The organism is Anabaena sp. 54 (assembly GCF_017355725.1).
Classification (GTDB): domain Bacteria; phylum Cyanobacteriota; class Cyanobacteriia; order Cyanobacteriales; family Nostocaceae; genus Dolichospermum; species Dolichospermum heterosporum.
Genome location: NZ_JAAVWA010000005.1, coordinates 1 through 115026, shown reverse-complemented (window position 1 = coordinate 115026; position 115026 = coordinate 1). Strand labels below are relative to the sequence as shown.

Below are 115026 nucleotides of genomic sequence, written 5' to 3'. Positions count from 1 at the left end.
TTAACCAAATATTTGACAAAGTATTACTAGAATTTCAACTCAGTGATGAACAATCTATCCGGTTAGCTGATTGGTTACTAGAGGTGGTTTTACCTTCAGATAGATTACGACAAGTTATTATTGATTTTTTAACAGATCGGACAATTCAAACTATTGATGAAAGCTTTCGAGAAAAAACCAGTGGTACTTATTGGGTAGTGGCAAATTTGTTTGGGTTGAAAAATACTTTAACTCGATTACGGACATTTTGCTTAGATGAGAAAGAAGCAACTAACAAGCGATTGCAAGAATTAATCAAAGATTTAAAAATGCGCGATCGCATTAAAGAATTATTACAAAATTTATCTTTGCAAAATCTCCCAGTTGGTACAGTGCGTCAACTGCGGAAAACTATTAGAGATAATGTCCGTCAATATCTACAAAATAGTGGTAGTAATTTACTGAAAGAATTAACAGAATCGGCTGACTGGGAAAGGATTTCTATTGTATTACTAAATCGCTTAAGTAGTTCAAGCGTTGTTAACACCTCCTTAGAAGTTGTTGCACGGGATTTAGCATTAATTTTAGAAAAGTATCTGGAAAAAGATTTAGAAGTTATTGTATCTCAAGCAATTCCTATTTTATCTATAGATCAGGTAATTGTAGAACGAGTCAAAGGTACATCACCTGCTGAGTTAGAAGATGCAATTGAGGGAATTGTCAGAAATGAATTACAAGCAATTGTCACTTTGGGTGGTGTTTTAGGTTTTGTTGTTGGTTTGTTACAAGTAGGATTTTTATTTTTGAGTCAATCTATGTAATGGGTAATTGGTAATTGGTAATTGGTAGTTTCTACTAACAACTGACAAATCAAGATTGTTGTTTACCCTTAGAAGCACATTTTTTTCTCCAGCATTGTTCTAAAAGTTGAATTCGCCAAAGCATAGCAAAACGTTGGGGATTCCAGATTACTTGAATATGATAGCTAAATAATGGCTGGTTTAAATATTGCCACAGAGGAAAGTTAATTTTTGTATGTTTGGGATTCATGGGGGGAAAAATATACTATATAATCAACCACTTCAGAAGTATCTGGCAATCTAGTTAATAAATTTCGATTACTAATACTAATACCTTCATAATTTGAGATTAAACTAGTATTTCACAATTGTCTTTGTGGAAATTACGGAAGTTAAAAAATTTAACTTTTGTAAGAGTTAAAAAATATCAGTCTAATTTTATTATCCACCTGGCGACTAGAAGTCGCGGCTACACAGACAAAACCCACCTTCGTGGGTTGAATACGTTATAGTTGTTTATCGCAAAACCCGTAGGGGCGCAGGGCGTGCGCCCTCCATTGTATTTTACAGCGGTTTCCAGTCGAATGTAATAGAATGGATTTTTGATTAGGTGGACTTTGCTTGTGTAGTAGCGACTTCTAGTCGCCGAAAACTTTTAAAACATCAATAGTATGAACCTGTTTTCCGGTGGTTAATAGCAGTCATGGCATCCGGCTTGAGTAATTTACCGTTGTCAACAGTTGCATAAATTACCCAATGATCACCGCATTCTAGGCGCTGTTGTACCAAACATTCTAGATATGCACAGGCTTCTGTTAAAATGGTACAACCATTATCGGCTTCCGCTGTGGGGAAGTTAGCAAATCTGTCTTCTCCAGGTTTAAAACTTTTGCGGAAATGTTTCATGTATTCCAGATGAACACCTTCAGGAAGGATATTCAAGACAAATTTACCACCAGGATATAATAGTGATTCGACTGCTCGCTCTTTGGCGATCGCTACAGTAATTCCCGGTGGATTAAAAGTAGCCTGAGATACCCAAGCACCCATCATCCCTGTCGAAAATTCTCCCTGCTTGGCGGCAATGACACAGACAGAACCAATAATCCGGCCGACGGCTTGTTCTGTGGGGGTTGCAGATTGTTGAGGAACACGCACTTTCTTAGCTTTTCGCAAACTTTGAGCAAAGTCTGTACCGACTTCTTCGCAATATTTGAGAGTGACTTCATCTGGTTTAAATTTGACTTTCAAGGTATCAAAACCGAAACGATAGCCAGCGTCTCGGAGTTTGCATTCTACCAAGTCTAAAGCTTCACCACTCCAACCGTAAGAACCAAATACCCCCGCCGGTTTGGTATTATCACCGCTAGAGAGAACAATTCCTAATGCGGTATGAATGGGAGTAGGTGCGTGTCCACCAATGGTAGGAGTACCAATGATAAAACCATCTGCTTGTTCGAAGCTGGTACGGATTTCGTCAGCGGTCGCAAATTCACAGTTGACAGATTTAACTGCAACGCCACCTTTGGTTAATCCTAACGCCATTGCTTGTGCTAAGGTGGCAGTGTTGCCATAAGCGGAAGCGTAGAGAAGTGCTACGGATATTTCTCGATCTTTTTGAGCGCGACTCCACTCACCGTAGGATTTGGTTAGTTCAATTAAACTGGTGCGTACCAAGGGTCCATGACCGACAGCATACATTCTCACCTGTAAATCGGAGATTTTCTCCAAAGCTGATTCCACATGAGTTGCATGAGGAGCCATGAGGCAATTAAAGTAATAACGTTGGTCTTCTTTGAAAGTTTCCCAATGATCATCAAATACTTCTTCACCACAGATGTGAGCGCCAAATAGCTTATCTGTAAAAAGAATTTGGGTTTGTTGGTCGTAAGTACAAAGTGCTTCAGGCCAGCGGGGACTAGGAGTAGGTAAGAATTTCAAGACATGACCTTTACCTAAATCTAGGGTTTCTTTCCCCCGCATGACGAGAACTTTGATATCTTGGTCGGTGAAAGCAGCACGTAAATTATTAGCAGCGGGAAGGGAACAAACAAAGGTAATTTGTGGTGCGATCGCTAAAATTGCTTTTAAAGTAGGAATACGATTGGGGTTAAAATGTCCCAAAATTACATAATCCAACTTTTGCACATTAATAGTTTTCTGTAATGCTTCCAGATAAATTTCTGTAAATCCTTCGGCGGGAGCGTCTGTTAATGCAGTCTTATCGGCTTCTATTAAATAGCTATTAGAAGTAGTTCCCCGTTCTAGAGCATATTCAATTTCAAACCGCAACCGGGACTTACTACGCGATCGCATTACTTTTGTGTTGGTAGCAATTGGTAGTATTTGTACGTCCCTTGGTCTAGAATCGCTCATGGATACTTGTTGGGTCGAAAAAACTTGAGAAACCCAATTTTTAGCTGATTCAACAGCGTTAGAAAATGAATCTGGAAGTGTCATAGTTATTATGAAAGATGGGTAAATAAATATCTGTGTATTGGAAAATAGGAGGTAGGGGCGCAGGCCCTGCGCCCAGTCAGGAGTCAGGAAAAAGAAGGAAGATAGGAAAATAGGAAAGAAGAAGGAAATTTTACTCTTACTTCCACTGACTAATGACTAATTAATAGTAATTTCCTACTTTGCGATGACGAACTGCGGTAATTCCATCGGGTTTAGAAACTTTGCCATCTTCAACTGTGCAGTATAAAATCCAGTGATCACTACATTTCATGTTGCTGATTACTTCACATTCCATGTATGCGAGTGCGTCGGTAAGAATGGGTGAACCGTTTTTAGCAGTTTGGATTTTTATGTCTGCAAATCTATCAGCACCGGGATTTAAACGTTTGAGAAAATGCTTTTTCAGGTCTTGATAGTTGCCTTCTTCTAGAACATTGAGAACAAAGCGATCGCCTACTTGCATTAAGTCATCTAAAGCGCGATCTTTAGCTACAGCAATGGTAAAACCTAAAGGCTGTAAACTGGCTTGTGTCACCCAAGAAGCGATCATTGCACCGCTAATATCGCCTTTTTTGGCAGTGACAATATACAAACCATTGCTAATTCTTCCCAACGCTTTTTCCATGTTCACGTCGAGAGATTTGATTTGTTTAATATTGCGTTCCCGCACTAACAATTGTCCCAAAGCATTGCCGGCTTCTGTAAATTGTTTATAGGTGGAATCTGTGGGGGTTTCTTTAATACGAATGGCTGGAAAAGCTTCCTTAATACCTAAATCAATAAATTTGCGTCTGAGAGTATCAATCGGTTCATCATCGCCACCATAGGACTCAAATAAACCCACAACTTGCTTATTTTTAGCAACGGCTAATAAAGAACTAATTGCGGCTTGTGCTTTAATTGCACTAGTAGAAGGCATCCCTACAATTAAACCAGATGCTCTGCCGGCTAATTCTTGAATTTCTTGGCTTTCTGCGGTGTTGAGATCCAATACTTCCACACCAACACCAGCTTTTTGCAAACCATCACCAATTGAGTGTGCCAAGTGATCGCTATGTCCATAACCAGAAACATAAAACAACCCTACAGTAGTTTCTGTTTTTGCTTGTTTTTGACTCCAATTGTGATAACATTCTCTGAGAATATCGAGGTTATGATGTAGTAATGGTCCGTGTCCATTGGCAATAATTTTGATTTCCCCAAGTTCACCCATTCTCTTCATTGCATTTAGCAAAGAACGAGCATTTGGACCCATTAAACAATCATAATAAAAGCGAAAATCAGCTTCAATTGCTTCTAAATCTTCGTCGAAAGTGCGATCATCACAGTAGTGCATTCCAAAGGCATCACAAGTGTAGAGAACTTGGGTTTTGCGATCAAAGCTAAAAATAGTATCTGGCCAGTGTAAATTTGGCGCACTGACAAATTCCATTTCGTGATCTTTACCAATTTTTACGCGATCGCCACTTTTAACAATTCGCTTAGAAAAAGGTTCATGTACCAAACCTTCTAAAAATTGCAAAGCCACTTTAGAAGCTAAAACAGTGGCTCTAGGTGCTAACTGTAAAATATCTTCTACTAAGCCACTATGATCAGGTTCAGTATGGCTAACAATTATATAATCAATCGTTTTAGGATTAACTAAACCTTTAAGAGTCTCTAAATAAAGTTCACGAAACTTCTGGTGAGAAGTATCAATTAAAACTGTTTGTTCACCTCTAATTAAATATGAATTATAGGTTGTACCATTTTGTAAACCAAATTCAATATCAAAACGATCCCGATCCCAGTCTAGAGAACGAATCGCAGTGGTATTAGGGGCAATTTCTACAGTTTGTATAGTTAATCGGTTCTGAACGTTCTCTGATATCATTACCATGATTTCACAATAGAAAATAAACAATCATTTCTTCTGCCCCCATTCTCGCTATTATTCTTATTTAAAGCTGTAATGAAAAATATATTTCGGAAAATTAAAGTTGTAGGCACAGATACAGTTTTTACTTTAATTTAGATTAAATTGGACTATGAAATCACAAAATACAGCAGTAATCAATACCCTATTTGTCGTAAGTATTATTTATACTTATGTCCTATTGGTAGAGTATCAATACTGTTCGGTTAAGACTAAAAAACAAAAATACGTAGGTTGGGTTGTTCGCGTTAGCGTTGCGGAGCAATCGGAACGAAACCCAACATTTTCAATGATTTGTTGGTTTTATACAATATGTTGTTTACGTGTAAATTTTCGTTAACCGAACAGTATTGGGTAGAGTATCCTGGCTGTAACCGTACTAATCATAAAACTAAGTTTACTTTTAAATCTTCATAATTTATGTTTAAACTTTACGATTACTTGATATTTATTTTGTAGCTTTATTTTAAAATAAGAGATAGACATTATTTATGTCACTAAAAAGGTATTTTGTACGAAGAGTACATAAGTGAAATTTATTGACATACTATGATTACAACAATGGTATATTTAAAAATTGGCTCAAAGGAAGCCGTTACAGTAATCAGGGAAGTATTTATTAATTCCAAATATAAAAAAGTATTTTCTCTGATTTTTGAACAAGTACATATAGCGGATTACCAAATTTGGTTACAAATCAATCAGCATCTTTTGTATAGCCATCTACAACATTTAAATAACCTCTATTTAAGAGGCATTTTGAGAACCTTATAGCTTAGGTGAAAAATCTCTAAAACCTCTTTTTTTATTGTCATTTACTTCCTTATTCATTCATATTTCGTGACTTTTGTGTAAGTCCTAAACTTGTTGTGGGTTTTGCAAATACTTGAAAAACTTTATATTGTATTTCTTCTTGATAATTAATTTGCAATCCCAAAATGCAAATAGAGAAGAAATGTCCGTAGAAAAATAGCATAGGAGATTAGTTGAATGACTAAAATTATCGAAGAATCCACTAAAAAGAGACTTCATCTTCCTTATTTAGACGGATTGAGGGGATTAGCGTCTTTATATATTGTCCTCGTACATATTGAACCATCAATTGAAGGACAATTGCCTATAATGTGGTCATTATTTGGAGAAACCATGAAATATGGTGCATTTAGTGTTGTCATTTTCATTGTTCTTTCTGGTTATGTTTTGATGCTGCCAGTAGCGCGTTCTGAAAATGGTCAGTTATCAGGAAGTTTCATAAATTATATTAAGAAGCGATCGCGGCGAATTTTACCACCCTACTATATAATACTGTTTATCTGTTTACTATTAACAGCAATTATCTTGGGTTTAGAAAAATTTACGGATTTTCAATGGAATACAGAAGCAGGACTAGGAGCATTTTCTCCCAGATTTTCTTTGATGGATGTCTTGCTTAAACTACTCATAGTTCATAATCTTGACAGCAACTCATATCTAACTATTAACCCACCCATGTGGACTGTCGCCACAGAATGGCAAATATACTTTTTATTTCCGTTATTATTGTTACCTATATGGCGAAGGTTGGGATTATTTGGGATTGTCATTATTACCTTTTTAATTGGTTTAACTCCTCTATATTTGTTGAATGGATTATTTGAATCAGCCAATCCTTGGTTTTTATGTATATTCTGTTTAGGAATGGCAGCAGCAGATATTGGATTTTCCCAAAAACCCAAGTTAGTAGCTATCAGAAATTCTTTACCTTGGGGTTGGTTGGCTATTATCTTTAGCTGTCTTGCTGTCATCACTGAATGGCGACGGCTAGGACTGCATATATGGATTAATCAAACTTTCGCCGGTCTAGCATTTGCCTGTCTATTTATTTCCTTAACCAAGTCAATAATAGAGGACAAAAAACCATCTTTAATCCTACGGATCTTACAACATCCTTTAGCGATCGCCCTGGGAACATTTTCCTATAGTCTCTATCTTACTCATGGACCAGTTTTAGTTTTTGTGCGTTACTTCCTGTTTTACCTACCAATCTCACCAGATATGTTTGCAGCAGGATGTTATTTAATAGGTACGGTGATGTCACTCATTATTGCTTACTGGTTTTACTTATTCTTTGAGCGGCCATTTATGTCTAATTTTTTGAAAAAGCGAAAAATCAAAGATGCCGTGATCTCATAAAAGTCTTAGACATAAAGACCCCATGAAAAATCGAGCAGCGGTCAGTAGTAAAACCCTTTTTGTGCATCTAAAATATCTAAGAGACTTCCAAATAAAAAAATGTCCCAAAACTGATGCAGAAATTCTCTCTCTGTGTACTCTGTGCCTCTGTGGTTCGTTTCTTAGGATAATTTATTTCTTGGAAGTCTCTAATCCAGAAGATTTTGGCTTTAAGGCTTACTTATTTCATATTAATACTTATAAATAAAACATCCTCCAGCCGAAGAATTAATCATCACTAATTACCAAACTAGTCCACTTTAACGGTAAACTCATATATTGCAGATCCCCGACTTCTTTGAGAAGTCGGGGATCTAAATCCAGGATCTAAATCCAAAATGTTTACCCTCATGACTGGAGAATTAAGACTTTGGGCATAGAATTACGCAGTTTCGTATTTCTAGACAATCTGCAACCTCAACACGCCGCATACATGGGAACAGTAGCCCAGGGTTTCTTACCATTACCGGGGGATACATCCCTATGGATTGAAATTTCCCCTGGTATCGAAATCAACAAGATTACGGACGTAGCCCTGAAATCCGCTTCCGTTCGTCCTGGAGTGCAAGTAGTAGAACGTCTATATGGACTATTAGAAGTGCATTCTGGCTCTCAAGGGGAAACACGAGCCGCTGGAGATGCGATTTTGGCATTTTTAGGCGTAAAAAAAGAGGAATGTATTAAACCTCGCGTAGTTTCTAGCCAAATTATCCGCAATATTGACGCTTACCAAACCCAACTTATTAACCGTACCCGACGAGGACAACTGCTACTAGCAGGACAAACCCTCTATGTATTGGAAGTTGAACCAGCCGCTTATGCAGCACTAGCAGCTAATGAAGCAGAAAAAGCAGCGCAAATTAACATCCTCGAAGTTCAAGCTGTCGGTAGTTTTGGCAGACTTTATTTAGGTGGCTCAGAACAGGATATTTTAGCAGGAGCAGCGGGCGCTTTAGCCGCAATTGAAAACTCACCTGGAAGGGAAAATTCCCAAGGTAAGCGTAACGAATAAGGAACAAGATTGACGCAACTAACATATTAGTAGGGTGCGTCAAATGTTAAAAGTCTGTTTATTCTTACCCCATAATCGAGTCTGACGCACCTTAGAGGATGTTTTAAAAGTGGTATCCCGTAATTTTCATCACATTGTTACCCCCTTTCCCCTTGTAAAGGGAAACAAGAAAAATCTGCTTCCCTCCCCTTCACAAGGGGAGGGTTAGGGAGGGGTAAAAGATTTGATACAGCAATCATGACTTTTCAAACACCCTCTTACAAAAAATATTAAATGTGAAACTTGCGTAAGTCCTAAAGGAGCAAAAAATGGCAAATCAACAACATCTCAATGTATTACGTTCAGGAGCAGTTACCTGGATAGAATGGAGAAACAAAAATTCCCAAATTGAAATTGATCTTAGTGCTGCAAATCTACTAGGAGAAAATCTCCGCGGAGCAAATCTCCAAGGGGTAAACTTGAATAAAGTAAATTTAGCTCACGCTTTATTGGTGCGAACTAATTTCAGTCATGCCAATCTCAGTAATGCTATTTTTTATCAAGCCAAATTAATAGAAGCTAACTTAAGTCAAGCGAATTTGAGTATTGCTAATTTGAGTGGGGCAATTTTAACCCAGGCTAATTTAAGTTTTGGCAACTTTATTGGTGCTGATTTTAGTGGTGCAAATCTGGAAAATACTATCATTAACGATGCTAATTTAATTGGTACAGATTTCCAAAATGCTAATTTAAAAAATGCTGATTTAGCCGCAGCCCAACTTATTCGCAGTAATTTAAGTTTTGCAAATTTGATGGCAGTTAATTTAATTACTGCTAACTTGAGTGAAGCAAATTTATATGAAGCAGAATTAATGACTGCTCAACTTTATCAAGCCAACCTACATAAAGCTAATTTAACAAAAGCTCATTTAGGAAACGCATTTTTATCTAAAGCAAATTTGAGTGAAGCAAATTTAACAGAAGCTGATTTAAGTTGGGCAAATTTAAAAGGTGCAAACTTAGCAGGAGCAAATTTAAAAGGTGCAAATCTTAGAGGTACAAATTTTCAGGGAGCAAATTTGAAAGGGACAATTTTAGAAAATAAGTTAGAATTATTAACACCAAAGAAATGCAATTAACGGTAACGAGGTAATATGTTAAAATAAAATCAACTGTAACACACCAGATTGATAATATGAATGCTCATAAAATCGAAACTGCTTTAACTGAAGATGGAACTTTGGTATTAAAAGGTTTGCCTTTCCATGCTGGTGATGTTGTGGAAGTGATTATTTTACAACCTCAAACCGCACAACATCAAATTAAATCTCTAGAAACACAAAATACCAATCTTCATCCTTTACGTGGCAAAGTGATCCGTTATGATGATCCTACTGAACCTGTAGCTTTAGAAGATTGGGAATGTTTACAATGATTATACTTGATACACATATTTGGGTTTGGTGGGTTGATGGCAATCAGCATCTTACTTTTCACAACTCTTCGCTGGGTTTTAGGTGCAGGTGCAGAACGACATCTTATTAATATTTCTTATTCAGAACAATAAGATCCCCGACTTCTTAGAGAAGTCGGGGATCTGACTCCTGCGACGAGATGTCAAAAATATGTTAATTGAGCAACGTTTGATTAAACAAAATAAAATCTGCCCTTTCATCTATCTAAAGAAATAGATTTTAATTTGTAATTAATCTAAAATTAACCTATTGATAAAAAGGTGCTTTTTTTTGAACAAAGTTACAATTTTGGAAAAAAGTCTGATAGATTATAGCCATAGTGTGGCGTATCCCTGCGAACTGCTTGCAGCAGCGCTTCGCTATCGCCGGAGGCATCAGCCATAACCCAACATTATCAGGGATTTTGTTGGGTTTCGCTGTCGCTCAACCCAACCTACATTTCCTTGACCGACAAGTATTGCGTCTCATCTGCGAGAATCTTATCAACTCGATTCCCTCTTATTAGTTTAGTTGGTGCATATTATGGATATCTTATTTGTTCACGGTGAAGAAAGTCAAAACATCATCGGATGTTATGGAAATACAGAAGGAATTGCGGCTGTGGTTGTCACAGTATTTCCAGACAATAGTAAATATGAAATTATTGATTCCGTTTTCCGTCGTCGTCTAGGACTGAAGCCAACTGCTGATGATTTAATAGGACTGGCTAACACCCATAAAGTTAAATATATTATCGGCAATAAACTCATGGAAAACGTTTACAGTGGGGGAACATTAGAAAAAAATTATGAGTTTCCTATTGAAATTCAATGGGAAACCAATGAAATTAATGTTGAGAAATTACTATTTCTCACCGAATGTTATCTCAATGAAGGTAGATTAAATTTAGCTGCTGATGTCGAAAACGTCATCGAAAAAGAATTACGGTCTTTCGACCTGCAAAAATGCCGGGATCATGGTCAAGCCAGCCACAGGATATTTGCATTCTTTCATGCGATCGCTGCTGCGCGTTCATTCATCCCCTCCTGGGCAAAAGCTTAAAAAAACCTAAAGGTTGACTGTACAAAATAATCAAACTTCAAAAAGCTTATATTTTCTTTCTCCACACTTGTTCCGAGTCTCGCTATATTAGCAAGTAATAGGAAAAGTTGAAAAGGAGTTGAGAAAAGATGGAAACTAAGCCCATGAACCCATCTCTAGCACTCGCGGACATCCCCCCCGGTTATCTGAATATTATGGGTTATGTTGACCAATCAGAAGTTAATGGACCCGGTTGTCGGGCTGTTGTCTGGGTACAAGGTTGTAACCGTGAGTGTTCTGGTTGCTTTAATCCTGACTCCTGGGCATTTGAGATTAATGATTTAGTTGCTATTGATACCCTCGCTGAAAGTATTCTCAAAAATCCCCAGAATACGGGTGTAACTTTTTCCGGTGGTGAACCATTTTGGCAAGCACCTGCACTAACAATTTTAGCGAAAAAATTAAAAGCAGCGGGTTTAAATATCATGTCTTTTACTGGTTTCACACTCCAGCAATTACAATCTGATTCCGCACCTCCTGGTGCAAAAGAATTATTGGCAGAATTAGATATTTTGATTGATGGTCCTTTTGTCAAATCTCTAGCAATTAATTCTCCTGATTCTCCCGTTTCTTCTAGTAATCAAAAAGTCAATATCTTTAATCCAGAATTTGCAGATAAAATTACTTGGGCTAGTGATCAAATTGAAGTCCACATTCTCAAAGATGGTAATCGTATTGTTACAGGTTATCAAGGTTTATTGGAATTAAGCTAATTTTAGGGAGGCTGAAAAATCAAAGTATTTTCGGTTTTCAGTCTCTGAAATTTGGAACTGCTAAAATTCTTCATACGACCAGCCGTAACGGTTATAAATCAAGCGCAATATAAGGGTTTCACAATGGTTTATACAGGCTTTGACTTATACCAACTTTGATACCATTGCTGCATTTGGTTAATTTCTGCCGTTTGAGTTTTAATGATAGACTTAGCCAAATTACGGATTTCTGGTTTGGCAGTTTTTTTAACAATCATCTGTGACATTTTGACAGCCATGCGATGATGAGGAATCATTTGACGAATAAATTCTTTATCAAAATCTGGTGCATTTTTTAATGTTTCTAAATCCATATTCATGCAGTGCATTTTACCATTCATCGGCATTTTCATCGTGTCTGGTGGATTCATCTGTTGACACATATTCCCAGGACCTGCCATCATTCCTTGATCAGTCATAGTCATTATAGGTACTTCTTTACCGTACCATGTCTTATACCAGATTCGCATCTGTTCAATTTCGCTGGTTTGATCTTTTTTAATAGCAACTGCGAGGTTCTTAATTTCTGGATGTTGTGCGCGAGTGAATGCGATATCAGCCATTTCTACTGCTTGCTGATGGTGTGGAATCATCATTTCGATAAAATGCTGATCTGTTTGCATCATCATCCCTTTTTTGGGGGGATTAGCTTGTTTAGATGAATGATGAGAATTGTGTTCAGAATTGGGAGTTTGTGCTTGCGTGTTACTGACGATTAATAATCCACTAACAGCACTACTGCTTACTAACCCAATCAAACCATAAATCAAATTTTTGCTTTTCATAACTTGTTTTTCCTTGAAAATATGAAGATTTAATAGTAAAAGTCATTAAACCTAACTGTTGCAAATATTTGGAACCAGTTATGCGTTTAACTAAATTCTAGCTTTTCATGGGAATATGAAATCAAGATGAAATGTTTTGTGATATTAATCTTTATTAACAAAATAACTAGTACAGGTCGGCGGAAATAAATAGACCATTCCAAACTACTGGAAAGCTCATTGTATATTCGTTTTGACTTTTGACGAACGCCTTGCGGTACTAGCTATCAAGTTTCAACGTTTAAAAATTATCATTTTATTACCTACTACTGGACTACGGGCAATTATTTTCTCTTGAAAATCAACAACTTCTAAATGGACAAAATTAAGTTCTTGAGAACGTTGTAATATATCCGCAGCTAGTTTATCCTGTTGAGATTTTTCCAGGTTATACCAAATATCGCTAATTTTCACAGTTAAATCGCTGGTACGGAAATTAGCTTGAACAGGTTTTATGAGTTGAGAAATAATATTTTTATCCTGCGTATTTTTAACAGCAATGGTAATATCTGAAAACTGATTTTCAATTGCTGCTAGTAAAGCTTGTTCAGGTGTTAATTCGATAACTGGAGTTGGGGTAGTTTCAGTTTCTATAACCGGAGTTGGTATGACTTCCGGTTCAACAACTGGGGTGGGGGTTGGTATGACTTCAGGTTCTATAACTGGGGTGGGAGTTGGTTCTGGTTCTATAACTGATTTTGGTGGGATAACCTCTTCTACCGGGGGAACAGTTGCGAATTCAACAGATTTAGGAATAAACATAAATGTGGTGATTCCTATTGTCACCACAAAAATTGCTGCAAAAATCCCTGTCAGCACCGTATCTGATACATTGTTAGATATATTTGATGGTAAAAATAAGCGGAATGTCCTTAAAAATCCATCCCAACGCGATAAAAAATTAGTTTTTTTCTGAGTATCAGCGGGTGTTTCTGTCTCCAGTTTAACTACTGTAGTTTCTAAAACACCAATCGTTCCCCGCAAAACTTGGATAATTGCCGTTTTCCAAATTGGTTGATTTTTTTGATAGAGTGTAGGTGCGGGTTCACTTCTTGGTTTTCTACGTTTTTCTCCTGACATGGAACTTTTACCCAAATTAGCGAATCAAAAATATCAATACCTTGTCCAAATCGAAAAAAGTCTTGATTTGTAGCGACTGTCTTGATTGTCAAGCGATCGTTAAGGAAAAATTTAAAGTCTAGGAAAAAAGTCAGAAAATAGAGGAGAAAAACAGAACAGAACAAAACAGGTAAATTATAGATTGCCATAAATTACCAAACTAGATTGGAGGTATAAAAACGACAGTAGAACTTTATGCAGAAATTGGTTGTGAGTCTTGAGAAATAGACCAAGGAAGATGATCTCGAATCATCGCATTTAAAATAACTAACATTTTATGAACGCAAGCAGTAATGGCCAATTTTTTGGGTTTACCACGTTCAACCAAGCGCTCATAAAAAGTTTTGATAACAGGATTATGACGCATGGCAACAACAGCACCCATATAAAGAATGGCACGAACATGGGCGCGACCACCATTAATCATGCGCTTACCTTTGTGCTGACCACTATCATGATTAATTGGTGCAACACCAACTAAGCGAGAGATTTGTTTGGCAGTTAATTGACCTAATTCTGGTAAGTCAGAAACTAAAGTGGTAGAAATTACTTGACCAATGCCAGGAGTAGTTTTGAGTAGATTGACTTTATCAATCCATTGTTGATTATTTTGGGTCAACGTCTCAATTTCTTGATTGAGTTGTTGAAGATGTTGCTCAAGATAATCAATATGGGATTCAATATCTGTCAAAGCTTTACCACGAGCGCGGTCACGGCGATTCTTTTCCGCTGTAGACATTTCTACTAATTGTCTTCGGCGACTAATTAATTCGCCTAATTGACGTGACATTTCACAATCAAAATGCTAACACCTCCGGTTTCATTGCTTCACCGAAATGCGCCAAAATCTGTGCATCAATGGCATCGGTTTTGGCTAACTTACCTGTAGCTTTAGCAAAGTCTCTTCCCTGACGAGGATTGATTAATGCTACTGGTAAAAGAGCCGCTTGCAATTGAATGATTAATTCTGTTTCTAGTCCTCCTGTTGCTTCCAGTACGATTAGGTTTAAATCGTTAGATTGAAGTTGCTTAACTAGATTAGCTATTTCTGTTTCAGTATTAGCAAATTGAAATGCTTTACCCATTGGACGGATATAAACATCAAGTGTTGCTTTACTTACGTCAATGCCTACCCATTGGGAGATATAATCCATTTTTAACTCTCCAATTTCAATTACTTCTTTTTAATTTGTTTTGTTTTTATTCATCCCCTTGATTTCACTCATCCTTGCACGATACGGGCTATATTATCTATGTCTTTGTTCATAGTTTTTACCCCAGGCGACTGTTCGAGTTCTGTCATGGAGATTGTTGTGGTGATCCTTGCTACAAAGCGGTCTTTTCTGACCCAGGTTGGGACGGTCTACCACTTCTTCTAACATACCTCTAAGATACAAGGTTGGGTTGAGGTACGAAACCCAACAAATGCGTCGGGTTGCGCGATCGCTTAACCCAACCTACGAAAAATGGACAAGGTATTGAAATGTAGAAAACGTATTGTGACTATAATCATCTATTGTGCCATTTTAATAAAATATGAATATTAACCGCCGTCAATTTTTGTTTTTAAGTGGAATCAGCACCATAGCATCTGGATTTTTGAGTGGGAAATTGTCAAATTCAAATTCTCTCATACAATCAGCAACAGCAGCTAAACCAGTCAAAAAAGATTTATTATTGCGTTTTGTCTCCGTTGCTGATACAGGAACTGGGACTAAAGGACAATATGCTGTAGCAAATGCTATGAATTTTTATCATCAGCAAAATCCTTATAATTTGGTAGTTTTAGCTGGTGATAACATCTACAATAATGGGGAAATTGAGAAAATAAAGGAAGTTTTTGAACGCCCTTATCAACCTTTACTAAAAAATGGTGTCAAGTTTCATGCTTGTTTAGGCAATCATGATATTCGCACTGATAATGGTGTTCCCCAAGTTAAATATCCTGGTTTTAATATGCAGGGACGTTATTACACATTTAGTCAAAATAAAGTTCAGTTTTTTGCCTTAGATACTAATGGTAATGCTGATTGGAAAAATCAATTAATTTGGTTAGATAAAGAATTAAGTCTGAGTAAAGCACCTTGGAAAGTTGTCTTTGGTCATCATCCGATTTATTCGTCTGGTCATTATGGAAATAATACAAGTTTTATTAAAACCTTTACTCCCCTATTTAAAAAATACAATGTTCAACTTTATATCAATGGTCATGAACATAATTATGAACGAACTCGCGCTATTAATGGAACTACCTATTTAATCTGTGGTGCTGGTGCTGGTAATCGTCCAGTTGGTCGTTCTCAATGGACAGAATATTCAACCAGTGATTTGAGTTTTGCTGCCTATGATGTGTATGCAGATAGAATGGGAGTGAGCGCTATTGGTACTAATAATCGCGTTTTTGATCAGGGTGTAATTAAATTAAATAGTGTTTAATGAAAGGAGTCAGGAGAAGAAAGAACGAGTCAGGAGGAAGAAAGAAGAATAATCAATATCGAAGGACTTTTCCTCCCCCTATTTCCTGTTCCCTGTTCCCTGTTCCCTGTTCCCTACTATTTAGTAATGGTTGAGGTTGATTCCTGCTTCTTTTGCCATTGCGTCTAAACCTTTAAATTCTAAGGTTTTAATAGCCTTGGTGGAAAGTTTCAATTTTACCCAACGGTTACCAGCAGCCCACCAAACCCGCTTGGTTTGCAGATTAACGTGCTGTAGACGCTTGGTGTGACGGTTGGAGTGGGAAACGGAACAAGCGTTATTGGCTTTTTTACCAGTTAGTTCACAACGACGGGACATAATAAATATCTCCTAGAGTTCTATTTTAAGACAACCTTCCCATTATATCCCAACAAGTTCGGGAAAAAGAATAATTATCTAGTATCTGGGGAATTATGGCAAGCATTACCGACCTTTTGAGAAAATCTTAGAGGATGTTTGAAAAGTGGTATTCCGTAATTTTCATCACATTGCTACCCCCCTTAGTCCCCCCTTGTAAAGGGGGGAAACAATAAAAATCCAGTTCCCTCCCCTTTACAAGGGGAGGGTTAGGGTGGGGTAAAAAATATTTGATACATCAACCATAACTTTTCAAACACCCTCTTAATCTTGACTTTTGATTACTTGTGTTATTCTTGTGTATATACAAAATGTATTTATAAAGTAAATGGAATTTGAATGGGACGAACATAAAAATCAACACAATCACAAAAAACATGGACTTAGGAATGTGAATTAAATAAGGTGCAAAAGTAGGGTGTGTTAGCGACAGCGTAACGCACCATTCCAGGTTACATCAGAATTGCAGGTTATTAAATTTGCGTTCCTTAGCTTTGAGGAAGCACAAGAAATTTTTCAGGGAATCGTTTTTACGTCGATTGATGAACGATTTGACTATGATGAAGAAATTAGAGAAATTACTATTGGTGCAATACAAGGAATTATTGTTGTCACTGTAGCCCATACTGAAAGAAACGGCAAAACTCGCCTGATTTCAGCCCGAAAAGCCACCCCTAAAGAAAGGAGACAATACTATGAATATCTCGCCGAAACGTCTTGAAGAAATCCAAAATATCCCAGATTCTGCCATTGATACTTCTGATATTCCCGAATTAGACGATCATTTTTGGAAAACAGCTAAAATGGTGAAACCTATCACTAAAAAAGCTATTTCCATTCGCTTAGATAGTGACGTTTTGGAATGGTTTAAAAACCAGGGAAAAGGCTATCAATCAATGATTAATACTGTGCTTCGTTCTTATATTAACCATCAAGAAAATCTCTAAAAAAATCAAGTGTTACAACCGACTTCTATGGGAAGTCGGTTATCTAGCCGTTTATTTGCTGGCTTGTTCTGTTAGCTTGGTGAGTACGTCATTAGAACGTTCTACAAAGGATTTCATTCCATCTGCATCAAAGCCTTTTTGCGATATAAGTGCCAAATCATAAACGTGCTGACACATCATATTAACTAATTGACTGGAGGGGGATTCACCATCACCCTGAATAATACTACCTTGACTGAGATTAACCAAGTTTTGAATTAACGGGTGAGCAGTATTTACTAGTAAAATATGTTCTTCGGGGAATTCGACGGTTTGCTGCTGCATCATAGCACTCATTTCTCGCATCCGCCGCAGAAATTCGGGTAATAACACCATTGCAGGTGGTGTTCCCTGTGGGTCGTCTGATTTTAAGGACTCGGTGCGGATGTTGAGTTTTGGCTTGTTGAGGGCTTTCTCAAATAGTTCTTTAATGACTTCTCCTTTGGTCTTGTTGGTGGTGGGGTCAACAATTTCGCTGGTTTTGTCATCGAGAAGAGTGTTATCGAGGTCAGAGTCTACCCGTGTAAATTTAACATCCCGATATTCTTGTTCTAGGAAGTTAATGAAGTGGGTATCAATGAAGGAGTCCATAAAGAGGACTTCTAAACCTTGATTTTTGTGCAGTTCTATGTATGTGGATTGAGTAGCTGCATCGGTGCTGTAGAATACCTTGTTTTCGTGACGTTCTTTGTTCCGTTCTAGGTATTCTTTCAGGGTGGTGTAGGGGATGCTAGTCGCGTTTGCTGGGGTAACATCTTGCCAAACATCACCGTCAGCAGATTGAACTTCAACGGCTGCGGTGTCGGCTACAGGGGCTTCTAATTTGGCTGTACTGCGGAAGATGATGATGTCTTCAACTTGTTTTTTGAATTTATCATCGTTGAGAACGCCAAATTTCACGAATGTTCCCAAGTCTTTCCAGGCTGTTACGTATTGTTCGCGGTTATCACGGTATAATTCTTTGAGTCTATCGCCGACTTTTTTGGCTATATAATCTCCTATTCTCTTAATAGTGCGATCGCCTTGTAATGCACTCCGAGAAACGTTCAAAGGTATATCAGTGCTATCAATCACGCCCCGCATGGGCATCAAAAACTGGGGAATAATTTCCTCACAGTTATCACTGACAAACACCTGATTGCAGAATAATTTAATTTGTCCTTTGGTAACATCTACATCAGGACGCATTTTCGGGAAATACAAAATCCCGTTAATCACAAAGGGATAATCTGTATTCAAATGCACCCACAGCAAGGGTTCTTCTTGGAAAGGATACAAATAGCGGTAAAACTCTAAATAATCTTCCTCTGTAAGATTACTGGGAGATTCACGCCATGCAGCTTTTTGTTTATTTAAAACTTCCCCATCCATTTTAATGGGAACTGACATGAAATCGCAGTAAGTCTTGACAAGATTCCTAATTCGTGCGGGTTCGAGAAACTCCTCTTCTTCTCCTTCCAATGTGAGAATAATCGTAGTTCCGCGAGTGGTGCGAGGAGATTCATCTAAAACAAACTTAGGTGAACCATCACAAGTCCAACGCACAGCTTGTGCGCCTTCTTGATAAGAAAGAGTATCAATTTCTACTTGCTTCGCTACCATGAAAGAAGAGTAGAAACCTAAACCGAAATGACCGATAATAGGTTGATCTGCTTTACCTTCATACTTGTGAATAAATTCTTCAGCACTAGAGAAAGCAACTTGGTTAATATATTTTTTGACTTCCTCTGCTGTCATGCCAATGCCATTATCAGTAATGGAGAGGATTTTGTTGTCTTTATCAATGCTAATGGTAATTTCTGGTTCGCCAATTTCCCCATTGTATTCCCCAGCGCGGGATACCATGTTTAACTTTTGGATAGCGTCTACTGCGTTGGATACCAGTTCCCGCAAGAAGATTTGATGATCTGAGTAGAGAGACTTCTTGATAATCGGGAAAATATTATCGGTATGAATACTGATATTGCCTTGTTCTAGCATAGTTATCCGTCGGTTTTACTTGCAGATATATTTTATGAAAATCAATTTTCCGTGATTTTATCGCTTTTGGGGTCAGGAATACCTCTTCATTTTGATTCGGATTACACTACCAGGATTATTGTTGATGGTTTTAGGCATTTATAATAAAAATTAAGTATATTCAACTATCTTGAGGAATAATTCTATGGAACCGATAACTTTAGCTACTGCCATTACTACCATATTTCTCACTGGAGTGTTACAGAAACAGGGTGAAAATTTTAGTGATTTTCTCATGCAAAAGGTTGGTGAAGCGCTTGCTGTCATTCGCAAACATTCCCCAGAAACAGCAACAGCTTTAGAAACAGGTAATCCAGAAGTATTATCTCTCAATTCAGAAGTTTTACAACAAATTCCCTCAAATCCGATTTTTGCGGAATTAGTTGCTACTGCTGACACAGAGGAAAATACCACATTTCAGGAAAAGTATCAAGCGGTGAAAGCTGGTGGCACAATTAATATTATTGGTAAACAGATTAATATTTCCCAAGCTGGTACAGGCAATACTCAACATAATACCTTTAGTAACTTCTGAACTTATATGATATGGATAAGTATCTGATCGTTTTAGAAAGAACTGAAACAGGATTTTCCGCATATTCTCCTGATGTTTGGGGTTGTATTGCTACGGGGGAGACATTGGAAACAACGTTAGAGAATATGCGTTCAGCTTTAGTTTTCCATCTTCAAGATAGTACATCAATTCCCCAGCCTCGTGGTATTGATGCTTATTTGGATGCTTTACGTGAGTCAGAGGGTGAGGAATTTTATCTAACCCATATTGGTGTGGGTGTGTTGAAATAATCTCTCACAATTTTACAAACATTAGGCACGTAGGGGTTTGGCAATGCTAAACTTATACCTATCAGGTATTTGAATACTTTTTAATAACAATTTTCCTATGAACCTCAACAACATCAATATCCGACAAGACGGACAAGGTAATGTTCAAAATAACTCCTTTTCTGTTACAACACAATACTTAGAAGGAAACCCTTTCACACCACCCCAACCCCGTGAGGGTGGACTGTTTGGACGCGAAGAGGAATTAAAAGAACTTCATCAATTATTGCAAAGTGGTAAAAACGTTTGTGTTGTCTCCGGTATGGGAGGAGTTGGTAAAACTGGACTCGTGCGAGAATATGCCAATTTAACAGAATGTACATCATTGTTTACTGGTGGAGTCTATTATATTGATGCCAGAGATAGGCAAAATATGGCTGCGGAAATTATCGCTTTGACTAAATGGAGATTTAAAGCCGAATTACCAGCAAATTTATCTACTCAACAAATGGTAACGGCTTGTTGGCAACAATGGAAATACCAAACAGAAAATGTATTATTGATTCTTGATGATGTATCTGGGTTAGCTGATAATATCAAAACCTATTTACCACCAGCAGATTTAGTTTCCCTGCGGTTGTTGATGACTTCGCGGGAAACACCAGATAAACGCATTGCGGAAAAGTTAGAGTTAGAAGTATTGTCAGAAGCAGCAGCAGTAGATTTATTAGCCTCAATTATTGGACAAGAAAGAATTGATCAAGAACCAGAACAGGCTAAACTACTTTGTTATGAGTTGGGATATTTGCCTTTAGCTTTAGAATTGGTGGCATATTATTTAGATGATGAAGACTATCAGGATTTATCACTGTTAGCAATGCGTGATAAGTTGCAAAAAAAAGTTAAACATCCTTCACTATCACCAGAAAACGTACCAGGAGGAATGCAAGCGCAAAGAGGTTTACAAGCCGCATTTGATTTAAGTTGGGAGGAATTGAAACCAGAAGCTAAACATCTCGCTTGTGTATTTGGTGCTTTTGCAGCTTCTCCTGTTCGTTGGGATTTTGTTACAGCTATTTATCAAGAGTTGCAAGGTGAAGCATTTAATCATGATGATTTAAAAGACCGTTGGTTAAAATCTTTAAGAAAACTGCATTTGGTGATAACTATTGAAGAAAATATTTATAATTTACATCTTCTTATTTACGACTATTTTAGTGAACACCTGAAACAACATTCTAACTACAGCCAAATTAAACAAAAATATTGTGATGTTTTTGCCATTGTTGCTATTAATGTTGATCACTCAGGCAATTTAGAAACATTCAATTTAATTGAACCACATCTAAAAAAGATGATTGTTTGGTGTGCAAGTAGTGAAAATATTGAATTGGCTCTCAGTTTAAATGGTTTAGCATTACTTTACCGTTCACAAGGACGTTATAATGATGCTGAACCTCTTTTTCTTCAATCTTTAGAAATCAGCAAACGCAAACTAGGTACAGTCTATCCGTATGTAATAAGTATTCTTAATAATTTAGCATTACTGTACAAATCTAAATCACAATATAGTAAAGCAGAAGCTCTTTTAAAAGAATGTTTAGAAATCAGAAAATGTCAATTAGGTGTTGACCATCCTTCTGTCGCTACCAGTCTTAACAATTTAGCAACTCTGTACAGTTTTCAAGGAGAATACAGCAAAGCGGAACCTCTTTTTCTTCAATCTTTAGAAATCAGAAAACGCCAATTAGGTACTGACCATACCGATACAGCACAAAGTATTCACAATTTAGCAGAAAATTACAGTAAGCAAAGACAATATAGCAAAGCTAAACCTCTTTTTCTTCAATCTTTAGAAATCAATAAACGCAAACTAGGTGCTAACCATATTAATGTAGCATTAATTATTAACAATTTGGCACTACTTTATTATTTTCAAGGATACTACAGTGAAGCCGAACCTCTTTTTCTTCAATCTTTAGAAACCCGAAAATGCCAATTAGGACTTGACCATCCAGATGTTGCTAACAGTCTCAATAATTTAGCAAGACTGTACAGTTCACAAGAACGTTACAACGAAGCTGAACCTCTTTATTTACAATCTTTAAATATCTGGAAATGTCAACTAGGTACTGATCATCTTTATGTCGCTACCAGCCTCAACAATTTGGCAAGACTGTACAGTTCACAAGAACGTTACAACGAAGCTGAACCTCTTTATTTGCAATCTTTAGATATCAAAAAACGCCAATTAGGTGCTGACCATCCCGATGTTGCTAGTAGTCTTAATAATTTGGCATTATTGTATGAAGCGCAAGGTAAATACTCAGAAGCTAAAAATTTAGCTCAACAAGCATTTACAATATGTCAAAACAGATTAGGTAATAAACATCCTAATACGCAAAATGCAGCACTTACAGTAAAGTTCTTGTGTGTAATGGAACTTTTACATTGCAATAGAGAAACTTTATTAGATATTCTCCAAGCACTTGCACAACAAGCAAACTTTTACGTACTAGATACAGAAGCAATATTAACTTTGCTAGAAATGATAGAAAGAAATCCTGAGCTATTGTCATCTATTCGAGAATATTTGCAGCAGCAAACAGAAGCATCTGATGGCAATACATAAAAACAGGTTTGTGATGCAATCATAAAACTGTTTGAATCAGGATATCCAGGATTTAAGGATGTACAGGATTATAAGTGTCAAAATGCTTGATAAATTACTAAAATCCTGAATAAAATCATGCTTGAGTTAAATAAATATAGTGCGATTTTGTAGAAAACTCTCATAAAACTAACTCTGATTCGCGTAATTCATCATTAACTCACCAAAAACCATTGAGAACAACTACAAAAACCATAGATAGAAAACTGCTTAGATAGAAAATAACGCAATAATAAAAGTAAAACCCATAAACCATCCACAATAATGACTCTTATACATATTATCCTGTAAATCCTATAATCCTGGACATCCTGATTCAGACAATTATTCCTAAAGCATCAGACAACAATCCAGAAAAATACTTTCATCATCCATTTATAACTCATTGCCAAAAAAACATAATAAACCTATTGACTTCCAATTTAAAATATGTTATCGTAAACTTGACAAGGAAGAACTATTTTGCAAACAGACAAAATAACTCTCCGTGCCTCTGCGTCTCTGCGTGAGAAAAAAATAATAAATCTATTTGCCAAACCAATAAAACATTAACTCCTAACACCTTAAAAGCATCGCCCAAAAAAGGTAATAAAACTATTGACATCTCATTTAAAATATGTTATCCTGAACTTGATAAGGAAGAACTATCTTAAATATTCTTACAAAACCAACTGTGACCCGCTTTATCCATGACCAATTCGCCAAAGACTATTTAGAAGAACTACTAAAACCCTTTGGACAAGTTGAAGCCCCCAGCCATTTAGCTGGAGAAATCAGGGAAATAGATGTATTATTTTCCCCCGTCAGCACACAAACCGCCGACATCGAGATATTAGGATTGTTAGGTAAACTAGCAGCTACACCTGCTATCTTTGAACCCTTTCGCAATCCAGCAAGCAAAGAAGAAATCTGTGATTGTTTGTTAAAATCATTAGAAGTGAGAGGTGCATTACAACGAGAAGCAAAACGGAATAAAAACCCCATAGCTACCATAGAAACACCTAAACTATGGGTTCTGACACCAACAGCATCACAAACCCTATTATCGGGCTTTAGAGCCATAGAAAACCCCAATTGGCCAGCAGGAATCTACTTTTTAGCAGATTACTTGAATACAGCCATTGTCGCCATTCATCAATTACCACGTACACCCGAAACCCTATGGTTAAGACTATTAGGACGGGAAACAGTACAAAAAAGAGCAATTGATGAATTAGAAACATTACCAACTAATTACCCGTTTCAACAAGCAACGTTAGAATTGCTTTACAACCTCCAACAGACTTTACAGATCAATAAAAGTTCAGAACCAGAAGATAAGGAGTTAATTATGCGATTAGCACCATTTTATCAACGAGATAAAGAACAAGCTAGACTAGAAGGAGAACAAAAAGGAGAAGAACGTCTAGTTTTACGGCTAATAAATCGCCGATTTGGTGAAATTAAATTATTATTAATCGAGCAAATTCAATCATTGTCTATAGAACAACTGGAAAATTTAGCAGATGCTTTGTTAGATTTTTCACAAGTTGCTGATTTAGAAACCTGGTTAAAGCAACAGAAATCACAAGAAACAGATAGCTGATGACTTAATGTTAGCAATGCTAAAAAGATTAAATTGCGATTTTAAACTATTGTCATTTATTCTTTAAGCATTGCATAAAAAACAAAAATATTAGATATCAATACACAAGCATTGTTTAGCAATCCAAATCTACTCAAATAAAAAATCTAAATAACGTATTGCTATAAATAAACATTGTATAGTAAACTGATACAAATATTTTTAACAACAAAGTTATCATGCCAGCCCCAGATACTACCCGCCGCATCACCCCTAGCAACCTCCAGCAGGACATAGATTCTTACAACGGACTCAAAGTCGTCTCCGGTTATACCACTGCTCGTGTAGCAGCCACACCGGAAGCATTACAAAAAGCTTATGCAGAAATGGTGACAAGACAACAAGAAGAAACCGAAAAACAAGCATTATTTAAAGCCTCCGCAGACGCAGCCAAACAAGCAGAATGGGAGTTCCATAATGCTGTTTTAGCCATGAAAGAAGCAGTAAAAGGTCAATTTGGGTCAGATAGTGATGCAGCCCAAGCAGTAGGTTTCAAGAAGAAATCAGAACGTAAACGTCCCACCAAAAAGAAAACCGAGTAGGATATTCTCATGATCTGAAAACCCATATTCTGCACTCATATTTTTTCTAAGATCAAAAAGTAGTGATATGGGAAAGTAGGATCAACATATTCTTCCCTCACTATCAAACCAGCTTTAGCAACAGATTCCAAAAACCGCTTTTTGGGATATCCTTTCAATCCCAATTCCCAATAATGTTCATCACAAAGTGGTGTTGTACTCCAAAATTGGGGAATTTCCCAGAGTAAATGTCTGGCTTTAAGTAGAAAAGAAGTTTTGATTTGCAATGATAGATATTCAGTAGCATTGGGAATCGAAATCACCAAATATTTCTTAGTAATTGCGGCGAGTTTTTGCAATGCTAATTCAGATTTTTCATAAGGAAAATGTTCTAATACCTGAAACAGAACAATTGCATCAAACTTATCTTTTGGTAGTATAAAGTCCGCCGTCAAATCCAAGATTATATCTGGTTTGAGACTAGGATCAATATCCGCCGTAGTTACGTTATAGTTATTTTGTCGGAGTATTTCTGTAAACAAAGAATTAAAAATACCAATTTCTAGAACATTTTTAACTTGACTACCCAAGGAAAACAATAACCGCGACTGATGATGATAACTAATAAATCTTTCCTTGGAAAGATATTGCGAACTTGTAATCCCTAAAGAAGAAATCAATTCCATAGAAAGCCCCCTATTTACTAATGAAAATGCTTAAAGTTTTTTACTAAAACTTAACCCAGTTTCAGCCTTATCAATGATGATAGTATCACCAGAAACAAAAGTATTTTCCAGTAACTTCGTAGCCAGAGGATTTTCTACCTCGCGCTGAATTGAACGTTTTAATGGACGTGCGCCATAAACTGGGTCATAACCAGCTTCCACAAGATGATCACAAGCGGACTGGGATATTTCAAAAGAGATTTTTTGTTCTTTGAGCAGATTTTCCACCCGTTTAAGTTGAATACGGATAATATGCCCCATTTCTGAACGATTAAGAGCGTGGAATAGAATTAAGTCATCTATGCGGTTGAGAAATTCGGGACGGAAGTGACTTCGCAAACCTTCCATCACCTTATTACGCATTAAATCATACTTGGAATCATCCCCAGATACATCCAAAATATGTTCACTACCAATGTTGCTAGTCATGACTATGACAGTATTCCGAAAATCTACAGCCCGTCCTTGGGAATCAGTAACTCTACCATCATCCAATACCTGCAACAAAATATTAAATACATCGGGATGGGCTTTTTCTACTTCATCTAACAGCACCACAGAATAAGGATGTCTGCGAATCGCTTCGGAAAGTTGTCCCCCTTCTTCATAACCCACATATCCAGGAGGCGCACCCACTAGGCGGGAAACTGAGTGTTTTTCCATATATTCGGACATATCCAAACGCACTAAAGCATCATCCGAATCAAAGAGAAATTGAGCTAAGGCGCGGGCGAGTTCGGTTTTACCCACTCCAGTTGGTCCCATAAACAAGAATGAACCGATGGGACGAGAGGGGTCTTTCATCCCCGCACGGGCGCGACGAATCGCCGCAGAGACGGCGGAAACGGCTTCTTCTTGACCAATTACCCGTTCATGCAAATGACTTTCTAATTGCAGTAATTTTTGCCGTTCTGATTCCAAAAGCCGATTTACAGGGATTCCTGTCCATTTAGCGACAATTTCGGCAATATCGGCTTCGGTGACTTGTTCGCGCAACAAAGTCGAACCTTGAGTTTGCATTTCTAAAAGTTTCGCTTCTTTAACTTCTCGTTCTCGTTGCACACCTTCTAACTTACCGTACTTCAATTGAGCGGCTTTGTTTAAATCATAGTCTCGTTCTGCTTGTTCAATTTGCACCCGCATGGCATCTTCTTCTTTCTTTAACCCGCTGATAGATTCTAAAATCTGCTTTTCCCCTTGCCATTGTTCATTAAATATTTGCTGTTTAACTGTTAAACTGGCAATTTCTTGTTCAATTCGTTCTAATCGTTCTCTAGTTGGAGAAATACTCTGTTCTTCTCCAGATAATGACAGCTTTTCCATTTCTAGCTGCATTAAGCGCCGGTCAATGGTTTCTAATTCCGCCGGTTTGGATGTAATCTCCATTTTTAATTTCGCTGCGGCTTCATCAACTAAGTCAATAGCTTTGTCTGGTAGAAATCTATCGGCAATATAACGCGCTGATAAAGTTGCAGCAGCAACTAAAGCGGAATCGGAAATTTTAACATTATGATGCACTTCATAACGTTCTTTTAAACCTCGCAAAATCGAAATTGTATTTTCTACTGTCGGTTGATCTACATATACTTGTTGAAATCTTCTTTCTAATGCTGCATCTTTTTCAATAAATTTGCGATATTCATCTAAGGTAGTTGCACCAATACAACGCAACTCGCCCCGCGCCAACATAGGTTTAAGCAAATTTCCGGCATCCATTGACCCTTGTTGATTAGAACCAGCCCCGACAACGGTATGTAGTTCATCAATAAATAAAACTACTTGCCCGTTTGATTCCGTAACCTCACGGAGGACATTCTTTAAACGGTCTTCAAATTCACCTCTGTATTTTGCTCCTGCAATCAAACTACCGATATCCAAGGAAATCAATTGGCGATTCTTTAAAGACTCAGGAACGTCACCATTCACCATTCTTTGGGCTAAAGCTTCAGCGATCGCAGTTTTGCCAACTCCCGGCTCACCAATTAACACAGGGTTATTTTTGCTACGACGAGATAAAACCTGAATTACCCGGCGAATTTCATCATCTCTACCAATAACTGGATCTAATTTTCCTGCTTTAGCTTGTTCCGTTAAATCTCGTCCAAATCTTTTTAAAGCTTCCTCTTGTACATCTGCTTCTGCTTTTGGAGATGCTTTGATTTTGGGAGTAGCGCGAACAGATTTAACCCCAAGTTCTACTTGAGCAATATCTATATTTAAGCTTTTAAATAACCGTCTACCAACACGTTCATCATTACCAAACGCTAGAATTATATGCCCTTCTGAGATTTCCTCCTCTCTCATTTTGGCTCTAATTTCATTAGCTTTATCTAAAAGTAAATCTAAATTCCGCCCCAGGTAAAGTTGATCACTTTTACCAACTTTGGGTTGACGTTGGGTAAAAGCCTCTAGTTGTTGTTTGAATCGCACAGAATCAACTTCTGCACGGGTGAGAATGGCTGTAGCTAGGCTTGTGGGTTCTTCTAAAAGGGCGAGAATTAAATGTTCAACTTCTAATTGTTGTTGTTTATAAGCACGAACCACGTCTTGGGATTTTGTTACCGCTTCCCAGGCTGTATCAGTAAATTTATCAGGATCTGTAGGCTGCATTTGTAAAATTTTAGATTTTAGACTTGTAATTTAAGTTTAGGAGGGATTTGGGTAATGGGTAAAGAAGTTCTCTTCTTACCCTCTACCCTAAATCATTCTGGAGTTTTTAACTGAATCAATTCAACTTTATAACCATCTGGGTCTTCCACAAAAGCAATTACTGTTGAACCATGTTTCATAGGTCCTGGTTCTCGGACTACTTTACCACCCAGTTTTCCAATAGTCTCACAGGTAGCGTAAATATCATGCACACCCAAAGCGATATGACCATAGGCGCTACCTAAATCATACTTTTCTACGCCCCAGTTGTGGGTGAGTTCTAAAACTGAATGATCACTTTCTTCTCCATAACCGACAAAAGCCAGGGTAAATTCTCCCGCTGGATAATCTTTCCGGCGGAGTAACTTCATTCCCAATACATCACAGTAAAATGTTAAGGACTCTTCTAAATTACCTACCCGCAGCATTGTATGTAGTAATCGCATATTTACCCTTTGTTTAATTCCTGTATCTTATATTCTATAGGGAATTTCCACGAAATCTGCGTTTAATTCTGCTTTTAATTGCTCAACCGTTGGTAACTATATATTAACTAATTTCAGCAACGGCTTGTGGTAAAATTGATTTTAATTTCAGATGGAGGAAATAATTATGATTTCATCACCTTTGATATTACATTTTCCCTCATCAGTGCAAATGACAGATGATCAATTTTTTGATTTCTGTCAAGAAAACCGTGATTTACGCATTGAGAGGAATGAATTCGGAAATATATTAATTATGCCACCTGTTGATTCAGAAACGGGAAATCGAGAATTTCATATTATTGGACAGTGAGCAATTTGGTCAGATGAAAATGGTACAGGAATTGGCTTTTCTTCTAGTGCGGGATTTACACTTTCCACAGGTGCAATACGTTCTCCTGATGCTTCCTGGATAAAATTAGAAAGATGGAATCAACTTACACCTGCACAACAAAAGAAGTTTGCACCTATTTGTCCTGATTTTGTGATTGAATTAAGGTCAGCTTCTGATAATTTGCGGCCTTTAAAGGATAAAATGCAGGAATATATGCAAGAACCAGGAATCCAATTAGGTTTATTAATTGACCGTAAAAATCGCCGAGTTTATATTTATCATCCTGGAGAAATAGAGGAATGTTTAGAAAATCCTGATACTGTGAGTTGTGAATCTGTTTTATCAGGATTTGTTTTGGATATGAATAAAATTTGGTAAACTAAATAAACGGAAGGAAATTATTATGCTTTCATCTCCCTTAATGTTACAAATGCCTTCATCAATGACAGATGATCAATTTTTTGAATTTTGTCAACTAAACCGTGATTTACGGATTGAGAAAAATAGATTTGGAGATATATCAATCATGTCACCCGCAGGTTCAGAAACAGGAAATCGAGAAGGTAGAATTATCCAACAATTAATGAATTGGACAGATGAAGATGGTACAGGAATAGCATTTTCTTCTAGTACAGGATTTACACTGTCTACAGGTGCGAAACGTTCTCCTGATGCTGCTTGGGTAAAGTTAGAAAGATGGAATCAACTTACACCTGCACAACAAGAGAAGTTTGCACCTATTTGTCCTGATTTTGTGATTGAATTAAGGTCTGCTTCTGATAACTTGCAGCCTTTAAAGGATAAAATGCAGGAATATATACAAGAACCAGGAATCCAATTAGGTTTATTAATTGACCGCAAAAATCGCCGAGTTTATATTTATCGTCCTGGACAAGTAGAAGAGTGTTTAGAAAATCCTGATACTGTGAGTTGTGATCCTATTTTACCGAGGTTTGTGTTGAATATGAGTAAAATTTGGTAAGTAGGTGAACACAATAAAACCAAACTGTGTAAAGAAATGTAAAATCGCCTAAACCCTCTTCACTCTTGCCTCTTGCCTCTTGCCTTTTGCCTTGCCATAACGACAATTTTCAACGCCAACCTACTTAGTGATAAAATTGCGAGTGAAAGGAAGCAATCTCTTGACAACCGATAAACCACCTAACGCAAAAATATCTCAAAACCCTTATTCCTCTGTGTCCTCTGCGCCTCCGTGGTTCGTTAATCAGGATAATTTATTTCTTGGAAGTCCCTAAAACAAAGACGCAGAAAAAACTCTCTGCGTCTCCGCGTGAAAATATTACCTTAAACCATCTCAGCAGTTTGCTGCGCTTGAGGCTGGAACATAAACAGAGAATAAACCACATCACGGCGGATATTCACCATCATATCCAAGAACAACTCATAACCCTCACTCTTATACTCAATCAGCGGGTCTTTTTGCCCATAACCACGCAAGCCAACCGACTCACGCAAAGCATCCATTTGTTGCAGATGCTCCCGCCATAAAGTATCTATGCGTTGGAGAATAAAGAACCGTTCCGCTTGACGCATTAAACCTGGTTGAATTTGGTCAATTTGCGATTCCTTCATATCATAGGCAATTCGCGCCTGTTCATGGAGGAAAGCCTTAATTTCCACCACCACCATATCCTCCAATTGGCTAGACTGCATATCAGCCAACAGGTAAACAAACTCCTTCACCTTATCCACCAACTTATCCAATTCCCATTCTTCCGAAGGTAAATCAGGGTTGATGTAATAATCAACAATGTCATCCATCGTTTTTTCCGCGTATTTAACCACCTGTTCCTTCAAGTCTTGACCTTCCAATACCCGGCGACGTTCCGCATAGATCGCCCGACGTTGGTTATTCATCACCTCGTCATACTCAAACACCTGTTTACGGATGTCGTAGTAATAAGTTTCGACCTTTTTCTGTGCGCCCTCTAAGCTGCGGGTTAACATTCCCGACTCAATGGGCATATCTTCTTCCACTTGAAACGCATTCATCAAGCCGGCAACGCGATCGCCCCCAAAGATTCGTAATAGGTTATCCTCTAAACTGAGGAAAAATCTGGTAGTTCCTGGGTCGCCTTGTCTTCCCGCCCGTCCGCGTAATTGATTGTCAATCCGTCTTGATTCGTGACGTTCTGTTCCAATAACGTGCAAACCGCCACGTTCCACCACTTGATCATGTTCGCGGACAGTAAATTCTTCATATTCATGCTTAACCTGCTGGTAAGCTTCCCGCAACTTCTGAATTACCACATCATCTGTCGGGGCTTTTTCCGCCGCCACAGCCACCTTATCTTCTGCTTCCAACTCCGGTAAACTCCGTTCACCGTAAGCCTTAACAGCCACCTCTACAGCCGCTTTTAAAAGCTGTTCTGTTTCCTTGGTTAATTGAGTGGGAAAAATTTCTGGAGAAGCCCGCCAAGTTTTCACCTTTTTACCAGGAACAAAGCCTTGTCCACCACCGCTACCACCCATAGGTAGTCCCGAAGCCCTTTGTACGCCAAATTCATCATCTTCAGGGCTGACAATGCGGGGCATAAAGTATTCCCGTAGTTTCAACCGCGCCATATACTCGGAATTACCACCCAGGATAATATCTGTACCCCGTCCTGCCATGTTGGTAGCGATAGTTACAGCCCCACTGCGTCCAGCTTGGGCAATAATTTCCGCTTCCCGTTCCACATTTTCTGGTCTAGCGTTAAGCAACTCATGGGGAATATCTATTTCCTTGAGGAGTCGGCTGAGAAGTTCGGATTTTTCGACACTGGTTGTCCCCACTAACACAGGTCTACCATTTTCGTGCATTTCAGCACATTCTTTAGCGATCGCTCTCCACTTCCCTGGTTCAGTCTTAAACACCATATCAGACAAGTCTTCCCGTCTTCTAATCCGGTTAGTGGGAATAATCGTGACTTCTCGTTTGTAAATCTTTTCAAATTCTACCTCTTCCGTTTTCGCCGTTCCCGTCATTCCCCCCAACTTGGGATACAGCAAAAATAAGTTTTGATAGGTAATTGTCGCCAAAGTTTGGGTTTCTGGCTGAATTTCTACGTGTTCCTTCGCTTCAATTGCCTGATGCAACCCATCACTCCACCGTCTGCCCGGTAATACCCGACCTGTAAACTCATCCACAATCACCACTTCATCATTGCGGACAATATAATTTACATCCTTGAGAAACAATTCCTTAGCTTTAATCGCATTAAACATAAAATGCGCCCAAGGGTCTTCCGGGTCAAATAAATCTGTCACACCCAACTGATTTTCCGATTCAGCAAAACCCTCATCTGTCAAGAGAACGTTACGATCCTTTTCATTAACTTCGTAATGCTCATCTTTTTTGAGACTAAAAGCAATTTCCGCCGCTTGGAGGTATTTTTCTGTCGGTCTTTCCACCTGACCAGAAATAATTAATGGAGTTCGCGCCTCATCAACTAAAATCGAGTCTACCTCGTCAATCACACAGAAATTAAACGGACGTTGCACCACCTCAGCCATAGATGTAGCCATATTATCCCGGAGATAATCAAAGCCAATCTCGCTATTGGTGACATAGGTAATATCACACGCATAATTTTTTTGGCGCTCGCTGGGGGTCATAGTGGACTGAATTAGCCCCACACTTAACCCCAAAAACCTGTGTACCTGACCCATCCATTCCGCGTCCCGACGCGCCAGGTAATCATTCACAGTAATTACGTGGGCGCCCTTACCAGTCAGGGCATTTAAATAACTTGGTAAAGTCGCTACCAAAGTTTTCCCCTCACCAGTTTTCATTTCGGCAATTTGTCCGGTATGCAGAATTATCCCACCCTGTAATTGCACATCAAAATGTCGCAATCCTAAGACACGCCGCCCCGATTCCCGAACCACAGCAAAGGCTTCCGGTAAAATATCATCTAGAGTTTCGCCTTTAGCCAACCGTTGTTTAAACTCGACGGTTTTAGCTTTTAACTGTTCATCAGATAGCGGCTTAATATCTTCCTCTAAGAGGTTAATTTCTGTAATGTAAGGTTGGTATTTTTTAAGTTTACGAGCGTTGGGATCGCCCAACAAAAGTTTTAGCATGGCAGTTTATAGAATTAAATCAAGAGGAATGGAGATTAAAGCTTTGGTTATTCGATTATAGACACTTAATGTAACCCAGCCCTTTTGCTTATGGATGGGTGTAAAATGAGAATTTACTCAAAAACCGAATGAAAGCAAACCTGTCGCCTTTATACAATCATAGATTTCAATTAATATCTTAATATTTAAACTGCTTCATTAGTCAGTCGTCAGTTGTCATTAGTCAGTTGTCAGTTGTCATTAAATTATTTCTCCCTGCCCCCTAACTCTACTCCCATTCTGCACTGAGGCTGCGGAAATTATACTTATCAGCCCCAATATGACAACTTACACAACTACTCATAGTTACAGGTTTGGGTAATTTCACACTGGGATGCAAAGCCTTAAAATAACGAGAGTCCTTGAGACGATAGGGTGTTGCTTCCTCTTGTAGTTGTACACGGGAAAAAGTGTAAAGATATTTTGATACCAAGAAATGTGAAACCTTATCTAAGGGCTTAATTTGTGCGCCATAGTGCTGGGAGTCCTGTAAAAGATTTTTCCAAGTTTGGCTAGGAAATACAGCAGGTGGTAATGCGATGTGACAAGATGAGCAGTTTTCTAAATACAGTTCTTGTCCTGGTTGATATTGTGCTGGTATGACATCAACAGTCCCAATTGAGTCCACCGGGTTTGCACTGTGGGCGCTAGTGGCGAATCCCAATATCCAGCCTATAGCCACACTCCAAGCAAAAATCACCAGCATCACCATAAGTAGTTGGCGTTTTAGTCGGCGGTGGGATTTACTTTTAACTAAATTTGGCATAAAGTTCTCAATTTACTTTTGCGTTGAGAAATGGTTTTTTATATGAAAAATCTTATAAAAACTTTTAATCAAACGTCTGGACATCCAAGAATATAGCAATCTCTAGAATTGTACTCCTTCTTCTTTCTCCCGTAATTATGCACAACTAAGTAGGTGAACACAATAAAACCAAACTGTGTAAAGAAACGTAAAATCGCTGAAAACTTCTTTACTCTTGCCTCTTGCCTCTTGCCTCTTGCCTTGCTATGACGACAATTTTCAACGCCAACCTACTTATTCATAGACTTTCTAGATAGCTTAAAAGGTCTGCCATTTCTTGGATACTGGGCTGGAATTTTGGCATGGGGGGAGTTTCCCCACTAGTTACTTGATGAATTAGTCCATAGCGGGATTTATATTTGGAGATTTCACGTAAACTTGGACCAACTAGTCCGGTTGCGTCTAAACCATGACAGCCAGCACAGTTGATTTGAAAAATAGCTTTCCCCTGGACTGGGTTGCCTTGACGGGATAGAACACTTTTAACATAAGGATCGGAGGCTTTGACGATCTCAATCCCAAACAGGATCAATGGGAGGGCTATCAGTATCGCTACGATGAAGATAACGATCTGTTGAATGAGGGTTTCAGGTTTGATTAGCTGGTTATCCAAAAGGTTTGCTTTGACAATGTGCAAGTTTTCATTTCCTACACATAGCTTAAAATTTCTTGATGGTGTTCGCAAGTACAAATGATAATTTTTATCTAGTATTTATATTTTAATCTATATTCGTGATACAATCAGATTGTAAGCAAAGACATTAAAAACCTACCGGGGGACTCTCGGAAAGTTACGCTTGTCAGAGATGATTCTGCCAGTAATGGTAAACAGAATCAGGGCAAGAACCCAAATATTGAAGGAACCCTGCCTGAAGCTGGGATAACTGAGAGATATAGACTGAAACTCTCTATAGAATTCCCGCGTCTTTGGACCGGGGAGTGTCAAATTTAAAGCTACTATGGAACGCGGGATTAATGCAAAATTTGGTAAAATGAAAAACAGGAATCAAATCTTTCAATAATTGCAACAAGGAGCTTTACAGTGGTTGAACCCCTACTATCAGGTATTGTGCTTGGTTTAGTTTTTGTGACTTTAAGCGGTTTATTTTACGCTGCTTATAGACAATACAAACGTCCCACCGAATTGGGCGGCTGATATTGATTGATGAGTTGGGAGTGAGGAGTATTGCCTTTACCATAGACCTCTTGCCTCAGTCCTAACACCCGCCTCAGAATTCATTCTGAGGCTAATAACAGAAGTCTTCTAAAGAAGACTGCTAAAGTGGACTTTGGGTATTAGCCCGGAACTATGGCTTACGCCACGCTACGTTATTAGTTCTGGGTGGTTAATTAGTCTATTGATTCTGAACTTCTGCAACTCCTGACTCCTGAATTCTTTCTTGATAAAATGTCAAAGCGGTTTTACCATAGCTTTTTTGACGACAGATTTCCCAGTTGGGGATGGTTAGTGGTGTCCAATCTTGGTAACGATGTTCGACTGCTATTTCTCCCTGGGAATCTAAAAGCTGATATTGAGCGATCGCTTGTAATACTGATTCATATAATCCACTAGTATAAGGTGGGTCAAAATATATTCTGTCAAATTTTTGACCTGATAATTTTTTTAACTGTTGAGTAATATTTCCCCGTAATAGCTGAAATTTCTGTTCTGGTTTGGCTACCTGTTGCCAATTTTCTTGGATGATGGCACAGGCTTGACTTGATTGTTCAATGCCAATCACGACACTGGCTTCTCTGCACAAAGCCTCCGCACCCATAGAACCACTACCGGCGCACAAATCTAACCAGCGACAACCACTGATTCTCCCCTGCCAAATATTAAACAATGCTTCCCGGACTCGCGCACTGGTAGGTCTGGTATGTTCACCTGGTAAAGTTTTAAGCAGACGATTCCCGTAAATTCTTAGACTCATTACTTAATTGATCATTAGATATTCAACTTTGAGTAAATAAACACCTGAAAATATTGCAAACTTTTGTTAAGCAAAAACTTTTTCACGGACTTGAGCCACAAAATTAGATAGAATTTGCAATCCCACATTTGATGATTTTTCAGGATGGAATTGGACAGCCATGAGATTTTCATGAGCGATCGCTGCTGTAAAACTTTGATCACCATGAGTCACAGTCGCAGCCTGCACTTGGGGATTTGTCGGTTCAACATAGTAAGAATGCACAAAATAAACCCAAGGATCTATAGGTAAATGTTCCCATAAAAGGTTTTTTGGCTGGTTGAGTTGGAGTTGATTCCAACCCATGTGGGGAATCGTCACCCCCGGTTCAGAACGAAACCGGCGGACTTTTCCTGGCACAATTCCTAATCCTGGTAAAGTTCCTTCGGCACTGGATTCAAACAAAATTTGTAATCCTAAACAAATACCCAGGAACGGTTTACCAGAGGCGATCGCATCTTTAATCGGTTGTTCCAAACCACGCGATCGCAAATGTTGTACCGCCGGATCAAATGCTCCCACTCCTGGTAAAACTATAGCATCTGCTTTTGCCAACTCTTGAGAACAATAAGTAACCAGAGGAGTCGCCCCAGCTTTTTCTAATCCTTTGCAAACAGAGTGCAAATTTCCCATATCGTAATCAACAACTGCAATCACTGCCATTTAGCTGCTCCTTGTAAATTTATGAGGGAGGGCTTTTAATTATTCTAATTCTAATTATTATTTATAATGCAAAAAAAAATACTATTAACTTCTTTTGACATTTGGTTAAGCCAACAAGAGTCAAATTCATCCGATGACTTGTTACTCGCACTAGCCAAAATGGCTTCACTCCCCCATGATTTAAATTTTTTGCCCCGTTTACCTGTAGACGTGCAACTGGCAAGTTCCCGCGTCATTGCCAAAATCAATGAACTCCAACCAGACTACATTATTTGTTGTGGCATGGCGGAAACTCGTTCCCAATTAAGCGTAGAAGTCCTTGCCCGTGGTACAGGCATCTTGCCTGTAAAATCTCCAAATTCTCTCGACATCTTGCCTCAAGAGTCTATAAATTCCCCTGAAAATATTTTCCAAACCAGCGTTGATCTCGAAAAATTATTAGTCCAAACAGCAGCAGTTGAGATCAGCTACGACTGTGGTAAGTTTGTCTGCGAGGGACTTTATTATAAAGTATTGGACTATTTACACCAGTTCCAACTGTCAATTAAGTGTATTTTTGTTCATGTCCCAATTTTAAATCCAGAAAATTCGCCAGAGATAATTGCCGATTTCGTTTTGATCATTAACAACTTGGCACTTCTCTAGAGAGATTAACGTCTGTTTAAACAAATTTACTCAGTATTATGTTGCCACTATTACTTGCTTTCACCCTTGCTCAAGCTGTTCCTGCCACGCCACCACCAGAAGAAATATTACAAATACAATCAGTCCGTCCTTTACCGGGAAAATTGGATTCATTACCAGTATTTAACAGCAATAGTCCAGAACTGGTATCAGAAGAAGGAATTTTACTTTCTACCTTTCCAGAAACGGGAAAAAAAGTCCCATCAGCCCATTTAGATTTTCCCTTGCGCGGACAGTTTGATATTTTTGCCCATCATATTGCCAAAGCTGACCCACCGGAAAATTTACGTTCTTTGTATTTGGGCATCATCTTACATAACCCTGGTTCTCAACCAGTGACAGTAAATATATTGCAAGGTGCGAGTTATTTAAGTCAACCAGATGCCCCGTTTAAGGAAATAGCATCTTTAATTCCCAATGACTTAGGCACAGTTTTTTCTGGTCCTGGGAGTCGGGTTATGTCTGATATTTTGAGAGGGAAAAGACAAGATATTTTTCCTCCCCAAATTGTTATTCCCCCAGGGGAAAGCCAGATGTTATTAAATTTACCCATTCCCGTTCAAGGATTAACACCCCCTTTAAATGGTCGGTCTACATATTTACGACTGCGAAGTAATGGTAATGTTTATGCTGCTAGTTTAGCGATGTTTGCCCGCATAAATACTGACAGTAGTGAACGTGCGCCGAATTTATCAGAATGGCAAAATTTATTAGATAATGGTGAATTATCCACACCCAGAGATAAAGTCCCCACACCCATCACAGGAAACAACAAACCGACAATTTACGGGCGTGTAGCCGGAGTATCCAAGGGTTCTCGATGGTTAGCAGACATAGTAGATGCCCCAAAAAGCAAGTATTTAACCATTCCCCAACCTGGTGCAGCCTTTTCCTACGGTTTGAGTACCTTACATGGAGGAACATTAGGCACAAATCAAATTCAAACCGCACCCATGTTAGTCCGCTATCCTGACACCGCTTATTACGCTCATGGTAATTATGGGACTCAATATAGTCTCAAGTTACCTTTATACAACAATACTCAAAATCCACAAACTGTGAGTGTTGCGATTCAAACTCCACTCAAAGAAAATCAATTAAGTAAACCTGGACTCCGCTTTTTCAACTTACCGACTCGTCAAATCTTTTTCCGAGGAACTGTACGCTTGCGTTATCAAGATCAGGGAAAATGGCAAAATAAATTTGTACATTTAGTTCAGAAGCGCGGTGAATTAGGAGAACCATTAGTCTCATTAGATATAAAACCAGGAAATACATCTTTAGTCCAAGTAGACTTTCTGTATCCACCAGATGCTTCACCACCACAGGTTTTAACTGTGTCAACTCAAGCCAAGTAGTTCAACATCACCAAGTCGGATCCCCGACTTCTTTAAGAAGTCGGGGATCTTTTGAAGACTTCTAAGAAGATGTTAGCAAAGTTAAAAAATGAGTAAAAAAGCTATCAGGGTATAAATTAACATGAATTGTAAATTTCAGGATATTTTCATAGCAATTGCCAAAAATTACTAATTTAACGAAGTTAAGGACAATTGTCTCAAGTTAATTTTTTTTCACATAAGGCTACAACCAAGTTGTACAATGATTGCCAAAATTGTTATTGAAGAACTTTGCTTAACTTCGTTAAATTCGCACATACTATCGAGAATTTGAGCAATAATGAAGCTCTTCAGATTAAACTTCAGTGTCTAATCTAAAATTCTTTGTTAGGATAACGAAAATGAGTATAAAAAGAATGGAATTGGCTAAACAAACTGCAAGAAAGCATCAAGAAAATATCCAAAAAATCCTAGAACATCGCTTGCAAGTAGCGAGAACGCAGGATGGATATCCTGATTCTGACAATTTACCTAACTAGCAACTTACATTAATATCATTGAAGGCAGAGCCTTCTAGAATTCATTCCCAGTCTCTGACTGGGAATGAGATGACTTGAGTTGTTTGCGAGATAGATGTTTTCCGTTAAGTTGACACCATTTTACCCATTACTCATTACGTGGCGTTTAAAATCTCATCATCTACAGAAAAATCAACTTCTTTTTTATCTGCACCAGTCGCTAAATAGTCATTTTCTAAAGAGTCTTGCAAACCAGAAATTAAATCATATTTAGGTTGCCAATTTAATTCTATTTGCGCTTTATTCACCGATGCAAAGAAATGCTGCACCCGCATGGGAAAAGCCTTGCGTTTACCGAAATCAAACTTTTTCGGATCATAATGGACAATTTTAATATCATCAGCAGACTTACCAACAGCCACAGCACAAGCGCGGGCTAAACCGTCGAAAGTGACAAAGCGATCGCCCGAAATATTATAAATCTGTCCAATTGCTTGATCATTCCCAATTATCTGGGTCATCGCTTGAGCTAAATCCCAGACATGACCAAGCTGAGTGATGTGCATTCCATTTCCGGGAATACAAATCGGGCGATCGCGCACAATTCTATCAAAAAACCAACTTTCCAAAGGATTATAATTTTGCGGTCCGTAGATATAAGTAGGACGAATAGAAGTAAAGGGGATTCCCAACTGCTTGAGGTAAGCTTCCGTTTCATGTTTACCCTTGTGACGACTCTTAGGATCAACAGCATCCCCTTCTAAATGGGGCATTTGGTCAGATTTGAGGTAAACACCCGCAGAACTCATATAAACAAAATGTTTGACCCGTCCTTGAAAAATTTCTGCCAGAGGTTGTGTATCCGTTAGTTCCCTACCATTATTGTCAAAAACGACATCAAAACTTTCTGGTGCTAACTTTTCTTGAAGTTGAGTTGAGTTAGTGCGATCGCCTATAATTTGTCCTACCCCCGCAGGCGCAGCATGATTACCACGATTGAACAAAACCACGTCATGTCCATCCTTAATCAGCAGTTGAGTCAAATACACGCCAATAAACCGAGTTCCACCGATAACCAGAATCCGCATAATTTTCTAATTCCTGAATAAAAATCACCCTTATTTGTAGAGGTTATCAGGTTGTAGTATCACTAGAGGAACATCTTTTGGTAGGATTATATCTTCTATTCAATCTAGAGATTTTCTGACTTCTGGATCACAGTGAGGAATATTTAATATAGCGGTATGCAGTTGGATGAGAACATAAACTTGTCATAGAACTTAGGCAGCACAAGACTTTAAACTCTGTCACCTGTCACCTGTCACCTGCTATATCACCTCATTAAAATAGCCTAATTACCTTCCACCCATTCAACTTAACCGTGTCCCTAGAATATGCCTTAGTTCATGAGTGGTTAACCCCTCAAGCCACAGGAGGTTCAGAACTCGTAGTCCAGGAAATATTAAATCACATTGACGCTGATTTATACGCCCTGATAGATTTTGAATCCAGCAATCCAGAAAGTTACCTGTACAAACGTCAAATTGGCACAACGTTTTTACAGAAATTTCCCCAAGCCCGTCAAGGAGTCCAAAAATATTTACCCTTATTACCCTTGGCTATTGAGCAATTGGATTTGCGAGAATATGAAGTCATCTTATCTTCATCTCATGCTGTAGCTAAAGGAGTCTTAACCACCCCTAATCAATTGCATATCTGTTATAGCCATAGCCCCATGCGCTACGCTTGGGATTTAACCTTTGATTATCTCAAGCAAAGCAAACTAGGGCAAGGAGCAGTCGGCTGGATCACCCGCCAAATCCTCCATAATTTGCGGCAATGGGACGTAATTAGTGCCAATCGAGTAGATTACTTCATTGCCAACTCTCAACACACAGCCAGACGGATTTGGCGTTGCTATCGTCGAGAAGCAACCGTCATCTATCCACCAGTCAACCTAGATGAATGTCTCTTTTCCTCGGAAAAAGAGGATTTTTACCTGATAGTTTCTCGGTTAGTTAGTTATAAACAAGTTTCCTTAATTATTGAGGCTTTTAATCACCTAAAAAAACCCTTGATCATTATTGGCACAGGTCCCCAAATGAACAAACTACGGGAAATAGCCCAACCACATATTCAAATCTTAGGATGGCAACCCGATCATATCGTCAAAAATTATATGTCCCGTGCCAAAGCCTTTGTTTATGCAGCTTGCGAAGACTTTGGCATTGCCCTAGTTGAAGCCCAAGCTTGTGGAACTCCCGTAATTGCCTATGGTGCAGGTGGTGCATTAGAAACAGTTAGAGATATTCAGACACATCCTGATACAGGAACTGGTATATTATTTAAAATCCAAACAGTAGGAGCTATAGTAGATGCCGTAGAAAAATTTGTAGATCATCAGCATTTATACAATTACGAGTATATACAAACACACGCTAATCAATTTTCTCGCCAGGTTTTTGCAGAACGTTATCTAGGTTTTGTGAATGAATGTCGTGAAAAAGGAGTTTACCAAAAGTAAACATCGGCCTTTTGTATTTATTTTCTGAGAAGAGTGCAAATTTTTCCTCAAAATTACTGCCTTTTAGCTTTAAGATTGGGACTATGTGTGGTGTGGATTATAAAGGAGTATGATGACTGCCCAGAGTTCACTCCTCTCCGGCAAGCGATACCCGCGGAAGGATAACGGTACATCTGTGACTGTTTTATCAAAACGTGGTCAAAAAGTTAAACAGCCAAAGGTGAAATCCAGAAGTTTATCTTTTGAGGGTTTATACGGAGAGTTTTTTAAACGACTGTTTGATATAGTTTTTTCATTGTCGGTCTTGATTTTGTTTTCTCCCATCTACATGATATTGGCCTTATTGATAGCCATAAGCTCAAAGGGTCCGATCTTTTATGTTCAAGAACGGGTGGGCAAAAACTACCGCAGCTTCAATTGCATTAAGTTTCGCACCATGGTCAACAATGCTGACGAAATTCTTGTCGAAATGATGGCTACATCACCTAACCTCCGAGCAGAATTTGAAGACAATTTTAAGCTGAAAACAGACCCAAGAATCACTAAAATTGGTCACTTTTTGCGAATTACCAGCTTAGATGAATTTCCCCAATTTTGGAATGTTCTCAAAGGAGATATGAGTGTAGTTGGTCCAAGACCTTTAGTAGCGGAAGAATTAATCAAATATGGTGATTATATCAATCATGTTTTAACGATTCGTCCTGGAATTACTGGTTTGTGGCAAGTATCCGGGCGTAATGATATTCCATATCCTCGCCGGGTGCAAATAGACCTCCATTATGTCAATTTTAGGAATTTTTGGCTCGATTTGTGGATTATCCTCAAAACAGTTAATGTTGTCATCATGCCCAAAAATAAAGGAGCTTACTAAGTAAGTACAACAATTCCCTCTTATGGGGCAACATTATGCCCCAAAAACTATTTTCGATAGCAGGCAATAGGCAATAGGCAATAGGCAATAGGCAATAGGCAAGAGTGAAGAGGGTTTGGGCGATTTTACTTTTCTTTACACAGATTGGTTTTATTGTGTTCACCTACTTACACACTTTAGTTTTATTCTGTTCACCTACTTAAAATCAGGAATACTAATTGACATAACCCTATAATTATTTGTTAAATTGTTTTTTAACCAAAATATTTGTTGAACCTGATTTAATAGCGACTAAATATTTGCAGCCTGACTATTGGGCAGTTATGTCACTTAACTGCTAATTTATATCAGACTGTTTGTAATCTTCAACTAAAAACAACAAGGCATCACCAAGCATGACACAAAGAAAACGAGCTTTAATTACTGGTATTACTGGTCAAGATGGTTCTTATTTAACTGAACTGTTACTAGAACAAGGTTATGAAGTACACGGAATTATTCGCCGTACTTCCACCTTTAACACAGACAGAATTGATCATATGTATGAAGATCCTCATAACGAGGGCGCAAGGCTATTTCTCCACTATGGTGATTTGACAGACGGAACAACACTGCGGCGGATTTTAGAAGAAGTTAAACCTACAGAAATTTATAATTTAGGCGCTCAATCCCACGTCCGGGTCAGCTTTGATTCACCTGAATATACAGTAGATGCTGTAGGTATGGGGACATTACGGTTATTAGAAGCAATCCGCGATTATCAACACCGTACTGGGATTGAAGTCCGCTTCTATCAAGCTGGTTCTTCGGAAATGTATGGTTTGGTGCAAGCAGTTCCTCAAAGTGAAACCACACCTTTTTATCCCCGCAGTCCCTACGCTTGTGCTAAGGTGTACGCTCACTGGCAAACCATAAATTACCGCGAATCTTACAATTTATTTGCTTGTAACGGTATTCTTTTTAATCATGAATCTCCAAGACGGGGCGAAACATTTGTTACCCGCAAAATTACTAGAGCCATAGCCCGCATTGTTGCTGGTAAACAAAAAAATATCTTCATGGGTAATTTGGACTCCAAGAGAGATTGGGGCTATGCGAAAGATTACGTCAAAGCTATGTGGTTGATGTTGCAGCAAGAGCAACCGGATGATTATGTGGTGGCTACAGGTGAAACCCATTCAGTGAAGGAGTTTCTGGAGTTAGCATTTAGTTATGTTAATCTCGATTGGCAGAAATACGTAGAATTTGATCAACGTTATCTGCGTCCTGCTGAAGTGGATTTACTAATTGGTGATCCCACTAAAGCCCAGCAGAAATTAGGCTGGCAACCATCGGTAACATTTAAAGAACTGGTTGCGCTAATGGTGGAAGCTGATTTACAAGCTGTGGGTTGTACTTCCTCCAATGGGAATGGTGGAAAACAAATTCAAGATATTGCTACTACCCGTCAAGAATTCGGATCTCTACACTTTTAATTCAGATCAAGGATAATAATATGACAGCCTTAGAATTAGAAAATAAACGAATTCTTGTCACTGGTGGGGCGGGTTTTCTCGGCCGTCAGGTGATAGATCAATTATGTCAGCATGGCGCTAACAGTGAGAAAATTACTGTAACGCGATCGCACGACTGTGATCTACGAGTATGGGAAAATTGCCAACGGGCAGCAGATCAACAGGATATTATCATTCACCTAGCTGCCCATGTTGGTGGCATTGGTCTAAATCGAGAAAAACCCGGTGAGTTATTTTATGATAACTTGATCATGGGGACTCAGTTAATTCATGCAGCTTATCAACAGGGGATAGAAAAGTTTGTCTGTGTAGGAACTATTTGCGCCTATCCTAAGTTTACCCCTGTACCATTTAAAGAAGATGACATCTGGAATGGTTATCCAGAAGAGACTAACGCCCCCTATGGAGTGGCGAAAAAAGCCCTGTTAGTGCAACTGCAATCTTATCGTCAGCAGTATGGGTTTAATGGTATTTACCTGTTACCTGTAAACTTGTATGGACCTGAAGACAACTTCAACCCCAGCAGTTCTCATGTAATTCCCGCTTTAATTCGTAAAGTGCAAGAAGCCCAAACTAGGGGAGAAAAGCAACTTCCTGTTTGGGGTGATGGTTCTCCTACCCGTGAGTTTTTGTATTCTACGGACGCAGCACGGGGAATAGTCATGGGAACACAGTTTTATAATGATGCTGAACCCGTCAATTTAGGAACTGGTTACGAGATATCCATTAAAGACTTAATCACCCTGATTTGCGAATTAATGGAGTATGACGGGGAAATTGTTTGGGAAACCGACAAACCCAATGGTCAACCCCGACGTTGTTTGGATACGGAAAGAGCAAAACAGGCTTTTGGTTTTACTGCTGAGGTAGAATTTAGAGAAGGCCTGAAAAATACTATTGATTGGTGGCGGAAAACCGCTACATAAGAGTATCTCGTTCCCAGTCTCCGACTGGGAATGCTTCATAGAGTCTCTGACTCTAGTATATATAGAAGGCAGAGCCTTCTTAATTCATTCCCATACAGAGTATGGGAACGAGGGAAATCTAAAATCTAAAATCTAAAATTGTCACAACTAACTAAAAAGGAATTGCGACGGGTTTTACTCCAAAAACGTCAGTCTATGACATTATTAGAATGGCGGGGGAAAAGCGATCGCCTCACCACCAATATCCAAAACTCGGTTATATTTAATCAAGCAAATACAATTCTGGCTTTTTTTAGCTTTCGTCAAGAACCTGATATTAGCTCGCTATATACCAACACTAACAAACGTTGGGGTTTTTCCCGTTGTGTTGATAAATCTCTAGTTTGGCATTCTTGGCAACCTGATGACACAATTAATATCGGCGCTTATGGGATTACAGAACCTCACCACGAAGCACCGATAATTGACATTGAGGAAGTAGATTTAATTATTGTTCCCTGCGTGGGTTGTGATGTCCAAGGATACCGCTTAGGTTATGGTGGGGGATATTATGACCGTTTGTTAAATTCTCCCGGTTGGGAGACGAAAGCGACTATAGGAGTAGTTTTTGATTTTGCTTATTTATCTCAATTACCGGTTGATAGTTGGGATAAGCCTTTAGAAAGGGTAATTACAGAAAATGGAGATTGAAGATGAATGAACCACAGAGGCACAGAGGTCACAGAGAAATGAGGGTTTGAGAGATGTTTTGCGTAAGTCCTGATTTTATTAAATCGGAAATTTTTGATAAGATAAAAATATCATCTTGTTGGCGATTTGAATTTACAATTATATTCAATTTATAAATATGCGTATTGAAGAATTACATTTACAAAACTTTCGAGGTTTTCGAGAACTTAAATTAACGCTTCCCTCTGATTTGGCTGTGTTTATTGGAGTCAATGGTTCAGGTAAATCATCTATTTTAGATAGTATTGCTATATTTTTATCTCAATATGTATATCAATTAAGATCAGGGGATAAATTTGATCTAAAAGATGATGATATTAACATCAATTCAAATACAGTTTCAATATCTACTCTTGTTAAAGTTGACTCACAGAATAAGTTGGACTGGAAAATTTGTAAAAAGAGAGATAAAACTCAATTGGAAATATACACGAAAGAAATTGATAATTATGCTAAAGAAACCATTTCAAAATTAACAGATAGTAGTGATGATTTAAGCAATTTTTTGATTGAAAATTCGATCATAGAAACTGATGATAATTATAATCATTGTCCTTTGCCAATTATAGTTTATTATCAAACAAACCGAATATTTATAAAATCTTCAGCCATCAATGAGATGAGTGAGGAAGAAAGAGAAAATACTTACGGAAGTCGGCTTATTGGTTATCAAAAAGCCTTTTCAGGGAATATAAATGATTTTAGAGATTTCTTATATTGGTTTAAAAAAGAAGAAGAATATGAAAATGAAGTTAGATTAAGAGAAGATGCCAATTTTAGAAATCCACGTCTTCAAATCATAAGAAAAGTATTAGAAACATTTTTAGAAAACTTTCCTAATGCGGAATTTTCCGATTTACACATAGTGCGTGCAAATTCTAAAAGAGAAGGTGGTATTCGTCGTTTAAGTAAACCTTCGTTAGTTATTAAAAAAAATGGTGAAAACTTCAAACTAGATCAACTTTCCGACGGGGAAAAAACCTTACTAATGATAGTGGTTGATATCGCAAGACGGTTAGCAATTTTAAATCCTAGTATTAATAATCCTGCCGAACTGCTAGAAAAAGGAACAGGAATAATATTAATTGATGAAATAGATTTACATTTACATCCTCAATGGCAAAGAATTGTCATTCCGAGTTTTAGAAAAACATTTCCCAACTGTCAATTTATTGTTACTACTCATTCTCCTCAAGTTTTGAGTGGAGTCAACCGAGAAAACGTATTTATTTTAGAAGATTCAGAAATCGTAGAAACACCACATACTTTTGGTAGAGACAGTAACTCAATTCTTTCTGAGGTTATGGGTGTGGAAAAAAGACCTGTGAAAATGCAGGAAAGAATAGACAAATGTTTTGAAATGATAGATAATGATAACTTAGAAGAAGCTAAACTAGAACTGCAAAAGTTATCTGAATCATTGGGAAATAATGATCCAGATATGATTCAAGCTTATACACTTATTGACTTTTTAAACAGGGTAGAATGAAACGCATTATCAAAGGTTATGAACCTCCATGTCTTTTACAATATCGTCAAATAAATGGGGCAAATTATGACGGATATAGTCCAAAAAAGTCTTTAAAAGAGGCATTATTGACTGAACAAGGTTATATCTGTTGCTATTGTATGCGACGAATATCTGAAGAGAATATGGAAATTGAGCATTGCGAACCACAAAGTAAATATCCAGAATTACAAATAAATTATAAAAATCTCCTTGCTTCTTGTTCAGGTAATCGTGGTAGTAAAAAGGATAATCAGCATTGTAATCCAAGAAAAGGCGATGCAGAAATAACTATTAATCCATGCGATTCTACTAAAAATTGTGAAAATTATATCAAATATAGTTCTACTGGAAAAATTTTTTCTGATGATGAAACTATCAATCATGAACTAAATGAAATTTTAAATCTTAACCTTCAAACTCTCAAGGATAATCGTCAAACCAAATTATTTACTGTAATTAATGCGTTAAATAAAAAATTCCCTAATAAAACTTGGTCAAAAGAAGCTATCAAAAAGAAACTAGAGGAACTTAGTAGCAAAGATGCAGAAGGCAAATATACTGAATATGTCCAATATATTGTTTGGTATTTAAGCAAAAGATTAAATAACCCTTAAACCGTGTAATAAGGTACTCTCACATCATGATCAAATCTGATATCTTCTGTAAAAATTATGTAGAAGTTATCAGGTGGAGTCATGAGTAAAATTAACGGATTTGTAGATCGTCGTAAATTCTTAAAATTCGTAGGTTTAAGTACCTTGAGTATGGGTACTTTGACTGCTTGTAATGAAATCATTACTAACCGTTCAGAAATTACAATTCCTGAAAATAATCCTAATCCTAATCCAGTGAGTGCAGAGGAAGCAAAAAGAAGATTAATAGCAGGAAACAGAAGATTTGTTAATCAAAATCGTCAATATCCCAATCAATCAAAAAGACGTTTACAATCAGTTTCTAAAAAACAGTATCCTTATGCAGCAATATTAGGATGTGCAGATTCTCGCGTACCTCCAGAAATAATTTTTGATCAAGGATTAGGAGATTTATTTGTCGTGCGTATAGCCGGTAATATTGCCAGTAATGAAACTGTTGGGAGTTTAGAATATGCTACTGCTAATTTAGGAACACAATTAATAGTTGTTCTAGGTCATAAAGGATGTGGTGCAGTATCAGCAGCAATTGACAATCAACCAGATGATGGTAAAATTAACTCTGTAGTTGATGGCATTAAGCCAAGTTTGTCTCAACCTCAAAGAACAAGAAGTAATATTAATGATGATAACAATCCAGTGATTAATAATATTGAATACCAAGCTAGGAAATTGCAGAATAGTTCACAAATTATAGATAGATTAATCCGTGATGACAGATTAAAAATTATCGGTGCTTACTATGATATTAATACTGGTAAAGTTAGATTTTTAACTTGATATTTATTCCTCTTTTTTTCTTTATCTGCGTTTATCTGCGTTTATCTGCGTTTACAAGCTACCATGAATCTTCAACTCAAAACAAATCATATAGAAATTATCAAAAATCATGCACAAAAAACCTATCCAGATGAATGTTGTGGGCTAATTTTAGGTTATAAAAATAGTGAATATAAAATTGTAGTAGAAATCATCCCCACAGAAAACATCTGGAATACAGAAAAAGGCAATTTTACAGAGGACCAAAAACATAGTACCAGCAGAAGATATGCAATATCGCCCCAAGTCATGTTACACACGCAAAAAGCAGCGAGAAACCGTAATTTAAATATTATTGGCATCTATCATTCCCATCCTGATTCTCCAGCTATTCCTTCAGAATGGGATAGAATATACGCTTGGCCAGAATACTCTTATGTGATATCATCCGTACAAAATGCTCAAGCTGGTGAACTGCAAAGCTGGACTCTTGATGACAACCACCAATTTCAAGCCGAGACAATTGAACTGATAAAATTAGCAAATTTAAGTTAACATTAATACTCCGCGCTGATTCCTACAACTGCTATGCTAAATCCCAACCTGGATGAAATCCAGTTGACGAAAGACGACTACGAACGCTATTCCCGCCACTTAATTTTGCCAGAAGTGGGCATGGAAGGGCAAAAACGCCTAAAAGCCGCCAGTGTACTCTGTATCGGTACAGGTGGACTAGGTTCACCATTACTGTTATATCTTGCAGCAGCAGGTATAGGCAGAATTGGTATTGTTGATTTTGATGTTGTGGACACCTCTAACCTGCAACGTCAAGTTATTCACGGGACATCCTGGGTAGGTAAACCCAAAATCGAATCAGCAAAAAACCGGATTCATGAAATTAACCCCCATTGTCAGGTTGATTTGTATGAAACCCGTCTGAGTGCAGAAAACGCTTTAGATATTATCCGTCCTTACGATATCGTAGTTGATGGCACTGATAACTTCCCAACGCGGTATTTAGTCAACGACGCTTGCGTATTGTTAGATAAACCCAACGTCTACGGTTCTATCTTCCGTTTTGAAGGACAAGCAACCGTCTTTAACTATGAGGGTGGTCCTAACTATCGTGACTTGTACCCCGAACCACCACCACCAGGAATGGTTCCTTCTTGTGCAGAAGGTGGAGTGCTGGGGATTTTACCGGGAATGATTGGCATTATCCAAGCTACGGAAACAGTGAAAATTATTCTGGGCAATGGTACTACCTTGAGTGGTAGGCTGGTGCTTTATAATGCCTTGGATATGAAATTCCGGGAGTTGAAACTGCGTCCTAACCCCATCCGTCCAGTTATTGACAAGCTAATAGATTACGAACAATTCTGTGGTATTCCCCAAGCCCAAGCTGAAGAAGCGAAACAGCAAATGGAAATTCAAGAAATGACTGTGAAGGAGTTGAAGGCGTTATTAGATGGTGGGGCAAAGGATTTTGTGCTGCTAGACGTGCGTAATCCTCATGAGTATGAAATTGCGAGAATTCCTGGTTCTGTGTTAGTCCCTTTACCAGATATTGAAAATGGTGATGGTGTGGCTAAGGTGAAGGAATTACTCAATGGACACCGTTTAATTGCTCATTGTAAACTGGGTGGACGTTCCGCGAAAGCCTTGGCTATCTTGAAGGAAGCGGGGATTACTGGGACAAATGTTAAAGGGGGAATTAATGCTTGGAGTCAAGAAGTGGATGCTTCTGTTCCTCAGTATTAATCATTTTTTTTCAGGATTGTTGATCATGTTTAGCTTAAACCTATAACTATCTCCAGTCCGATGTTAACAGCAAGATACCCGATATTTTAGATAGTTGGGTATCTTGTGATGATGTATATAGAGGCATCTATTTTAGTTATTGATATAATTTATACAAAAAAATCTTTAAAAAATACCAAAATTGTCCATTACTTATACTTCTTTTAAAGTGTAAGATGTCTAAAGTTTGCACAAACTTCATGAAAAATTTAGCCATAACAGTTTCCAGCTAGAAGAGGACATCCCCTAATCATAAAACATGGCTTGAGCAGAATGTGGTATTACCCTTGCTGCTTGATTTAGATACTAAAAGACTTTTCGCTTTCCTGCTATCAATAAACAGGGATTGAGGGTAAATTTACTTTCAAAAACTCAACTTGAGCAGTACCTATCGTCACAGCAACTTGCCGAAACAATAATATATTGCATTATGGATACGCTTTCCACAACTAAGTCTAAGATTCTGATTGTAGATGATGATGTCAGTGTCCGTAACCTGATTCAGCGTTTCTTGAGTCGTAAATATGAGATAGAATCAGCCGCGGACGGTAAAACGGCTCTTGTTGCTTTTGAAAAATTAAATCCGGCTTTAGTGATTCTTGACTGGAATTTACCAGATGCAAATGGATATAAACTGTGTCAAGAGATGCAGAGCCGTACTAATGCTTTGGTAATGATGCTTACTAGTCGCAATGATGAAGCTGATAAGATCAAGGTTTTAGCTGCCGGTGCGGATGATTTTTTAACTAAACCATTTAGTTTGGGTGAGGTGGAAGTTAGGGTGGAAGCACTATTAAGGCGTGTTCGCTATATTCAGCCTAGTGTTTCACAACGTCTCACTTTTAATCAGTTGTCTATTAATTCGGAAGCACGGGAGGTTACACTCAATAATAAGGCTTTGCCTTTGACTGCTTTGGAGTTTAATATTTTACATTTTCTGGCTACCCATCCTAGACAAGCATGGAGTCGTACTCAATTAATTCAAAAGATTTGGGGGTGTGATTATGTGGGTGATGGGCGCGTTGTTGATGTGCATATTGGTCAATTACGCAAGAAAATGGAGGCTGATTCTAGTATGCCGGAGTTTATTAAGACGGTACGGGGTTATGGCTATAAGTTTGATCCACCTGAAAATACCACAGTTTAAATTTGGCGAAATATGATGGTTGTGATGGCTTAACAATTTGCTCAAATCTGGGCTTGATGAGATGATTTAGGTGATTAATCGGTAGATATTGGGGCTAAAGTCTGTCAGGGAGTCGTATCTACTCAAGCCTCGGATAAAACCTTTAATTTTTTGCTTCTATAGGATATTCTCTGGTTTAGGAACAACTGCACTGTTAGCTTTAAAAAATATATATGCAAATTACTCTAATGACTTTTAACCTCCGCTATGATAAACCAGATCCTGGGGTGCGTCAGTGGAAAAAGCGTGTAGGGGCGATCGCTTCTTTAATTCAACATTACAAACCGGATTTGCTGGGTACACAGGAGGGTAAATCTCATCAACTGGCGGATTTACAGGCGCTCTTACCTGAATATAACATTATTGGGGGCGATCGCACTGGGACAGGAACGGGTGAACATTGTGCAATTTTCTACAACCCACAATGTCTGAAACTTCAGGAAACACAGGATTTTTATCTCAGTGATACTCCAGAAATTCCTGGTAGCATCACTTGGGGAACTCGTTTACCACGTATGGCTACTTGGGCTAATTTTGAAGTTGCTAATCCTGGTCTATCTTTAACTATATTAAATACCCATCTAGATCACGAAAATGCCAAATCTAGGGAGTTAAGTGCAGCTTTAATTAGTCAACGGTTGGCGGAATTTCCGTTAAAAAACTACTTACTGCTAACGGGGGATTTTAACGCTAATCCTGATACTCTAGAACGGCAAATTTTTCTATCCCCTTTAGCTAATGGCAAACAATTACAAGATCCTTTAGAGACTCTGCCTCTAGAACAACAGAAAACTTTTCATAATTTTACGGGTCAAGCCTGGGATGCTATTGATACTATATATTGCGATCGCTGCGCTGACCAAAGGTATCGCTCTTTCTCAGTAGAACAAGTCATTATTGATCGTCAACAGTGGGAAGGGGTGTGGCCTTCTGACCATTTTCCAGTGATTGTAAAATTAACAATAGTTTCATGATTTGAACTGTGTAGGTGCAGGAATTTTTCGACCTAACTCTTGAGCAGTTTCTATCCATTCCTGCATAATAATTTCTATATTTTGCAGTGCTTCTTGATAAGTTTCTCCCTAAAGTTACAAGTTCAAAAGCGATCGCACATCCCCAAACATGAACTGCTTGCAGCAGCACTTCGCTATCGCACATCACCACATCTCTAAACAGCAAACTGACAAGTCAGCGCTTGCGTGATCGCTCATCCCCACATCCCCAAAACAATGATTCATAATCAATATTCCTAAATATTTTAACTCACAGCATATTCTGTAAACTGCCTCATAAAAGGAGACTGAAAACCTAAGAGGCTCTTGCGTCTCTTTTATGGAGAATTAATACTAAAGTGCCAGTTTAATAAACTACGTAATCGGAAATTACTAAAGTTACGAAAGCCATATCCAAGTCTTTTGATTAATTTGAGTTTATTATTAATTCCTTCAACAGTACCACTCGTAGTTCTGCCATCAAAATAACCTACGACTTCACCAAACCATCTAATCATTGTTCCTATACTTTTGGGAAAATACGAAAGTCCATTGTGCATCCAATCTAATAAATTGATTATGCTTTTACCCCAAGACTTAGTAGATTTTCTCTGAATAGATTTTCGGCTCTACCGGACTTAGTATGCTAAACTGGAGGGAACTCTTAACTGGGAACTCTTAACAGGGAACAGGAAGAATGTCAGATATTAATGACTTTAAAGACTTAATAATTTGGCAAAAAGGAATGGATATTGCTCAAAGATGCTATTTCCTCACTAAACTTTTTCCCAAAGATGAGTTATATGGTATGGTTCAACAAATTAGAAGAAGTGCTGTATCTATTCGGTGCTAATATATCTCTTATGATATGGACGAAGATATAGAGGAGAATATATAAGATTTTTAAACATAGCTCAAGGGTCAGTTAATGAATTAGAAACTCATCTGATTTTATCTCACCGAGTAGGATTATGTTCAGAAAAAGATGTAGAAATGATTCTTAATTTATTAAAAGAAGAAAGCAGAATGATTATTAGTCTTATTAAAAAACTAGAAAATTAAAATTTTTCCCCTGTTCCCAGTTAAGAGTTCCCTGTTCCCTTCTCTCAATTTCTCGGTTTAGCATAACAAGTACCGAAGAGCCAGATTTTCTAAGGATTTATTTTTAAATGTTTGTATCATTTATCTTTGAATTTTATATCATTATATGAATTATACAAAATTTCTACTTACAGTTACGAAATCGCACTTCCCCACACCCTCAAACGCGAACTGACAAGTCAGCGCTTGCGCTATCGTACCATCCCACACCCCAAACAGCGATACCTTCGGTAAGCTTCGCTAACGCTCTCCCAACATCCCAAACAGCGAACTGCTTGCAGCAGCGCTAGTTCCCTCCGGGACGCTCCGCGAACGCGATCGCTCTCCCAACATCCCTAAAACAGCGATCTGCTGAAAGCAGCAGCGCTTCGCTATCGCCTCAATTCATCACCAGAATAAAAAATGATAAGATACTAATAAGATTTTATTCATATTAGAAACTTATGAATGTGAGTTTTCCGATACCAAAAGAACTTGAGTCTTATCTTGAGGTTCAGCTTCAATCTGGCAATTATGATACTGTAGCGGACTATTTTTTGATGTTGTTGCAGCAGGATCAACGGCGTAAGGATGCTCAAGCAAAATTAGCTAGTTTGTTGCAAGAAGGTTTGGACTCAGAAGCAGAACCTGTAACTCCTGAATATTGGCAAGATTTGCGCCGTTCAGTCTTTGGTAAGGCGCAGTAGTGAGTATGGCTTTCCAGGTAATTGTTCGCAATCGTGCTACCCAGGATATTAGACAACAAGCAAATTATATTTTGGTCAATGGCAATCGGGAATCAGGGGAGAAGTTTTTGGAGTTTGTTGAGTCTGCTTTTGCTCAATTGGCAATAACCCCCAATATGGGTAAGGTTGTGTTGTCTTTGTCTGATATGGGAACAATTCGTCAGTGGCGGATTAAGAATTTTAAGGACTATTTGATTTTTTATAAAGTCCAAGAGGAACAAGTGGAGGTTCTACGGGTTTTGCATGGAGCGAGAGATTTAGAGGATTTATTGCCATTCTTAGATGAGGAAGTTTAATTTTTTGATTCCTAGGTCGCGCTAGTTCCCTCCGGGACGCTACCGCGAACGCTATCGCACTCCCCACATCCCAAAACAGCTATATCTTCCCTTGACAAAATATTTTCATACAATTAACATGAAATTATCAAATAATTTATTGAAAGTATGATGTTTAGCTTAAGCGATATTCACCCCTTATCAGAGTTTCAGCGAGGAGCAAAGATGTTTCTGGATAAGTTAAAAGAAACTAAATCTCCTATTGTGCTGACTGTGAATGGTAAAGCTGCTGCTGTGGTTCAAGATGCTGAAAGTTATCAAAAAATGATTGATAGACTGGAATTACTGGAATCCGTTGCCAAGATACGTCAAAGTATAAATGAGTTTGAACAAGGTGAGGGTATGCCGTTAAATCAAGCATTTGCAGAATTTAAGGAAAAGTATGGCATACCGGATTGAGATTTTACTTAGTGCTATTGCTGATATTGAGAGTATTTTCCTGATAGGAAAAATTGGATAATGGTAAAAATTATGTTGCAAGCAATTGAAGGAATTTACAAAGATGGTAAGGTAGAACTTAAAGAATTACCATCTGATATTTCAGAAAGTTTTGTTATTGTCACTTTTTTAAAATCGAAAAAAAATCACAAAAAAGATCAAATAATGCTGTTTGGTATGTTTTCTGGAAATCAGCAGTCAACAGAAGCGGATTTTGAAATTGCTGAATTTCATGGGGATAGTGAAGACAGCTTAGACTGGTCATAAGTAATTATGAAATATGTCTTAGATACTCATGCTTTAATCTGGTTTCTTGAAGGTAATTTAAAGTTAGGTGCAAATGCTAAAACTATCCTTTCTGATCCTGATTCACATTTAGTTATTCCTGCGACTACTTTAGCAGAAGCTGTTTGGATTGTAGAAAGAGGTAGAACATCTATTCCTGCTCCTAAAGATGCAATTTTAGCAGTAGAAGCTGATCCTCGTGTGGTAATTTATCCCCTTGATCAAGATGTTATTGAAATGACTATGAATTTATCTGCTATTAATGAAATGCACGATAGACAAATTGCGGCAACTGTGTTAGTTTTAGCCAGTAAAGGTAAAATTGTGCGGTTATTGACGTGCGACCAAAATATAACTGCTTCAGGTTTAGTTGCTATTGTTTGGTAGTTTGTAAATGAAGTCTATTTTAGCGATCGCACCCCCACATCTCCAAACAGCGATTCCTGCGGAGCGCAACGCTTACGCATTCCCAACATCCCAAACAGCGATCTCATTCCCATACCCCCAAACAGCGATTCCTGCGGAGCGCAACGCTTACGCACTCCCAAACCCCAAAAGCGATTCCTAGGTCGCGCTTCGCTATCGCATTCCCCACATCCCAAAAAGCGAACTGCTTGCAGCAGCACTTCGCTATCGCATCCCCACATCCCAAAAGCGATTCCTAGGTCGCGCTTCGCTATCGCACCTCCACACACCCAAACAGCGAACTGCTTGCAGCAGCGCAACGCTTACGCACTTCCACATCCCCAAACAGCGAACTGCTTGCAGCAGCGCAACGCTTACGCACTCCCACACCCCAAAAAGCGATTCCTAGGTCGCGCTTCGCTATCGCATCCCCACATCCCCAAAACAGCGAACTGCTTGCAGCAGCGCTTCGCTATCGCATCCCCACATCCCAAAAAGCGAACTGCTTGCAGCAGCGCTTCGCTATCGCACCATCTCCAACAGCACAAAACTATAGTAGCTTTATACTTAGGGCTTGCTGAAAAAGTGTTTCTGGAAAGGCAAGGGAACATTCGTCTTTATGTAAATCACCTCTTATATAGAGAGAATAATAATCAAGCATTGCAGACTCATTTAAGCCGTTGATAGTAAATGTATTATCAGGTGATCTCCCACGCTTCTTACAATCTTCTTGATAGGAAATTGGAGAACCTTTTTCACAATAATCTGCCAAATAGTATTTTTTAGAAGAATCTTCTTTTTGATTGGCATTTCACCTTTCCAAATAAAAATGTCAACAGGCATAAAAATTACAACTCCCTTCTTAATCTCAAATAATTACCAAATCATCCCCAAGTTCAAAACAAAACCCTTCAAAACATCTTCCCCCGAAACCGTAGCAGGAGATTTCAAAACCTCAACCTCCTTACCAGGTATATAAATTTCCACTTGACGAGATTTCCAATTGATTAATATACCCAAACGCACACCATTATCTATATATTCCTTCATCTTTTCCTGTGTAGTCTTCAAACTATCACTAGAAAAAAGTAACTCAATTACAAAATCAGGACAAATGGGAGGAAATTTTTGTTTTTCCTCATCAGTTAAATTATTCCATCTTTCTAACTTTACCCAAGCAGCATTAGGGGAGCGAATAGCACCATTTGGTAAAATAAATCCGACATCAGAACCAAAAACTACACCTTGTGATTTGTCATCGTTCCAATTTGCTAATTGAGCAGTTAAACCAGAATTAATATTGCCAGTTATCCCACCCAATAAAGGTTTTAATAAAAGACTACCATCAGCATTACGTTCAATTTTGATTAATTCATTGATTTGGCAGATTTCAAAGAATTGATCATCAGTTATTTGAATTGATGGAGGTAGATAGAGAGTGATAAATTCTAAACCAATGTCATAACTTGCTCATATTCTTCCTTATGACTTTGCAAAGCATCCCAGACATCAACTTTTTGCTGAAGATTCAACCAAAGTCTATGTCCATTTCCCAAAGCTTTACCAAGACGAATTGCAATATCTACAGTAATTGATTTTTCACCATTAATAATTTCCTGAATTGTTTGATTAGATACTCCTAAAATTTCAGCAAAATTGCTAGGATTAATATCTAAATCATCTAAAATATCTGCAATTATTTCACCAGGATGTATTGGTCTTACTAATCTATCTTGAGTAATATCTTGCAAATTATTCATAATTAATACTCCTTAATAATTTGGTTGGCTTTATTTAACGATGTTCAATCATTCAATACTATATTAACACAACATTCATTAATGGTAATCTTCTAAATTGACATCATAAGCATCCCCATCTTCAAATTTAAACGTTATCCGCCAGTTTCCTGATACCTTAATTGACCAAGTTCCTTTTCTGTCTCCTTTTAATTCATGCAAATCATATCCCGGTAATTTTATATCGTCTACCATTAAAGCTGAGTCTATAACTTCAAGCCTAATTCTAATTTTCTTTTCTAAATTTGCAGGAACTCCTTTATTAAAATTTTCTCTGAATAGATTTTGTAATGCTTTACTTTTAAATGTTTGAATCATCTTGAATTTTATATCATTATGTAGATTATACAAAGTTTCTACCTACAGTTACGCGATCGCACCCCACATTTCCAAACAAGCGATCTCACTCCCACACATCCCAAAAAGCGATTCCTAGGTCGCTTTTCGCTATCGCACCCCACATCCCAAACAGCGATTCCTAGGTCGCTTTTCGCTATCGCACCCCAACATCCCCAAAAGCGATTCCTAGGTCGCTTTTCGCTATCGCACTCCCACATCCTCAACAAGCGATTCCTAGGTCGCGCTTCGCTATCGCACTCCCACATCCTCAACAAGCGATTCCTAGGTCGCGCTTCGCTATCGCATTCCCCACATCCCAAAAAGCGATTCCTAGGTCGCGCTTCGCTATCGCACTCCAAACATCCCAAAAGCGAACTGCTTGCAGCAGCGCTTCGCTATCGTTCTCCCCACATCTCCCAAAAGCGAACTGCTTGCAGCAGCGCTTCGCTATCGCACTCTCCACATCCCAAACAGCGATTCCTAGGTCGCGCTTCGCTATCGCACCCCACAAACCCAAAACAGCGTATAGTTAAATTAGGCTTAAAACTATAAATAAGCAAAAAATGTATGTCTAACTATCAAGAATTGTTACAACAGGCTAAAAATCTGACTCCAGAAGAACAACTTAAATTAGTTGAAAATTTATCTATCTTAATTCGTCAACAATTGAAAATGACATCAAAACCAAAGCGTAGTATTCTAGAATTACGTGGTTTAGGTAAAGAAATCTGGGGAAATATTGACGCTCAGGAATATATTAATCAGGAGCGTGATTCATGGAATGGTTAAATGAATTACAGGGTAAAATTATAGGTTTAGATACTGCACCGCTAATTTATTTTATAGAAGAAAATCCTATTTATTTAGAAGTTACAGATGTTTTTTTTACAGCTATGTATAGAGGTTAGTTCAGTGTTGTCACGTCGGTTTTAACTATATCAGAAGTTTTAGTTTATCCTTTACGTGCAGGAAATACGATATTAGCTCAACAATATCGTGATATTCTTTTTAATTCTCAAGGTTTAACAACTATTGAAGTGTTACCAGATATTGCTGAAAATGCGGCTAAATTAAGAGCAGATTACAATTTAAGAACACCGGATGCTATTCAAATGGCTACTGCTATTTATGGTGGTGCGTCTTTTTTCTTGACAAATGATATACGTTTACCTTCTTTACCAGGGTTAACTGTGTTGGTTTTAAATCAATTGATAAGTTAAGTGCTTTGAAATAGAGCGATCGCACTCCCACACCTCCCAAAACAGCGATTCCTGCGGAGCGCTTCGCTATCGCACTCCCACATCCCAAAAGCATCAATTAAGCAGACATTAAACGCTGTGTAGGTTCAGGAATTTTTCGACCTAACTCTTGAGCAGTTTCTATCCATTCCTGCATAATAATTTCTATATTTTGCAGTGCTTCTTGATAAGTTTCTCCATCAGCAGCACATCCCGGTAAATCTGGAACTTCTGCGATAAATGCTTGGTCTTGTTCACTCCAATAGAGATTAATTTCATAGCGCAGAGTCATCTTAACCTCCTAGCTGATATTTAAGTAACATTTCACGGACTTGTTTAACTTGATATGCTTTGGCTTTTCCTTGTTTGGGTTGAAGGTTCAAGATTTCTTCAACTCCTTCTTTTGTAAAAATGTGGTGACTACCACGAATTCTTTCATCAAATCCTAATCTGATTAAGAGTTGACACAATCGCTCAAAGGATATATTTGTGTCAGATGCGCCTGATAGAATTTTAGCTGATAGCTTGTCTTGTTGACTCACAAGTTATAATTTTATTGACTCAGATGCTTATAATAATCGAAAGCGATGCCTTCGGTCAGCTTCGCTATCGCACTCCCACATTCCCAACATCCCCAAAAGAGCGATTCCTACGGAGCGCTTCGCTATCGCACCTCCTCACAACCCTAACAAGCGATTCCTACGGAGCGCTTCGCTATCGCATCCCCCACATCCCAAACAGCGAACTGCTTGCAGCAGCGCTTCGCTATCGCACTCCCACACCCCAAAAGCGATAGCACCTCCACACCCCCAACCAGCGATCGCACTCTCCACATCCTCAACAAGCGAACTGCTTGCAGCAGCGCTTCGCTATCGCACTCCCCGCATCCCCAAAAGCAACCTAGCGATCACTATTGCATAGTATTTTTGTACTTATCAAGATTTTACACCAACAATCAAATACAATTTCCGTAGATATGACAGTTTAGGGGGTAATTTTGGGTAATACTAAGAAAGCTCAATAAGTTAAATATAGCTTTGTATGTCTACTGAATTAACTGCTGAAACTTTAATCCCACTTTCTGTCCAAGAACGGAAAGCACTAATTTTGCATCATGCTTCATTAATTGATGTGACTCACATCGCAGATGAAGATTTACACATAGCATATAAATACGGAAAAATTATTTCCTCAATAGCACCAGCTTACTTCCAATATCAAATTGCACAAGACAAGCAGAATGGATCTGTTTTAGAATTAGATAGACAATCTCAGTTAATTAGTAGTAAAACTGAAAAATTCGCAGATGATTTTATTGAGTGGTTAAAACTCGACTTTGAAAAGAAAAATTCAATAATTGAGGATCATCCTAACCCATCCAATCTTTTTGAACTCTGTAGAGCTAAATTGCTAGTTACTAGCAACTCAGTGACAAGAAGCCTTAGTACAACAATGGGAAGTCTCTGGGAAAAGATATCTAATATTAGTCCTTATATTATTAACCCAGAATTTGAATTTGGAATTAAAATTACTGGAATTGATATTCTACTTTTTTCGGAAGAAACAGTTAAGTTTGCACAACTAAAAACTCTAAAAGGAACATTGACTGGTTCCCAAGTACCAAGAGCAAAAAAAGAATTAAGTATTCATGAAAACTCTTTGTTTATAGCAGCTTTTGATTTAGGTAAATGGACTTTTTCAAATAGAAGTAACATTCCTCGCATTGCTGGTAAACCATTTTGGAATATGATTTGCATGGATTATGATCTAGTTGAAAATCATATCCGAGATATGTTACAGAAAATTGATCAAGCATTTGCTGAATTAGCCACAAAATAAATAGTTACCAAATCTATAGAGAAAAAAGTGAAAGTTGTTCAGATATCTCTTTACCTTTTGCTTTCTTTCCTTGAATTAAGTTGAGAAGATAACTACCAAGTTCTTTAGCAAGTAATACGGGAACTGCATTACCAATTTGTTTATATTTAGAACTGACAGAACCATAAAAAATCCAATCATCGGGAAAAGTTTGAATTCTTGCAGATTCACGGACAGTTAAAGAACGTAATTCTACAGGATGACACATATCTGTAGCTTTTTGGTGTGGACTTGTTGTAATTGTTGGAGAAGGTTTATCCCAAGATAATCTTCTATAAAAACCTACTTTTCCACCTCCCGAATTATAAGCGCCTCCCATAGCTTCTTGTTTTAATTCCTCTGGTAAATGCTTCCAGTTTTGTCCAGCTTCCAATAATCTTAAATATTTTAAGCGACTTTCTGGATAAGCCATAAATTCTCGTTCTGTATCAACTAAATCTGTTATAGCATCTTCTAAAGTCAGCCATTTAGGTAAAATTTTACCATCTTTACAATATTTGGGAATAGGAAATGTAGCAGCTTCACCATCTCTAGAACCAATAAATACTACACGCGCTCTATTCTGTGGAACACCATAATCTGCTGCTTCTAAAAGGTTATAAACGACATTATAGCCTATTTCCTTCATTTCTGATAATACTACTTTCAAAGCAGCACCAGCTATTTCATCAACTTCCAAGGGTGGGTAATCTTTTCCTCTTTGGTTAATTGGTCTATGACGAAGTGGAGCAGAAAGCAAACCTTTCACATTTTCCATTAAGAAAAAACGGGGTTGGACTTCTTTAACAATGCGAACAAAGTCCATGAATAAACTACCGCGAGGATCCATAACTGAACCTCTTTTCCCTGCGGTACTAAATGGCTGACAAGGTGGACCACCTGTTACTAAATCTACTTCTCCTGGTTGTAAAGCACGTCCTAAATTTAAAACTATTCCCCCTTCTTCAAGTAATTCTTGAGAACTGACGTTTTGTATTTCTCTGGGAATAGCACTTTCTTGCAAAAATGGACGATTAAGAGCAATTGTTTTTGTAGCATCACGGTCTTTTTCTACTACACTTACTGTATGAAATCCTGCTTGTTCCATACCCAAATCTAGACCAAAAGCACCTGTAAATAAGGAAATAGAAATAGCTTTACCATCTATCATGCTTGTTCCCAACAATTATTAAAATCAATAGTTATATAATGAGATGTATAAGGCACTTGCTCATATATGACTAGTTAGATCAAGTGTATCACTCTTTCGTGATAGATAAATTGAATAATTGTAAACATTACCAAATCATCCCCAAATTCAAAACAAAACCCTTTAAAACATCTTCTCCCGAAACCGTAGCAGGATGATCTAAAACCTCAATCTCTTTTCCTGGTCTATAAATTTCCACTTGACGAGATTTACGATTAATTAATATACCCAAACGCACACCATTATCTATATATTCCTTCATCTTTTCCTGTGTAGTCTTCAAACTATCACTAGGAGAAAGTAACTCAATTACAAAATCAGGACAAATAGGAGGAAACTTTCGTTTTTCCTCATCACTTAAAGCATCCCATCTTTCTAATTTAATCCAGGCTGCATTAGGTGAAAGTATTGCACCATTTGGTAAAATAAATCCTACATCAGAACCAAAAGCTACACCTAGCGATTCATGATCATTCCAATTCGCTAATTGAGTAGTTAACCTAGCATTAATATTGCTAGTTATACCACCCAATAAAGGCTTTAATAAAAGACTAGTATCAGCATTACGTTCAAATTTAATTAATTCATTGATTTGGCACATTTCAAAGAATTGATCATCAGTTATTTTAATTGATGAAGGTAGATACAACGTTATATTATCCATATAATAATCTATGCTTTGACTGATTTTTCAGCAGCATTAATTAGTATTTCATCCATCCAAGCATTAATACTTTTTCCAGCTTTTTTAGCTGCTATAAAAATTTTTCTGTGATGTTCTGGAGTAGTTCTAAATGGCAATTTTCCAGAAAAAGGTTTATCAGGTTCTTCTCCCAATTCTTCACAAAAAGCTAGATAGCCATCAATAGAAGTTTCAAATTCTTGACGTGCTTCTTCGACAGTTTTAGCTTTAAAAGTAACAACATCATTAATATCAAGAACTCTTCCAAAAAGTATTCCTGCTTCTACATCTACTTCAATTGATGCTGTATATCCTTTATAAGTCAACATAATTTTAATAATCCTCACTCAGTTTTTTTGCGATTGATTTTACTACAAATTATTTATGGTTCAATTCCTGCTTTTATCAAAAATTCTCTCACTGATTTCACTGCTCCTTTATCGGTTTCTTTTTCTGGATGTGGTTCATGAAAATAACCTCTAACATCATTTAATTTAACTCTAACTCTTGAACCGCTACCTTGACTAACATCAGCACCTAAAGCTGTAAATAAATTTTCTATATCTTGCCAAATAATATTTGCTGGTACAGGATTTGTAAAAATTAATTCTAAAATCTTTTGCTGTTTATTATTAAGATTCATCCTTTTTTACTTTTAACAGAAGCTAATATATAAGATATCACATTATGATATCATGTCAATAGATAATCTACAGTTACTGGTCAAAAAGCGATTCCTACGGAGCGCTTCGCTATCGCATCCCCACATTCCCAAACAGCGATCGCATCCCCACATTCCCAAACAGCGATCGCACTCCCACACCCCAAAAGCGATTCCTACGGAGCGCTTCGCTATCGCACCTCACACATCCCAAACAGCGATCGCACTCCCCCAAACCCAAGAAGCGATCGCACTCCCAATATCCCCAAAGCGATCGCACCCCCCACACCCCAAAAGCGATCGCATCCCCACATCCCAAACAGCGAACTGCTTGCAGCAGCGCTTACGCTATCGCACATCCTCCACACCCCCCAAAAGCGATCGCTCTCCTACATCCCCAAACCCCAAAATAGCGAACTGACAAGTCAGCACTTGCGCTATCGCATCCCCAACATTTCCAAACAAGCGATACCTTCGGTCAGCTTCGCTATCGCACCCCCAACATCCCTAAAACAGCGATCACCCATCCCTACGGTTCTAAAAGTATCAATTAAACAGATATTAAATACTTTAATTCCATAACTCGTACTTAGGGCTTGCTGAATAAGTACCCAAAGCGAACCTAGATGCCACACAATGCGAAAAATGGTGGTTTGGGAGATTGGTTTCCAAATTCACCCCCTAATTTTCCATAGAAATGCAAGAATTTTGAGGTTCTAAATGCTATAGCCTTGCACTTTTTTGTTCCCAAAATCCGCGAAACCCTTATTGAAAAGCGGTTCTAGCCTTACTCAGCAAGCCCTACTTAATAATTACTTTACTAATTTATTGAAATCGGTTCAATACTGCATTTTTCTAATATATACGTAGCAAAATCTTTTTGTTTGATACTAGTATTAAGGGGCAATTCCTTGAATTTTACATAATCATTAGTTAATTGAATTAACTCGGATAATGTATTATTTATAAATTCATCAGAAAAATCAATATTTCTAATTGATTCTACATCTTTGGGTTTATAATCACGTATCTGAAGCATTTTTGCAACTAGCAGCATTCCTAAATGAAACATCAATATACGAATTGGTGATGAGTGTTTCCACTGCTCATTAATAGATCCAGTAGTTGATTTATTAGCTGTATAAATACGAATATAGCTCTCTAATTTTTTCATAACTTTCGCACAAAACAGATAGACTTCAAGAGTAATTTTTTGACTAAAAATTCGGTTGTAATCATTATCTTTCTTGATAATTGAGGCCGGTCTAGAACGTGCAATATCTGGTTGATGAAAAACTATTGCTACAACTGACTGAGCTAAGTATGGAATACTAATAATCCTATCAATTGGTTTACCTGTATTCTTGTAATAATTTTTTCGACGGTCATAGAACCAGTCATGACTGAGAAAGAAATTTTCTATGTCTAACTGTATTGGATCTGTAGCTTTTAAAGATGCTGGCGGAATAGGAGTTTGAAAATTTGTAGCTTTAATAACACGATCTCTAGTTTCTGGGTCATTTGTGACAACTATTTTTATTAAAATAGCTCTTTCTTCATTCCATGTACTTTTATTATCTTCTTTATTCTTGATGTAATGATAGATAGTATTTGTCGTTTGTAATCCATTTACAACCTGTACATCATCTAAGCTAATATTTTTACCAGCAACACTTGCTTTTGAAGATAAAATAGTTATACCATTATTGAGCCACCAGAAATCTAGTTTTTCATTTGATTCCAAAGTTGCTTTTATGTCTTTATTAACTTCTACATTACTTCCCTGATAATCTCGAACATTAAATGCAAATATGTATGTGCGTAATTCATTATTATCGTAAGTCACAAACTTATAATAATCTTGTAAGGATGCTAGGATAACATAATTATCTTCGCCTCTCGAAATGTAATTTTCAATAAATTTTAATTGCAAAGTATAGCTTTTTTCAAGCCGAGAAGAATCAATTAATTCTCTTGCTCCAATAAAGCTAACATTAACCTTTGCTCCAGAAAAATATCTGCCAGTATTTTCTTTTAAAATTCCAGACTGATTTAATACCTTTTGATGAATAGCTGATATATCACCTTTAGTTGCATATACATATGTAATTTCAAGAGAAGGGTGTTGTGATGCTAAATTAAGATACAAGTCCCGGAAAAAACTCACCTTATTAATTAAATCAGAATTATAATATTTTTCAATTTGCTCAATATTCTTTTCTAAATCAAAAATATTCATTGTAGTTGCCAGCCATTTCTCAATAGCTTTCTCAGAGAAAGAATCAGTTCGTTTTGATTGAATTAAGAACAATTGTATACAAGGACTTTTTTTTAAGTTATCTAACTCTGTATCCTCAGTCACAAAATCATTATTAATAAAAATGAAGAAGCCATCAATTCCCCCATCATCTCCACCCCCTATTTTTCCATAACTTAACTCGTCATATGAAAGGTCGTATTTTTTTAATATTTGTTCAAATGTGAATATTTCAAAAAATTCATCATCGGGTAATGTATTGTCAGTTTTATTTATCTTTTGCTTGATGATATTTTCAAGGACTATACTATCGTTACCAGCCATATTTTTTCCCTAAGTGTATTACAAGTAGTTTTGTTAATGAAAATGCAGAGACGTTATATCTAACATCTCTACACCTTGCTTAATTTTGGGTCTTTACATAGTTACAAACTATTCTATACCCTCAATCCGGTTTTCCACCTCCTGATACAACTCTCTCAACTTGTCTAAATTCTCCTCGCTAGTCTCCCAATAACCGCGTCCATTCATTTCCAATAAAGTAGAAACAATCTTGCGGAAAGAATGAGGATTGAGATTCATCAAACGCTTTTGCATTTCCTCATCTTTGATGAAAGTTTCGTTTGTGTCCTCATAAATCCAATTATCCACAGCGCCAGCAGTCGCACTCCAACCAGTAGTATTTACCAACCGTTTAGAAAGTTCCCGCACACCTTCGTAACCGTGAGACAACATCCCCTCATACCATTTGGGATTTAATAACTTAGTCCGCGCATCTAAACGCACAGTTTCTGATAAACTTCTCACCTGTGCATTCGCTGTAGTTGTATCTGCAATGTAAGAAGATGGTTTCTTACCATCTGCACGCAGACTTGCTACTAACTTAGTCGGATCTGAGTCAAAATAGTGGGAAACATCTGTTAAACTGATTTCCGAAGAATCGAGATTCTGGAAAGTTGCATCAGCAGTTTTCAAAGTCGTTTCAAAAATCTCCCGTGACTCATCCATAACCCCAGGATTATCAGAATTGAAAGAGAAAGATTTCCGTTTCAAATACATTTCCTGTAACTCAGCTTCACTATCCCAAGTGCTATTCTCCACCGCCAGGTTAATATTAGAAGAATAAGAACCAGAAGCATTAGAGAAAACGCGAGTTGCAGCTTGACGCAGATTTATGCCCATGTCCTCAGCTTGTTTCAAAGCGTGCTTGCGGACAAAGTTCATTTCCAAAGGTTCATCAGCTTCCGCAGCCATTTTCACACCTTGGTCCAGCAAGTTCATTTGGTTAATGAACAAGTCGCGGAATACACCAGAACAGTTAATTACAACGTCAATTCTGGGACGACCTAACTCTGATAAAGGTATTAATTCCAACTTGTTCACCCGTCCCAAAGCATCGGGTACTGGACGCACACCAATCATCCACATAATTTGGGCGAGGGATTCACCGTAGGTTTTGATATTATCTGTACCCCAGAGAACACAGGCAATGGTTTCTGGCCAGTTTCCTTCATTTTCCGACTTATTCCGTTCCAACAACCTATCCACGACGATTTTCGCAGATTGGACTGCGGCAGAAGTGGGGATAGATTGGGGATCTAAAGCGTGAATATTTTTACCAGTGGGTAATACGTCAGGATTACGGATAGGATCTCCACCGGGACCAGGGAGAATATATTCACCGGCTAAACCTTGGAGAAGTCCACCGAGTTCGTTATCTGCACAAACTTGTTTTAAGCAGAATTCCAAATATTCAAACAGGGGTTTTAACGCAGAGGTATCAACTTTTGTGTAACCTGATTGATGCAGTGATTCTACCCAAGGTTCTTTTCTCCCCATGTTGAAGAAGTTCAACTTGGAAACAGCTATCACTCTACCTTCTGCGTCAATTTGTTCTTGGACTAAAGCTGTGACAGCCGCACGGGTAGCAAGGGTGATATCTTGTAATAGTTGCACATCTGCCAAAATGCCGGCATCGTTGTTTTTGTAGATATCTTCAATGTTGCGTCCCAGACTTCTAGCGATAATTCCGGGTAAACCTTGAATTTCTTCCTCTTGTCGGTCTAAACTAGCAATGTTGACTAAAGTTGCGATCGCTTCTTCGGCACTAGGAGGCTTACCAATTACGTGCAGTCCACAAGGTAACAAGCGCGATTCAATCTCCATCAACCGCCGATAAACGCTACCAACAATGTTATCCCGTTCTTCCGAGGACATATCCTTAGAATCGGTTTCTGGTAACTCAATATCCTTGTCTAAGTTGACAATGCGGCATTTATCCATGATGGAATTGACAATGGAAACACCGCGTCCAGTGTCTTTCAAAGTTTGGTAAGAAGCAATTAACTCGCTGAGTTCCTTCAAACCCTTGTATAAACCAGCATTTTCCGCAGGTGGTGTCAGGTAAGAAATTGTTTCTGCATAACTGCGACGTTTGGCAATTGTGGCTTCACTGGGGTTATTGGCTGCGTAATAATACAGATTAGGAATTGAGCCAATTAGTTGATCTGGGTAACAATCACCGGACATCCCCATTTGCTTACCGGGCATAAATTCCAATGAGCCATGTGTCCCAAAGTGTAACACAGCATCAGCGCCCCAAATCCGTTCTAAATAGGTGTAATATGCTGCAAAACCGTGGTGGGGACTTGCGGAACGGGAGAATAACAACCGCATGGGGTCGCCTTCATAACCAAATGTTGGCTGCACACCAATAAACACATTACCAAATTGTTTCCCATAAATCAAGAGATTTTGTCCGTCGCTGTTCAAGTTTCCGGGAGGTGGTCCCCAGTTTTCTTCTAAGCGTTGGGAGTAGGGTGTCAGTGCTTCATATTCTGGCACGGACATTTTGTAAGCAATGTTGAGTTCGGGACTGTTGTATTGTGCTTGTGCGTCGTGGATGACTTGTTCTAGCAACTCTTGGGGGGTTTCGGGAATGTCCTGCACGTCGTAACCGTTGTTTCTCAGTCCTTTCATGACTTCATGAATAGAACCGAATACGTCTAAATATGCGGCTGTACCCACGTTACCTTTGTCAGGAGGGAAGCTGAAAACGGTAATAGCAACTTTTTTGTCTAGTTTGGGTTTACGGCGCAGATTTGCCCATTTTAATGCCCGTTGAGCGACTATTTCTACTCTATCTTGTAAAGCGATCGCTCTCCCGGTTGCCCCATCTTTACCTGATAAGATAATCGGCTCAATTGCCCCGTCTAGTTCGGGTATAGCAATCTGTAAAGCCACTTGAATGGGATGTAACCCCAAATCGCTATCTAGCCATTCTTCCGTAGTCTGGAAGACCAAAGGCAAGGCGACCATGTAGGGACGATTTAACCGTTTTAAGGCCTCAATAGCTTTAGGATGATCTTGTCTAGCGGGTCCACCCACCAAAGCGAAACCAGTTAAAGATACCACCGCATCTATTAACTGCATTTTTGTAATTGGTTCATAGAAGTAAGCTTCTATTGGTTTAGAGAAATCCAAACCACCTGCAAATACAGGTAAAACTCTTGCCCCTAATGATTCCAATTCCTGCACAATTGCCACATAATGGGCATCATCGCCGGTAACGAGGTGAGTCCGTTGTAAAACCAAACCTACACAGGGTGCAAGGGGGTCTTTGAGGTCTTGGGAAATGTCCTTGCGGGCAGAATACCAGTTCAGATATTCTCGCACATCCTCAAACATAGTCGGCGCTAAAGGATGCCAAATTCCCATGTCGGGATAAACAACTGGTGCTTCATACTTAGCAGCAGCAAAGCTTTCTTTTTCCGCGCCTTTCAATACGTATTTATCAGCCAGCATCAGCAAGAAGTTTTCCAGGTTTTCGGCTGAACCACCTAGCCAATACTGAAAACTGAGCATGAAGTTTCTCGCGTCTTGTGCTTTTTCCATAGGGAGGAATTTCAGCACTTGGGGGAGAGTCCGCAATAACTTCAACATTCCGTCTTGGAAACCAGCGCCAGATTTCTCCTTGCGCTTCTTCATGAAGTTAGCGATCACGCTCTTGGATTGTCCTAACTGCGCCAAAGAGAAGCTACCCATTTTATTGAGGCGCATAACTTCGGGCATGGAGGGGAAGACAACGGATACATCTAGGTTATCACGATGGGGTTCAACTGCGGCAACTACTTTCTGTGCTAAGTCTTCTATAAAAATTAGAGAAGCAATGAATATATTAGCACTGGCTATATCGCGTTTCAACTCCTCATAGTTTTCAGAGTTGCGTAGTTCTTCAATCAAGTATCCACTGATTTCTATGGCCACGCTGGGATGATTAGCGTTAATTTCCCGTACCGCTTGCGATAATGCACTTTGGTATTGGGATTCTAGCACGACATAGACAACCTTGATTAACTTACGTCCCCGTAAATCGTCAGGTGTAATATGTCGAATCGTGGACTTGACTTGGGTAAACATTCAAATAAGCTCCTTTCAAGCGTGTTCTCATGAAGTTCCTCACAGCTAATATGGCCGTTTGTAACTGCAATTATTTTCGGCAATAAGAGTTTTTTAGCAGAAAACTCGGATTCTGTGGGGGTTTTGTCCTATATCTGACACAAAATGATATAGAAAACAACATATTTATTCATAAATCTTAACAAAGAATGCAGGTTTTCTCACCTGGGTTTAAATTTTGTTTACATAGCTATAATGTTTTGTAATAAAAATTTGGTACTGACAGTACAGTATTGTGATATTCTGGTTTTGAGTTGAGGGCAGTAGCGTCTCGAAGAGATAGCGCTACCTAAGCTTAAAATCTGGCAAAGCAAATAACTATTGACAATTTTCGGAGATCGGTGAGGAGGTATATTTGGCTGATTTCACTACTCTTACTAAAGCTAAAAATAGACTAGTCGAAGCTCTAGTGACTCTCCCAGAAGAAACAATTCTGTTATCTGGTGGTGATTCGTCTTCCAGTTTTACTCAAACAAATCTTGCCGAAGTTGTTAAGCAAGATGTGGAAAGATTAGAAGACTTTTGGCAATTTCTTGAGAGCTATCGTAATCTTAAAATTATTGCATTGGTTGGAATGCTAAATACAGGCAAATCTGCTATTGGTAATCTTCTCTTACATCGTGGTGAGTCAGATGTTTTTCAGGAAGCCTGCATTCGTGAAACTTCGCAAGCTCAAAAAGCCAAAATTGACGAGGAAACTATGGTTGTTGACTTGCCGGGACTAGGATCTGTTTTATGTGAAGAAGACGATGCGATTGTCAAAAACATAATACGTCGAGCAAATTTACTTTTACTCGTACTTGACATTAGTTATCCTATTCCAAGACACCTTTATGATTTTCTTAAAAGCAGTGAGGTCATTAAGAATGGAAGCTTACAGAAAATTGTTATTGTCATTAATAAAATAGATTGTTTGTCTGATCTACCTGAAAAAGTTCAACAGAAGCAAATTCAGAGCTATATTAATTTTCTGAAGCACGGTAATCAAAAAATGGAATTTGAAGGGATTGCTCAACTTTTTGATTATGAGATACTCATCGTACCATTTTCGGTTATGGAAGCAAGAAGGAGTTCCAATATTGATCGAGAGCTTCAACTAAGGAGAGTGATTGACAATTCTCTTAATGACAATGCAAATACAGCTATTAATCGGGCTGAATACGACTTACTAGAAGTAGCAAGCAAGTATTTAGTTGTTATCGCAAGCTATGCAGTAATGCAGAAAAAAATACAAGATTTAGATAGTCGAATGACCTCAACTATCAAGGTTGTAAGTCAGCAAATTGCAGAATCATTTAACCGTGAAGTTACTAGATTTTCAGAGAGATGTGTGTCAATTCGAGAATCATGTTTTCGAGAAATGAATGGATGTACTACTGATAGTGGAGAGAGGTTTTGGAAAGGAGATAATTTTCAATGGAAAAAAGAGAAATTGAGTAAATGTCGAGATCGACATCAGGAGCAAATTGTCTCTGAATTCAATAATCTCTCTAGTAATCTGCGTAGTAATATTTCAATTATTGCAAGGAGCTTCTTTGGTAATGTTTCCATTTCTACCCCCGATAGTGATGCAATTACATCAGCCTTAAAAAATTCTATCTACGAAATTTGGGATGCTTTTGATGATTATTGGTTTTTAGACAAAGAAAAATACACCTTTGATAGAAGTGTTGAGCAATCAAATGAATACTTATCTCAGGCAGCTAGTCACTTGAGCAATTGGCTCTCAGAATTTGACGATGCTATTTCCAGAAGCCTGCGATCACGAATTGAGGATATCAGTTTATACAAAGAATTTGTGTATTACAAATCTCATGCCGATTCTTTAGAGTCATTTTGTGAGAAATTTATCTCGATTGATTATTTTGAACAAGCATTTCTAAGGAGTTAGTACACTAAACATTTGAACACAAAAACATAAGGAGAAAAATAATGACTCAACAACAAAGCTACAAGACATTTCGCGTCAACATCAACACGACTACTTTGCTTGATGATTTTGCTCCAGTCTTAATTGGTGACATTTCTCAAAAATTCCAACCAATTTTTCAGTTGAAGGAAGATTACTGCTCTCAGTTGGAACAAAACTGCACTAAATTTCAAACATTTCCAGAATTTTCTAGTCTCATAAACACTTTACGGGATTACACAAAGAAACTCAAAGCTGATTTTTCTGATTGTGAGGAGAATGTTGGTTACTTCACCCTAGTATTTATGGGTGCTGTCAGTGCTGGAAAAACCTCAATGATCTGCGACTTTTTAAATGTTAATCCCGATCAACTCAACGAAGCACTACGAAACAGTAAGAACTTTCAACAGGGCAGTGATGATGTAGTAATCGCGGGGGAAGTCGCTACCGCAAATGTCTATGAGTTTTTAGTTGATTCTAGCCGGATTCGCTTGGTAGACGTTCCGGGAACAGGTGGTGTTGTCCACGACAATACGACTCTTGCTCCTTTTGTGAATAAAGCTGATTGCGTAATCTTTTTGTCTAATGCTCAATCTGATCTGACTCGTGATGATTATGATTTTGTAGTACGTCACATCGTTGGATTGCGAAATACAAATGAATTAACACCTGAGACTGCATCCAACAAAAAAGCATTAATTGTCGTCAATAAGTGGAAGACAGTAGCTCAAAACCTACCGCCACACAGACAAGAGCAAGAATGGCTCAGAAAAAAAGATTGGATTCTCTGGGGCGACAGCAAAAAGAAAGGGGAAAAATTCAATGGTTTGAGTGAACTATTTAAAAGAACTCTTACTATCGTTCCCGCTACTACAAGTCAAAGGGTATTTGATGAGGAAAGTAAAAATTACGAGCAATATGGGCAAGTTCAACTTGATGAAGTGACGGATTCGCTCAAAAATATTCTTTTGGAAGAAGGTATTCAAATTAAGCTAGAGCGTCCTAAGATTATCTTGAAGCGTTCTTTGTCCGAAGTGCAAGAGATATTAGCAAATGAAAGAACTAAACGCTCTGTTGACGAATTGGTTGCCCAGCTTGAACAGATGGGAGTTAAAGTTGCTCTTGATTCTAGCTCGATCATGTTGCTTCTTAGCTCTCGTTTAGATAATTTGCAAAATCGGCTGAAGAATGACTTATTTTATCAAATCAAATATGGTCTTGACCAGTGGAAACCTAGTGTTTCGGTAATGCAACGCATTAAAGGGGTATGGCCAAAAGAGTGGTGGGGATCTGAGAAATTTGGGGCAAAAGCCGTCCAAGAGGAATTAAAAGATCGTTGGAAGACCGAGATTGAAGCTTTATTGAAAGAAAGCCTCAAACCAGAAGATATTAAACGTACAGTCCGTGATGAAGCGGACTCAATTGGTAAACTTTTAGAAGCCACTTTCAAAGCGCAGTTGGCTGAACTGCAAAACCAAATACTTAAGGATAAGTTATCGAGAGGGGTTTCCCTTCAACCTTTGGATAGTAGTAGTTTTAGTCTTACTGGTTCTAGTAGCACACTGGAAAATGCAGTGAACAAAGCAGTTTCTGAAGTTCAGTATAGCATCGTCGATGACATTATTGGCATTCTTACTGTAGATTGGATAATTGCTGTTTTGATTGGTACTTTTCTCTCGCCTATTGGTAGTGCAGCATTTTTGGCAATTCGGCGTTGGATGAGTGGTCAAGCAGAAGAGAAAAAAGCAAAGCGTAATATTGAAGATGAAATTTGGCTTATTGCTGATGAGGCATCAAGGGGTTTGCAAGAGCAAGTGGCTAATAAGTTGCGTGGTTCTGTACAAAGGTCTGTGGATAGCATTACGCAAGTCATCAAGGGCGAACGTGATAGCTTGAGTAATTTACTGCAATCTCTTGATGATGCGATCTTAACTGTCAAAAAAATCCGCGATCGCTTAGAAGCTATCTCTAAATAGCTACTTGATGTGGTTAGAGTGATCGCTGTTTGGGGATGTGGGGTGCGAATCGTTTAAAATTAGGGTAGTGCGATAGCGAAGCGCTCCGTAGGAATCGCTGTTTGGGGATGTGAGGTGCGATCGTTTAAAATTGGGGTAGTGCGATAGCGAAGCGCTCCGTAGGAATCGCTGTTTGGGGATATGAGGTGCGATCGTTTAAAATTAGGGTTGTGTGCGATAGCGAAGCGCTCCGTAGGAATCGCTGTTTGGGGATGTTGGGGTGCGATCGTTTAAGATTGGGGTGTGCGATCGCTGTTTGGGATGTTGGGGTGCGATCGTTTAAAATTGGGGTTGTGTGCGATCGCTGTTTGGGGATGTGGGGTGCGATCGTTTAAAATTGGGGTTGTGTGCGATCGCTGTTTGGGGATGTGGGGTGCGATCGTTTAAAATTGGGGTTGTGTGCGATCGCTGTTTGGGGATGTGGGGTGCGATCGTTTAAAATTAGGGGTTGTGTGCGATCGCTGTTTGGGGATGTTGGGGTGCGATAGCGAAGCGCTCCGTAGGAATCGTTTAAAATTAGGGGGTTGTGTGCGATCGCTATTTAGGAATAAGTTGGGAGAGCGATCGTTTAAAATTGGGGTAGTGCGATCGCTGTTTGGGGATGTTGGGAGTGCGATCGTTTAAAATTGGGGTTGTGAGCGATCGCTGTTTAGGATGTTGCTTGGGAGAGCGATCGCGCTTATATATTAACTATTATTTCTTTCAAGGCAAAATCTCAAAACAATCACAATGCTGAGGTCGAAATAATCTAAAATCTCGCTGATCTAAAGTCAATATTCTTTTAATATCAAAACGTTCAGCTATAGCCATAACACTTGCATCTACAAAATCAATTCGACTATCTGCATATTCATCCAAAATTTCCGCAACACGCACCAAATCTTGATCTGTCAAAGCTACTAAAATAAATCTACTTGCAGATAGTCCTTTTAAGAAAGCTACTAATGTTGCTGAACCTGCATTACGTCCTACTAAATAAGCCACTTCTGCTAATACTGTTTGTGGCAATAAAATTTGTTTTTGTTGTGTGTATACTGGTGTTACACTATTGTGCATTGTATCCAAACGATTCAACAATGCGACAACAAAGCCAGTATCAGCTACTGCTGGGGTTCTTTCCATGTCCAACCTGATTTCTCTGTCACTTCATTTTGGAGAATATCTTCGGAATTAATAGCTAAATCAGGTGTGGCTGCAAATAAGCCAATTAATGGATCAGATACAGCATCATTAACTGTTTCTAGTGATTGGATTTCCAGGTATGATCTGACAGCTTCACTAATAATTGATTCCGGTGATTGACCACGGTTACTAGCCAGATTGATCAGTTTTTCGAGTAAAGTCTGTTCTGGATTCCAGTTAAATGTAGATTTCACAAGATAATTTCTCTCTTATTAACCACAAATAATATTATAACAAATAAGTGCAATTTTATTAACTAATTATTTGCTTAGTGTCTTAATGAAGAAGCGCGACCTAGGAATCGCCGAAAATTAGGGTATTTGTGAGCGATAGCGAAGCGCTGCTGCAAGCAGTTCGTTTAAAATTAGGGGGTTGTGAGCGATCGCCTAGAGTGAGCTACCATTTATTTAGTCATTGTTAGGATCAGAATTGATTATGACTACATCTCTCAACATCAACGAAGCCTTACTAAATGAGGCGTTGGCACTTGACAATCAGGTGAACATTGATTCTTTAGTAGAAACAGCGCTGCGCGAATATATTCAACGTCGTAAGCGGCTCAAAGTATTAGACCTCTTTGGGACTATCGAGTATGACGAAACCTATAACTATAAGCAGCAACGTCATCAAGCATGAGTATTATTGTTGATACTTCCGTTTGGTCATTGGCTCTACGTCGGAAAACACCGTCTGATTCTTCCCCAGCAGTCACAATATTGCAGAATCTAATTACTAATGACCAAGTTGCCTTATTAGGCGCGATTCGTCAAGAAATTCTTTCTGGAATCCGCAATTTTGAACAGTTTACCCGTCTGCGAGATTACCTCCGAGCTTTCCCTGATTTAGAACTCATGGCTGAAGACTACGAACTTGCCGCCGAATTTTTCAATACCTGCCGCAGTAAAGGCATTCAGGGTTCAAATACTGATTTTTTGATTTGTGCAGTTGCTCATCGTCGAAGCTACAGCATTCTCTCCACTGACAATGATTTTCAGAATTTTCTAGTACATATTCCTATTATTTTATTGCCTGTTGAGGGTTAGCGCGATAGCGAAGCGCTGCTCCAAGCAGTTCGCCTAAAATTGGGGTGGTTGTGTGCGATAGCGAAGCGCTCCGTAGGAATCGCTGTTTGGGGATGTTGGGAGTGCGATAGCGAAGCGCTCCGTAGGAATCGCTGTTTGGGGATGTTGGGAGTGCGATAGCGAAGCGCTGCTGCAAGCAGTTCGTTTAAAATTGGGGAGTTGTGTGCGATAGCGAAGCACTCCGTAAGAATCGCTGTTTGGTAATGAGTATTAAAAAATTAATTTATTGAACGATATAATATAAATAAGAATTAGATTTTTCCAAAGCACAAACAGAGTAAACATCATGCAAGAACAATTAACCGACTATCAACAAGAACTAACAGAACGCATTTCTCATGTTGTAGATAAACTATTTCGAGGTAGTAGTTTCTACATGGTGAAATTAGATCAATATGAAATGACCGCAACGTTAATAGAATTATTTAGCAGATTTTCACCAGAAGAAATGAGAGCAATTAAAGAACATGATTTAACCAGAAGGATTGGTAAAATATTAACATTAGAAGCTGTTGCTGGGACATTAAATGATTTAACACCAGAAGAAATAGCGATTTTTGATGCAGCAGTAGCCAGAAAATAAACCCATGAATTTTTTACTTGATTCAAATATTGTTAGTTATGCGTTAAAGAAAAATATAACTATAAATAATAAATTGAGAGAGTTAAGCTTTCTCGGTTCAGAAATATTTATTAGTTGTATAACCTACTATGAAATTAAAAGAGGTTTAATATCTCTCAATGCTACTAAACAATTGGTAGATTTTCATGGATTTTGTAATGATTATCCTGTATTATTTTTAGATGATTTAGAAATTATTGAAAAATCTTGTGAAATTCACGCAAAATTAAAAGCTAAAGGTACTCCTATCCAAGATGCTGATGTTTTAATAGCAGCTACAGCAATTGTCCGCGATTTAATTCTCGTTTCTAATGATTCTGATTTATTAAGAATTGAAGGACTTAAATTAGAAAATTGGTTGTGATAGAAATTTAGGAATCAGTTGGGAGAGCAATCATTTAAAATTAGGGGGTTGTGAGCGATAGCGAAGCGCTCCGCAGGAATCGCTGTTTGGGGATATGGGGTGCGATAGCGTTCGCGGTAGCGTCCCGGAGGGAACTAGCGCGACCTAGGAATCGTTTAAAATTAGGGTGGTTGTGGGCGATCACCGTTTGGGGAATGTTGGGGTGCGATTATGATTTTTTTGTCTGAATCAGGATAACCAGGATTAAAGGATTCACAGGATGTTATTTAATAATTGTTGGTGAAAATTTGGGGATGATTTTGTTTATTCTGATATGGCTAACGCCACGCTACGCTATCAGACAATTACAACATTAACTACCAACAAACAAATGAGCAATTACATCCTGTACATCCTCAAATCCTGGACATCCTGATTCAGACAAAAAATCCGCGTTTATCTGCGTTCAACCCTTAATCAAGAAAAATAGGCGATCGCTGTTTGGGGATGTGGGGTGCGATTGTTTAAAATTAGGGAGTTGTGAGCGAAGCGCGACCTAGGAATCGCTATTTGGGGATGTTGGGGTGCGATAGCGTTCGCGGTAGCGTCCCGGAGGGAACTAGCGCGACCTAGGAATCGGGAGACTGTGGTGCAATTCAATGCAGAATTTAATAACTGATGACCAAGTAGCCTTACTAGGCGCGATTCAGTCTATGGGAGGAGTTTTCGCCGCGATTGGTACACCGGCTGTTTCCCCCAAACCCCGTGGAAAGTCTCCTGGCTGGCCTACTGGGAGAATCCGCTTACGCAGAATTCGCTACCCTACAGTCAAAAATACTACTCCTAGACCCAAGAAGGAACAACCTAAATCGGCTTGACCTCTTAGTTTTTCTAGTTTGAGCTATGTAATTTGTAAACTCAGTCCTTCTGGGTCATTTTGTCATGCCTTAGTCTAAACTCCAGGTATTTATTGGTTCTAGAGATGGTGAAGCTGCTACATTTCCCATTCCGAAATATTGCAAAGATGGTAAAATTTTACCTAAATGGCGAACTTTAGGAGATGCCATAACAGATTTAATTGATACAGAACGAGAATTTATGGCTTATCCAGAAAGTCGCTTAAAATATTTAAGATTATTGGAATCTGGACAAAACTGGAAGCATTTACCAGAAGAATTAAAACAAGAAGCTATGGGAGGTGCTTATAATTCGGGAGGTGGAAAAGTAGGTTTTTATAGAAATAGTATTTATCCATTATAGCTTAAACTAAGAATTTGCATCAACTAGATATCTAGCCAACTTCTGAAAATGATCGATATCTTAATCAAGAAGGTATCGCTGTTTAGGAATAAGTTGGTTGGGGTGCGATAGCGAAGCGCTCCGCAGAAATCGCCATTTAGGAACAAGTTGGGTGTTGCTTGGGAGAGCGATCGCTAAGTTAAGAACTTACTTAAATACTAATGAAACATAATGAAAAAATTGGTTCTTACTTCTCGCTTCAGGCGATTTTTGCGAAAATTCATCAGACATGATCAGAATTTACAAGCACGAATTGAGGAAACATTACAGCAAATGGAAATAGATTTATTTGCTGCTAACCTTGCTACTCATCAGCTAAAAGGTGAGTTTGATGGTTTGCGTGCTTGTTCCTGTAGATATGACTGTCGAAACCTTTGTAGAGATGTTCCATGTACAGGGATTCTCGGCTCTACATCTTCTTTGGAGATGTCTAATCCTATATTTCTCACTTTGTTCTCAACAAAGTCATATTCTATGCAAAAGCTGTAAGAATTGAAAGCACAAAAATAAAATAAAATAAAATCAGTTACTATAAATATAGCTAACTTCATTTTCAATAACTACCATGACGACAAATTCTATTTTTCGCCTATCCCCAATCATTCGTATCACATTATTAACATTATATATAGCCTTAACAGTTCCTTTACCTATTTTGGCTAAAGTTACTTCTGCCTCTGTTCCTCCATCATTGTTAATCGTAGGAATTATCGCCGGTTTTGTGATTTTATATGCTGTACTTTCTGAAAGAGTTATAACAGATGAGGAAAAAATTCAAGTCACTTATCCAGTGTGGATACCACGCTTTTTCCTTCCTGGTTGGTCTTTGCTTTGGTCGGATGTTAAAGATTTAAAACCACGTACTACTGGTCAAGGTGGATTAGTCTATTATTTTATCAGTCATGATGGTAAAGGTTATTTATTACCCATGCGTATAGCTGGTTTATCTCAGCTACTCAAAATTGTTCAAGAAAAAACTAATATTAATACTCACGATGTTAACCCTTTCTCACAACCTTGGATGTATATTATTTTATTTGGTTGTACCTTATTATTACTTTTAGTAGATATTTGGACTATTACTAATAGTATGACCGGTCTCCCGTAGATTGGGTTGAAGTATGGAACTGCTGCAAATAAGCCAATTAACGGATCAGATACAGTATCATCAACTGTTTATGGTGATTGTATTTCCATGTATAATCTGACAATTTCACTAATAATTGATTCTGGTGATTGACCACATTTACTAGCCAGATTGATTAGGTAGTAACTGCAATTCCTCTATTCTTTTGGGACTTTTGAGGAAAATACTGCCTGCAAAAATAATGGGTTTTTGAGAAAAGCAAACCCTCTTTTCCTAACCGGAATCGCATGGATTTATATTTGATGATTAATCTCCACATTTTAAAAGGTAGTTATAACCATCCATGCTTTGACAGTCTTGGTTATTAACTAGCGCAAACATATTATCACCAGTACCTCCCGTTCCTCTAATCCAATAGACTCTTGACTTAGGACTGACTCCCAATCTGGTAGCAGCGACTCTTGGAGGTACATAATTTACTGTCATCTGATAGAACTAAGTTTGTTGCTTGTCCTATCATACCACGAATGTCTGGCTATGTCTAGTATGTCATGGTAAATTACGTCCTATCTCTAACTCCTCTTAATTTCAACTCGTAAGTTACCGTTGTAACGCATATTTATGACATTATCGGATAGAAACTGCGAACCTAAACGGTAACTATATTTAGGCATTGAACTTCCATCTGGATTCAGGGCAAACATATTCTGTCCAGTGCCACCAGTACCTTTAATTTTGACAAGGACAGATATATTGCTATTTTCTAGGCGACCTGATACAAAAAGAACATTCTGTTCAGGAACATACATAATACTATCAAAACTCTTAAACTTTTGTTCTCCTAGCCATTTGCCTGTAGATGCGTCGGTTTTAGTCAGTAATGTAATATAAAAAAGTAAGATGCCTTCTTCTAAAGCCATGCACAATAAATTGATGAATCTTACCTACGAAATTGAACTCCAAACTGGTGAGAAATTGATACTACCTGAATCTTTAGTTCAGAACATTGGAGCGGGACGTTGGTTAATTACTATCGAACCATTAATAGAGGCGAAAGCAGTATCTACTCGCAGTCATGATGCCTTTCTCAAAGGATATGCACCAGAAGATGAGGGGTTATATGATGACTGGGATCTGAAATATCAAAATCATCCTGTTATCTAAAGAGCGCTCACTTGACTTTCAAGATAGTCGCTACAAATAACTTTAATTCAATTTTTGTGTGTTACCACCACCCCCAAGATTTAAACCATCTGGACTCTCATACACTTGACCACCTACGAAATAAGTGATAACACTATTTCTATTGGTACACGTCATTCTTTGTACTTCTCCAGTCCCTCTATACGCGCTTGCAGTATTGCCACCGCGATTTAACTGGGAAAATGGAAATAAATCCTATACTTCAAAAAGGGTTAGATATAGGCATAAAAACCACATTAGAAGAATTAGTAACTTCTGGAAAATTAACGCTGAAAGTAATTACAGAAATTCGTCCTCTTCCAGAACCACAATTCAACAGTATTTGGATTGAACATAGAGAAGAAATTTACCGCTTTTTCCGTGAAGCATTGAATAACGTGATCCAACACGCCCAACCACCTCACGGTACGGCTACCCAAGTATTTGTTAGTTTAGAGCAACAGGGAGATAAATGTACTTTAGTAATAGCAAATGATGGAGCTATTTTAGCATCTACTTATAGACCCAAAAAAGGCGGCTATGGTACTAAAATTATGGATACTGTAGCCCGTGAACTTATAAATGGTGTATGGGAAATATCAGTTTTATCGAATGAAGAAGTGCGAGTTACACTAAGTTGGCATTTACCTAACTGACAATTAAGGCAATTCTACAGAATTAGGTTTAGCAATATGCGGTAAACCCCAACCAAGTTTTTCCCTAAGAATACGGAAAAATTCCGGTGACTGGAGACGAATAAATCGGGCGCTATAGGGCGATCGCTCTAAATATACCCGATCTTCCGGTAAAATATAACATCCACCATTACCATCCACAACCATCACCAACCGGGGAATATTCACAGGATATATATTGACTGGTTCACTATCGGGAAACACCAAAGCCCTAGAAGCCAGAGAATGAGGACAAATAGGTACTAACTGCAATACAGGCACACCGGGAGTAATTACTGGACCACCTGCGCTTAAAGAATAAGCCGTTGAACCAGTGGGAGTAGAAACAATAATTCCATCAGCCGCAATATCCACAGGTGAATGTCGTCCCACCGCAATTTCAAAATGGCACATACAAGTTAAAGGTTCTCGATGTAGCACCATTTCATTTAAACAGAGGGCTTCCCATTTCACCGTATCTCCCCGCATAACTTTAACGGTGAGCATAGCTCTATCTTCAACCTGATATGCACCCGCCATTGCCTGTTCTAAGGCTTGGGGCAATTGGTTAAGATAAATTTCCGTCAGAAATCCCATGTGACCAGTATTTACCGTCAGCATGGGGATACCAGAGGGGGCTACCAGGCGTGATGCTGCTAATACAGTTCCATCACCTCCTAACACCACAGTAAATTTCATATCTGAGTCAAAGCCAGGGGGCGTAAGACCTTCAATGGGGGTGTGAAAGACAGGACTATCTGGTTGAGAATAGCCCAATATCCCACCGATACTAGCTGTGATGTACACATCCCAACCAGCAGCGGTAAGTTTGTCTTTTAGTTCAATAGCGACACTACTCGCTATCGGTTTAACGTCGTTATAGATAATGCCTGCTTTCGGCACACTCAAATATCCAAGTCTAAGGGCTGTTTTTTATGTATCTCATAGTTACACATTTTGGACTAATGTAACCATAAGTCTCATATTTATTGACTATTGGCTTTGGAAGATTCTTTAAAGGGAGTCTTTTTACTTTTGAGCTTTTTGCTTTTAGCTTTCTCGTAATCTAACTGTTTCAGCTTGTTCATAATCCGGCTGAAATATTCTTGTAGATATACTTCCAGTGTGGTGGTTTGCTGTTTGTCTAAACCAAAAATAGTATATACTTCGTCCATATTTTCTGCGTTTAGAGCTTTACCACTGGCTAAAACTTCTGTAAAAGCTAATCTATCAGCAACATTCCATCCCCATTGAAAGCAGCGTAGTAAATTCCGTACAGCCCGTAATAATCCAATGGGCATTCGTGTAACTTTTGCATCTCTATCAGACAAGCGCTCGCAAAGATTAATAATTTCCTCGGCACTCCAAGCACGAGTTCCCACGACTGGGAAAGCTTGCTTTTCTGTTTCTGGTACTGTCAAAGCCCGCACTGCAAATTTAGCAATATCTTGAGTATCCATGTAGCCAATAGGTGAGGATGTTCCCGTCACCCATACTGGTTGTTTTTCTAAAATAGGTATACCATATTGACCAATTAATCCTTGCATAAATCCAGCCAAACGTAAAATTGTGTAGTTTAAACCGGATTCTACCAAGTATGCTTCTGTACATCCCTTAATTTCCATTAGTGGTACATTGGGATATTTATCAGCATCGAGAATGGAAAAGAAGATAAATCTTTCTACACCAGCGGCTTTGGCTGCTTGAATTAATGCTACTTTTCCATCCCAATCTACCTCTTTAATAGTTAGAGAATCTGTAGCACGGGACGTAGCGGCATCAATAACTGCTGTTACTCCCGTCAATGCTTCCGTCAGGGTTTGCGGATTGCACAAGTTTCCTCGTACCAGTTCTGCACCCCATTCTTTCAAAAAAGCTGCTTTTTTAGGACTCCGAACGAGACAGCGGACTTTGTATCCTTCATCAATTGCGCGACGGGCTACTTGTCTTCCCAGTGTGCCAGTTGCACCAACTATTAATAATGTCATGGGGTTGGTTATATATCTTAATGTTTATGAAAAGAATCTTAACAGAATTAGTTATGTAAATAAAACTTTACATCATTTTAATAAAAGATTTAGGAGTTCAGGAGTTCAGGAGTTCAGGAGTTCAGGAGTTCAGGAGTTCAGGAGTCACCGAGTCACCGAGTCAGGAGTCACCGAGTCAGGAGTCACCGAGTCAGGATGAAGAATTAATTTTTTTCCCCTACTTCCCCTACTTCCCCTACTTCCCCTACTTCCCTTACTTCCCTTACTTCCCCTACTTCCCCTACTTCCCCTACTTCCCCTACTCCCCTACTTCCCCTCTACTCTTCTGCGCCTTGAATTTTGAGTAACAAAGCACCGATCGCCCAACCTACGAAGATTAGACCGAAAGATAGCATAGCTGCATTTAATATTTCGCTGCCCATTTGCTGTAATGCTCCTTTGTGGATTGTTGATTTATGTTTCCTGTTTTTCAGACCGCTGAATTTGATTTGAAGGCTCAAATCTTATTTTCAACTTTGAGGATTCAGATAAACTGGGTCTATCAGAATTATTGAGATTAAACCTCTATCAATAATTCTAAACCAATTTAGGGATGATATTCGGGGATAGACGACGATGGGCAGGGATACAAGATCATGATTAATCAAGATAAACGTCCGCGTTTGGTGCTGACACTGGGAGATCCGGCGGGTATTGGCTCTGAGGTAGTTTTGAAGGCTTTGGCTGATCCTGAAGTTACTCAAGATTGTGATGTGGTGGTGGTGGGAAATAGAATTTTATTAACTCAGGTTTATGAAAATATCAGTAAAAATATTGATAATTCCCTCGCTTTGGTCAATCCTGCTGATTTGTCTGTAGTTGATGTGCCTAGTGCTGGTGAAATTATTACTGGTGTGGGGAATGCAGCTAGTGGTGCGGCGAGTTTTGCTTATATGGAATATGCCATATCTCAAACTTTGGCGGGTGAGTTTGATGGAATTGTTACCGGACCTATCGCTAAATCTGCTTGGAAGGCTGCTGGTTACAATTATCCAGGACAAACGGAACTTTTAGCCGCAAGGGCTGGTGTGGAGCGTTTTGGGATGTTGTTTGTGGGGCGATCGCCTTTTACTGGTTGGACTCTGCGGGCTTTACTTGCTACCACACATATTCCTTTACGTCAAGTAGCTGAGGCATTAACACCGCAGTTGTTGACACAGAAATTAGATTTGCTAGTGGAGTATTTGGAAAATGATTTGGGGATTAAAAATGGGAGAATTGCGATCGCCGGGTTAAATCCCCACAGCGGTGAAATGGGACAACTAGGAACGGAAGAAATAGATTGGTTAATTCCCTGGCTGGAGTCAGAACGCCAAAAACGCCCCCATTTACAGCTAGAAGGACCCATCCCCCCAGATACAATGTGGGTGAAACCAGGTATGGCTTGGTATGGTAATTCTTCAGTTAAAAATCCGGCTGATGGTTACTTGGCACTTTATCACGACCAAGGTTTAATTCCCGTGAAGTTGATGGCTTTTGATCGGGCTGTCAATACTACCATTGGTTTACCGTTTGTGCGGACTTCCCCGGATCATGGTACAGCTTTTGATATTGCCGGCAAAGGCATTGCTGACCCAACAAGTATGAAAGCAGCGATTAATTTGGCGGTTGAAATTAGTCGGGAGGGTTTAATATGACAGGACATAAAAAGTTTATACTCAAAACGGCTTGATTGTTTGATTCTAAACGTAGGGGTAAAGCAAGAGCTTCATTGGTGTCAACTTAACGTAAAACCTCTATCCCGCAAAGAACTCAAGTCATCTCATTCCCAGTCTCTGACCCTTCCCTACGAGGCTACGGTGTACACACAAGTGTTATCTGCAAGGGTTTCAGGCGTTATAGACCCCTGAAATTGTCATTACGAGCGCAAGTAATCACATAATCTCGTGGTTTCATTCCGCACTTCGTGCCGCTTCGCTAACATCGCCCAACAACACTGATTAAGCTGCGCTTAATTTTGCTCGTTGGGCAATTCGTCACTTACGCGTATTCATCTCACCACCTACCCGATAGGGTAGGTGAGAGGCTTCTACTGTTTAAACTAACAATGCTTTGGCTTTAGCTAAAACATTATCAACAGTGAAGCCAAACTTCTCCAAACAAATACCACCAGGAGCAGAAGCACCAAAAGTATCAATACTTACAGTGTCGCCTTCACTACCTGTATATTTGTGCCAACCGAAGCTACTAGCAGCTTCTACCGATAGACGCTTAGTAACAGCTTTTGGTAGAACAGATTCTTTGTAAGCTGCATCTTGTGTATCGAACAAGGTAGAAGAAGGCATAGAAACTACACGAACCTTCTTACCGACCGCAGTTAATTTTTCTGCTGCACTTACACAGAGGCTGACTTCTGAACCAGTACCAATCAAGATGATATCTGGTGTACCTTGGCAATCAACAATTGTATATCCACCCTTAGCGACACCTGCAATGGATGTACCTGCCAAGTTAGGAACATTTTGACGAGTGAACGCCAATAAAGTGGAAGCGTGTGCTTTAGACTTCTCAATTGCGACTTTGTAACCACCAGAGGTTTCATTTCCGTCAGCAGGACGAATTACGGTTAAATCAGGAATGGCACGCAAAGAAGCAAGGGTTTCAATAGGTTGGTGAGTAGGACCATCTTCACCTTGACCAATGGAGTCGTGAGTCATGACCCAAATTGAACCAGCTTCAGAGAGCGCAGCCAAACGAATAGCAGCCCGCATATAATCTGTGAAGATTAGGAAGGTTGCACCGTAGGGAATTAAACCTGAGTTGTGCAACGCCATACCATTACAGATTGCACCCATTGCGTGTTCCCGCACACCAAAGTGGATGTTGCGGTTGGCAAAATGTCCTTTTTGGAAGTCTCCAGCACCTTTGAGTTCGGTGAGGTTGGAGTGGGTTAAGTCAGCAGAACCACCAATTAATTCTGGCAAAACAGCCCCGAGTTTGTTGAGGCAGTTTTCTGAGTGTTTGCGGGTGGGTAATGCTTTGTCTTCGGTTGTGTAGGTAGGTAATACTTTGTCCCAACCGTCTGGTAATTTACCAGTAATGAAACGGTCAAATTCCGCTGCTTCTTGGGGGTATTTAGCTTTGTAGTCAGCATAAACTGTATTCCATTCGGATTCGTAACCTGCACCGCGTTCTACTGCTTTGCGAGTATGATTTAGAGCATCTTCAGGAACTACAAAGGCATCATATTCCCAACCTAAGTTTTTGCGGGTAGCGATGGTTTCTTCTGGACCCAAAGCCGCACCGTGAATACCAGCGGTATCTTGTTTGTTAGGAGAACCATAACCAATGGTGGTTGTCACCTTAATCATGGTGGGTTTGTCGGTGACGGCTTTTGCAGCTTCAATAGCTTTGGCAATTCCCGCTAAGTCGGTGTTACCGTCTTTAACGTGGATAACGTGCCAACCGTAAGATTCAAAGCGTTTGGAAACGTCTTCAGTGAAAGCTACATCTGTAGAACCATCAATGGAGATGTGGTTATCGTCATAAAGAGCAATCAGTTTACCTAATCCCCAGTGTCCAGCAATGGAAGCAGCTTCACCGGAAATTCCTTCCATGTTGCAACCATCACCCAGAAGTACATAAGTATAATGATCAACTATCTTGGCATCTGGTTTGTTGAACTTAGCAGCTAGGTGTGCTTCTGCTACTGCTAAACCCACTGCATTGGCAATTCCTTGACCTAAAGGACCTGTGGTAACTTCTACACCGGCTGTAACAAAATTTTCGGGGTGGCCTGGGGTCTTAGCACCCCATTGACGAAATTGCTTGATGTCGTCTATGGTAACGCTATCGTAGCCGGTTAAGTACAGTAGGGCATACTGCAACATTGAACCATGACCAGCGGATAAAACAAAGCGATCGCGGTTGAACCACTGAGGATTTTTGGGGTTATAGCGCATGAAGCTATCCCAAAGCACAAAAGCCATTGGAGCCGCGCCCATCGGTAGTCCAGGGTGTCCCGATTTAGATTTTTCTATGGCATCTACAGCCAAAAAGCGGATCGAATTAATACAAAGTTCTTGGATGGATTGGGTTGCAACAGCCATAATCTCTTATTGTTAACGACGGGTTAGGACTCTTTTTAGCTTGTTCTTGTTGGGTTCATTATCAAGTGATCCCACTTTTCTCATCATCCCATTCCTAATTGTCAATGGACAAGGGGGATATTGTGAGTTTTTGGTGATGAATAAAGCCAATAATTTAATCTTGCTGTTCCCAAAGCGTGGCATAAGCCATACTAACGGTTCAGCAGAGAATGATCTCTATCATACTTGCCACAGGTTCACTTCTAAAAAGCCAACCAGTAACAAAATTACAGTAGGAGTTCAGGAGGTAGGGGCGCAGGGCCTGCGCCCATTCAGGAGTATGGCTAACGCCACGCTGCGCTATCAGGAGTTCAGGAGTTCAGAAGGAAGAAGAAAGAAGAAAGAAGAAAGAAATTTCTCCCCTACTCCCCCTACTCCCCCTACTCCCCCTACTCCCCCTACTCCCCCTACTCCCCCTACTCCCCCTACTCCCCCTACTCCCCTGCCCCAACAGCGATAGGATATTTTTTATTTGCAAGTCACTAGAGAGTAAATTTCTTGAATGCCAGGGTAACATTATGACCACCAAAGCCAAAAGAATTAGATAAAGCCACCTCGACTACCTGATCACGGCTAGTATGGGGAACATAATCTAGGTCACATTCTGGATCAAGATTTTCGATATTGATGGTGGGGGGAATTTTGTTATGAGCGATCGCTAAAATTGTCGCTACAGCTTCAATCCCACCAGAACCGCCTAACAGGTGTCCTGTCATGGATTTAGTAGAACTGATGGCTACTTTATACGCATGATCTCCCAAAGCTTTCTTAATCGCCGCGGTTTCATTCACATCATTGGCTGATGTACTAGTTCCATGAGCATTGATGTAACTAACCATTTCCGGTGTCAGTGACGCATCTTTTAAAGCTAACTCAATCGCTCTGGCTGCACCTAAACCACCGGGAACAGGAGAAGTCATGTGATAAGCATCACAGGTCATCCCATAACCAACAATTTCCCCATAAATCCTTGCGCCCCGGCTGAGGGCGTGTTCTAATTCTTCGAGAATTAAAATTCCTGCTCCTTCACCCATGACAAAGCCATCACGATCACGATCAAAAGGACGACAAGCATGAGCCGGATCATCATTGCGGGTGGACAGGGCGCGAGCAGATGCAAATCCTGCCACTGACAGGGGTGTAACTGCGGCTTCACAGCCACCGCAAATCATGGCTGTAGCATATCCGCCTTGAATCTGACGAAAAGCATCGCCGATAGAATTAGAACCCGCAGCACAAGCTGTTACAGAGCAGGAATTCGGACCTTTTGCCCCAGTATGAATTGCTGTTAATCCTGCTGCCATATTGGCGATCATCATGGGAATCATGAAGGGACTACAACGACTAGGACCTTTATTAGGATCTAAGTAAATGGTTTGTTGGTCTTCTAAAACCTTAATTCCACCAATTCCCGAACCGATAATTACACCAACTTGTTCAGCGTTGAGATCATCAATTACTAAACCTGAATCAGCAACAGCTTGTTTAGCTGCTGATACACCCAATTGGGCAAACCGATCCATCCGCTTGGCTTCTTTGCGATCTAAGTAAGTGTGTGGATCAAAGTTCTTGACTTCACCCGCAATGCGGCAACTATGTTTAGAAGCATCAAAGGCGGTGATATAGTCAATTCCATTCCGTCCGCTTAATAATCCTTCCCAATATTCGGCTGGTGTGTTACCAATAGGTGTAATCGCGCCCACACCTGTTACAACAACGCGGTTACGTTTATAGTCTATCATGATTGCATTAAATATGGCGAAAAAGCAGCAGGGGGAAACAATTAAGAGGGCTGAGTTCCGAGTTAAGTATTCTTAGTTAAGACTATACTGTTTGCTCAATATTATGGACTTTTGGTGCTTTTTTTGAAGTCAAACTTACAGTTTAGACACTTAACACTCATCTAAGGACGGGTTTATCCAGTTAATTTGTATACTCTTAAAGTATTTGTTTAAACCCGTCAATGCTGAATATAATTTCGTCTATGGAGATGCAGCAACGTGACTAGAGATATAATCAACTACGGCTTGAACAGTTGTAATTTTTTCAGCCGCTTCATCAGGAATGTCGATCTCAAATTCTTCTTCCAAAGCCATGACTAACTCCACTGTATCTAGGGAATCAGCCCCTAGATCTTCCATAAAATTGGCATTTGGTATAACCTTAGCCTCATCCTCTATGCTAAGTTGCTCAACGATAATCTTTTTAACTTTTTCAAAAGTTGCTGCTTGGCTCATAAATAAAAGTCCTTAACAAGTTGCTATGATTTGCTCTAAATGAACAAAGTTTTTTTTGGGCATATACATCTTATCGGAAAGGGTGAACCTGAGTATAGGTTCTATCATTAAAACTGAGGATTAAAGATGAAGGAGATCCTGGAAATGAGAGATAAAGGTTTAATAACCACAGTAACCACCCAATTAATCAATCCTCATCACCTCTAAACAATAAACCAACTATACTTTTATGCTATCTAAACCGCTAAAATACGCTTACTATCCAGGCTGTGTAGCTCAAGGGGCTTGTAGGGAACTGTATATATCAACTCAATCTCTCACTCAAGCCTTGGGTATTGAATTGGTTGAACTGAAAAAAGCCTCTTGCTGTGGTTCAGGGACATTTAAAGAAGATTCTCAACTACTAGAAGATACCGTTAACGCCAGAAATATCGCTTTAGCAGAATCATTAAATCTCCCTTTACTTACCCATTGCAGCACTTGTCAAGGTGTTATTGGTCATGTTGATGAACGATTAAAAGAATGTCAATCTACCAATCCCGATTACGTGAATAAAGTTAATGGTTTATTAGAAAAAGAAGGTTGTTCACCCTATCGGGGGAGTACAGAAGTTAAACATCTTCTTTATGCTTTAGTCACAGATTATGGTTTAGAAGAAATTACCCAGCGAGTCACCAAAAAATTAAGTGGATTAAAATGTGCAGCTTTTTATGGCTGTTATCTCCTCCGCGCTCAGAAATCCATGCCCTATGATGATCCTTTTAAACCCGAAGCAATGGAAAATGTATTTCGGGCAGTAGGGGCGACACCTGTATATTATCGTGGCAGAACTCAATGCTGTGGTTGGCCTTTATCCAGCTACGCGACAACCGAATCTTTCCAAATGGCGGGAAATCACATCCAAGAAGCTTTAAATAATGGTGCTGATTGTATTGTCACACCATGTCCTCTGTGTCATTTGAATTTAGATTCTCGTCAACCAGAAGTAGAAAAGGTAATTGGTGAAAAGTTAGGTTTACCGATTTTACACTTACCCCAGTTAATTGCTTTAGCTTTAGGTGTCAGTCCCAAAGAATTGGGTTTAGACAGACATATTGTGTCTACAAAACCCATTTTAGAAAAATTAGGTTGGTAAAATATCACCGAGAATTTAGAGAATTTAGATCCCCGACTTCTTAGAGGATGTTTGAAAAGTCCCTCATGGTGTATCAAATATTTTTAGATCCCCCTAAATCCCCATTGAAAAGGGGGACTTTGACTCTAGTTCCCCCCTTAGCAAGGGGGGTTAGGGGGGATCTGTAAGTGCCTAAAATCACAGCCTAAAACTTTTCAAACACCCTCTTAGAGAAGTCGGGGATCTGTGGATCACTCATTTTTACCAATCACCGATTTTTGATATTCTTCCTCACTAATTAAATCCTGATTGTTTTCTACACGATCTAAAAATACTAATCCCTCCAAATGATCATACTCATGTTGAAAAATTCTGGCAACAAAATCAGTTAATTCTTGTTTTTGTAAATTGCCATAACGGTCTGTATATTCAACTTCAATTGTTTGATATCTAGGAACTAAACCCCTAATTCCAGGAACACTTAAACAACCTTCCCAATCTTTAACCACTTCTGAAGAATTGGCAACAATTCGGGGATTGATCATTGCTGTTGCTTGCATTTCTGGCGCATGGGGATATCTGGCATTAGGACGGGAAGCAACGATAAATAAACGGTAGGATGCTGCTATTTGTGGTGCAGCAATTCCCACCCCATTAGCTTGAGCAACTGAGGTAATTAATTCATCAATGAGGTTTTGAATTTCTTGATTTTGAATATTCTCAACCGCAGCAGCTTTTTGTCGTAATATCGGATTACCTAATTTAATGATTGGTGCTAATTCATTCATTTTCAAATCTCTATATTTTTCTCATACCAAATTTCATTATCGCCGTTTTGACGATTATACCATTGATGATGTGCGATCGCCCTCCGATTGCGTCGCCTTCTACCTCGCACCGTCATGAATGCCGTAAGGTGTTACTTTACGCATTAAAAAAAGCGAGACAAGAAGTGGCTTCCGTGCCGTTCGCTCTTTTCTGTGAAATAATTAGGGCTTGCTAAATAAAGCTAAAACCATTGTAAACTTTACCTATTAGCCGGGAAATATGGCTTACGCCAGTAGATGTCAAGTTGCTATTTCCTAATCCCATAAAACCCATAAAACCACAAAAAAGGATCATGACAATGAGTACAGAATATCATGTCCAACTTATTCAAGCAGGTAACACCCAAACCTTAACAATTCCTCAAGAATTAAACCTATCAACAACAGAAGTAATTATCCGACAAGAAGACGGAAAACTGATCATAGAACCCTATCAAAAAAAATCCCTCCTGGAAATTTTTGCCACCTTAGATGATATTGAAGAAGATTTTCCCAATGTTGATGAAGGATTATTACCCCTAGATAATATTGAACTGTAAAAATGTCTTATTCTTACTTACTCGACACTAATATACTCTCTGATTTTATTAAACACCCAACAGGGAGAATTTTTTCTCAAATTCAAGATGTTGGTGAAGAAAAAATTTGTACCAGTATTATTGTAGCTTGTGAATTACGATTTGGCGCGGAAAAAAGCAATTCATTCCGATTAAAACAAAGAATTGAACTAGCTTTTAGCATTATTCCTGTATTGCCATTAATGGCGGATGTAGATCATAATTATGCCACAATTCGCACACATTTAGAACGTCAAGGAACGCCCATTGGTAGTAATGATTTATTGATTGCTGTGCAAGCGTTCACTCTAAATCTAACTCTCGTTACTGCCAATGTTCGTGAATTTTCTCGCGTTCCTAATTTAAAAGTAGAAAACTGGCTTAAATCTGATTAAGAAAGCTATGAGAAATGAAGAATAAACACAAAAATCACGTGAATTATACTCAACACGGCTTAATTATTTTATTTAAGCGGGTAGGGGTAAAGCAAGAGCTTCATTGGTGTCAACTTAACGTGAAAGCCTTGTAAAATATCAGTTTCACCCTTTCTCGTTCTCATACTCTGTATGGGAATGAATTCTAGAAGGCTCTGCCTTCTATGAAAACAGAGGCAGAGCCTCTGTAATAGCATTCCCAGTCAGAGACTGGGAACGAGATATCATCAGGATTTGAGCTTAAGTTGACACCAATGAAGCTCTTGCTTTACCCCTACAAATCTAGGTTTTTCGTGATTTTATAAAAGTCCATGTCCCAACCGTTTTGAGGATAAAAATTTCGGCATTTCCCTTATAATATGGCGATCGCCATCTGGGCTATTAGCAACGCCAAGTTTTATCAGTTTTGAGAATGTGGGCAGGAAATCCGGGACAACTGACCAAATATCAATTTTCCTTGTTAATTGGTAAAGGTGCAGGTTTAACTAAAAATTGAGAAATTTTGCCATTACGCTCTACTTGCACTTGTAAAGGAATGCCAACTTGACTATTTTCTACTATTCTTTGCACCTCATCAACTTTCAAAACGGGTTGATTATTCATACTTTTGATCACATCTCCTGGACGTAATCCAGCAGTGGCTGCGGGTGAGTTAGGAACAATCCTCACTAATAGAATCCCTTGATTTGCAGATAAATTTATTTTCTCTCCAAATCGAGCAATGATTTTTTCCTTAATTTCTGGCGTTAATGTTACCATTTGTATGCCCAAATAGGGATGATCAACTCTACCTTTAGCAATTAGTTCTTCGGCAATTTTTTGGGCAGTATTAATAGGAATCGCAAAACCTAAACCTTGAGCGCCTTGAATAATTGCTGTATTCATGCCAATGACTTCACCACGAGCATTTAGTAATGGTCCACCAGAATTACCAGGATTAATTGCTGCATCTGTTTGCAGATAATCAACACGCTTATCACTTGCACCGATATCACTACTAGAACGATCTGTGGCGCTGATAATTCCAGATGTGACAGTATTATTTAAACCCAAGGGATTACCAATAGCGATAACGGCTTCTCCTGGTTGCAAAGTATCCGACTTACCTAAAGCTAGACTGGGTAAATTACTGGCATCAATTTGAATTACTGCCACATCTGTTACAGCATCTTCGCCTAATACTTTACCTTTAAAAGTTCTGCCGTCTTTGAGGGTAACTGTAACTAAATCAGCACCGTCTACAACATGAGAATTAGTTAAAATTTGCCCAGATGAATTAATGATAAATCCCGAACCGCTACCTCTTTCTACTCTTTCTCTTTGTTGAGAAGGGATTCTATTGCCAAAAAAGCCGCGAAAAAAGGGATCAGAAAATTCGTCTGGTGCTTGAGTTGTGACGGTTCTTGTCGAATCAATGCGAACAACTGCACCTCCCACCTTTTGTACTACTTTGACAACAAAGTTAGGATCTCCAGAAGAGGAAAAAATCGCGGGAGGAGCAATTTCTATAGTGGGTGCAGTGGTTTTGTGTGGTTGTGCATTGCTAGGTTCGATTTCTGTGGTGGTTTTCTTGAGATTCGTACAACCTCCCAGCATGAACACGGCTACACCACACACTGCGAGCCATTTTTTACCCTTATTTCCCCAATTTTGCCCTAAAAATCTAGTATTAATATTCTGCGCTGCTAAGTTATGATTATTAATTTTTATCATGTGATTATTGCTCCGTATTCGTTAGTAGGTGCTAGGATATTAGCTACCGGGTTTTTATCAAAATGATTATAGGTGACACAGAAGTAATTACGAATTAGGAATTAGGAATTACGGATAAAGGTGGCGTTAATGGAAATTCCCATAGATGATTTATGGAATCGTGTATTAGAGCGGTTACAGTTAGAGTTAGCTCCGCCTACCTTTGAAACTTGGATTAAAACAGCTTATGCACAGCAGCTAGAAAATAACTGTTTGGTAATATATGCTCCTAATCCTTTTGCTCGCAATTGGCTTCAGAAGTATTACATTAATACTATTGCTAATGTAGTCCACGATATTGTGGGTTATCCAATAGAGATTTATATTACTGTAGTTGAGGATAAGGGAGTTTCTCATGTGGATAAACCGGAAGTGGAGGGGAAATTACCAGCAATAAATCATATTTTGGCAAATGCTCCCATAAATTCGCAAAAGACTTCAGATTTAAATTCTAAATATGTTTTTTCTCGTTTCGTTGTCGGAGCTAATAATCGCATGGCTCATGCGGCTTCTCTAGCCGTGGCAGAATATCCGGGTAGGGAATTTAATCCGTTATTTTTATGTGGTGGTGTGGGTTTGGGGAAAACTCACTTAATGCAAGCTATTGGTAATTATCGCTGGGAAATCTGTCCTCATTCTAAGATATTTTATGTGTCTACGGAGCAGTTTACAAATGATTTGATTACTGCAATTCGTCAAGATAGTATGCAGAGTTTCCGCGAACATTATCGGGCTGCTGATATGCTGCTAGTTGATGATATTCAGTTTTTGGAGGGGAAGGAATATACTCAAGAGGAATTTTTTCATACTTTTAATACTTTACATGAGGCGGGTAAGCAAGTTGTAATTGCTTCAGACCGTCCTCCTAATCAAATTCCCAGTTTACAAGAACGGTTGTGTTCACGGTTTTCTATGGGGCTAATTGCTGATGTGCAAATGCCTGATTTAGAGACGAGAATGGCAATTCTGCAAAAAAAAGCTGAGTATGAAAATATTCGTTTACCACGAGAGGTGGTTGAATACATCGCTTCTAATTGTACTTCTAATATCCGTGAGTTGGAGGGGGCGTTAATTCGAGCTTTGGCTTATATTTCTATTTGGGGTTTACCTATGACTGTGGAAAATCTGTCACCGATTTTAGGCACTCCTAGTCAGAAAATAGAAACTACTCCTGAGATAATTTTAAATATAGTTGCAGATGCTTTGAATGTTTCTATTGAGGATTTGAAGGGTAATTCCCGTCGTCGAGAAATAAGTTGGGCTAGGCAAATAGGAATGTATTTAATGCGACAACTTACGAATTTGAGTTTACCCAAGATAGGGGAGGAGTTTGGGGGTAAAGATCATACGACGGTGATGTATAGTTGTGAGAAAATTACCCAGTTAAAGGAGAGTGATCAGAGTTTAATTCAAACTTTACACCAATTGAGCGATCGCATCCAAATGGCTACTACCAAAAATAGAATTAATATCGTTGATGTTTTCCACAACCCAAAAAACTAACTTATCCCATTAAAATCTGCACTATTAAGTCCGAATTTTAAGAAAAATATAATAAATGATTAATTTTTATTTAAAATTGCGGTCAAAATCCAATTTTTTGCCGCAAAGCTGTGGAAAACTTTAATTTATTATTTATCAGTTTCATGAAGTATGATGATTTTGGGAAAATTCAGGATAGTTTTTCCACAGTTTTTCCACAGGTAACTATCCAGATTATTTGTTTTTTTATATCATGAGTATTGACAAATGGATGAATTTATGAGTGCTGCAATTTTCCAGGCTAAACAAGGTAGACAAGAAGGGGGAATTCCCATTGGCTCTGTTTTGGTTAAGGATGGTAAAATTGTCGGACAGGGACACAATAAGCGCGTCCAAGATGGTAATCCTGTAACTCATGCGGAGATTGATTGTCTCCGTAATGCGAGCAGAATTGGTAACTACAGAGGTACAATCTTCTACTCTACGTTAATGCCTTGTTATTTGTGTGCCGGTGCTGTGGTGCAGTTTGGCATTAAAAAAGTTATTGCTGGAGAATCAAAAACTTTTCCTGGCCCTAGAGAGTTTATGGTATCTCACGGTGTGGAAGTCATAGATCTAAATTTAGATGAATGTGAACAAATGATGAGTGAATTTATTACAACTAACCCGGAACTTTGGGATGAAGATATTGGGAGATAGGAGGTAGGGGCGCAGGGTCTGCGCCCATTCAGGAGTATGGCTAACGCCACGCTGCGCTATCAGGAGTTCAGGAGGAAGAAGAAATGAATGAAAATTGACACTCTCAGGGAGCCAAGCCACTGAGCTTTACGCTTACCGGATATTCCTGTAAAATTGTCCAAAAACCTATTACCCATTACCCATTACCCATTACCCATTTATATTGACCCCACAATTAAAATTGAGAAATTAGTGTCAATTTTCTCCAGTTGCGTTATGATGGCGATCGCAAGCCTAAAAACCTTGTTGGCTGGATATTGCCACGACTGTTCAGCATAAATAGCGTCTAGTAGTGGTAATTACCGTACAAAACCGAATTCCCAAGCAGCTTACTCTTGTTATTTATGGTATAGTGGAAAAGTTAGAACTAGCTTTACCAAACTATAATTGCTCTACGCGCAGGTAATAATTGCAAGCGGAAGGCTGTTTTGATCAAGAATTTACACACAAAAATCTGAAATACACCGAGTTTATGATTCAGCAAGTAATTCACCCAATGGTGAAATTGCAGCGCAACGTGCAATCACTCGTAGAATCCAATATTATCAAACCCAATGATAGGATTTGGAAGATTGCCTTACTCTATGGCGATGATTGGCAACATTGGAAACAGGAGTTGCTGGACTTTGGATTTAGCACCCAAGATCCAATTGGCGATTTATTAGCGGTAGAAAAGTGGGACGACGATTAAACATCTAAATTAGATTGGCTATATCTAGGATAGATTTGACGTAGATACACCTACCTCCAGCAATGATAGAACTTTGTCCTTGTTTTTATGGTGGGTGCAATTTCTTCGTCACCCGATTTTGGATTGACGATTTTGGACTTCGACTTCGCTCAGTCGAACGATTTTGGATTGACTCCACCCTCAAGTGTAGGGCTGGAAAATTTTGGATTTAGAATTGACGTTAGCGAAGCGTATGCAGCGCAGCGAGTATTTTTCCATCAGTAGAGGACGGAGACTGATACCAAATTTTTTAATCTAAAATCTAAAATCTAAAATCTAAAATCTAAAATTCCCCGTCCAAACACATACTCAAGCATTTTTATTAAGGTAGGTAAATTATGGTTCAAACCTTACCTAAAACCCAGTTAGTAACCTTTGAAGAGTTTATTAAATGGAAACCAGAAGGCGGATTTTATGAACTGCATGATGGGGAAATTATTGAGATGAATCCACCATTAGGAAAACACGAAAGCAGAACCGGGGTTTTAACTATAGAATTGGCTATAGAGTGCCGCCGCTTAAATCTTCCCTATTTTATTCCCAAACAGGCATTAGTTAAACCACCAACAACGGAATCAGCCTATTGTCCAGATGTTTTGTTGATAAATTCCACAAATCTAGTCAATGAACCGCTTTGGGAAAAAAAAGCAACAGTAACTCAAGGTGATTCTGTGCCATTAATCATCGAAGTGGTGAGTAGCAATTGGCGAGTTGATTACTATAGAAAATATAGTGATTATGAAGAAATGGGAATTAAAGAATATTGGATTGTTGATTATCAACCCTTTGGTGCTGGTAAATTCGTGGGTGAACCAAAACAACCTACCATATCAATTTGTTCTCTAATTGGTGATGAGTATGAAATTAACCATTTTAGAGACAATGAGCAAATAATTTCCCGCACTTTTCCCGAATTGAACCTAACCGCTAACCAGATTTTGCTAACTGCTGATTGATATTAATGCCTGAGCCAACTCCTTTGCAGTATGATAGCGATCGCGTGGTAAAGGTTCTGTCACACAATCAATTACCTGTCTTAATTTATCACTAATTGTTGGTATCCCTTTAACCTCAAAGCGAAAATTACGCCCCCTTTGCCGATAAAATTTTAAAGGATTTTCCCCAGTTAATAAAAAAATTAACGTCGGACCAATAGCATACAAATCAGATTGGGTAAGCGGTTGTCCCCGTTCCTGTTCAGGAGCGCAAAAACCCTCAGCGCCGATTCTTGTCCCTGGTTTTGTGCCAATTTCCTTAACAGCACCAAAATCCAATACAACAATACTATTATTACCACCTCGCACCATCAAATTAGCCGGCTTAATATCCCGGTGAATTAATGGTGTATGTTGGTGATGAAGATAATCTAGAATATCACAAGTTTGGATCATCCAAGCGATCGCTTGCTTCGGAGTTACAGGTCCAGTTAAGCGAATCCGTTTGTCTAAATCTTGTCCATGAATTAACTCCATAGCCAAGTATTTTTTACCATCTTCCACGAAGAAATCATAATACTTGGGAACTCCCCCATGATTAAGATGCTTGAGAATACTAGCCTCTCGGATGAATAACTCTTGAGCTTTGGGAATTTTCACCATATCAGCATTCATCTGCTTAATTACCAGTAATTGTGGTACACCAGTAATTTCACCAACACCATCCCAAGCTAAATAGGTAGTACCCATACCACCCTTTCCCAAAGTGCGTAATACCTGATAATGACGAATAGTCTTTTGCACCAAAATTGGTTGACCACAGTGAACACAAAACACATTTTGAGGACGATTCCCTTCGTGAGTACAACCAGCACTGGAATATTCTGGAATTATCTTTTGATTAATTTCTCCATTTCCTGAACCTGAAGCTCGGATAAGTAGAGGAGATAATTCCTGAACTTGTACCTTGAGTACAGGACCACCCTGAGCTAATTGCAGCAAAGAATTATCAGCAACGATAGATTTAGTAACCAAAAAGCCATTGAGGAAAGTGCCATTAGTTCCATGACTAATTAACTCCCAATCATCCCCTCCAGCATTAGTAACTAATTTCAGTTCTAAATGATACCGAGAAACTAAATTGTCAGCCAAAACAACGTGATTATCTACCGCCCGACCAATGCGAACGACGGTAGAACCCTCAAAGCACCACTGTTTCAGCGGTGTTTTTGTGCTTTTTTCTAATAGGGTCAAAGTAATCACAATACAACCTAAAATTTAAGATCAAAAAACTAATTTTAGAAGCAACTTTGCTAAGATAGTCTGACTTTCACTCGCACTAGTATAGCTGTAATATTGTCATGACCATTGTGTTCATTACCCAATTCAATTAAATCTTGAACCCCTGTTACTAAATTACTAGAAGAACTTAATAAGGGTTGGAGATGGGTTTGCCAATGAGTTTCTAAGCAGTCATTATCTGATAAACCATCTGAAACCAATACCAGAAGCATATCTTCATTGATATCAAATAACATCACATCAGGATGGAGAGCATCTTCGTTGCGTGGACCTAAAGCTTGGGTAAGTTGATAAGCATCTGCACGTCCATAGGCAATACTAGGTTCTATACCCCTAGCAATTTCTCGTTGACCAACTTCATGGTCTATAGTTATTTGTTCTAGTCCTTGCTTGCGAGTCAGCCAATAAAGACGACTATCTCCCACATGAGCAATTGCCGCTTGATTATCTTGAATTAGTAGCATGACCAAAGTAGTACCCATGCGACCAATACCAGAACGAGCTTCTTTTTGATTAAGCTCATAAATAGCCTGATTAGCCAGATAAACTGCGTGAAGAATAGACTCCTTGCGAGGCAATTCTGTATCTACCCAAGTTTTTTGAAAGTATTGACGGATAGTATTTACCGCTAATTGACTAGCTATTTCACCTCCAGCATGACCACCCATACCATCACAAAGAATATATAAACCTTGTGTTGTAACTTGACTATTTCCTGGTAACTCTATCTTGTGAACTTGACTATCAACACCAAAATAGTCCTCATTATGGTCGCGTTGACGACCCACATCAGTAGCTGCTGCATATTCCACGCTACTTAGCTGCATGGATAGAACTAGAGTTAGGGCTTCATCACTTTTATTTTTTGTATCATTACTTAGTGCCAAGACAGGTGATGAAGTTGGTTGTTCCTGATGACATTCTTCTGCTATTTCTTGTAAATGCGATAGCAATTGCGCCAGAGTTTGAATATTCCCAGATTCCACATACTCTAACATCTGCACCACACAATCCAATGGAGTGTGTTGGGATTCTCTAAACAAAGTTTGCCACATCCGACCCAAACTTTTAAGAGTTAAAGCTTGTTGTCCATTCTCTCGTATTTTCGTCAAATCTAAAACTTCGGGTGGTTGTGGTGTTAGTAACGGTGTCTCTATATATAGCCTTTGTAATATTAGAGTTTGGTCTTCATCTAAGCGCAAGTTCGACAACTCCAACAAACTTTGGCGACAATTTACAGTTTCTAACAACTCCCAAAGTTGAGTCATTTGATAAAACCAATGTAAAATTTCCAACGGACTTACTGTATCTCGTCGCAAAACATCAAGCAACGTCGGGAAATTGGATCTGTCTTCTAACAAGACTACTTGAAAATGATCTTGCTGCCAAGCATCATGAATATTTGGTATTCCTGGGCGCTTATCTACCTGCAATTTTAGATAAGCTTCCGCCAGACCCGGAATTGTCCTTATATCCATCTTGGTTTCGTGCAAAAGCATTGCCCCAATCAGTGATATTTTGTAAGGTTGACAATCTAGAACCTTGACTTCTATATAATCCGCAAATTCTTGTGGAGATTCTAACAAGCGATAACGTTGCCAAGGATCTAAATAAGCATCTAAAACAAATTTGGATAACAGACCAGAATCTCCGCCACCATCCGCTATATTTTCTAGATTTTGGCTTAATTTCGCAGTTTCCGCCACAACAGAAACTACCTTATCCACTGCCTGAGTAATGAGCGCGTACCAAACTGTGCTAGATTCTGCACCACATTTATAACAATACTGTGCATCTAAAGCCATATCGGCACTACATTCAGAGCAGATTTTATGAGCTAAGGATATACCACAGCTTTGACAGAACTTATTACTATCACCGTTTTCAAATTTACACTGGGGGCAAATCAGCATAGTCGGACTTCCTTGATTTTCCTGGTAAGGTGCTTTTAGCTACAAATATTCAAACAGTCCACAATTAAATAACTAAAATTAAAATTATGTAACCTAAGAACTAAGTGCTATTGTTGACACTCTTTTTGTATACTGATATTACAGTACCTTAATCTATTTTTCCGGTTAATGATTTAATCTTGCAACTTCTAGGGGAGTGAGTTCTCGCCATTGTCCTAGTGCTAAATCATCTAATTGAATATTACCAATACTTATCCTAATTAACCGCAAAGTCGGAAAACCCACAGCAGCAGTCATGCGACGGACTTGGCGATTTTTACCTTCAGTTAAGGTCATTTCTAGCCAAGCTGTGGGAATACTTTTCCGAAATCGAATGGGGGGAATACGTTGGACTACGGATGGTTCTTCTAACAATAACCTAACTTGAGCAGGACGAGTCCGGTAATCTTGAATTTCTACCCCAGTTTGTAGCTGATGAATTGCATCAATATCAGGAATACGTTCCACCTGCGCCCAATAAGTACGTTTATGACCAAAGCGCGGATGTGCTAGACGATGCTGTAACTGTCCATCATTTGTTAGTAACAGTAACCCCTCACTATCCCAATCTAAACGCCCCACAGCATAAACATCGGGAACATCTATATACTCTTTTAGCGTAATATGTTTGGGACTTTCTTGAGTAAATTGGCTCAAAACCCCATAGGGTTTGTGAAAAATAATATACCGATTATTCATAAAATATAGAAGGAGTCAGGAGGTAGGGGCGCAGGGACTGCGCCCATTCAGGATTCAGGAAAAAGAAGAAAGGATTAATAAACATCAATTATGACAATTAGCAAAATCAGCCGCAGATCCTTTTTATTTCTGGGTGGGGCAACCTTAGCACAAGGATTAACCTTAACATTACCTAGTTATGCTCAACCAGTTCAGGTAAACAAAAGTCAAATTAATGGTATCCCTTTTTATCAAACCATAGTTGATCTCACAGATCCAAAAACCTTGATTACAATGGGTTTAGCCAAAAATGCCAGCTTTGCGAACACCATTCAAAAAACCAGTGGTGATGAAGAATTTAGTAAATTAGTAGCGCGTTATAAGGCTGCTGTAGTTGCTAATGGCACATTCTTCGCCAAAAATCCTCAAAAAACAGTGATGGGTAACATGGTAGCTGGGGGAAAATTTGTCAAATACAGTCGCTGGGAAAATTTTGGGACTACCTTGGGATTAGGAGTTGACAATAAACCAGAAATGGTAACAGCCAGAGTAGACGGTAAACCCGAATGGAATAAACATTGGTTTTCCCTAACCTGTGGACCGAGATTATTGCGACAGGGGGAAATATGGATAAATCCCAGTATTGAAGGCTTTAAAGATCCTGTTGTTTTAGGCAATAGCGATCGCACAGCCATTGGTTTTACTCAGGACGGCACAAAGCTGATTTTAGCCAATTTTGAAATTAACCTCACTTTACAGCAGGAAGCAGAGGCAATGAAAGCGATCGGTTGTTATGAAGCTATGAATTTAGATGGTGGAGCATCCAGAGCCTTAGCCAACAAGACTAATATTGTAGTTCCCGCGGGTAGACCTTTAACCAATGTAATCGTCATTTATGATGCCACAAATCCCGCTCCCACAGCCTTAGAACAGGCATGGCTGAAGTTTCAAAAAGGAGAATACCCTTCCATACCTGCCTCGTAAATAAGGCACGGTTCAGGAATTAGAGGAATAATTACCAATTAGCCAGCCCTTGATTACGGAGTCAGGGGTATAGTATTTAATTTTTAATGGGGTTTGACGGCAAATACGACTATAAAGTTACGGTTCACCCCAATTCCTGAAAGTATTAATTCCCATACATTAGTCAATGTGAAAGCACATAAATCCATGAAACCACTAGACATAATTTATAAAATTCACCGTTCCCCTGACGGTTCGGTAAACCACCCTGCATGGAATGGCTACCACTGAGTTTATTTCTATTTCTTGCCCTGGGTAGCCTAGTTTGGGATTGTCTTCCCAGCAAAGCCATCAGTTTCTTTTTGGGCAACTGATTGTTATTAGCAGTTAGTTAATGCAATTTTATATTCTCTCTGAGTTCATTTAGTAATTTTATACGGAGCAAACACCCAAAATGGCAAAAGTAGTTGGAATTGATTTAGGAACGACTAACTCCTGTGTAGCAGTAATGGAAGGTGGTAAACCCACTGTTATTGCTAATGCGGAAGGTTTTCGGACAACACCCTCGGTAGTTGCATTTGCTAAAAATGGCGACAATTTAGTGGGTCAAATCGCTAAACGCCAAGCGGTAATGAACCCCGAAAATACTTTTTATTCAGTGAAACGCTTTATTGGTCGTCGTTTCGACGAAATTACCAACGAAGCTACAGAAGTTTCTTATAAAGTTCTCAGCAGTGGCGGTAACGTTAAGGTAGATTCTCCTGGTGCTGGTAAACAATTTGCTCCTGAAGAAATTTCTGCGAAAGTTCTCCGCAAATTGGTTGAAGATGCTAGTAAATACCTGGGTGAAACTGTTACCCAAGCTGTAATTACCGTTCCCGCTTACTTCAACGACTCTCAGCGTCAAGCTACTAAGGACGCGGGAAAAATCGCTGGTATTGACGTTCTCCGCATTATCAACGAACCTACCGCAGCTTCCCTAGCTTATGGCTTTGATAAAAAGAGTAACGAAACTATCCTGGTATTTGACTTGGGTGGTGGTACTTTCGACGTATCTGTTCTAGAAGTAGGTGACGGTGTATTTGAAGTATTATCAACATCCGGTGATACTCACCTGGGTGGTGACGACTTTGATAAAAAAATCGTTGACTTCCTAGCTGAACAGTTCAAAAAAGACGAAGGTATTGACCTCCGTAAGGACAAACAAGCTTTACAACGTCTGACTGAAGCCGCAGAAAAAGCCAAAATTGAACTTTCTAGCGTTACTCAAGCAGAAATTAACCTCCCATTTATCACTGCTACTCAGGACGGTCCAAAGCATTTGGATACAGTTCTTACTCGCGCTAAGTTTGAAGAACTCTGCGCTGATTTAATTGACCGTTGCCGCATTCCGGTGGAAGATGCACTTAAAGGTGCGAAGTTAAATAAGACCAATATTGACGAAGTTGTTCTCGTTGGTGGTTCTACCCGGATTCCCGCAGTTCAAGATGTGGTCAAACGGGTGTTAGGTAAAGATCCTAACCAAAGCGTTAACCCTGATGAAGTTGTAGCTGTTGGTGCTGCTATTCAAGCGGGTGTCTTGGCTGGTGATGTTACGGGTATCTTGTTGTTAGACGTAACACCATTATCTTTGGGTGTAGAAACCTTGGGTGGTGTGATGACTAAAATTATTCCTCGCAATACTACAATTCCTACCAAGAAATCAGAAGTGTTCTCTACTGCTGTAGACGGACAAACCAATGTGGAAATTCACGTTCTCCAAGGTGAGAGAGAATTCGCCAATGATAACAAGAGCTTAGGAACTTTCCGTTTGGATGGTATTCCTCCTGCTCCTCGTGGTGTTCCCCAAATTGAAGTTACTTTTGATATTGACGCTAACGGTATTCTCAATGTTGCGGCTAAGGATAAGGGAACTGGTAAGGAACAATCTATTAGTATCACTGGTGCTTCTACTCTGGATAAGAATGATGTAGAACGCATGGTGAGAGAAGCTGAACAAAATGCTTCTTCTGATAAGGAACGTCGTGAAAAAATTGAACGCAAAAACCAAGCTGATTCTTTAGCTTATCAAGCTGAAAAGCAGTTACAAGAGTTGGGTGATAAAGTCCCTGATGCTGATAAGACTAAGGTTGAAGGTTTAGTTAAGGAAGTACGGGAAGCTGTTGCTAAAGAAGATGATGCTCAAATCCAGAAGTTGATGCCAGAATTGCAACAAGCTCTGTTTGCTATTGGTAGCAATATCTATCAACAAGCTGGTGATGCTGCCGGTGCTGGTGGTACTGAACCTCCAAGCGGTGGTTCTGCTCCTTCTGGTGATGATGTTATTGATGCTGATTTCACTGAAAGCAAGTAGTCATAAATTCTCATCAAGGGCGGGGAACCCCCGTCCCTACACTATTAATACCCACCTAGCGCAATAACTGGATGGGTATTTTTTAATGGTAATTAAATTAGTTATTGCGAGATAGTGATTATTAATAAACCCAGTTGCTTAAAAATTCTATTTGTCCCTGCATACCTTGCGTTGATTTAGTGTTAATCAGCCGCAAAACTCCACGCATTAATTCGCCATTTCTTCAGCATTTGCACCTTGTTTGTAAAGAACAACCACCCGACTTACAGAAGTTTTAGTTCCTGTAATCACGGGACGACCATTACTCACATCTGGAGAACAGGTTACTAGCGTACCAATGTTAGTAGCAGTTGCCATAGTTGAGAGAATTTTTAGCTAAGGTTATTTAATTCTAGTTTATTATTGGCGCATCGCACCACAGGCGATCGCTCACAAAGCCTATTTTACTTCATAGCTACAGTTTTAATAAATGAGCTATCTTACACAATAGCCATAAGTAGGTGAACAGAAAAATTTAAAGGTATGTAACGGTATGTAAAGTTGTCTCAATGCGATATTCTAATTGAGTTTTAGCCATTTTATAAAACGCAATATCCCTCGTTTTTATTTTGTTCACCTACTTAGTAGTTTGTAGTAAAACTAATATAAAATGAGTAACTAGGAGAATTAGGATTTGATTAATGAATAAAAAAGATTGGTGGTTTGGCTGGCTACCTTACCCCAGTTCCTGGTTTATGGCTATCAAACTAGCCATACCAGCTTACATCGGGGCTACTGTAGTTTTTGGATTTGAGTTTTGGCGGTATTCTATTTTAGGAGGCCTAATAATTTTCACTGATAAAGATGGAACAATTGTCTTGTTTATAATTTCTCTTGTTGCTTTAATAATATCGTTAATATGGTTTTTAATTCTCACAGGATTATATAAACTGTTTCTTAAACTTCTGTGGTCAGATCCCCCAAAATCGCTAACTTTACCAAAGTTGAGATACTTGGTGATTCGAGATTTTGGAATTTTACTAGTATCAATTTTACCAGTTGCCGTCATTTTTACAATCTACATTTTATTTTATATGTTACAGGTATCAAGCAAACTTTTTCTGATGTGAGAATACCAAGATTATCTTACGATATTTTCCTGTTAAGGTTTTCATGGCTTTGGTTTATATCTGCTGCGTACATTTACCAATGGTACACAAATAAAAAAAGCCATCACAATTGACATAGTGAAGAAACGGGTTAGAAATGATTTCCAAGCAAAAGTAAAAATTCCTGATTAAAAGAGTTAGGCAAGGATCAGGATTTATGAATCAATACAGTATGATTGTTCAATGGTCAGACGAAGATCAGCTTTTCTTAGTCACAATTCCAGAATTTAGCCATCTTGTCATCATGCCTTGTACTCACGGTAAAACTCGTCAAGAAGCAATTCATAATGGTGAAGAAGTAATTGCAATGTACTTAGAAGCTTGGGAAGCAGAAGGTGAATCTATCCCTGAAGCAAGCACAATGCAAATTACTTCTTAATATCAAAGGCACAAAAAAAGAGGTCTTTTTAGACCCCTTCCAAAATCAAAATAAAATAATGTTTGATTTATAGAAATTAAGACAAACCAGCATTAGTACCTTGTTTACCGGTTGCTAATTCCACTTTAACAATCTTGCCACCCATTTTTTGAATCCGTTGTTGTTCACGGAACCAATTTTCATAAGGAACTAACTTAGTAAAGTAAGTATTTTGTAATTCGCGTTGGGTGCGAGTCCGAGATAGGCTAGGAACACAAGCAGTTACTTTAAATAAACGAGCCATTTTGTTTTAAATCTCCTGATATTGTTTGGGAAACTTTTTTATCTCAAATGTCTTGAGTGAAAATCTTTAATTTATCTGTAAGGATTTAGCTATCAGTGGTCAGCTTTTCTAAATTTTATGCCAAAAACTATATTTGATTACTTATCAATATATCAAATATTCTGACTCCTGACTCCTGACTCCTTACAATTATTTTTTCCAAGGCTGGAAATCAACCATCAGCACCAGACTGATAACACTTACAATCAATTAGCAAGAGAACCTTCTAGCAATCATGATTGATCTCCAGACCTTAATAATGCCGCACCTACATCACTAAGTGCAAAGCTAAGTCCTAGCTCAAGCCAGAGGAGATATAGTCGAAGTAAACGCCCATTTCTTTACCAGCGTCAGGACCAACCAAACTAGCGGTTACTTCCTTCATAGCACTGATAGCTTGAATTGTAGCGCCTACGGGTACTCCCAAAGAGTTGTAGGTTTCTTTCAAACCATTCAATACACGCTCGTCCAAAATGGAAGCGTCACCAGCCAACATAGCGTAGGTAGAATAGCGCAAGTAGTAATCCAAGTCACGGATACAAGCTGCGTAACGACGGGTGGTGTACATATTACCACCGGGACGGGTGATGTCAGAGTACAACAAGGATTTAGCTACAGCTTCTTTAACGATCGCAGCAGCATTAGCGCTGATGGTTGTAGCTGCACGAACGCGCAGTTCACCAGTAGCGAAGTAGCCTTTTAGCTTTTCGAGAGCAGCGGTATCAAGGTATTTACCTTGAACGTCTGAAGAATTGATAACGGAGGTAATTGCGTCTTGCATTGTTGTTTTTTCCTTATTTCCAACCTTATTGCTACAGTTTTAGTTTGAGCCGAGTTACAGCTAAAACTTACTGCATTGCACCAACAACGTAGTCGAAGTAAGAACCAGCTTCACCGGAGTCTTCAGCAGACAACAAGGTAGCAGCAACGTTCTTCATAGCGGCAACGCCACCAGCAACTGCATCAATGGGAGTACCCAAAGATTTGTACATTTCACGCACACCAACGATACCGATTTCTTCGATGGCTGTAACATCACCAGAAACGATTCCGTAGGTAACGAGACGGAGGTAGTAGTCCAAGTCACGCAAGCAAGTAGCTGTCATTTCTTGACCGTAAGCGTTACCACCGGGGGAAACAACGTCAGGACGTTTTTGGAACAGTTGGTCGCCAGCTTGCTTAACAATGCGCTCGCGGTTTTCGGTCAATACTTGAGCGATGCGGAGACGTTGTGCGCCACCTGCAACAAAACCTTTGATTCTATCTAATTCACCGGGGCTGAGGTAGCGAGCTTCCGCATCAGCATTCACGATGGCTTTCGTGACGATACTCATTAATGGATTCCTCCAAAACTAATGGAACCAGAATTTGATTAAACTGGTACGACTTTATGTGGTTGATAGTGACTTGACAACTTGGTTGACATTTTTAGCCAGATTGTCTGGATTTGGTGTAAACCAGGTGGAAAACTCAATTACCTCCCGCAAAATATTGTCCAGTATTATGTTGAGCATTTATTACTGCTCTTAATATTTTGTAACACTTATTTTCAGATTTGCTCATTCTCAGGGAACAGGGAACAGGGAACAGGGAACAGGGAACAGTAAACAGGAAACAGGAAACAGGAAACAGGAAACAGGAAACAGGGAACAGGGAACAGGGAACAGGGAACAGTAAAAAGCCTGTGAAATCCAGATTAAACAGTCTTTTCTGAATCATGAGGGAGAAGAAAGGAAGAATTATCTCTTGCCTCTTGCCTCTTGCCTCTTGCCTCTTGCCTCTTGCCTCTTGCCTCTTGCCTCTTGCCTCTTGTCTCTTGTCTCTTGCCTCTTGCCTCTTGCCTCTTGCCTCTTGCCTTCTTCCTGTCACCTGTCACCTGTCACCTATCTATTAGGAAGACCACCTGTTAAAACAGAAGGAGATAAGCTAGACCAGGATTGCTTCACTAGGTCAGCTTCAGCTTGAACACTGCCTAAATAGTTACCTGCTGGTAAAGATGGATAGCGTTTGTAGGGAACAACGTCTTCACCAAAGTAACGAGCATACTCAGGACTGTTAACAATTGCCTCTACTGCTGCCCGTAAACCGCTATCAGCCAATAGTTTGTTATATTGACGGATTTCGCCCTGAGTAGCGGGTGCGCGTCCCAAGAGGTGACGGAATAGGAATTCAATTACCTTGGTGTTGGGATAGGGGGTGTAGAACCGTTTGCGATAGATTTCGGAACTGGCTAGTTCGAGAACAAATTCCCGCACGGTAATTTCGCCGTTACGCAATTTGCTGTCTAAGTCAGAACGGCGGAAATAAGCAGGTACTTGACCGCTAAATACGTCCATAACTTGGATATAGATAGCATTGATGACCTGATTGGTTTCTGGGGAATTTGTGCCAGTGGTAGCACGGTAAATCCGGGCTGGTTTGCGACGGCTTGTACCGACACCAACTTCTACAGATTGACCACGACCATCGTTGAAAGAACGACCCAACTCAATAAACAAGGGTTTTGTCTTGTCCATTTTCTTGGCTTGGGCTGCTAAATCTGCGATCGCCTTCGCTAGAATTGGCGTATTCTCAGTTTTAATCCGTGGCTTCACAGTTTCAAAACTAGGAACAACCAAATCATCATTTTGCTTGGTTAACTGGTTGTAAAGCTTCTCAGTATTGGGGAAATTAGCCGCAGGTAAAGTGGGGAAGCGACGGAAAGGAACGGTATCTTCACCAAACACCTGACCATATTCAGCACTTTCAACCATCGCGCTAATAAAGGCTCGAATCCCTTGAGTAGCTAAAATTTGGTTGTATTTACGAATTTCTGCTTGGTCAATAGGAGCGCGACCCAAGAAATGCTTAGTTCCCAACTCAATTACTTTTGTATTGGGGTAAGGGGTGTAGAACTCTTTCTGATACAGGCTAGAGTAACCCAAACCTTGAATAAATTCCTTAACGCTGATTTCACCGTTCACCAACTTACTTTCTAGAACTGTAAACTCGTTCTTAGAGATGTAAGGAGCAATATCGCGCTCGAAAATCTGCCGATAAGCACCGCTAATCACAATTTCCGCCGCAACCTTGTCATTTTTAACTGCTGTCAGTTTAAAGACTTTGGTTTGCTCACGTTGCTTAGTAACACCTTGGTTAATGCGGAAATCAATATCTGGTTCAGTCCGCATTTCTGTGACTGCACCCAATTCCACAAAGCGAGGAGTTTCTTGTTTCTCAACATTCGCCAAATCTTCGCGGATAGTCCCCACACGTAATTGACGTAAAGACACACCCGCAGGAGTTAGATAACGCTCGTAAGGAACTGTATCTTCATTAAATGCTTGGCTGTATTCGTCACTGTCAAGAATGGCATCAACGACCGCATAAAAGCCCTTCTTAGCAGCAATGTCAAAATACTTGTTGTTTTCTTCCCGACCGTAGGTAGGACGACCTAACAAGCGACGGTGAATATATTCAATCGCTTTACAGACATAGAGAGAAGTCCAGTACATCTTGCGGAATAAATCCGACTTCGCCAACATCCGCACAAACTCGCGGACGGTGATATCGCCGTTTTCCAGCTTAATTTCTGCAACCTTCAGACGTTGACCTTCGTAAACATCACGACCAAAAACTTGTAGATAAGTAGCCTTAATTACCGCTTGGGTAGAACTTTCCGAGAACTTGACACTTACACCCTTAGGAGCTTTTCTGCCAATAGTTCCAGGTAACTGGTCTAACTTGAACACCTTCGCGCCCAAAGTCCCAGGAGCTACACTCCGAGCATTAGGATTGCTGAGTTGGTTATTGATACCAGGACCTTGGTGAATCAAGATCCGGCGAGTATCCTTACTAAACGGTGCAGGGCTGCTGCTGGGGTTGCGGGTTGCTTTCGGGAAAATTGCCCCAAATTGGATTTCCAAGGGGTCATTACCAGAACCGTAGGGATGTTGGTCAGGTAATGGTTGTTCATAAGCAGCAAAAGTTGTAATAAACTGAGGAACTTTCCGGAAAGGCGCACTGTATTTAAACAGGTCTTGCTGTTGTCCCCAGTTACGACATTCTTGGGCTTCTTGACCCAGACCCCGAATGTAGGGAACTGTTTCTTCACCAAAGTAATCACTGTATTCGGTAGAATCTACCAAAGCATCAACTAAACCTGCTAAACCTTTGAGTGAGACAATGGCAAAGTATTTTTGCACTTCTTCCCGGCTACTTGGACCCCGTCCTAAAATGTGACGGAAAGCCAATTCAATCACCCGGCTATTAATAAAAGGCTGATAAAACTGTTTTTGGTAAAGGGGGGATTTAGCTAAACGGCGAATAAACTCCCGCATGGAGATCTCGCAATTTTTAACTTTAGATTCTAAGTCAGAAATAGACAAGCTATAAGCACGGGTAATATCGCGCTCAAATACTTGACGATAAGCAGCTTTGATAATTTCAGTCTTCTCGCTAGAAGACAAACCGGGCTTCATGACGTACTTGGGACGACGTTCTGCGGCAACAGCGTAAATTTGTGGCAGTTGTAACCCTTGTTGGTCGCCGGAAGGACGTTGACGAACTTTAGTAGAAGGTGTTGGTGCTTTAAATTCCGTCAGCAACACATCCATGTACTGAGTCACAATTTCTGTAGCTGCGGCATCTTTACGGAAATAAGACAGGGACGCTGCTTTAATTTCCTGCAAAGCAACGATGGTTGCTTCCCCAGAACAAGCATTTTCAATAATTTCCCGCAAACCTCTGGTATTCACAGAAATGATATTGGGGTCGCCAGCGACAATGGCGTAGGTGGCATAGCGTAAGAACCAGGACAAGTCCCGTAAACTCTTGGCCATGTTGCTAGGACCATAACGAGCAACGTTAATAGGTCTAAAGCCTGGAGGTGTTGGTCCACCAGCAGAAGTATTGAAGATAGAACGGAGGTTTTCAAAGAAACCACCACTACTTTCAACGTAGGTGACTGTTCCTAGTTTCATGCCCTCTTGGACATTAACACCTGCGCCGACCATTGCCAATTCTCGTTCTTGGGGCTTTTCAAAGAAAGCCATTGGTGAACCACCAATGAAAATCCGGTTAGCCGCACGAGAAACGATAATTTCGGAATTGTCGGTCAAAATCTTGGCAATTTCTAACCGCTTTGCACCGGAGGCAAAATAGCTGCTAAGTTCACTTAGTTCACCTCTTCCCAAAAAGCGGTCTTGTTGTTCCGCTTGGGAAATGGTAGAGACAGGTAAGGTTTGATATAGTTGCGGACGCGCAACTGAGCTTCCACCGCTTGCCTTAACACTCATGGGTTTTTTAAGACTCCTATCATAACTGTTTATGTGTTAAGCCTGAGTTATTTATTGTAAGGCTTGACATTTGTGCGTATCTATGGATTTTACGCCTATAAAACCCAGTAAATTAACTCGGTCAATTTTTAGATTAGAACGTTTTGCGTTTACGCTGTTGGTTTATTAAGAAGTATGTCGAATCTGTAATCTAAATTTTGATATTCAAGAGGATACATACTTGGATTTTCTTGGCTGAACACAGATTTTATCCCAAATTCTGCACCAATTTAATTCTTAAACTTATTTATAAGAAAACAGGCTAAAAACTAGTGTGTTAATTCTGAATCCCTTATCCCATAAGACTTCATGCCCAAAATATGTCGCATATTTTTATGAGAAAGTGCCTGGAACAGATGCTTTCGGTGTAAACTACGGTAACACCAATAATTTCCCAGGAAATCGCTCCAAAACCCACAAAATTAACATACTAGTACAACACGGCATAAATAAACCAACCATTCTAAATCGTTAAAAAGCCTATACTGTCTTCGTTTTGACTTTTGACTTTTGACTTTTGACTTCCGCCCTGCGGTACTAGCTTACTCCTCAAGAGTTTTCTTCTGGTTCTTCCGTTCATGGCAAACCTCGTTTGTCTAAAATTGGCAATTCCCGTTTGCGTCAGGCTCTTTTTATGCCTGCGATTGTTGCTCGTCGCTATAATCCTTTGATTCACTCCTTCCGTGAACGTCTTTTGGCTAAAGGTAAATCTAAAAAGTCTGTTATTGGTGCAGCCATGCACAAGCTTTTACGCCAAGTTTTTGGTGTTCTCAAGTCTCAGACCGCTTTTGACCCTAATTTTCTTTCTCCCACCACTTGACTTTCAAGACAGTATCTTGTATCTACTTTTAGAATCAAACAATCAAGCCGTTTTGAGTATAGCTATGACTTTAACATTCAAATTCCCTACATGATCATTAGTTGGAGTACTGAACAGACACTGAGAACTTAAACTGACAATTTCAGTTTAATGTCAGCAGTCAAGGCACTTGCATCAAGGGTATTAATCAACCCATCACCATTGATATCAGCAGTGGCATCAAAAATTCCCTTATTAAAGTTCGTTTTTGCTTGGTTCAGTGAACCTAAATCACCAGTATTAACTTTGCCATCATAGTTGATGTCTGAGTTAAAGGTGGATTTACCGGACAATTTAACCTCGTACTGAGACCAATCAGGAACGTTGGTAAACAATACCAGACCATTAGTAAGATCAAAGTTTTCCTTAGCTGCTGAAGGATCATAGGTCAACTCAACCCGTTGACTAGAACCCGGATTCAGCAATAGGTCTTTATCCCCTGACAAATCCAGATTATTCACAGTCACCCCGCCGACATTAATCTGAATATCGGAAACCACCAGGATACCTGTCCCCGTATTGTTGATATCAAAGTATTTGGTGATATCAGCATAATTGGGGCGGACATAATCGCTGTCTTGGTAGCCCTTACGGAACTGGGATAGTTCTGTTGTGAATTTGATACTAGAATCATCGGCATTGCCTGAATTATCGGTAATAGCCAAACCTGGAATCACAAGATCAGCTTCCTTTTCAACGGCAATTACAAAGATATCACTAACATTTGCTCCGGCTTTATCTGTAGCGATCGCCTTAACATTCAAACTACCAACATTATCATTACTGGGAGTACCGCTAAAGGTGCCAGTTGTGGGATTAAAGGTTAACCAACTTGGTAAAGCATTGCC

123 protein-coding genes and 5 pseudogenes (1 of these 128 only partly in view) are annotated in these 115026 nt (G+C 39.0%); 73 read left to right on the top strand and 55 right to left on the bottom strand.

Annotated elements, in window-relative coordinates; all coding sequences use genetic code 11:
- On the top strand, window positions 1–800 hold the 3' portion of the coding sequence (locus HEQ36_RS08230) for a DUF445 family protein (RefSeq protein WP_053541068.1). Its footprint begins 439 nt before the window's first position; the window shows 800 of its 1239 coding nt (coding positions 440–1239); its start codon lies off the left edge, out of view; it ends in the stop codon at window positions 798–800.
- A 49-nt stretch (window positions 801–849) separates the two neighbouring features.
- Here HEQ36_RS08230 and HEQ36_RS08225 read toward each other — a convergent pair whose 3' ends face one another.
- From HEQ36_RS08225 to HEQ36_RS08215, 3 genes are all read right to left on the bottom strand, one after another.
- A complete protein-coding gene (locus HEQ36_RS08225; protein WP_199924348.1) occupies window positions 850–1029 on the bottom strand; it encodes a hypothetical protein in 180 nt (59 codons plus the stop codon).
- 413 nt (window positions 1030–1442) lie between these two features.
- Window positions 1443–3155, bottom strand: coding sequence for a diflavin flavoprotein (locus HEQ36_RS08220; protein ID WP_039202843.1), 1713 nt, complete (start codon window positions 3153–3155; stop codon window positions 1443–1445).
- 244 nt (window positions 3156–3399) lie between these two features.
- Window positions 3400–5118: a diflavin flavoprotein gene (locus HEQ36_RS08215; RefSeq protein WP_168635986.1), complete on the bottom strand. Its 1719-nt coding sequence runs from the start codon at window positions 5116–5118 to the stop codon at window positions 3400–3402.
- A 585-nt stretch (window positions 5119–5703) separates the two neighbouring features.
- Here HEQ36_RS08215 and HEQ36_RS08210 point away from each other — a divergent pair.
- Entirely contained in the window at window positions 5704–5928 is a 225-nt protein-coding gene (locus HEQ36_RS08210; protein ID WP_039202827.1) for a hypothetical protein, read from the top strand.
- Between the two features lie 49 nt (window positions 5929–5977).
- Here the strand turns inward: HEQ36_RS08210 and HEQ36_RS08205 are convergent, their stop codons facing one another.
- A complete protein-coding gene (locus tag HEQ36_RS08205; protein ID WP_205748513.1) occupies window positions 5978–6130 on the bottom strand; it encodes a hypothetical protein in 153 nt (50 codons plus the stop codon).
- Between the two features lie 14 nt (window positions 6131–6144).
- On the opposite strand from HEQ36_RS08205, the gene HEQ36_RS08200 reads away from it, so the two are divergent.
- The 6 genes from HEQ36_RS08200 to HEQ36_RS08175 all read left to right on the top strand — a co-directional run bounded on the left by HEQ36_RS08200 (window position 6145) and on the right by HEQ36_RS08175 (window position 11624).
- Complete coding sequence (locus HEQ36_RS08200; RefSeq protein WP_168635987.1) at window positions 6145–7326, top strand: acyltransferase; 1182 nt, start codon at window positions 6145–6147, stop codon at window positions 7324–7326.
- 409 nt (window positions 7327–7735) lie between these two features.
- On the top strand, window positions 7736–8377 hold the full coding sequence (locus HEQ36_RS08195; protein ID WP_039202830.1) for a hypothetical protein: 642 nt from the start codon (window positions 7736–7738) through the stop codon (window positions 8375–8377).
- A 308-nt stretch (window positions 8378–8685) separates the two neighbouring features.
- Complete coding sequence (locus tag HEQ36_RS08190; protein ID WP_168635988.1) at window positions 8686–9495, top strand: pentapeptide repeat-containing protein; 810 nt, start codon at window positions 8686–8688, stop codon at window positions 9493–9495.
- Between the two features lie 56 nt (window positions 9496–9551).
- Window positions 9552–9791: a hypothetical protein gene (locus tag HEQ36_RS08185; RefSeq protein WP_168635989.1), complete on the top strand. Its 240-nt coding sequence runs from the start codon at window positions 9552–9554 to the stop codon at window positions 9789–9791.
- A gap of 562 nt (window positions 9792–10353) precedes the next feature.
- Window positions 10354–10872, top strand: a complete 519-nt coding sequence (locus tag HEQ36_RS08180) for a hypothetical protein (RefSeq protein WP_168635990.1) — start codon at window positions 10354–10356, stop codon at window positions 10870–10872.
- Window positions 10873–11000: 128 nt separating this feature from the next.
- A complete protein-coding gene (locus HEQ36_RS08175; protein WP_053541075.1) occupies window positions 11001–11624 on the top strand; it encodes a 4Fe-4S single cluster domain-containing protein in 624 nt (207 codons plus the stop codon).
- Window positions 11625–11752: 128 nt separating this feature from the next.
- Here HEQ36_RS08175 and HEQ36_RS08170 read toward each other — a convergent pair whose 3' ends face one another.
- The 3 genes and pseudogenes from HEQ36_RS08170 to HEQ36_RS08160 all read right to left on the bottom strand — a co-directional run bounded on the left by HEQ36_RS08170 (window position 11753) and on the right by HEQ36_RS08160 (window position 14760).
- On the bottom strand, window positions 11753–12448 hold the full coding sequence (locus HEQ36_RS08170) for a DUF305 domain-containing protein (RefSeq protein ID WP_168635991.1): 696 nt from the start codon (window positions 12446–12448) through the stop codon (window positions 11753–11755).
- 273 nt (window positions 12449–12721) lie between these two features.
- Window positions 12722–13567: a hypothetical protein gene (locus HEQ36_RS08165; RefSeq protein WP_168635992.1), complete on the bottom strand. Its 846-nt coding sequence runs from the start codon at window positions 13565–13567 to the stop codon at window positions 12722–12724.
- A gap of 232 nt (window positions 13568–13799) precedes the next feature.
- Window positions 13800–14760: pseudogene (locus HEQ36_RS08160) on the bottom strand (IS110 family transposase).
- A 382-nt stretch (window positions 14761–15142) separates the two neighbouring features.
- Here HEQ36_RS08160 and HEQ36_RS08155 point away from each other — a divergent pair.
- Window positions 15143–16042: a metallophosphoesterase gene (locus HEQ36_RS08155; RefSeq protein ID WP_168635710.1), complete on the top strand. Its 900-nt coding sequence runs from the start codon at window positions 15143–15145 to the stop codon at window positions 16040–16042.
- Between the two features lie 120 nt (window positions 16043–16162).
- Here HEQ36_RS08155 and rpmB read toward each other — a convergent pair whose 3' ends face one another.
- On the bottom strand, window positions 16163–16399 hold the full coding sequence (rpmB, locus tag HEQ36_RS08150) for a 50S ribosomal protein L28 (RefSeq protein ID WP_027402820.1): 237 nt from the start codon (window positions 16397–16399) through the stop codon (window positions 16163–16165).
- Between the two features lie 502 nt (window positions 16400–16901).
- Here rpmB and HEQ36_RS08145 point away from each other — a divergent pair.
- The gene (locus tag HEQ36_RS08145; protein WP_168635709.1) at window positions 16902–17159 is read left to right on the top strand and encodes a BrnT family toxin; all 258 of its coding nucleotides are present in this window, start codon (window positions 16902–16904) and stop codon (window positions 17157–17159) included.
- Complete coding sequence (locus HEQ36_RS08140; RefSeq protein WP_168635708.1) at window positions 17134–17385, top strand: BrnA antitoxin family protein; 252 nt, start codon at window positions 17134–17136, stop codon at window positions 17383–17385. The genes HEQ36_RS08145 and HEQ36_RS08140 overlap by 26 nt, the downstream gene beginning before the upstream one ends.
- A 51-nt stretch (window positions 17386–17436) precedes the next feature.
- Here the strand turns inward: HEQ36_RS08140 and htpG are convergent, their stop codons facing one another.
- A complete protein-coding gene (htpG, locus tag HEQ36_RS08135) occupies window positions 17437–19404 on the bottom strand; it encodes a molecular chaperone HtpG (protein ID WP_168635707.1) in 1968 nt (655 codons plus the stop codon).
- 184 nt (window positions 19405–19588) lie between these two features.
- On the opposite strand from htpG, the gene HEQ36_RS08130 reads away from it, so the two are divergent.
- The 5 genes from HEQ36_RS08130 (at window position 19589) to HEQ36_RS08110 (ending at window position 25063) form a co-directional block, all read left to right on the top strand.
- A complete protein-coding gene (locus HEQ36_RS08130; protein ID WP_168635706.1) occupies window positions 19589–19978 on the top strand; it encodes a hypothetical protein in 390 nt (129 codons plus the stop codon).
- A gap of 11 nt (window positions 19979–19989) precedes the next feature.
- Complete coding sequence (locus HEQ36_RS08125) at window positions 19990–20247, top strand: type II toxin-antitoxin system HicB family antitoxin (RefSeq protein WP_168635705.1); 258 nt, start codon at window positions 19990–19992, stop codon at window positions 20245–20247.
- Window positions 20248–20344: 97 nt separating this feature from the next.
- Complete coding sequence (locus tag HEQ36_RS08120; RefSeq protein WP_168635703.1) at window positions 20345–22858, top strand: tetratricopeptide repeat protein; 2514 nt, start codon at window positions 20345–20347, stop codon at window positions 22856–22858.
- A 712-nt stretch (window positions 22859–23570) separates the two neighbouring features.
- Window positions 23571–24482 carry a DUF4351 domain-containing protein gene (locus tag HEQ36_RS08115; protein ID WP_168635702.1) on the top strand — a complete coding sequence of 304 codons (912 nt, stop codon included), beginning with the start codon at window positions 23571–23573 and terminating at the stop codon, window positions 24480–24482.
- Between the two features lie 218 nt (window positions 24483–24700).
- A complete protein-coding gene (locus HEQ36_RS08110) occupies window positions 24701–25063 on the top strand; it encodes a hypothetical protein (protein WP_168635700.1) in 363 nt (120 codons plus the stop codon).
- A 35-nt stretch (window positions 25064–25098) separates the two neighbouring features.
- On the opposite strand, the gene HEQ36_RS08105 is transcribed toward HEQ36_RS08110, so the two are convergent.
- The 3 genes from HEQ36_RS08105 to gloA form a co-directional block, all read right to left on the bottom strand.
- Window positions 25099–25728, bottom strand: a complete 630-nt coding sequence (locus tag HEQ36_RS08105) for a methyltransferase domain-containing protein (RefSeq protein ID WP_168635699.1) — start codon at window positions 25726–25728, stop codon at window positions 25099–25101.
- Between the two features lie 30 nt (window positions 25729–25758).
- Window positions 25759–28377, bottom strand: a complete 2619-nt coding sequence (gene clpB / locus HEQ36_RS08100; RefSeq protein ID WP_168635697.1) for an ATP-dependent chaperone ClpB — start codon at window positions 28375–28377, stop codon at window positions 25759–25761.
- Between the two features lie 92 nt (window positions 28378–28469).
- Window positions 28470–28862 carry a lactoylglutathione lyase gene (gene gloA, locus HEQ36_RS08095; RefSeq protein ID WP_027402811.1) on the bottom strand — a complete coding sequence of 131 codons (393 nt, stop codon included), beginning with the start codon at window positions 28860–28862 and terminating at the stop codon, window positions 28470–28472.
- 166 nt (window positions 28863–29028) lie between these two features.
- Between gloA and HEQ36_RS08090 the strand changes: the two are divergent.
- Window positions 29029–29613, top strand: a pseudogene (locus HEQ36_RS08090) (Uma2 family endonuclease).
- A gap of 25 nt (window positions 29614–29638) precedes the next feature.
- Entirely contained in the window at window positions 29639–30217 is a 579-nt protein-coding gene (locus tag HEQ36_RS08085) for a Uma2 family endonuclease (protein WP_039204374.1), read from the top strand.
- A gap of 323 nt (window positions 30218–30540) precedes the next feature.
- On the opposite strand, the gene secA is transcribed toward HEQ36_RS08085, so the two are convergent.
- The 3 genes from secA to HEQ36_RS08070 form a co-directional block, all read right to left on the bottom strand.
- Window positions 30541–33321 (bottom strand): preprotein translocase subunit SecA, encoded by a 2781-nt coding sequence (gene secA / locus HEQ36_RS08080; RefSeq protein ID WP_053541089.1) that lies wholly within the window; start codon window positions 33319–33321, stop codon window positions 30541–30543.
- 268 nt (window positions 33322–33589) lie between these two features.
- Complete coding sequence (locus HEQ36_RS08075; RefSeq protein WP_053541090.1) at window positions 33590–34126, bottom strand: cytochrome c; 537 nt, start codon at window positions 34124–34126, stop codon at window positions 33590–33592.
- A gap of 277 nt (window positions 34127–34403) precedes the next feature.
- Window positions 34404–34778, bottom strand: a complete 375-nt coding sequence (locus HEQ36_RS08070; protein ID WP_053541411.1) for a cytochrome c — start codon at window positions 34776–34778, stop codon at window positions 34404–34406.
- A gap of 429 nt (window positions 34779–35207) precedes the next feature.
- Between HEQ36_RS08070 and petG the strand changes: the two genes are divergently transcribed.
- Window positions 35208–35321 carry a cytochrome b6-f complex subunit V gene (petG, locus tag HEQ36_RS08065; RefSeq protein WP_015078754.1) on the top strand — a complete coding sequence of 38 codons (114 nt, stop codon included), beginning with the start codon at window positions 35208–35210 and terminating at the stop codon, window positions 35319–35321.
- Between the two features lie 199 nt (window positions 35322–35520).
- Here the strand turns inward: petG and rsmD are convergent, their stop codons facing one another.
- Together rsmD and hisH are read right to left on the bottom strand one after the other, a co-directional pair.
- Window positions 35521–36099 carry a 16S rRNA (guanine(966)-N(2))-methyltransferase RsmD gene (gene rsmD / locus HEQ36_RS08060; RefSeq protein WP_168635695.1) on the bottom strand — a complete coding sequence of 193 codons (579 nt, stop codon included), beginning with the start codon at window positions 36097–36099 and terminating at the stop codon, window positions 35521–35523.
- A gap of 66 nt (window positions 36100–36165) precedes the next feature.
- Window positions 36166–36801, bottom strand: a complete 636-nt coding sequence (gene hisH, locus HEQ36_RS08055; RefSeq protein WP_168635694.1) for an imidazole glycerol phosphate synthase subunit HisH — start codon at window positions 36799–36801, stop codon at window positions 36166–36168.
- Between the two features lie 66 nt (window positions 36802–36867).
- Here hisH and HEQ36_RS08050 point away from each other — a divergent pair, with 66 nt between their 5' ends.
- From HEQ36_RS08050 to HEQ36_RS08040, 3 genes are all read left to right on the top strand, one after another.
- On the top strand, window positions 36868–37446 hold the full coding sequence (locus tag HEQ36_RS08050) for a peptidase C15 (RefSeq protein WP_168635692.1): 579 nt from the start codon (window positions 36868–36870) through the stop codon (window positions 37444–37446).
- Window positions 37447–37484: 38 nt separating this feature from the next.
- On the top strand, window positions 37485–38843 hold the full coding sequence (locus tag HEQ36_RS08045) for a DUF3370 domain-containing protein (RefSeq protein WP_168635690.1): 1359 nt from the start codon (window positions 37485–37487) through the stop codon (window positions 38841–38843).
- Between the two features lie 380 nt (window positions 38844–39223).
- A complete protein-coding gene (locus HEQ36_RS08040; RefSeq protein ID WP_168635688.1) occupies window positions 39224–39361 on the top strand; it encodes a hypothetical protein in 138 nt (45 codons plus the stop codon).
- 134 nt (window positions 39362–39495) lie between these two features.
- Here the strand turns inward: HEQ36_RS08040 and HEQ36_RS08035 are convergent, their stop codons facing one another.
- Window positions 39496–40428, bottom strand: coding sequence for an NAD-dependent epimerase/dehydratase family protein (locus HEQ36_RS08035; protein ID WP_168635687.1), 933 nt, complete (start codon window positions 40426–40428; stop codon window positions 39496–39498).
- A gap of 293 nt (window positions 40429–40721) precedes the next feature.
- Here HEQ36_RS08035 and HEQ36_RS08030 point away from each other — a divergent pair, with 293 nt between their 5' ends.
- From HEQ36_RS08030 to HEQ36_RS07975, 12 genes are all read left to right on the top strand, one after another.
- A complete protein-coding gene (locus HEQ36_RS08030; RefSeq protein ID WP_053541096.1) occupies window positions 40722–41864 on the top strand; it encodes a glycosyltransferase in 1143 nt (380 codons plus the stop codon).
- 112 nt (window positions 41865–41976) lie between these two features.
- Window positions 41977–42735 carry a sugar transferase gene (locus tag HEQ36_RS08025; RefSeq protein WP_053541097.1) on the top strand — a complete coding sequence of 253 codons (759 nt, stop codon included), beginning with the start codon at window positions 41977–41979 and terminating at the stop codon, window positions 42733–42735.
- A gap of 395 nt (window positions 42736–43130) precedes the next feature.
- Complete coding sequence (gmd, locus tag HEQ36_RS08020; RefSeq protein ID WP_168635686.1) at window positions 43131–44210, top strand: GDP-mannose 4,6-dehydratase; 1080 nt, start codon at window positions 43131–43133, stop codon at window positions 44208–44210.
- A gap of 20 nt (window positions 44211–44230) precedes the next feature.
- Entirely contained in the window at window positions 44231–45175 is a 945-nt protein-coding gene (locus HEQ36_RS08015) for a GDP-L-fucose synthase (RefSeq protein ID WP_168635685.1), read from the top strand.
- 138 nt (window positions 45176–45313) lie between these two features.
- The gene (locus tag HEQ36_RS08010; RefSeq protein ID WP_168635683.1) at window positions 45314–45865 is read left to right on the top strand and encodes a 5-formyltetrahydrofolate cyclo-ligase; all 552 of its coding nucleotides are present in this window, start codon (window positions 45314–45316) and stop codon (window positions 45863–45865) included.
- Between the two features lie 157 nt (window positions 45866–46022).
- Window positions 46023–47393 (top strand): AAA family ATPase, encoded by a 1371-nt coding sequence (locus tag HEQ36_RS08005; RefSeq protein ID WP_168635681.1) that lies wholly within the window; start codon window positions 46023–46025, stop codon window positions 47391–47393.
- Complete coding sequence (locus tag HEQ36_RS08000) at window positions 47390–48028, top strand: retron system putative HNH endonuclease (RefSeq protein ID WP_168635680.1); 639 nt, start codon at window positions 47390–47392, stop codon at window positions 48026–48028. Before HEQ36_RS08005 ends, HEQ36_RS08000 begins: the two co-directional genes overlap by 4 nt.
- 81 nt (window positions 48029–48109) lie before the next feature.
- Window positions 48110–48844, top strand: a complete 735-nt coding sequence (locus HEQ36_RS07995) for a carbonic anhydrase (RefSeq protein ID WP_168635679.1) — start codon at window positions 48110–48112, stop codon at window positions 48842–48844.
- Between the two features lie 63 nt (window positions 48845–48907).
- Window positions 48908–49378 carry a M67 family metallopeptidase gene (locus HEQ36_RS07990; RefSeq protein WP_168635678.1) on the top strand — a complete coding sequence of 157 codons (471 nt, stop codon included), beginning with the start codon at window positions 48908–48910 and terminating at the stop codon, window positions 49376–49378.
- 33 nt (window positions 49379–49411) lie between these two features.
- Entirely contained in the window at window positions 49412–50584 is a 1173-nt protein-coding gene (moeB, locus tag HEQ36_RS07985; RefSeq protein ID WP_053541105.1) for a molybdopterin-synthase adenylyltransferase MoeB, read from the top strand.
- 469 nt (window positions 50585–51053) lie between these two features.
- Entirely contained in the window at window positions 51054–51770 is a 717-nt protein-coding gene (locus HEQ36_RS07980) for a response regulator transcription factor (RefSeq protein ID WP_168635677.1), read from the top strand.
- A gap of 212 nt (window positions 51771–51982) precedes the next feature.
- The gene (locus HEQ36_RS07975; protein WP_168635676.1) at window positions 51983–52783 is read left to right on the top strand and encodes an endonuclease/exonuclease/phosphatase family protein; all 801 of its coding nucleotides are present in this window, start codon (window positions 51983–51985) and stop codon (window positions 52781–52783) included.
- Here the strand turns inward: HEQ36_RS07975 and HEQ36_RS07970 are convergent.
- Together HEQ36_RS07970 and HEQ36_RS07965 are read right to left on the bottom strand one after the other, a co-directional pair.
- Window positions 52778–52891, bottom strand: a pseudogene (locus tag HEQ36_RS07970) (type II toxin-antitoxin system HicB family antitoxin); the annotation flags it as partial. The gene HEQ36_RS07975 and the pseudogene HEQ36_RS07970 sit on opposite strands and share 6 nt — an antisense overlap.
- Window positions 52892–53139: 248 nt before the next feature.
- Window positions 53140–53409: pseudogene (locus HEQ36_RS07965) on the bottom strand (transposase); the annotation flags it as partial.
- A gap of 89 nt (window positions 53410–53498) precedes the next feature.
- Between HEQ36_RS07965 and HEQ36_RS07960 the strand changes: the two are divergent.
- The 7 genes from HEQ36_RS07960 to HEQ36_RS07930 all read left to right on the top strand — a co-directional run bounded on the left by HEQ36_RS07960 (window position 53499) and on the right by HEQ36_RS07930 (window position 56072).
- Window positions 53499–53654, top strand: a complete 156-nt coding sequence (locus HEQ36_RS07960; protein ID WP_250636666.1) for a four helix bundle protein — start codon at window positions 53499–53501, stop codon at window positions 53652–53654.
- A 41-nt stretch (window positions 53655–53695) separates the two neighbouring features.
- Complete coding sequence (locus HEQ36_RS07955) at window positions 53696–53863, top strand: four helix bundle protein (protein WP_325064596.1); 168 nt, start codon at window positions 53696–53698, stop codon at window positions 53861–53863.
- Between the two features lie 482 nt (window positions 53864–54345).
- Window positions 54346–54588: a transcriptional regulator gene (locus HEQ36_RS07950; RefSeq protein WP_053541109.1), complete on the top strand. Its 243-nt coding sequence runs from the start codon at window positions 54346–54348 to the stop codon at window positions 54586–54588.
- Between the two features lie 5 nt (window positions 54589–54593).
- Window positions 54594–54923: a type II toxin-antitoxin system RelE/ParE family toxin gene (locus HEQ36_RS07945; RefSeq protein WP_027402785.1), complete on the top strand. Its 330-nt coding sequence runs from the start codon at window positions 54594–54596 to the stop codon at window positions 54921–54923.
- 147 nt (window positions 54924–55070) lie between these two features.
- Entirely contained in the window at window positions 55071–55361 is a 291-nt protein-coding gene (locus HEQ36_RS07940) for a type II toxin-antitoxin system Phd/YefM family antitoxin (RefSeq protein ID WP_233455439.1), read from the top strand.
- A 72-nt stretch (window positions 55362–55433) separates the two neighbouring features.
- The gene (locus HEQ36_RS07935; protein WP_053541413.1) at window positions 55434–55667 is read left to right on the top strand and encodes a hypothetical protein; all 234 of its coding nucleotides are present in this window, start codon (window positions 55434–55436) and stop codon (window positions 55665–55667) included.
- A 6-nt stretch (window positions 55668–55673) separates the two neighbouring features.
- On the top strand, window positions 55674–56072 hold the full coding sequence (locus HEQ36_RS07930) for a PIN domain-containing protein (protein ID WP_168635675.1): 399 nt from the start codon (window positions 55674–55676) through the stop codon (window positions 56070–56072).
- A gap of 14 nt (window positions 56073–56086) precedes the next feature.
- Here the strand turns inward: HEQ36_RS07930 and HEQ36_RS07925 are convergent, their stop codons facing one another.
- The 4 genes from HEQ36_RS07925 to HEQ36_RS07910 form a co-directional block, all read right to left on the bottom strand.
- The gene (locus HEQ36_RS07925; protein ID WP_168635674.1) at window positions 56087–56332 is read right to left on the bottom strand and encodes a hypothetical protein; all 246 of its coding nucleotides are present in this window, start codon (window positions 56330–56332) and stop codon (window positions 56087–56089) included.
- Between the two features lie 634 nt (window positions 56333–56966).
- On the bottom strand, window positions 56967–57548 hold the full coding sequence (locus tag HEQ36_RS07920) for a Uma2 family endonuclease (RefSeq protein WP_053541112.1): 582 nt from the start codon (window positions 57546–57548) through the stop codon (window positions 56967–56969).
- A complete protein-coding gene (locus HEQ36_RS07915; RefSeq protein ID WP_053541113.1) occupies window positions 57539–57850 on the bottom strand; it encodes a HigA family addiction module antitoxin in 312 nt (103 codons plus the stop codon). The genes HEQ36_RS07920 and HEQ36_RS07915 overlap by 10 nt, the downstream gene beginning before the upstream one ends.
- Window positions 57851–57928: 78 nt before the next feature.
- Entirely contained in the window at window positions 57929–58207 is a 279-nt protein-coding gene (locus HEQ36_RS07910; RefSeq protein WP_053541114.1) for a type II toxin-antitoxin system RelE/ParE family toxin, read from the bottom strand.
- A gap of 588 nt (window positions 58208–58795) precedes the next feature.
- Here HEQ36_RS07910 and HEQ36_RS07905 point away from each other — a divergent pair.
- From HEQ36_RS07905 to HEQ36_RS07895, 3 genes and pseudogenes are all read left to right on the top strand, one after another.
- On the top strand, window positions 58796–59017 hold the full coding sequence (locus HEQ36_RS07905; RefSeq protein ID WP_053541115.1) for a hypothetical protein: 222 nt from the start codon (window positions 58796–58798) through the stop codon (window positions 59015–59017).
- Window positions 59005–59136, top strand: a complete 132-nt coding sequence (locus tag HEQ36_RS07900) for a hypothetical protein (protein ID WP_267902169.1) — start codon at window positions 59005–59007, stop codon at window positions 59134–59136. Before HEQ36_RS07905 ends, HEQ36_RS07900 begins: the two co-directional genes overlap by 13 nt.
- Window positions 59137–59154: 18 nt before the next feature.
- A pseudogene (locus tag HEQ36_RS07895) lies at window positions 59155–59448 on the top strand (type II toxin-antitoxin system VapC family toxin); the annotation flags it as partial.
- 97 nt (window positions 59449–59545) lie between these two features.
- Here HEQ36_RS07895 and HEQ36_RS07890 read toward each other — a convergent pair.
- Together HEQ36_RS07890 and HEQ36_RS07885 are read right to left on the bottom strand one after the other, a co-directional pair.
- Window positions 59546–59758: a type II toxin-antitoxin system HicB family antitoxin gene (locus HEQ36_RS07890; protein ID WP_053541116.1), complete on the bottom strand. Its 213-nt coding sequence runs from the start codon at window positions 59756–59758 to the stop codon at window positions 59546–59548.
- Between the two features lies 1 nt (window position 59759).
- Window positions 59760–60008 (bottom strand): type II toxin-antitoxin system HicA family toxin, encoded by a 249-nt coding sequence (locus HEQ36_RS07885; protein WP_168635673.1) that lies wholly within the window; start codon window positions 60006–60008, stop codon window positions 59760–59762.
- 499 nt (window positions 60009–60507) lie between these two features.
- On the opposite strand from HEQ36_RS07885, the gene HEQ36_RS07880 reads away from it, so the two are divergent.
- Window positions 60508–61305 (top strand): hypothetical protein, encoded by a 798-nt coding sequence (locus HEQ36_RS07880; RefSeq protein WP_168635672.1) that lies wholly within the window; start codon window positions 60508–60510, stop codon window positions 61303–61305.
- Window positions 61306–61318: 13 nt separating this feature from the next.
- On the opposite strand, the gene HEQ36_RS07875 is transcribed toward HEQ36_RS07880, so the two are convergent.
- The 4 genes from HEQ36_RS07875 to HEQ36_RS07860 form a co-directional block, all read right to left on the bottom strand.
- Window positions 61319–62494: a DNA cytosine methyltransferase gene (locus HEQ36_RS07875; protein ID WP_168635671.1), complete on the bottom strand. Its 1176-nt coding sequence runs from the start codon at window positions 62492–62494 to the stop codon at window positions 61319–61321.
- 127 nt (window positions 62495–62621) lie between these two features.
- Window positions 62622–63197, bottom strand: coding sequence for a Uma2 family endonuclease (locus HEQ36_RS07870; RefSeq protein WP_168635670.1), 576 nt, complete (start codon window positions 63195–63197; stop codon window positions 62622–62624).
- Between the two features lie 8 nt (window positions 63198–63205).
- Window positions 63206–63544: a type II toxin-antitoxin system HicB family antitoxin gene (locus tag HEQ36_RS07865; RefSeq protein ID WP_168635669.1), complete on the bottom strand. Its 339-nt coding sequence runs from the start codon at window positions 63542–63544 to the stop codon at window positions 63206–63208.
- A 53-nt stretch (window positions 63545–63597) separates the two neighbouring features.
- Window positions 63598–63858, bottom strand: coding sequence for a type II toxin-antitoxin system HicA family toxin (locus HEQ36_RS07860; protein ID WP_168632241.1), 261 nt, complete (start codon window positions 63856–63858; stop codon window positions 63598–63600).
- Between the two features lie 52 nt (window positions 63859–63910).
- Between HEQ36_RS07860 and HEQ36_RS07855 the strand changes: the two genes are divergently transcribed.
- Window positions 63911–64297 (top strand): hypothetical protein, encoded by a 387-nt coding sequence (locus HEQ36_RS07855; RefSeq protein ID WP_168635668.1) that lies wholly within the window; start codon window positions 63911–63913, stop codon window positions 64295–64297.
- 16 nt (window positions 64298–64313) lie between these two features.
- On the opposite strand, the gene HEQ36_RS07850 is transcribed toward HEQ36_RS07855, so the two are convergent.
- The 3 genes from HEQ36_RS07850 to HEQ36_RS07840 all read right to left on the bottom strand — a co-directional run bounded on the left by HEQ36_RS07850 (window position 64314) and on the right by HEQ36_RS07840 (window position 70552).
- Window positions 64314–64511 (bottom strand): hypothetical protein, encoded by a 198-nt coding sequence (locus HEQ36_RS07850; RefSeq protein WP_205748479.1) that lies wholly within the window; start codon window positions 64509–64511, stop codon window positions 64314–64316.
- 185 nt (window positions 64512–64696) lie between these two features.
- Window positions 64697–66457: an AIPR family protein gene (locus HEQ36_RS07845; RefSeq protein WP_168635667.1), complete on the bottom strand. Its 1761-nt coding sequence runs from the start codon at window positions 66455–66457 to the stop codon at window positions 64697–64699.
- 108 nt (window positions 66458–66565) lie between these two features.
- The gene (locus HEQ36_RS07840) at window positions 66566–70552 is read right to left on the bottom strand and encodes a magnesium chelatase subunit H (protein ID WP_168635666.1); all 3987 of its coding nucleotides are present in this window, start codon (window positions 70550–70552) and stop codon (window positions 66566–66568) included.
- A 394-nt stretch (window positions 70553–70946) separates the two neighbouring features.
- Here HEQ36_RS07840 and HEQ36_RS07835 point away from each other — a divergent pair, with 394 nt between their 5' ends.
- The 4 genes from HEQ36_RS07835 (at window position 70947) to HEQ36_RS07820 (ending at window position 75139) form a co-directional block, all read left to right on the top strand.
- Window positions 70947–72482, top strand: coding sequence for a GTPase (locus HEQ36_RS07835; protein ID WP_168635665.1), 1536 nt, complete (start codon window positions 70947–70949; stop codon window positions 72480–72482).
- A 41-nt stretch (window positions 72483–72523) separates the two neighbouring features.
- Window positions 72524–74476: a hypothetical protein gene (locus tag HEQ36_RS07830; protein WP_168635664.1), complete on the top strand. Its 1953-nt coding sequence runs from the start codon at window positions 72524–72526 to the stop codon at window positions 74474–74476.
- A gap of 209 nt (window positions 74477–74685) precedes the next feature.
- Window positions 74686–74850, top strand: coding sequence for a hypothetical protein (locus HEQ36_RS07825; RefSeq protein ID WP_205748478.1), 165 nt, complete (start codon window positions 74686–74688; stop codon window positions 74848–74850).
- 64 nt (window positions 74851–74914) lie between these two features.
- The gene (locus tag HEQ36_RS07820; protein ID WP_205748477.1) at window positions 74915–75139 is read left to right on the top strand and encodes a hypothetical protein; all 225 of its coding nucleotides are present in this window, start codon (window positions 74915–74917) and stop codon (window positions 75137–75139) included.
- A 78-nt stretch (window positions 75140–75217) separates the two neighbouring features.
- Here HEQ36_RS07820 and HEQ36_RS07815 read toward each other — a convergent pair whose 3' ends face one another.
- Both HEQ36_RS07815 and HEQ36_RS07810 read right to left on the bottom strand, forming a co-directional pair.
- Complete coding sequence (locus HEQ36_RS07815; protein WP_039199932.1) at window positions 75218–75637, bottom strand: PIN domain-containing protein; 420 nt, start codon at window positions 75635–75637, stop codon at window positions 75218–75220.
- Window positions 75616–75891, bottom strand: coding sequence for a hypothetical protein (locus tag HEQ36_RS07810; RefSeq protein ID WP_027402764.1), 276 nt, complete (start codon window positions 75889–75891; stop codon window positions 75616–75618). Before HEQ36_RS07810 ends, HEQ36_RS07815 begins: the two co-directional genes overlap by 22 nt.
- Before the next feature lie 241 nt (window positions 75892–76132).
- Here HEQ36_RS07810 and HEQ36_RS07805 point away from each other — a divergent pair, with 241 nt between their 5' ends.
- The 8 genes from HEQ36_RS07805 to HEQ36_RS07770 all read left to right on the top strand — a co-directional run bounded on the left by HEQ36_RS07805 (window position 76133) and on the right by HEQ36_RS07770 (window position 80151).
- Window positions 76133–76333 carry a type II toxin-antitoxin system VapB family antitoxin gene (locus HEQ36_RS07805; RefSeq protein WP_168635661.1) on the top strand — a complete coding sequence of 67 codons (201 nt, stop codon included), beginning with the start codon at window positions 76133–76135 and terminating at the stop codon, window positions 76331–76333.
- Window positions 76330–76740, top strand: coding sequence for a PIN domain-containing protein (locus tag HEQ36_RS07800; RefSeq protein ID WP_168635660.1), 411 nt, complete (start codon window positions 76330–76332; stop codon window positions 76738–76740). The genes HEQ36_RS07805 and HEQ36_RS07800 overlap by 4 nt, the downstream gene beginning before the upstream one ends.
- Window positions 76741–77065: 325 nt before the next feature.
- Window positions 77066–77362 carry a hypothetical protein gene (locus HEQ36_RS07795; RefSeq protein ID WP_053541124.1) on the top strand — a complete coding sequence of 99 codons (297 nt, stop codon included), beginning with the start codon at window positions 77066–77068 and terminating at the stop codon, window positions 77360–77362.
- Window positions 77363–77366: 4 nt separating this feature from the next.
- The gene (locus HEQ36_RS07790) at window positions 77367–77765 is read left to right on the top strand and encodes a type II toxin-antitoxin system VapC family toxin (RefSeq protein ID WP_168635659.1); all 399 of its coding nucleotides are present in this window, start codon (window positions 77367–77369) and stop codon (window positions 77763–77765) included.
- Between the two features lie 638 nt (window positions 77766–78403).
- Entirely contained in the window at window positions 78404–78622 is a 219-nt protein-coding gene (locus tag HEQ36_RS07785) for a hypothetical protein (RefSeq protein ID WP_053541127.1), read from the top strand.
- A gap of 220 nt (window positions 78623–78842) precedes the next feature.
- Complete coding sequence (locus HEQ36_RS07780) at window positions 78843–79004, top strand: hypothetical protein (protein WP_233455438.1); 162 nt, start codon at window positions 78843–78845, stop codon at window positions 79002–79004.
- A 210-nt stretch (window positions 79005–79214) separates the two neighbouring features.
- Window positions 79215–79532 (top strand): hypothetical protein, encoded by a 318-nt coding sequence (locus HEQ36_RS07775; protein ID WP_168635658.1) that lies wholly within the window; start codon window positions 79215–79217, stop codon window positions 79530–79532.
- A gap of 76 nt (window positions 79533–79608) precedes the next feature.
- Window positions 79609–80151: a hypothetical protein gene (locus tag HEQ36_RS07770; protein ID WP_168635657.1), complete on the top strand. Its 543-nt coding sequence runs from the start codon at window positions 79609–79611 to the stop codon at window positions 80149–80151.
- A 285-nt stretch (window positions 80152–80436) separates the two neighbouring features.
- Here HEQ36_RS07770 and HEQ36_RS07765 read toward each other — a convergent pair whose 3' ends face one another.
- Together HEQ36_RS07765 and HEQ36_RS07760 are read right to left on the bottom strand one after the other, a co-directional pair.
- Window positions 80437–80616 (bottom strand): hypothetical protein, encoded by a 180-nt coding sequence (locus HEQ36_RS07765; protein ID WP_290601490.1) that lies wholly within the window; start codon window positions 80614–80616, stop codon window positions 80437–80439.
- An 86-nt stretch (window positions 80617–80702) separates the two neighbouring features.
- A complete protein-coding gene (locus HEQ36_RS07760) occupies window positions 80703–81050 on the bottom strand; it encodes a hypothetical protein (protein ID WP_168635656.1) in 348 nt (115 codons plus the stop codon).
- On the opposite strand from HEQ36_RS07760, the gene HEQ36_RS07755 reads away from it, so the two are divergent.
- Window positions 81031–81294: a hypothetical protein gene (locus tag HEQ36_RS07755; RefSeq protein WP_233455437.1), complete on the top strand. Its 264-nt coding sequence runs from the start codon at window positions 81031–81033 to the stop codon at window positions 81292–81294. The two genes, HEQ36_RS07760 and HEQ36_RS07755, sit on opposite strands and share 20 nt — an antisense overlap.
- Before the next feature lie 221 nt (window positions 81295–81515).
- Window positions 81516–81968, top strand: coding sequence for a hypothetical protein (locus HEQ36_RS07750; protein ID WP_168635655.1), 453 nt, complete (start codon window positions 81516–81518; stop codon window positions 81966–81968).
- A gap of 3 nt (window positions 81969–81971) precedes the next feature.
- Here the strand turns inward: HEQ36_RS07750 and HEQ36_RS07745 are convergent, their stop codons facing one another.
- The 3 genes from HEQ36_RS07745 to HEQ36_RS07735 form a co-directional block, all read right to left on the bottom strand.
- Window positions 81972–82889 (bottom strand): NAD(+) kinase, encoded by a 918-nt coding sequence (locus HEQ36_RS07745; protein ID WP_168635654.1) that lies wholly within the window; start codon window positions 82887–82889, stop codon window positions 81972–81974.
- An 83-nt stretch (window positions 82890–82972) separates the two neighbouring features.
- Window positions 82973–83974, bottom strand: a complete 1002-nt coding sequence (locus HEQ36_RS07740; RefSeq protein WP_053541134.1) for an SDR family oxidoreductase — start codon at window positions 83972–83974, stop codon at window positions 82973–82975.
- Between the two features lie 317 nt (window positions 83975–84291).
- A complete protein-coding gene (locus HEQ36_RS07735; protein WP_039199595.1) occupies window positions 84292–84396 on the bottom strand; it encodes a PetM family cytochrome b6-f complex subunit 7 in 105 nt (34 codons plus the stop codon).
- Between the two features lie 213 nt (window positions 84397–84609).
- Between HEQ36_RS07735 and pdxA the strand changes: the two genes are divergently transcribed.
- Window positions 84610–85650, top strand: coding sequence for a 4-hydroxythreonine-4-phosphate dehydrogenase PdxA (gene pdxA, locus HEQ36_RS07730; protein WP_168635653.1), 1041 nt, complete (start codon window positions 84610–84612; stop codon window positions 85648–85650).
- A gap of 399 nt (window positions 85651–86049) precedes the next feature.
- On the opposite strand, the gene tkt is transcribed toward pdxA, so the two are convergent.
- From tkt to acpP, 3 genes are all read right to left on the bottom strand, one after another.
- Window positions 86050–88062 carry a transketolase gene (gene tkt, locus HEQ36_RS07725; RefSeq protein WP_053541136.1) on the bottom strand — a complete coding sequence of 671 codons (2013 nt, stop codon included), beginning with the start codon at window positions 88060–88062 and terminating at the stop codon, window positions 86050–86052.
- A 521-nt stretch (window positions 88063–88583) separates the two neighbouring features.
- On the bottom strand, window positions 88584–89843 hold the full coding sequence (gene fabF / locus HEQ36_RS07720) for a beta-ketoacyl-ACP synthase II (protein ID WP_168635651.1): 1260 nt from the start codon (window positions 89841–89843) through the stop codon (window positions 88584–88586).
- A gap of 240 nt (window positions 89844–90083) precedes the next feature.
- Window positions 90084–90338 carry an acyl carrier protein gene (acpP, locus tag HEQ36_RS07715; RefSeq protein ID WP_053541139.1) on the bottom strand — a complete coding sequence of 85 codons (255 nt, stop codon included), beginning with the start codon at window positions 90336–90338 and terminating at the stop codon, window positions 90084–90086.
- Between the two features lie 229 nt (window positions 90339–90567).
- Between acpP and HEQ36_RS07710 the strand changes: the two genes are divergently transcribed.
- Entirely contained in the window at window positions 90568–91473 is a 906-nt protein-coding gene (locus tag HEQ36_RS07710) for a CoB--CoM heterodisulfide reductase iron-sulfur subunit B family protein (RefSeq protein WP_015081593.1), read from the top strand.
- Window positions 91474–91703: 230 nt separating this feature from the next.
- Here HEQ36_RS07710 and def read toward each other — a convergent pair whose 3' ends face one another.
- A complete protein-coding gene (gene def, locus HEQ36_RS07705; protein WP_053541141.1) occupies window positions 91704–92240 on the bottom strand; it encodes a peptide deformylase in 537 nt (178 codons plus the stop codon).
- Between the two features lie 338 nt (window positions 92241–92578).
- Here def and HEQ36_RS07700 point away from each other — a divergent pair, with 338 nt between their 5' ends.
- Together HEQ36_RS07700 and HEQ36_RS07695 are read left to right on the top strand one after the other, a co-directional pair.
- Entirely contained in the window at window positions 92579–92818 is a 240-nt protein-coding gene (locus HEQ36_RS07700; protein WP_039203409.1) for an antitoxin, read from the top strand.
- Between the two features lie 2 nt (window positions 92819–92820).
- Window positions 92821–93231 (top strand): type II toxin-antitoxin system VapC family toxin, encoded by a 411-nt coding sequence (locus HEQ36_RS07695; RefSeq protein WP_168635650.1) that lies wholly within the window; start codon window positions 92821–92823, stop codon window positions 93229–93231.
- Between the two features lie 486 nt (window positions 93232–93717).
- Here the strand turns inward: HEQ36_RS07695 and HEQ36_RS07690 are convergent, their stop codons facing one another.
- Window positions 93718–94983, bottom strand: a complete 1266-nt coding sequence (locus HEQ36_RS07690) for an HhoA/HhoB/HtrA family serine endopeptidase (protein ID WP_168635649.1) — start codon at window positions 94981–94983, stop codon at window positions 93718–93720.
- Window positions 94984–95112: 129 nt separating this feature from the next.
- Here HEQ36_RS07690 and dnaA point away from each other — a divergent pair, with 129 nt between their 5' ends.
- From dnaA to HEQ36_RS07665, 5 genes are all read left to right on the top strand, one after another.
- Complete coding sequence (gene dnaA / locus HEQ36_RS07685) at window positions 95113–96525, top strand: chromosomal replication initiator protein DnaA (RefSeq protein WP_051424346.1); 1413 nt, start codon at window positions 95113–95115, stop codon at window positions 96523–96525.
- Window positions 96526–96771: 246 nt separating this feature from the next.
- A complete protein-coding gene (locus HEQ36_RS07680; RefSeq protein WP_168635648.1) occupies window positions 96772–97203 on the top strand; it encodes a nucleoside deaminase in 432 nt (143 codons plus the stop codon).
- A 153-nt stretch (window positions 97204–97356) separates the two neighbouring features.
- Window positions 97357–97521, top strand: a complete 165-nt coding sequence (locus HEQ36_RS07675) for a hypothetical protein (RefSeq protein ID WP_168635647.1) — start codon at window positions 97357–97359, stop codon at window positions 97519–97521.
- A 193-nt stretch (window positions 97522–97714) separates the two neighbouring features.
- The gene (locus HEQ36_RS07670) at window positions 97715–97933 is read left to right on the top strand and encodes a DUF4327 family protein (RefSeq protein WP_027402742.1); all 219 of its coding nucleotides are present in this window, start codon (window positions 97715–97717) and stop codon (window positions 97931–97933) included.
- 377 nt (window positions 97934–98310) lie between these two features.
- Complete coding sequence (locus HEQ36_RS07665; protein ID WP_053537468.1) at window positions 98311–98928, top strand: Uma2 family endonuclease; 618 nt, start codon at window positions 98311–98313, stop codon at window positions 98926–98928.
- Here HEQ36_RS07665 and HEQ36_RS07660 read toward each other — a convergent pair.
- From HEQ36_RS07660 to HEQ36_RS07650, 3 genes are all read right to left on the bottom strand, one after another.
- Window positions 98914–100170, bottom strand: coding sequence for a protein kinase (locus HEQ36_RS07660; RefSeq protein WP_290707238.1), 1257 nt, complete (start codon window positions 100168–100170; stop codon window positions 98914–98916). The two genes, HEQ36_RS07665 and HEQ36_RS07660, sit on opposite strands and share 15 nt — an antisense overlap.
- A gap of 50 nt (window positions 100171–100220) precedes the next feature.
- The gene (locus HEQ36_RS07655; protein ID WP_053537470.1) at window positions 100221–102122 is read right to left on the bottom strand and encodes a serine/threonine phosphatase; all 1902 of its coding nucleotides are present in this window, start codon (window positions 102120–102122) and stop codon (window positions 100221–100223) included.
- A 165-nt stretch (window positions 102123–102287) separates the two neighbouring features.
- The gene (locus HEQ36_RS07650; RefSeq protein ID WP_168635646.1) at window positions 102288–102860 is read right to left on the bottom strand and encodes an rRNA large subunit pseudouridine synthase E; all 573 of its coding nucleotides are present in this window, start codon (window positions 102858–102860) and stop codon (window positions 102288–102290) included.
- A 90-nt stretch (window positions 102861–102950) separates the two neighbouring features.
- Here HEQ36_RS07650 and HEQ36_RS07645 point away from each other — a divergent pair, with 90 nt between their 5' ends.
- A complete protein-coding gene (locus tag HEQ36_RS07645) occupies window positions 102951–103823 on the top strand; it encodes a phosphodiester glycosidase family protein (protein WP_053537472.1) in 873 nt (290 codons plus the stop codon).
- Between the two features lie 433 nt (window positions 103824–104256).
- On the top strand, window positions 104257–106155 hold the full coding sequence (gene dnaK, locus HEQ36_RS07640; RefSeq protein WP_053537473.1) for a molecular chaperone DnaK: 1899 nt from the start codon (window positions 104257–104259) through the stop codon (window positions 106153–106155).
- Window positions 106156–106362: 207 nt separating this feature from the next.
- Here dnaK and HEQ36_RS07635 read toward each other — a convergent pair whose 3' ends face one another.
- Both HEQ36_RS07635 and HEQ36_RS07630 read right to left on the bottom strand, forming a co-directional pair.
- Window positions 106363–106512 (bottom strand): DUF433 domain-containing protein, encoded by a 150-nt coding sequence (locus HEQ36_RS07635; RefSeq protein ID WP_168635645.1) that lies wholly within the window; start codon window positions 106510–106512, stop codon window positions 106363–106365.
- A 403-nt stretch (window positions 106513–106915) separates the two neighbouring features.
- Window positions 106916–107203 (bottom strand): hypothetical protein, encoded by a 288-nt coding sequence (locus HEQ36_RS07630; protein ID WP_168635644.1) that lies wholly within the window; start codon window positions 107201–107203, stop codon window positions 106916–106918.
- 257 nt (window positions 107204–107460) lie between these two features.
- Between HEQ36_RS07630 and HEQ36_RS07625 the strand changes: the two genes are divergently transcribed.
- A complete protein-coding gene (locus HEQ36_RS07625; protein WP_168635643.1) occupies window positions 107461–107682 on the top strand; it encodes a type II toxin-antitoxin system HicB family antitoxin in 222 nt (73 codons plus the stop codon).
- A 76-nt stretch (window positions 107683–107758) separates the two neighbouring features.
- Here the strand turns inward: HEQ36_RS07625 and HEQ36_RS07620 are convergent, their stop codons facing one another.
- The 4 genes from HEQ36_RS07620 to HEQ36_RS07605 all read right to left on the bottom strand — a co-directional run bounded on the left by HEQ36_RS07620 (window position 107759) and on the right by HEQ36_RS07605 (window position 113280).
- Window positions 107759–107965: a phycobilisome linker polypeptide gene (locus HEQ36_RS07620; protein ID WP_027402734.1), complete on the bottom strand. Its 207-nt coding sequence runs from the start codon at window positions 107963–107965 to the stop codon at window positions 107759–107761.
- A gap of 334 nt (window positions 107966–108299) precedes the next feature.
- On the bottom strand, window positions 108300–108785 hold the full coding sequence (gene apcB / locus HEQ36_RS07615) for an allophycocyanin subunit beta (RefSeq protein ID WP_027402733.1): 486 nt from the start codon (window positions 108783–108785) through the stop codon (window positions 108300–108302).
- Window positions 108786–108852: 67 nt separating this feature from the next.
- Complete coding sequence (gene apcA, locus HEQ36_RS07610; protein ID WP_039203384.1) at window positions 108853–109338, bottom strand: allophycocyanin subunit alpha; 486 nt, start codon at window positions 109336–109338, stop codon at window positions 108853–108855.
- 549 nt (window positions 109339–109887) lie between these two features.
- On the bottom strand, window positions 109888–113280 hold the full coding sequence (locus HEQ36_RS07605) for a phycobilisome rod-core linker polypeptide (RefSeq protein ID WP_168635642.1): 3393 nt from the start codon (window positions 113278–113280) through the stop codon (window positions 109888–109890).
- A 631-nt stretch (window positions 113281–113911) separates the two neighbouring features.
- Between HEQ36_RS07605 and HEQ36_RS07600 the strand changes: the two genes are divergently transcribed.
- On the top strand, window positions 113912–114139 hold the full coding sequence (locus HEQ36_RS07600; protein WP_233455436.1) for a hypothetical protein: 228 nt from the start codon (window positions 113912–113914) through the stop codon (window positions 114137–114139).
- Between the two features lie 128 nt (window positions 114140–114267).
- Here HEQ36_RS07600 and HEQ36_RS07595 read toward each other — a convergent pair.
- On the bottom strand, window positions 114268–115026 hold a 759-nt coding region (locus tag HEQ36_RS07595; protein ID WP_290707226.1), incomplete at its 5' end, for a putative Ig domain-containing protein.

Bases quoted from the DNA above. Each gene is read 5' to 3' on its own strand.
- dnaA (WP_051424346.1), top strand. From the start codon at position 95,113: ATGGAAATTCCCATAGATGATTTATGGAATCGTGTATTAGAGCGGTTA.
- HEQ36_RS08170 (WP_168635991.1), bottom strand. From the start codon at position 12,448: ATGAAAAGCAAAAATTTGATTTATGGTTTGATTGGGTTAGTAAGCAGT.
- HEQ36_RS07670 (WP_027402742.1), top strand. From the start codon at position 97,715: ATGATTCAGCAAGTAATTCACCCAATGGTGAAATTGCAGCGCAACGTG.
- HEQ36_RS07775 (WP_168635658.1), top strand. From the start codon at position 79,215: ATGAAAAAATTGGTTCTTACTTCTCGCTTCAGGCGATTTTTGCGAAAA.
- HEQ36_RS08045 (WP_168635690.1), top strand. From the start codon at position 37,485: ATGTTGCCACTATTACTTGCTTTCACCCTTGCTCAAGCTGTTCCTGCC.
- HEQ36_RS08120 (WP_168635703.1), top strand. From the start codon at position 20,345: ATGAACCTCAACAACATCAATATCCGACAAGACGGACAAGGTAATGTT.
- pdxA (WP_168635653.1), top strand. From the start codon at position 84,610: ATGATTAATCAAGATAAACGTCCGCGTTTGGTGCTGACACTGGGAGAT.
- rpmB (WP_027402820.1), bottom strand. From the start codon at position 16,399: ATGTCCCGTCGTTGTGAACTAACTGGTAAAAAAGCCAATAACGCTTGT.
- HEQ36_RS08210 (WP_039202827.1), top strand. From the start codon at position 5,704: ATGATTACAACAATGGTATATTTAAAAATTGGCTCAAAGGAAGCCGTT.
- HEQ36_RS07735 (WP_039199595.1), bottom strand. From the start codon at position 84,396: ATGGGCAGCGAAATATTAAATGCAGCTATGCTATCTTTCGGTCTAATC.
- HEQ36_RS08005 (WP_168635681.1), top strand. From the start codon at position 46,023: ATGCGTATTGAAGAATTACATTTACAAAACTTTCGAGGTTTTCGAGAA.
- HEQ36_RS07665 (WP_053537468.1), top strand. From the start codon at position 98,311: ATGGTTCAAACCTTACCTAAAACCCAGTTAGTAACCTTTGAAGAGTTT.
- HEQ36_RS08165 (WP_168635992.1), bottom strand. From the start codon at position 13,567: ATGTCAGGAGAAAAACGTAGAAAACCAAGAAGTGAACCCGCACCTACA.
- HEQ36_RS07680 (WP_168635648.1), top strand. From the start codon at position 96,772: ATGGATGAATTTATGAGTGCTGCAATTTTCCAGGCTAAACAAGGTAGA.
- HEQ36_RS07935 (WP_053541413.1), top strand. From the start codon at position 55,434: ATGTTGCAAGCAATTGAAGGAATTTACAAAGATGGTAAGGTAGAACTT.
- hisH (WP_168635694.1), bottom strand. From the start codon at position 36,801: ATGGCAGTGATTGCAGTTGTTGATTACGATATGGGAAATTTGCACTCT.
- HEQ36_RS07795 (WP_053541124.1), top strand. From the start codon at position 77,066: ATGCAAGAACAATTAACCGACTATCAACAAGAACTAACAGAACGCATT.
- tkt (WP_053541136.1), bottom strand. From the start codon at position 88,062: ATGGCTGTTGCAACCCAATCCATCCAAGAACTTTGTATTAATTCGATC.
- dnaK (WP_053537473.1), top strand. From the start codon at position 104,257: ATGGCAAAAGTAGTTGGAATTGATTTAGGAACGACTAACTCCTGTGTA.
- HEQ36_RS07760 (WP_168635656.1), bottom strand. From the start codon at position 81,050: ATGGCTTTAGAAGAAGGCATCTTACTTTTTTATATTACATTACTGACT.
- HEQ36_RS08190 (WP_168635988.1), top strand. From the start codon at position 8,686: ATGGCAAATCAACAACATCTCAATGTATTACGTTCAGGAGCAGTTACC.
- HEQ36_RS07840 (WP_168635666.1), bottom strand. From the start codon at position 70,552: ATGTTTACCCAAGTCAAGTCCACGATTCGACATATTACACCTGACGAT.
- def (WP_053541141.1), bottom strand. From the start codon at position 92,240: ATGAATGAATTAGCACCAATCATTAAATTAGGTAATCCGATATTACGA.
- HEQ36_RS07855 (WP_168635668.1), top strand. From the start codon at position 63,911: ATGTCAATAGATAATCTACAGTTACTGGTCAAAAAGCGATTCCTACGG.
- clpB (WP_168635697.1), bottom strand. From the start codon at position 28,377: ATGCAGCCTACAGATCCTGATAAATTTACTGATACAGCCTGGGAAGCG.
- HEQ36_RS08180 (WP_168635990.1), top strand. From the start codon at position 10,354: ATGGATATCTTATTTGTTCACGGTGAAGAAAGTCAAAACATCATCGGA.
- HEQ36_RS08075 (WP_053541090.1), bottom strand. From the start codon at position 34,126: ATGCCAAATTTAGTTAAAAGTAAATCCCACCGCCGACTAAAACGCCAA.
- HEQ36_RS07710 (WP_015081593.1), top strand. From the start codon at position 90,568: ATGCTATCTAAACCGCTAAAATACGCTTACTATCCAGGCTGTGTAGCT.
- HEQ36_RS08185 (WP_168635989.1), top strand. From the start codon at position 9,552: ATGAATGCTCATAAAATCGAAACTGCTTTAACTGAAGATGGAACTTTG.
- HEQ36_RS08225 (WP_199924348.1), bottom strand. From the start codon at position 1,029: ATGAATCCCAAACATACAAAAATTAACTTTCCTCTGTGGCAATATTTA.
- HEQ36_RS07750 (WP_168635655.1), top strand. From the start codon at position 81,516: ATGGAAATAAATCCTATACTTCAAAAAGGGTTAGATATAGGCATAAAA.
- HEQ36_RS07830 (WP_168635664.1), top strand. From the start codon at position 72,524: ATGACTCAACAACAAAGCTACAAGACATTTCGCGTCAACATCAACACG.
- HEQ36_RS07975 (WP_168635676.1), top strand. From the start codon at position 51,983: ATGCAAATTACTCTAATGACTTTTAACCTCCGCTATGATAAACCAGAT.
- HEQ36_RS07770 (WP_168635657.1), top strand. From the start codon at position 79,609: ATGACGACAAATTCTATTTTTCGCCTATCCCCAATCATTCGTATCACA.
- apcB (WP_027402733.1), bottom strand. From the start codon at position 108,785: ATGCAAGACGCAATTACCTCCGTTATCAATTCTTCAGACGTTCAAGGT.
- HEQ36_RS08215 (WP_168635986.1), bottom strand. From the start codon at position 5,118: ATGGTAATGATATCAGAGAACGTTCAGAACCGATTAACTATACAAACT.
- HEQ36_RS08110 (WP_168635700.1), top strand. From the start codon at position 24,701: ATGCCAGCCCCAGATACTACCCGCCGCATCACCCCTAGCAACCTCCAG.
- HEQ36_RS08220 (WP_039202843.1), bottom strand. From the start codon at position 3,155: ATGAGCGATTCTAGACCAAGGGACGTACAAATACTACCAATTGCTACC.
- HEQ36_RS07780 (WP_233455438.1), top strand. From the start codon at position 78,843: ATGGCTTATCCAGAAAGTCGCTTAAAATATTTAAGATTATTGGAATCT.
- HEQ36_RS08050 (WP_168635692.1), top strand. From the start codon at position 36,868: ATGCAAAAAAAAATACTATTAACTTCTTTTGACATTTGGTTAAGCCAA.
- HEQ36_RS07765 (WP_290601490.1), bottom strand. From the start codon at position 80,616: ATGACAGTAAATTATGTACCTCCAAGAGTCGCTGCTACCAGATTGGGA.
- HEQ36_RS07930 (WP_168635675.1), top strand. From the start codon at position 55,674: ATGAAATATGTCTTAGATACTCATGCTTTAATCTGGTTTCTTGAAGGT.
- HEQ36_RS07650 (WP_168635646.1), bottom strand. From the start codon at position 102,860: ATGAATAATCGGTATATTATTTTTCACAAACCCTATGGGGTTTTGAGC.
- HEQ36_RS08085 (WP_039204374.1), top strand. From the start codon at position 29,639: ATGCTTTCATCTCCCTTAATGTTACAAATGCCTTCATCAATGACAGAT.
- HEQ36_RS07870 (WP_168635670.1), bottom strand. From the start codon at position 63,197: ATGGATAATATAACGTTGTATCTACCTTCATCAATTAAAATAACTGAT.
- gloA (WP_027402811.1), bottom strand. From the start codon at position 28,862: ATGCGATTACTACATACAATGCTGCGGGTAGGTAATTTAGAAGAGTCC.
- HEQ36_RS08105 (WP_168635699.1), bottom strand. From the start codon at position 25,728: ATGGAATTGATTTCTTCTTTAGGGATTACAAGTTCGCAATATCTTTCC.
- HEQ36_RS07925 (WP_168635674.1), bottom strand. From the start codon at position 56,332: ATGTGGGGATGCGATAGCGAAGTGCTGCTGCAAGCAGTTCGCTTTTTG.
- HEQ36_RS07625 (WP_168635643.1), top strand. From the start codon at position 107,461: ATGAATCAATACAGTATGATTGTTCAATGGTCAGACGAAGATCAGCTT.
- HEQ36_RS07790 (WP_168635659.1), top strand. From the start codon at position 77,367: ATGAATTTTTTACTTGATTCAAATATTGTTAGTTATGCGTTAAAGAAA.
- fabF (WP_168635651.1), bottom strand. From the start codon at position 89,843: ATGATAGACTATAAACGTAACCGCGTTGTTGTAACAGGTGTGGGCGCG.
- HEQ36_RS07785 (WP_053541127.1), top strand. From the start codon at position 78,404: ATGCAGAATTTAATAACTGATGACCAAGTAGCCTTACTAGGCGCGATT.
- HEQ36_RS07755 (WP_233455437.1), top strand. From the start codon at position 81,031: ATGCCTTCTTCTAAAGCCATGCACAATAAATTGATGAATCTTACCTAC.
- HEQ36_RS07700 (WP_039203409.1), top strand. From the start codon at position 92,579: ATGAGTACAGAATATCATGTCCAACTTATTCAAGCAGGTAACACCCAA.
- HEQ36_RS07800 (WP_168635660.1), top strand. From the start codon at position 76,330: ATGAGTATTATTGTTGATACTTCCGTTTGGTCATTGGCTCTACGTCGG.
- HEQ36_RS08035 (WP_168635687.1), bottom strand. From the start codon at position 40,428: ATGCGGATTCTGGTTATCGGTGGAACTCGGTTTATTGGCGTGTATTTG.
- HEQ36_RS08200 (WP_168635987.1), top strand. From the start codon at position 6,145: ATGACTAAAATTATCGAAGAATCCACTAAAAAGAGACTTCATCTTCCT.
- HEQ36_RS07605 (WP_168635642.1), bottom strand. From the start codon at position 113,280: ATGAGTGTTAAGGCAAGCGGTGGAAGCTCAGTTGCGCGTCCGCAACTA.
- HEQ36_RS07910 (WP_053541114.1), bottom strand. From the start codon at position 58,207: ATGATTCAAACATTTAAAAGTAAAGCATTACAAAATCTATTCAGAGAA.
- HEQ36_RS08130 (WP_168635706.1), top strand. From the start codon at position 19,589: ATGGAACCGATAACTTTAGCTACTGCCATTACTACCATATTTCTCACT.
- HEQ36_RS07690 (WP_168635649.1), bottom strand. From the start codon at position 94,983: ATGATAAAAATTAATAATCATAACTTAGCAGCGCAGAATATTAATACT.
- HEQ36_RS07630 (WP_168635644.1), bottom strand. From the start codon at position 107,203: ATGACGGCAACTGGTAAAATTGATACTAGTAAAATTCCAAAATCTCGA.
- HEQ36_RS07805 (WP_168635661.1), top strand. From the start codon at position 76,133: ATGACTACATCTCTCAACATCAACGAAGCCTTACTAAATGAGGCGTTG.
- HEQ36_RS07655 (WP_053537470.1), bottom strand. From the start codon at position 102,122: ATGCTGATTTGCCCCCAGTGTAAATTTGAAAACGGTGATAGTAATAAG.
- HEQ36_RS07845 (WP_168635667.1), bottom strand. From the start codon at position 66,457: ATGGCTGGTAACGATAGTATAGTCCTTGAAAATATCATCAAGCAAAAG.
- rsmD (WP_168635695.1), bottom strand. From the start codon at position 36,099: ATGAGTCTAAGAATTTACGGGAATCGTCTGCTTAAAACTTTACCAGGT.
- HEQ36_RS07950 (WP_053541109.1), top strand. From the start codon at position 54,346: ATGAATGTGAGTTTTCCGATACCAAAAGAACTTGAGTCTTATCTTGAG.
- HEQ36_RS07890 (WP_053541116.1), bottom strand. From the start codon at position 59,758: ATGACTCTGCGCTATGAAATTAATCTCTATTGGAGTGAACAAGACCAA.
- moeB (WP_053541105.1), top strand. From the start codon at position 49,412: ATGCTAAATCCCAACCTGGATGAAATCCAGTTGACGAAAGACGACTAC.
- HEQ36_RS07645 (WP_053537472.1), top strand. From the start codon at position 102,951: ATGACAATTAGCAAAATCAGCCGCAGATCCTTTTTATTTCTGGGTGGG.
- HEQ36_RS08175 (WP_053541075.1), top strand. From the start codon at position 11,001: ATGGAAACTAAGCCCATGAACCCATCTCTAGCACTCGCGGACATCCCC.
- HEQ36_RS08125 (WP_168635705.1), top strand. From the start codon at position 19,990: ATGGATAAGTATCTGATCGTTTTAGAAAGAACTGAAACAGGATTTTCC.
- HEQ36_RS07980 (WP_168635677.1), top strand. From the start codon at position 51,054: ATGGATACGCTTTCCACAACTAAGTCTAAGATTCTGATTGTAGATGAT.
- HEQ36_RS07905 (WP_053541115.1), top strand. From the start codon at position 58,796: ATGTCTAACTATCAAGAATTGTTACAACAGGCTAAAAATCTGACTCCA.
- secA (WP_053541089.1), bottom strand. From the start codon at position 33,321: ATGCTAAAACTTTTGTTGGGCGATCCCAACGCTCGTAAACTTAAAAAA.
- gmd (WP_168635686.1), top strand. From the start codon at position 43,131: ATGACACAAAGAAAACGAGCTTTAATTACTGGTATTACTGGTCAAGAT.
- HEQ36_RS07900 (WP_267902169.1), top strand. From the start codon at position 59,005: ATGGAATGGTTAAATGAATTACAGGGTAAAATTATAGGTTTAGATACT.
- HEQ36_RS07960 (WP_250636666.1), top strand. From the start codon at position 53,499: ATGTCAGATATTAATGACTTTAAAGACTTAATAATTTGGCAAAAAGGA.
- HEQ36_RS07740 (WP_053541134.1), bottom strand. From the start codon at position 83,974: ATGACATTATTAATAGTTGGTGCAACTGGCACACTGGGAAGACAAGTA.
- HEQ36_RS07865 (WP_168635669.1), bottom strand. From the start codon at position 63,544: ATGTTGACTTATAAAGGATATACAGCATCAATTGAAGTAGATGTAGAA.
- HEQ36_RS08205 (WP_205748513.1), bottom strand. From the start codon at position 6,130: ATGCTATTTTTCTACGGACATTTCTTCTCTATTTGCATTTTGGGATTG.
- acpP (WP_053541139.1), bottom strand. From the start codon at position 90,338: ATGAGCCAAGCAGCAACTTTTGAAAAAGTTAAAAAGATTATCGTTGAG.
- HEQ36_RS07635 (WP_168635645.1), bottom strand. From the start codon at position 106,512: ATGGCAACTGCTACTAACATTGGTACGCTAGTAACCTGTTCTCCAGAT.
- HEQ36_RS07995 (WP_168635679.1), top strand. From the start codon at position 48,110: ATGAGTAAAATTAACGGATTTGTAGATCGTCGTAAATTCTTAAAATTC.
- htpG (WP_168635707.1), bottom strand. From the start codon at position 19,404: ATGCTAGAACAAGGCAATATCAGTATTCATACCGATAATATTTTCCCG.
- HEQ36_RS07945 (WP_027402785.1), top strand. From the start codon at position 54,594: ATGGCTTTCCAGGTAATTGTTCGCAATCGTGCTACCCAGGATATTAGA.
- HEQ36_RS08015 (WP_168635685.1), top strand. From the start codon at position 44,231: ATGACAGCCTTAGAATTAGAAAATAAACGAATTCTTGTCACTGGTGGG.
- HEQ36_RS07620 (WP_027402734.1), bottom strand. From the start codon at position 107,965: ATGGCTCGTTTATTTAAAGTAACTGCTTGTGTTCCTAGCCTATCTCGG.
- HEQ36_RS07695 (WP_168635650.1), top strand. From the start codon at position 92,821: ATGTCTTATTCTTACTTACTCGACACTAATATACTCTCTGATTTTATT.
- HEQ36_RS08000 (WP_168635680.1), top strand. From the start codon at position 47,390: ATGAAACGCATTATCAAAGGTTATGAACCTCCATGTCTTTTACAATAT.
- apcA (WP_039203384.1), bottom strand. From the start codon at position 109,338: ATGAGTATCGTCACGAAAGCCATCGTGAATGCTGATGCGGAAGCTCGC.
- HEQ36_RS07915 (WP_053541113.1), bottom strand. From the start codon at position 57,850: ATGAATAATTTGCAAGATATTACTCAAGATAGATTAGTAAGACCAATA.
- HEQ36_RS07880 (WP_168635672.1), top strand. From the start codon at position 60,508: ATGTCTACTGAATTAACTGCTGAAACTTTAATCCCACTTTCTGTCCAA.
- HEQ36_RS08025 (WP_053541097.1), top strand. From the start codon at position 41,977: ATGACTGCCCAGAGTTCACTCCTCTCCGGCAAGCGATACCCGCGGAAG.
- HEQ36_RS07815 (WP_039199932.1), bottom strand. From the start codon at position 75,637: ATGGAAAGAACCCCAGCAGTAGCTGATACTGGCTTTGTTGTCGCATTG.
- HEQ36_RS07990 (WP_168635678.1), top strand. From the start codon at position 48,908: ATGAATCTTCAACTCAAAACAAATCATATAGAAATTATCAAAAATCAT.
- HEQ36_RS08155 (WP_168635710.1), top strand. From the start codon at position 15,143: ATGAATATTAACCGCCGTCAATTTTTGTTTTTAAGTGGAATCAGCACC.
- HEQ36_RS07875 (WP_168635671.1), bottom strand. From the start codon at position 62,494: ATGATAGATGGTAAAGCTATTTCTATTTCCTTATTTACAGGTGCTTTT.
- HEQ36_RS08140 (WP_168635708.1), top strand. From the start codon at position 17,134: ATGAATATCTCGCCGAAACGTCTTGAAGAAATCCAAAATATCCCAGAT.
- HEQ36_RS07860 (WP_168632241.1), bottom strand. From the start codon at position 63,858: ATGAATCTTAATAATAAACAGCAAAAGATTTTAGAATTAATTTTTACA.
- HEQ36_RS07940 (WP_233455439.1), top strand. From the start codon at position 55,071: ATGATGTTTAGCTTAAGCGATATTCACCCCTTATCAGAGTTTCAGCGA.
- HEQ36_RS08040 (WP_168635688.1), top strand. From the start codon at position 39,224: ATGAGTATAAAAAGAATGGAATTGGCTAAACAAACTGCAAGAAAGCAT.